Below are 81911 nucleotides of genomic sequence, written 5' to 3' on the forward strand. Positions count from 1 at the left end.
GGCTCTAATTTGGCAGCCATTCCTGGTTTTGTTACATAATACGGTAAACGCACGTAAACAAGTAACATCGCCAATATAACCCCTATTAAGATTGCATATATAAACCGAAAACGCTTAAACATTATGTTTCTCCTTCCACTGCTCAATTAATAAATAAATATTTGTAACATGTTTTTCCGCTTCTACTTCTCCAACTCGAATAATGTCTTCAATGTTTGTAAAAGCACGTGAACTAAATTGCTCTACAGCTGGTCGCATCATTAAATCCGATGCAATTTGCCGATTCATTACAAGCTCATGCTGCATAATTTCAATACTTTGCATGATTACGTCATAAATAGACGTAACATCGCCATTCACCTTAATTGGAGATACATCAACAGCGATAACAATATCGGCCCCTAACTCTTTCACAACCGATACTGGGATGCGATCAATAACTCCACCATCCACTAATAATCGTCCATCTATTTTTTCTGGTACAAACACTCCAGGAACAGATATGCTAGCCCTCACCGCATCTGCAACTGACCCACTTGTAAAAACCACTTTTTCCCCCTTCAATATGTCAGTAGCCACAACAGCCGTCGGGATATCTAACTCTTCTAAATTTTTATTATATGTAAACATTTTAATCATATCTTTGACACGTTTTCCAGCAATAAATCCCATTTTCGGTACCGTGAAATCTAAATAATACTTCCGCTTGAAAACAGATGCCAATTTATACAATCTTTCAACGTTACTACTTGCCGCATAAAACGTACCTATTAGCGCCCCCATACTACTTCCTGCAATCATATGAATAGGGATACCCGCTTCCCTTAAAACCTTTATTACACCAATATGAGCAAACCCTTTCGCTCCTCCAGACCCAAGTGCTAAACCAATCTTTGGTTCTTTCATTTTTCTCACCCTTTATTTTTTTTCATTCCTTTTTCATACTTATGGTCTAAATTCACTACGTATCCACGTATACTGAAATGAACGTTTTTTGGGACAAAGGGGGATTTACTTACATGTATGAAAAATGGAAAACCGCTTTCCTTACCATATCAACGCTTTTTTTAACCTTTTCTCTTGTACTCCACCCCCAAGCAGCTTTACAAGCTTCTATTCGCGGGTTAAATATATGGTGGGAAGTTGTATTCCCTTCACTACTACCGTTTTTCATCATTGCGGAACTTCTAATTAGTATCGGTGTTGTAAAATTTATTGGCGTTATATTAGAACCACTCATGCGCCCACTTTTTCGCGTTCCAGGGATAGGTGGATTCGTTTGGGCAATGGGAATGGCTTCAGGTTTCCCTGCAGGCGCCAAACTAAGCGCTAGACTACGAAAAAGCAACCTTTTAACTCAGATTGAAGCGGAGCGCCTCGTTTCTTTCACAAATTCTTCTAATCCACTTTTTATTTTCGGTGCTGTGTCTATCGGTTTTTTTAATAATCCGAAATTAGGGATTATATTAGCGGCTGCCCATTATTTAAGTAACTTTGCTGTCGGATTAATTATGCGTTTTTACGGCCATAATACCGCTTACAAAAATAATACACACACTACAAAAAAACGCCGCTTTCAAAACCCTTTTTTAATTCTTCACGAGACACGCTTACAAGAAAAAAGACCAATCGGTAAATTACTTGGGGATGCTATCGTTTCTTCTATTCAAACATTACTTATGATTGGCGGATTTATTATTTTATTCTCTGTGTTAAATAAAATGATTACTGTATTCCACATCACAGCAGCTCTTTCTTTTATTATGCAACATATTTTATCATTCTTCCAACTAAGTACAGATTTTAGTATACCTATATTATCAGGTGTTTTCGAAATGACACTCGGAAGCCAAATGATTAGTCAAATAAATGAAACACCCCTCTTACAACAAGCTATGGTAACAAGCTTCATTTTAGCATTTAGCGGTCTTTCTATTCAGGCACAAGTTGCTAGCATATTAGCTGAAACAGACATCCGATTTAAACCCTATTTTTTCGCACGAATTATTCAAAGTATTCTTGCCCCTATTTTTACATTTATATTTTGGACACCATTTTATGAGAAAGTAAGTTCTTTCTCACCTATGCAAAAAGATATTCCTGTATTTTTATCCAAGCATCCTTCTATACTACATGAAATTTGGACATCTTTTATACATTACGGACCAATTTTCACATTATTTTGTCTATATTTATATGTTATTTTATTATTTTTTCGCACGTATAAAGAAAAACCCCGTTCACTTTAACGGGGTTTGAAACTTTTCTTTTAAAGCACGCTCTACAATAGGAGGCACAAGATCTACTACACTTCCTCCATACCTCGCAACTTCTTTCACAATACTCGAGCTTAAAAATGAATATTGGTTGTTTGTCATAATAAAAAATGTTTCAATATTTTCATCTAATTTTCGATTCATAGAAGTAATTTGCATCTCATATTCAAAATCAGAAACTGCTCGTAAACCACGTAATATTGCATTTGCATTACGCATTTTTGCATACTCTACTAACAGCCCACTATGCGAATCTACTTTTACATTCGGGATATCCTTTGTCGCTTCTCGAATTAGTTCTAATCGCTCTTCAACTGAAAAGAATGGTTTTTTAGATGAATTGTTTAAAACGACTACGTACACCTCATCAAATACTTTTGCTCCCCTTTTAATAATATCCAGATGCCCAAGGGTAATTGGATCAAAACTTCCTGAAGAAATAGCTATACTTGTCATTCTGTCCCCTCACCTTCATACTTATAAATCGATATTGCAGTAATCCCATAATTCTCAGCTCGTACTTTTACAAGCTTTCCTATTGAATCAGGTAAAACCACATCATTACCATGCTCTGCCATAATTAATCCATCACTATGTAGCAATCCATGTTGATCCATTACACTAATTAAAGATACAATTTTTTGCTCTTTATATGGTGGGTCTATTAATATAAGATCGAATGACATTTCACGTTTTATAAGCGCCTTTACTGCACGTTCCGCATCATTTCGATATACTTCAGCTTGTTCCTGTATTCTACAACTTTCTAAATTTTGATGAATTACTTTTATCGCTTTACTATCCCTATCAACAAAAATCGCTTTATCGATCCCTCTGCTCAAAGCCTCAATTCCAAGGCCACCACTACCACCAAATAAATCAAGGGCGATACCACCATCAAAATAAGGACCTATCATATTAAAAATAGATTCTTTTACTTTATCTGTCGTTGGACGTGTTGTATTACCAGGAACCGCTTTAAGTGGGTGTCCTTTACATTTTCCTGAAACTACTCTCATCTGTTGTCACTACCTTTATTTCAATCTATCGAGCGATTATAGAAAGCCATTCCCACTTCGGTAACCGTTAACAAATTACATTCACCAAAATATTAGAAAACTCAGCATCAAATAACCACTCATTATTTTTATGTATTCATCTCATCATTCACTAATATGAATCCAATATGTATATTAGTTCCACTTTATCTTTTTTATCCTATCACAAAATAAAAAAAAGAAAAATAAAAAGCCTGACATAAAATTTAATTTCATTATGTATATCTTCATTTAGATTGGACATAAATAATTATAACAACATCACCTTCGATGTTGTTGCCAACCGCGGAGAAGACTTACGTTTCCCCATAAGTTCTTCCTCCGGTTTCTCCTCTCCCTTTGCCTTCTTACTAGTACATGCTAGTATAAGAAGGGCCCTGCTATGCAGGGTTTTTTTTCTTTGTGTGCTTTTCATTTAAAAAGTGAAATGGTACAGTAAAAGAAAGAGGAGGAAAAAATATGATTCAACGCTTTATAGAACTCGGAGAAGGCTACTCTGATTTATATGAATTACTTGAAATTGCCAAAACAAATCAAGAACGTATAGCACATATGTTACAATTTGAAACGATAAAAAACGATAAAAAAGTGTGTTCGCTTGTTGTAATATTAAAACCAACTACTACTGGTGATTTCCAACCATTATACATATGTCGTGAAGGCATTCCTGTATTTGAAAATAAAAAAAGTAAACGTGTCATTTTATTTGAAGAAACGGCAGGGCAACTCGGAAAAAAAGTGGCTACTTTTACTGTAAAGCCATCTACAACTTTCCCAGAAAAAGAACTATTTTTTAATCATTTAATTGGTATTTTACGAATGAACAATTTCATTCCTCCGATGAAATAACACTTTATTTCAATTAAAAAATCCCCCGCTAAATTTAGCAGGGGATTTTTTCTATTAGCTATAATCGTATTCTTTTGCTCGATCAGGACGGGAATTTTCAAATTCCGTTTTTAAATACGGGCGATACGACTGTTCTATCTTTTTCACAAAAGGAAGTTTGTTCAATTTATGCATCATATGCTCAATTTGTTCCATGTCACAATATACTACAGCATATTTTAATCGTTTTGATATGTAATGTATGTTACCATATTTCCTTAAAATCTTGGCATGTTTCAATGAATGTAAATAAACAATCATACTTTGTCGTTGCCCGAACATAATCTTCTCCATCTTCTCCTTTTAAAAACATATATTTTATATTCTATGAAAACCAATCAGAAATTTATAACATTACAGGACAAACTCTGTATACGTTTTCTTCCAACTTCTAAAAAACGGGGTACATCACCCCGTTTTTTTACAACCACAACCTCCGCCAGTACCACAACCTCCACCACAGCCACCAGCATCAAAGAATGGATTCCCTGTTGGCACTTTAATGGAAGAAGACACTTCCGAACCGATTGCTACACTAACTTCATCTAATAACTTCTGCAAAGCAGTTTCTGCTCTTTTAAAAGCTGCAACCTTATCATGTAAGTCCACAGAACGCTTTAATTCTCTCATTTTCATCGATACGGTAGTGTAGTCAGGATGGTATTTTCCAAAACGCTGTACTTCCTCATACCGTTCTTTCATCGCTGTAAATTGCTGAATTAACGTCTGAAGTTCCATATCTTCATGTAATTCTCTATAATACTTACGATAATCTTCTGCTATATCTGAACAGATAATCGCTTTTGCAAGCTGCTCTGCCTTATCTAATATTAATACGCTTTCTAGCGTCGCTACAATCATGAGAGACACCTCCGAGTATCCATCATACCACATTTAGATTAGAACTACTAATTGAAGTGACTTACTCAAAAGAAAGATATAATGAAACTATTTTCACACTATATCCGTACACACTTATACATTAATATGTTCCGCTATATTATATTTAAGAACATCCCATTTACCACTATTTTGTTTCACATAACTAATACACGCATTTTTTAATGGTGTCTTAAATGTAATTTCATCTGGTTCAATGGCATGTAAAATTGCTTTTATCGCGTGTGAGTGAGCAACAATAATAATACGTTTGCCAAAATGAGTTGTTGCAACATCTTCTAAAGCAGCAAAGCAACGAGCTACAATCTCTTCATCTTGCTCCATACCTTCTACTTTACCCTCAGCAATCAACTCTCTAACAGTCGCAACTGGCTTCCCTGAAGCTTCTCCAAAATTCCGTTCAACAAATCGATCATCTAATAAAATCGATTGTAATCCAGCCGCCTTTGCGATTTCATTAGCCGTTTCTTGCGCTCTAATTAACGGGCTACTTATAATGATATCCCACGTTTCTTCTTGTAAAGCAGCTGCACTTTGACTCGCTTGCTTCTTACCAACTTCATTAAGCGGAATATCTTCTCGCCCCTGAATAATTTCTTGAAAATTCCAATCAGTTTGTCCATGTCGTACTAAACAAATTTCCGTCATGCTGCAACTCCTTTTTAAATAATCAATCTCTATTGTAACAAAAGTTCTGCATGACGGACATATTTTTCACTTACAATTAGGTTGCATTTTGTTGCTTCATATACTGAAACATATCAATCATGATCGAAGCAACAGCCAATTGATTTTGAAATTTTTCCACTTTATCTGGTATTGTTTTTTTGAAATGTTGCATCGCCGCTAACTCAAAAGCCTCTTTTTCTTCAGGATTTCGTGTTAATTTTCTATACCAGTACGGTTGCTCTCTAATATAGCGAGATAAATCCTCATCAGCCTTTATAAACTCCATAATTTCTGCTCTCATCATCTTTCCCCCTAATCCTTTTGAAAGAAAAACGGGTTATTTTCTGAAGTACTTTGTTCTTGCTGCGTACGGTTACCTTGAAATTGCTGAATAACTTGTTGCACGCTCCCAATAGCACTCGTCACATTAGCTAAATGGTTCTGCATTTGTTCCACGTCCAACTTTTTAAAAAAAGAAAGCATTTGCCCCATCACATCAGCAGTTTTTTCCTCTTCAGTTCGATTATCTTTTTCTTTTTTATTTTCTTTTACCGAAGAAAACGCAGGCGCTCCATCCGGTCTATAAGTTGCCCATATTGGATCTTCTTCACCAAGTAAGTACCATTCTTCATAAAATTGTTGCCAAGTTTTGTGACCACTTCTAACCTCATGAACCATTTTAGGGTGATGGTTTACAAATTCTTTAAACTGTTGAACCGATGGATGTAACGGCCCTTTTGTTGTTGGCATAATCCTCACCTCTCCATGTATATCTACTATATAGTAAGAAAAAAAAGGCGCATGGTTCGCCTATTTTTAGACGATTCATGCACCTTTTTTTCTGCTATTTGCATACGGTCAGATTCCCACCTACAATTCAGTGAATACGAAGTAACTAATTAGGTGATGTAACACCCCACCGCTTACAGTTTCGCTTTATTTTCGAATAAAGTTTTGTGTATAAAATTTATCGTATACACCAACACCTAATCCTGTAAATTGTTCATTTAATAAATTCTTTCTATGCCCCTCACTATTTAACCAACCTTGCACTGCCGCAATTCCATCACTATGTTGCGCCGCTATGTTCTCACCAGCAAGTTGAAATCCTACTTTCCCGCGCTGCAAACGATCTCCTAGCGTACCTAATGTAGGTGAGTCATGAGAAAAATAATTATTGTCTTTCATATCTTTACTGTGACCAACAGCAACATCTGCCGTTTCCTGATCCCATGTTAATAATGGTAATTTATGACGACTTCGAATGATATTTGTTAAATCAAAAATTTGTTGCATATTCCCATTTTCTACTTGTTTTATCTTTTCTGGAGTCAATGGTTGTTCTGCTATTAATTCACCTGAATAAACGAGCTGATATGGTCTTTGGCGTAATAAAGTTTCATCATCCATATAACGAACACCCACAAGCTCATGTGTAAATTGATCAAAATACAATTGCGCCCATCCATCTTCTACAGGTATTAACGGTTGTTCCATGACTTCGGTATCAGATAGTTCAAATTGATAACTATTTTTCCCTCTTTTTAATGAAATTTCATGCGAAAGCGGACTTTTTTTATATACTTCTTCATATTTTTCATTTATATAATAAGGTGGAACCTTAACTTGTTCACCAGCAGCGTACGCCGTTATAACTTTACGTTCAGAAACTCCGAATTGAACATACTGAGTTAAATCCTGATTGTATACCCACCATTCATATCCGTATGCAGATGGCTCTATTCGAGAGGGTTCTCCCCACTTCGCTAATAAATTTTCAGAGTCTTCACCAATCATATTTAAAACAGTGTCTGAGGAGTCTTCCTTAATTTTCTTTTTCTTTTTCACAATTTTATTTTCTTGCTTTGATTGAGATGGGGTTAATATATATTGTGAAACGAGTAATTTCCCGTATAAATCAACAGCTAAAATTAAAATTGTAATCATTACGATACGCAATAATTTCTTCAAACGATATACCTCCTGAACAAAACATAAAATTGAGATATACACAAATCCTTTTCTTTCTTTTTGTGTGTACCGTACTCTTTTCACTATATCATATTTTTGTGAAAAAAGTCTGGATTATCCCTTTTCTCTCAATATGAATTGCACTTTCTTATTATTCATACTATTATAAAAATAATGGTGTAACATTAAAAAAGGAGGTATTATATGCAATTTACAAATACGAAATTTAATGGAGCCGTCGTTGAATTAACTCTTTTAACTGAAATCATGGAAAACAACCACTTCGTACTTGCTGGACAGTGGGATTATGAACGGGTTACATACGATTATAAATTTGAAATATTAAAGGATGTTTATTATTTGCGAGTGCAAGGCGTTGCTGTTGAAGGTGACATTGGCAGTAGACACGCTGAAGTAAAACTACTCCCTCCCTTATTAGGAAAACATTATTATCCTCACGGCGTTGAATATGGCGATGATGAGACTTTCCCAACGAATGTACTTCAAAAAAGTGAACAACTCCTACAAAATGTCGAAAAAGAGTTAAAAGAACTTCAAATTATTGATTAACAAAAACAAGCGCATCAATATGATGCGCTTGTTTTTTCCCTCCCCTAAGAATGAATCGTTTTTTTTACTGGATATCCATAAATAGATCCATCTTTTACTTTAATCTCATCTTCCCAAGGAACCTTATATTTACCTTCAGCTAAATCTTTTACAAACGTATATGGGTTTTCTTTCACCCCACCAGGAGTTGCTACATATCCTCTTGAACCTAGATTATATATATTATTTTCTAATCCCCATCCTAATCTAGCCTGATCTGCTAGTTCTGGATATACTTCAGCAGTAACAATCTCCCAAGGATTTCGATGCCCCTGTACTAAAGTAGTCCCATCAAAATTACATACTTGTCCTTCACCAAAGTAATAAAATACACCATCATAACCCGCTAAGTTTACCGACAATGTATACATTAAATTCTGCCATGCATTTGAACGATTGGTTAGCATCCATTGTTCACTAACTTGTGTGCTATATCCAGAAATACGAATCAAGACATTTGCACCTTTATAGGCCGCTTCACGAGCTACTTCAGGAAACATGCCATCATGACAAATACAAACAGCTAATTTACTTCCTCCAGGTCCATCACAAACAGGTAAGCCTAAATCTCCAGCTTTCCAAGGCTCGACTGGCACCCAAGGATTTAGCTTACGATACTTCAAAATCATTTCACCTTGTGGATCAATAATAACTGCTGTATTATATGGCTCTCCACCATCAGGGTTTTTTTCCATTATTGAAAAAACACCATATACTTTAGATTCCTTACATGCCTCAGCAAATAAGTCTGTTTCTGGCCCAGGCACTGTACATAAAAATTCTTCTGTAGTCCATTTTTTTGTATTGAGCCCTTGTGTACTATATTCAGGAAATACTATCAATTCTAATCCAGGGTAACCTGATTTGGTCGAATGAATTGTTTTTATGATTTGTTGAATTTGTTTATCAATGTCTGCACGTGACTCTACTACTGGTACTGGATATTGAATTAGCGCTGTCAAAAAACCACTAATCGGCTTTACCATACTTCCACTACTACCCATTTAAATTCCCCCTTAAAATAGTTCGTATTTATTAAAGATAACAATATATATTTGTAACTCTCTAAAAAACTTGCACTACATATGGAATTATTACGCATGAAAGCTAGTAGTAAATTTTATATCCACTTTTAGTACACGCCTACACTAACTTAACATAAATAATTAGAAAATTCAATCTTTTATAAAAGGCTAAAACTAAAAAAGAAAAAGCGTATGGAATCCCATACACTTTTTTTACTTAGTTTGTAAATACGGCGGCAATTGTTGCAACTGCTCCTTATCCTTTTCACGTTCTCTACGTGCCCATCTAAAGAATACATAGCCTATAATTGTACCGTACACTATTTCCTGGACAATTTTCATTATGATACCACCAGTTTGCTGGTCTTGTACTACTGGCATCCAGTGCAAAAATTCCGGTCCCGTTATATTTAAATCTGATAAAGTGCCCGCTGGTACACATAGTTCCATCGCTTTCATCCAAGCAGCCGGATCCGTATACGTTGCAAATAACGGGGCTGTCGCAAAAATTATTAACGCACAAGCTGGCGTTAATAATATACCATTAGCAAACATGTAACCAAGTTTCTTTATATCACTTAACGTTTGATATTCTGGTAATGGATTTAACATCGGCCACCACATCATGATTGCTGTAAAAAACAATATAGCGAGACAAATAGGATGAGCAATTTGACTTTGTTTTACCGTATCAAAAACAACTGGTAAATGATAAAAAGAAAACAGGCCGTTAAATACAAACAACGCAATAAGTGGTTTAGCAAATACCTTTAATATAATTTGAACGAACTTAAAAGAAGTAATGTAACGATATAACCAAGTTGGTATACCAAGCAACAGTAACGGTGGAACTGCAATATACATGACTGCCATTTCAAACATATGAGCACTAAATATAATATGGCCAATTAAATCAATAGGCCCTCCCTTTACAAAATACAAAAGAACAATACCAGTCGTAAAATAAAAAATTTGCTTCTTACTTACCTTCGTCGCATTTTCAAATCGCATTCTATAAGGTCCAATAATTAAGAAGTACCCAATAAGAATCGAAAGCATAAATAATAAAAAAATTGGACTCCATAAAGCCTGAAAACCAAATATCCACAAGTTACTCATTTTCACACCTACCTTCGTAAGGTTATCCCATAATATGAAGAGGGAGCTGTGACAACACAAGCTCCCTTATTTTTCACTTTTCAAATCCACACAATTGTCATAAAAGCTAAAATTGTAATTAACCCTATTAGCAGGCCAGAGTAAAGAAAGAAACTTGCTGCTTCATGTCCTTTATGGCTCATATGCATAAAATAATACAATTGAAAAATTACTTGTACCACTGCTAATAGTAAAATAAATGGCACAGAGAAAGTCGGACTAAAAGTTTTCGGATACGCCACTGCTACAAATGCAACTAATGTTAAAAAAATCATTAATGCAAACGTAATAACTTGATGCTTCATTTCCTCCGCACTTTTTCTCTTCCGATAAACAAGATCAACTTTAGGATTATTCGTTTGCTTTATCGCCATTGTTTATCCCACCATTCCCATTAAATATACTACAGTGAAAATAAACACCCAAACTACGTCAATAAAGTGCCAATAAATCGATGCAACATAAAACTTCGGTGCATTGTATAAATTTAGACCTCTCTTCGCATTTCTAAAGATTAATGTTAAAATCCAACACAACCCAAACAATACGTGGAGTCCATGTGTACCAACAAGAGCATAAAATGCAGAGCCAAACGCACTACTTCTCATAGTATGCTTAAATTCATGTGTATAATGATAAAACTCATATATCTCAAACCCTAAAAATCCTAAACCTAGCAATACAGTTACTAGTAACCAAAGTTGCATTTTCTTAAAGTTAAAGTTTTTCATGTGATACATCGCATATACACTTGTTAAGCTACTCGTTAATAAAAGCATCGTCATAATGAAAACGAGTGGCATTTGGAACATTTCTTGAGATGTTGGTCCACCATTTGTAGAATTCTTTAATGCTAAATATGTTCCGAATAAGGAAGCGAACAACACTGTTTCGCCTCCAAGAAATAACCAAAAACCGACAAACTTGTTTTTCCCTTCAAGGGTTGCTTTTTCAGGCTCTGCTGGAAATGTTTCATTCGTTAATTTTTCATCTACATGCATTATGCCTTGCCCCCCTTATCCTCTAAATCTTCTTTATGAATATGATATCCATGATCATCGACTACTGAACGTAGGAACATTGTGCCAAATGTAATGATTAAACCAATAATTGCTACTAATAACCAGAACTTATCTTTTCCGCCCTGCATATACATTGCACCAAATGCCGCTATAAACAATCCGAAAGAAATGACAAATGGTGAAAACGAAGGATTTGGCATATGAATATCACCAACTGGTTCCGCTGCTGTCATCTCTTTATTACCTTCACGTTTTTCAATCCAAAACGGATCTAATCCGCGAACAAATGGTAGTTGTTTAAAGTTATATTCTGGTGTCGGTGCTGGCATCGTCCATTCTAATGTACGTGCATCCCACGGATCACGACCAGCTTTTTCTTTTGATACTGTCGTTTTAATTACATTGAATAGAAGAACAATCGTCCCAAGAGCCATAAACACCGCTCCGATAGAACTAATCATATTCCCCATTTCCAACCCTTGCCCTTCAAGATATGTGTAGTAACGGCGTGGCATACCAATCAAGCCAAGGAAATGCTGAATAAAGAACGTTAAATGGAAACCGATAAAGAATAGCCAAAACGTTATCTTTCCTAATGTTTCATTTAATACTTTATTAAACATCAGTGGCCAATAATAATGAGCTCCTGCAAGTAAACCAAATACAACACCGCCAACGATTACATAATGAAAATGTGCTACTACGAAATAGTTATCATGAAATTGATAATCCGCTGGTGCAGATGCTAGCATAACCCCTGTAACTCCACCCATGACGAATGATGGAATGAAAGCTACTGCCCACATCATCGGTGTCGTAAAACGAATATTTCCGCCCCACATTGTAAAGAGCCAGTTGAATATTTTGATACCAGTCGGAACCGCAATCGCCATTGTTGCAACTGAGAAAATAGCATTAGCAACTGGACCAAGTCCAACAGTAAACATATGATGCGCCCATACCATAAATCCTAAAAATCCAATTAATACAGTCGCAAACACCATCGATGAATAACCAAACAATCGTTTTTTCGAAAATGTCGCGAAGATTTCTGAGAATATTCCGAAAGCTGGGAGTATAAGAATGTATACTTCTGGATGACCGAAAATCCAGAATAAATGCTCCCATATAATTGTATTCCCGCCCAATGCTGGATTAAAGAAACTTGTTCCAAATAAACGATCTAACATTAAAAGTCCTAATCCTACAGTTAACGGTGGAAAAGCGAATAATATAAGCGAAGATGTTACAAATGTCGTCCATGTAAACATCGGCATACGCATATACGTCATTCCTGGCGCACGCATATTAATAATGGTGACAAGGAAGTTAATCCCTCCAATTAATGTACCAATACCTGAGATTTGCAAACCGAGTACATAAAAATCAACACCATGACCTTTAGAGGCTAAAGCTAAAGATGCATAAGATGTCCATCCTGCATCAGGTGCTCCACCTAAAAACCAACTTAAATTTAAAAATACTCCACCAAAGAAAAATAACCAAAATCCGAGTGAATTCAAAAACGGGAACGCTACATCACGTGCACCAATTTGAAGTGGTACAGCGGCGTTCATAAATGCAAACACGAGTGGCATAGCTGCGAGGAAAATCATTGTTGTACCGTGCATCGTCAATACTTGATTATAAGCATCCCCAACAAGAAAAGCGTTGTTAGGAATCGCTAATTGAAGGCGAATAAATAGAGCTTCTATTCCGCCTATTACAAAAAACAATCCACCTGCAATTAAATAGAGAATGGCAATCTTTTTATGGTCTACTGTCGTTAAATAATCCCATATGACAGCACCCATCCCCTGTTTTTTTGCTACAGAACTCACGTTTTCAACCTCCCCTTCGCGAATAATCCCTCTTTACTTTTCAACTTTTAACGTTTGTAAGTATGCATTTAATGCATCAATTTGATCATCCGTTAAGTTGCCATATTTGCCAGTCATTTTGTTTCCTGGCTTCATATTTTCAGGATCTTTCAGCCATTTTTTTAAGTTTTCTTCATTGTTTTCGGCAATACCGGCAACCATATCGCGATCCGCAAAGTTTGCTAAGTTTGGTGCGATACGAGCGGAAGGTGGTCTACTATCATTAGATCCAACTGCGTGACAACCAATACAGCTTTTATTAAATATTTCTTGGCCCTCTTGCGCCTTTGTTGAAGCTACTTCTTTCTTCCCATCAATCTTCTTCATATCAGCAAGCCAATTTTTGTACTCGCTTTCATCTAAAGCTTTCACTTTAAATTGCATTAAAGAATGTGATGGGCCGCAAAATTCTGTACAAAAACCGTTATAAGTGCCCGATTTATCTGCCTTTAACCACATTTTGTTCACATTGTCTGTATTTGTATCCATTTTCCCAGCTAAAGATGGAACCCAAAATGAGTGTTTAATATCGGCACCCTTCAAATTTAAATACACTTTCTTACCTGTGGGGATGACTAAATCTTGCGAAGTTACTATCTTTTCTGATTTATAAGAAAATTCCCACCAATAAAGATTCGCTGTTACATCAACAACGATAGTATCTTTATCAATATTCTTTTTCTCCATCGCACTTACATCAGCAAGTTTGAATGTATATGTAACCGTTGGAACAGCTAAGATTAGTAAAAGAATAATCGGAATAACTGTCCATATAATTTCTAGCTTGTGATTTCCTTCAACTTGCTCTGGAATATAATCTTCCTGACCTTTCTTTTGTCGGAAACGCACAATTACATACAAGAAAATAATAGTAACTACTAGTACTACTCCTACCATGATTGCACTCGCCAGTAGAAGTAAATCATATTGCATTTTTGCTACTTCTCCTTGCGGAATTAAAGTAGATTGAAAGGCTTTACCGCATCCCCCTAACAGTAAAGCCAGCAGTGAAACGAACGAAAGCAGTCGCCACTGTTTCTTCATACAAACAACCCCCACTTTCCTTGTGAATTAGATTGTACTTTATAGTTAAGTAAAGTAAATCTCAACGTAAAGAAATCCAATTATGTCGTTGTCTTAGAAGAATGTAACTACAATCATTGATACAAATAAGATTGTTAAATAATTTAGGGAATAAACAAACATTTGCACAGACCATTTTATGTCATCTTTCTTACGGAATCCATAAAATCCTAAAGCGATCCATCCGATGTTAAGCAGTGTTGCAATTACCATAAATGTTATCCCTAGTCCACTCATATAAAATGGTAGTGGTAATAAACATACTGTCCAAATCATAATTTGGCGTTTCGTAATTTCAAATCCATGAACTACAGGAAGCATTGGAATTCCTGCATTTCGATATTCATCAACACGTTTCATCGCTAATGCAAGGAAATGTGGGATTTGCCAAATAAACATAATTAAAAATAACATCCAAGCAATTGGATGACCTAAAGATGGATCGATTGCTGCCCATCCAATTAAAGGTGGAACTGCACCAGATATACTACCTACAACAGTATTTAGTGTATACTTTCTCTTTGTCCATAAACTATATAGAACAACATATGTGAAAGCACCAATAAATCCCATTAAGACTGCCATTGGTGTTGTTAATAATAAAAATACAAAACCAAGAAGTAATATGACTAGTCCAAATGTAAGTGCAAATCCTGGTTTATACTTTCCAGTAACCGTTGGACGGGTCTTTGTTCTTTCCATTAATGGATCGATGTCTCGATCAATGTAGTTGTTTAAACAACATACCCCTGCCATAACTAATCCAGAACCAACGATTGTAAAGAATAACTTATCCAGATTGTCCATTACATTTAATCCATTAAAGTGTAATGCCAACCAAAATCCTGTAAATACAGTAAGTGTATTTGAGTTTACAATCCCCATTTTAACGAGTGCTTTTAAATCTTGTATCCGAGTTGTTTCCGGTACACTTGTAACAGCGGACTCATCATGCAGCTCACTTGTTGCATGGTTCATCACTCTAACCCCCTCTTAAAACTTTCATCTTTCTTTTTGCGCCTATTTCAAATGAAATAATTCGCTTCTATATAGCAATATTATTACAGTAGAAACATTGTTAACCCATTCTACTACTAATCTACGCCCATACTCCAATATATTAAATCATATTTCCCGAACATTTTGTGAAGAAAACATGAACTTTTTGTGTCGAATATAAAAAACTTCATTCTGACTTGTCCTTATCATAACATGATGTTACCTTCTATAATAAACTATTTTATCCTATTTAACACGTATTCTCCCCATTTCTTTTCAAAACAGCCTATTTTTAACCTAAATTTTTCCTTATGAACCCTGTTTTTACACCTATTTTCTCCCCCTTGTCTTCCCCCTCCATTTCTTTGCTATTTTATTATTTTTTATATATCATAGGAACTAGCGCGTTTTATTCTATACATAATGGAATGAAAATATTTCGCAATAACTTCATAGCAGAAAGATGGTGAAAGAGATTGCAACGCTTTATTAAATGGTTAGCAGTCATTACAAGCCTTGATTTATTAATAGTTTTATTAGGAGGCGCTTTAGTTACAAAAACAGGTTCTGGTCAAGGTTGTGGTAAATCATGGCCACTTTGTAACGGTGAATTTGTTCCATCTAATTTATCAATGGAAACTATTATTGAACTTAGCCACCGATTAACATCAGGATCAGCTGGAATTCTTGTCACTCTCCTTTGTATTTTGTCCTGGAAATATTATAAACATGTGCGTGAAACAAAAACGTTAGCAATTTTATCCTTCGTATTTTTAGTTGCACAAGCACTAATGGGAGCAGCAGCAGTTGTTTGGGGACAAATGCCAGCTGTACTTGCTATCCATTTCGGTATTTCCTTAATTTCATTTGCTTCTGTCATTTTATTAACGTGTCTTATCTTTGAAATTGACCAAAAATTTGATGCACGTTCTCTTATTATGGACAAAAAAATGAAATTTCATATTTATGGTGTAACAATTTACAGTTATATCGTCGTCTACACAGGTGCTTTAGTACGTCACGAACGAGCTAGCTTAGCCTGTCCAGACTTTCCTTTATGTAGCAAAAACAGACCTATGCCAACTCAACTACATGAATGGGTTCAAATGGGCCATAGAGTTGCAGCAATGTTAATTTTCGCTTGGATACTTTACGCGATGATTCTCGCTATTCGTCATTACAAACAGCAACCTGTAGTATATTGGGGATGGATCATTTCATTTATCCTTGTTACACTTCAAGCTGTAGTAGGAATTTTAGTTGTATTTACAAACGCTAGTTTAGCAATGGCATTGTTACATTCTCTATTCATTTCTTGCTTGTTTGCCGTACTATGCTATTTAGTTATGTTAGGAACAAGAAGTAAAGTGAATGCAAAAGAAGCCGGATCAACTTCTAAACAAACAAAATAATTTAAAACTAAAATCCCTTGCCAATTCGGCAAGGAATTTTTTGCAATAAAGAAAAGAGCTGTATTTACACAGCTCTTTTCTTTATTTTAGTGATCTAATTCAATAAGTAAATCACCCGTTTGAATTGCATCACCATCGTTAACATATACTTTTTTCACTTTACCATTGAACGGCGCTTGAACTGTCGTTTCCATTTTCATCGCTTCTGTAATTGCCATAGAATCGCCTTTTTTCACTTCATCGCCTTCTTTTACAACTACTTTAATTACCGTTCCTGGCATTGTTGCACTAATGTGATTTGGATTTTCACGGTTTCCTTTCACACGTTGTGCAACTGTTGCTTTCACACTCTCGTCTTTCACGACAATTTCACGCGGTTGACCATTAAATTCCAAGTAAAGGACACGCTTTCCATCCGGCTGTGGTTCTCCAATTGATACAAGTTTAACCATCAATGTCTTACCTTGTTCAATTTCCACATCAATTTCTTCACCTAGTCTCATACCATAGAAGAATGTCGGTGTATCAAGTACAGATACATTTCCATAAAGCTCAGCAACTTTTTCATAGTCCATAAATACTTTTGGATATAATGCATATGCAACTACATCAAAAATTGTTACTTCGCGTCCAAGTTTATGGAATAATTCTTCTTTTAACGCGTCGAAATCTACTGGCTCTAGTAGTTCACCTGGTCTTACTGTTAACGGCTCTTTCCCTTTTAAAATAATCTTTTGCAATTCTTTCGGGAAACCACCGTACGGTTGACCTAAATCACCAGAGAACATTTCAACAACAGACCCTGGGAAGTCCAAAGCATGTCCACGCTCTAAAACATCTTGTTCTGTCAGGTGGTTTTGAACCATAAATAACGCCATATCGCCAACAACTTTTGATGACGGTGTTACTTTTACAATATCTCCAAACATGTCATTCACACGACGGTACATTACTTTCACTTCATCAAAGCGATCTCCTAAACCAACCGCCTTCGCTTGTTGCTGAAGATTACTATACTGTCCACCCGGCATTTCATGCATATATACCTCTGTATGAGGCGCATTCATACCACTTTCAAACGGTGCATAGTATTTGCGTACATCTTCCCAATAATGAGATAGTTTTTCTAAAGAATCTATATTAACATCTGGTTGTCTTTCGTTTCCACCTAATGCATAGTATAGCGTGTTCGCACTTGGTTGTGACGTTTGACCAGCCATAGAACTCACTGCTACATCGACAATATCAACACCTGCTTCAATTGCCTTCGTATACGTTAATATACCATTTCCACTCGTATCGTGCGTATGCAGGTGAATCGGAATCGATACCGTCTCTTTTAATGCTGAAACTAAATCATATGCTGCGTTTGGTTTTAGTAAGCCAGCCATATCTTTAATACCTAAAATGTGAGCTCCCGATGCTTCCAACTCTTTTGCTAAGTTTTTATAATAATTCAAATCATATTTACTACGTAATGGATCATGAATATCTCCTGTGTAGCACATTGTTGCTTCTGCAATTTTACCAGTATCTCGTACAGCATCAATTGCAACTCTCATACCTTCTACCCAGTTTAAACTATCAAAAATACGGAACACATCAATGCCTGCTTGAGCAGAACACTCCACAAATTTTTGAATTAAATTATCTGGATAGTTTTTGTAGCCAACTGCGTTTGACGAACGTAGTAACATTTGGAATAAAACGTTCGGCATTTTTTCACGAAGATCTAGTAATCGTTCCCATGGATCTTCTTTTAAGAAACGATACGCGACATCAAACGTTGCACCACCCCACATTTCAGCTGAGAATAGGTTTGGTAACATTCTCGCTGTTGGCTCTGCAATTTGATGTAAATCTTTTGTACGAATACGAGTTGCAAGTAATGACTGATGTGCATCACGGAATGTTGTATCCGTTAAAAGTACACGGTTTTGATCCTGTACCCATTTTACTAATCCATCTGCTCCACGCTCGTCCAAAATTTGTTTCGTTCCATTTTGGATTGGCTCTGAATGTTTTAAGCATGGAATACGAGCATCTGGGAATATTGGCTTTTCTTTTTTCCCTACTCCTGGGAAGCCATTTACTGTTACTGAACCAATATAATTTAACATTTTCGTTCCGCGGTCTTTACGTTTCGGGAATAAGAATAGTTCAGGTGACACATCAATAAACGAAGTATCATATTCTCCTGATAAGAAGTTTTTATGTTTTACTACATTCTCTAGGAATGGAATATTTGTTTTAATACCACGAATACGGAATTCTTTTAAGTTACGTTCCATTTTTGCAGCAGCTTGCTCAAAAGTAAGTGCCCAAGTTGTAACTTTTACAAGTAAAGAATCGTAGTATGGTGTAATAACTGCACCTTGGAAGCTATTTCCTGTATCAAGACGCACACCAAAACCACCGCCTGATCGATACGCCATAATTTTTCCTGTATCCGGCATAAAATTATTTAGTGGGTCTTCAGTTGTTACACGAGATTGAATTGCAAATCCGTGTACAACCACTTCCTCTTGCTTCGGAACACCTACTATTTTACTATGTAATGCATGTCCATCAGCTATTAAAATTTGTGATTGAACGATATCGACTCCTGTGATCATCTCTGTAATCGTATGTTCTACTTGAACACGTGGATTTACTTCAATAAAGTAAAACTCATCATCTTTTACAAGGAATTCTACTGTTCCTGCATTTAAATAGTTTACATTTTTCGTTAACTTCACAGCAGCATCACAAATACGCTGACGCAGATCATCTGAAAGTGATACACTCGGTGCTATTTCTACAACTTTTTGATGACGACGTTGTACAGAACAGTCACGCTCGTATAAATGAACAACATTGCCTTCTTCATCTGCTAAAATTTGTACTTCTATATGTTTAGGTTTTTCAACGAATTTTTCGACGTAAACTTCATCATTACCAAAGGCTGCTTTCGCTTCTGATTTTGCTCGATTATATGATTCTCCTAATTCCTCACTAGTACGCACAATACGCATACCACGACCGCCACCACCAAGGGACGCTTTAATAATAATCGGGTAATCATACTTTTCAGCAAATTTTTCGACTTCTTCTAATGAATCTACTGGACCATCACTACCAGGTATAACTGGAATTTGTGCTAGCTGCGCTTGTGTTCTTGCTTTCACTTTATCTCCAAACATATCTAAATGCTTACTTTTCGGACCGATAAAGATAATTCCTTCTTCTTCGCAACGTTTCGCGAATTGAATATTTTCTGACAAGAAACCATATCCAGGGTGGATTGCATCTACATGATTACTTTTTGCAATCTCAATAATGCCTTCAATATCTAGATAAGCATCAATTGGTTTTTTTCCTTCCCCAACTAAATAGGACTCATCGGCTTTATAGCGATGATAAGAACCACTATCCTCTTTCGAATAGATTGCAACTGTTTTCAATCCAAGTTCCGAACAAGCTCGAAACACACGAATCGCAATCTCTCCACGGTTAGCTACCAATACTTTTTGAATACGTTGCAGCTTTGTCATGATTTTCCCCCTCTACTTTCCTACCACTCTAGAGATAAAATATATACACACCTTAAAAAGCGTGAAGTTCTTCACTTTCCACATTATATTATACTTAGAAAGCTTCACTTTATTTTTATCCATCATACCTTATTTTTTAACAAATGATAAGTTTTCTGTGCAATTTGTTTCACAAAAATAGTATAGCATACCTCTTCCTTTTCTAACAACTTAATTGTATATCACATTTAAACAAATGTGATATATCTTTTAACTGAAAGAGAAATTAATACATCATATTTAAAACTACTTGAAAATAAAAAACACATCATGCTCTAAAGCACGATGTGTTTTTTATTTTACAACTACAAGATGTGGTCCATTTTGTTCTCTTTCTTTTATTACCTCATTCTGCTGTTTCTCTTCTCGTTTTACATGACTAGCAATATTAAGTAGTATTCCCATCGCAAGTAGATTAGCTATTAAGGAACTCCCGCCATAACTAATAAACGGTAAAGGTACTCCCGTAAGCGGTATTAATCCAGACATACCACCAACATTAACAAAAGTTTGTACTCCCATTAAACTTGCAATTCCGATTGCAATTAAACTTCCAAACGGATCTTTACATTTTTGAGCAATCCTGAATGAACGAATAATAATAAGTAGCAAGCAAATTAAAATAATAGCTACACCAATAAAACCTAACTCTTCAGATATAATAGCCATAATAAAATCTGTTTGCGGTTCTGGTAAATATCCATATTTTTGCACACTATTTCCTAATCCTCGACCGTTTAGCCCTCCTGAAGCAATTCCAATAAAAGAATTTACCAATTGGAATCCATCATTCTGAGGATCATTGAATGGATCAAGAAAAACTGAAAAACGGGCCTTTTGGTACCCACTTAATTTATAATTAGCCAGAAAATATAGCGCTGGAATCCATACTATAGAAGTTAAAACAATTCGTTTAATCCATAAATTAATCCGTACTCCTGAACAAAGAAACATAATTCCTACTGTTCCTGCAATTAACAAATCAGTACCTAAATCATTTTGCTTTAAAATTAAAAACATTGCCATTCCAACAAAACCAAGTGTAAGTCCCGACCCTTTAAAAACAGGTGTATTTGTCTCTTGTCTTCTTGCAAAAAAGCGAGCTAATATAATAATAATCGATAGTTTAACAAATTCAGCGGGCTGTATACCTAATATCCAACCTTTTGCACCATTTATTTCCTTACCAAAAATCAAGGCTGCTGCTAGTAAAGCAATACTCCCTAGCCCCATCGCCGATAAAATTATTCGTTTCCTCCAAAACTTATAAGGTAACGAGGCTACAATTACTAACAATACCGTTCCAATAGCTAAAGTTATTAATTGTTTTTTAAAAAAGTAATTTGCCGGCCAGTTATGCCTCGAAATCGCAACAATGGAACTAGAACTATATACCATTATTACTCCCAGCACACATAAGATAACAAGAGGAAGTAATAATGAATAATCCATTGATTTCCATACCTTTTTCATTTCATTTCCTCTTTCTGTTTCAATTTAATTATTGTTGTATTCCATATGTACATTGATTCTTCCTGCTTTATTATACAAATAAAAAGCTCAAACTAATTTAGTTTGAGCCCCCTTATTTGAACCCGTTATTGTTGTTTGTTTGTAAATGCTTCATGAAGTGCAGATAACTCACGTTCGAGCTCACCTAACATTGCTTTCCCTTGTTCTTCTGCAATAAGACCAAGGCGAACTGCAAAATCGACCTCGCGGGATAGTCCAAACATTTGTGTGTCTAACACTTCTTCATATAATGGACATTGCGGCATTGTAAGATGGTCCATTTGCACCTTAATAAGTCTTAAAATCTTCTCTGCATCCGCTTGTAGAAGGGCTAGTGCCTTTTCCTGATGATTTGCTACTGTCTCAGACGCCAAATTGATTCCCTCCGTTTCCGTCCTACTCTCCTCTATCCTATCTATTAATATTAGCGATAGTTTTAATAAATTGCAATAGAAACATTTTTTGTGACAACAGTGTCTAATGCTATTATACTGAAAAGTGGGAGTATAACACAAATGGGGGAACAACAATGAGCGAAATTTTATTTATTAACGGAAAAGTACGTTTTCCAATCACTATTGATCCAACTGTTTGGATCTTTGATGATCGAAAAGTAGATTTGACAACTTACTTTGATGAAACTAGAGAAAACACGTCTGAACTAGAAACTTATTTAAAAAACACTTCAGAACATTGGGATCGTGAAATTCGTGATGGTGCTGCCTTCCCACCGATACAACAAAGTGTAAAGAAATATAAAAAAGAACAGCTAATTACTGGAACATTTGGTATACCATTTCATCCATTCCTTGCTAACGCTGAAATTTTAGAGGACGCTACGCAAGTTGAAATTGAAACGGTAGATCATACAATGACACTTCCATTAGAAACTGTCAAAAATGCTATACTAGGTTTTTCAAAAGAAGGAAAGCCATTAAAAGAAGACGGACCTGTTCATCTCTATTTCAATGATGGATCTAATCGACAAAATCCAATCCGGAACATCCGTAAATTTACAATTATTTAAAGAAAAGGAGTGAGCTTAAGCTCACTCCTTTTTACAATAAATCTGCTGCTAGTTGAGCTAAATTAGATCGCTCCCCTTTAACAAACTTCACATGACCACTAATGCGCTGTTCTTTAAACTTCTCTACAACATACGTTAAGCCATTATTATATTCATCTAAATATGGGTGATCAATTTGCTGAGGATCTCCCATCAATACAATCTTACTCTTTTCCCCTACCCTAGTTAGTATCGTTTTCACTTCATGCTTTGTTAAATTTTGTGCTTCGTCAATGATAATGAACTGATCTGGAATACTTCTCCCGCGTATATAAGTAAGGGCTTCTACTTCAATCGAACCCATTCCAGCTAAAATAGCATCTAACTCTCCTGGCTTTTTCGTATTAAATAAATACTCTAGGTTATCAAAAATTGGTTGCATCCATGGTCTTAACTTTTCTTCTTTTTCTCCTGGTAAATAACCGATATCTTTTCCGACTGGGACAATTGGTCTTGCAACGAGTAACTTTTTATATAACCCTAAGTCTTCTGTTTGCATAAGTCCCGAAGCTAACGCAAGTAACGTTTTTCCTGTGCCGGCTTTCCCCGTTAATGTTACAAGCGGAATATCTTCACGAAGCAACAATTCTAATCCCATAATTTGCTGCACGTTTCGTGGTCGTATCCCCCACACTTGTTCATTGTGAAAAATAAGTTTCTTTACCTTCTTACCTAAGTGATCCACAATGCCAAGCGCAGAACTAGAGCCCCCTAATGCATCTTTCATTACTACAAATTGATTTGGGTAAAAAGGGTGATTCGCAATTTCAGATAGAGGCAATTCACCTTTCTCATAAAAATAATCCAATTGTTCTTTTGATATATATCCTTCTAAAAAGCCAGAATATATATTTTCTACTTCAATTACGCGATCACTTAAATAATCTTCAGCCTTCAAACCAATTGCATCAGCTTTTACCCTTACGAGTACATCTTTACTTACTAAAATAACAGACTTCCCGTCCTCTTTTTCCTGTTCTTCTAAAGATAGATTTTTTGCTACAGCTAAAATTCGATTATCATTTGTTTTTTCTACAAAAATATCTTGTAGTTGCACAAATGAACGATGGTTTAATTCAATACGAAATGTTCCGCCATTTTCTAGCGGGATACTTTCATGCAGCTTTCCTATTTCACGAAATTTATCTATTAACTTAGATACATAACGAGCATTTCGTCCTACTTCATCCATATAACGTTTTTTCGAATCAACCTCTTCTAATACAACTGCTGGAATCACTACTTCATTGGTTTCAAATGAAAAAATAGATAAAGGATCCTGCAAAAGTACATTCGTATCTAACACATAAATTTTATCCAACCTGTTACCCCCTGACTCCACTTTTAAATTTGTAGAACAAGGGTTTCATCCATAAAATATGGACGAACCATTGTTATAATTATATGTACCGTGTAAACGAGGTAGAATCGAAAATCATAGTCATTAAACCTTTTATTTATTCTTTATTCATTTCTATTCAATATATTACTTTTTATTATAATTATTAACGTTAAATCACAATAACCGATTACAAAAGTGAATAAACGAATTTCTTATTTAGCACATTTATAATTCTCTTATTCCTACTAGCACTTCGTTATCCAGCTTTTTGGCCGCCCGAAGATCGTATGTTTTTTCATATGTTGGTTCAATTGCAAGTTTCGCTCCATAAAACATAACATCACGTACTTCTTGCACATTAACTTCTATTACAGTTAATTTCAAAGAAATACCTTCCATTCTATCTGTCAAAATTTCACCTGCACCACTTATGGAAAATACGGATTCATTCGCCATTATAGTCAATACTACACCTGTATTATGCCTTATATTTTCCACAATACGTGAACGTTGATCTACTGCAAATCGAATACTAGTTTTGCTCACTGCATACACCCAAGAAATAGCACTTACGTTAGGAACTTGTTTTTCGAAATCTGTCGTTGCTATCATCACAATACACTCTTTACGCAACGTTTGTACTAAACCCTCTGTTAAAGTAGGCTCTACTACATTCGCCATATTTTCACCTCCAAACATACTTGGTATATCCTTATCATAACTTATTTTTCGAATTGCGAAAATATTATTTTTTCCCACTATTATTCAAAAACATTATACTTCCATGATATACTTATACTGATAGAATTCGTATTGAGGTGACGAAATGAGAGTCAAATGTATGATTTGTGATAAAAAAGATATGTTAGATGATGAAAATCCTATGGCAAAAAAACTGCGTAATCGCCCTATTCATACATATATGTGCATGGAATGTTCGGAACGAATTGCAGAGCGTACAATGGAACGTCATGCAAGTGGTAATTTCCGATTATATCGTGATAAAAAAGTCGAAGACGATTGGTAAAATATAAATAAGTCCTTACTCATATAGATAAGGACTTATTTATATTTTTCTGGCTCACGGTTCATCTGATCCAAGAAACAATCAATGGCTTCTAGCGGAAACCTTGCAGATTTCCTTTCCCCATTCATTTCATATGTAATTAAATACATTTCCTCGTTCTTTTTAACTTCCACATCTTTTAATTTATGTTCTTCATATATCATATTTTGAAATAACAAATACGTTTCTTTTGCAGCACTATCATCCGGACGTGCTTCCGCAACTGTTTTAATTGTTAACCAATTATATAGTGCATCTTGTACTGAACGCATAAAACTTCGCCCCCTCACCCTGCTTTTTGTTGTTTCGCTTGACGCAAACGCAATCTATAAATTCCAAGTACAATTGCCGCTACAACAAGTCCTTCTCCAACAGGTAAAAATACAGCAAAAAAGGTTAATACTGTACATCCAATTGCTAATGATATGTATATTACTATATTTTTTAGTACAGACAACTTTCTAGCAAATCCTAAATTATAGACGAGAGCACTTAATATAATAATCGTCCCATAAAGTAACCACATTCCTAACTCTGGATTTTCATCTACCTTACACAATTTTGCAAAAAAAGACATCCTTTCTAACACAATCTTCCCCCCTAGCAGTAAAATACAATTTTCTTTATACACTTAATACAAGAGTAACTCGCAAAAAAAATACTGTCCACTAAAAAAGAGTAAATATTCTAAAAAATAAACATAAATAAAACAGCTACCTTAAAGGTAGCTGTTTTATTTTTTATGCTTCTACAGATTTCTTTTTCTTAGCAGCTCTTTCACGTTCGCTCTTATCAAGAATCTTTTTACGTAAACGAATTGATTCTGGAGTTACTTCACAGAACTCGTCATCGTTTAAGTACTCTAATGACTCTTCCAGAGTCATTAAGCGTGGTTTTTTCATTGTTGAAGTTTGATCTTTCGTTGCAGAACGAATGTTAGTTTGTTGTTTCATTTTCACAACGTTAACTGTTAAGTCGTTCTCACGAGTATGTTCTCCGACAATCATACCAGCATATACTTCTGTACCTGGTTCAACGAAGATTACACCACGGTCTTCAACTTGCATAATACCGTATTGTGATGCTTTTCCTGTTTCAAGTGAAACTAGAACACCTTGGCGACGTCCACCCACTTGTCCAGCATGTACTGGTTGGTAGCAATCGAATGTATGGTTTAAAATACCGTAACCACGAGTTAATGTTAGGAATTCTGTTGTGTAACCAATTAAACCACGTGCCGGAACCATGAAAGTAAGGCGAACTTGACCGTTTCCGTTATTCACCATATCTAACATTTCACCTTTACGTGCACCCATTGATTCCATAATAGAACCAGTGTATTCTTCAGGAACATCGATTTGTACGCGCTCTACAGGTTCACATCTTACGCCATCGATATCTTTAATAATTACTTCAGGCTTAGATACTTGTAGTTCATAACCTTCACGACGCATGTTTTCAATTAAGATAGATAAATGCAATTCCCCGCGTCCAGATACGATCCATGCATCAGGAGAATCTGTATTATCTACACGTAAACTTACATCTGTTTCTAATTGTGAACGAAGACGCTCTTCAATTTTACGAGATGTAATAAATTTACCTTCACGACCTGCAAATGGGCTGTTATTTACAAGGAATGTCATTTGTAGCGTTGGCTCATCAATACGTAATAATGGTAAAGCCTCTTCATGCTCAACCGGACATACCGTTTCACCTACGTTGATGTCTTCCATACCTGAAACAGCTACTAAATCTCCAGCTTTTGCTTCTTCAATTTCTTGACGTTTTAATCCAATGTAACCGAATAATTTCGTTACGCGGAATTGTTTTACACTTCCGTCAACTTTCATTAAAGCAACTTGTTGTCCAACCTTCATTGTACCGCGGAATACGCGTCCAACTCCAATACGTCCAACGTAGTCGTTGTAATCAAGAAGTGCTACTTGGAATTGAAGTGGCTCTTCGCTGTTATCAACTGGTGCTGGAATATGTTCGATAATTGTATCGAATAATGATTTCATATTCTCTTCTTGATTTGCCGGATTTGAATCCAAGCTTGCTGTTCCGTTCATTGCTGATGCAAATACAACTGGGAACTCTAATTGATCTTCGTTTGCACCAAGTTCGATGAATAAGTCAACTACTTCATCAACTACTTCATCAGGGCGAGCGAAGTCACGGTCAATTTTGTTTACAACAACGATTGGAGTTAAATTTTGCTCAAGAGCTTTCTTTAAAACAAATCGTGTTTGTGGCATACAACCTTCATATGCATCAACAACAAGTAGAACACCATCAACCATTTTCATGATACGTTCTACTTCTCCACCGAAGTCAGCGTGACCTGGTGTATCTAAAATGTTAATTCTTTTATCTTCATAGTGAATCGCTGTATTCTTCGCTAAAATTGTAATACCGCGTTCTCTTTCTAGATCATTTGAATCCATTGCGCGTTCTTCAATATGTTCATTCGCACGGAATGTCCCCGCTTGACGTAATAACTGGTCAACAAGTGTTGTTTTACCATGGTCAACGTGGGCAATAATTGCTATATTACGTAAATCTTGTCGTTTTTTCAACATGTCCAACTCCTAATGTCTTTTTAATCCTTCTCTATTATAAGAGCGAAGGGGATACAATAGCAATTAAAATAAAAGCAAGAATGAAAATATAGTTGTATTCTTACTTTTGTGAAAGTAAAATGAGATTGGAGGGTGAAGAAATGGAACACATTCAATATCGCTTTTTATTAACCGCAATTATCGGTGTTATTTTCTTAATCGGTATCGGCATTATGATTGCTGAAAATAGTCCAATCGGTATTATTATTTGCATTATCGGTACATTTGTTGCAGTTGGATACGGTTTTGTAACAAAAAGAAAAATGCGCAAATCACAATAACGCTAAAAAGTAAGAAGCTTATACATAGCCTCTTACTTTTTTTGTGGCTCTGATATAAAAGATAACACTTCTTCATACACTCCTGGTTTTGCAACTAGCACACTGCTCTTCTCTATGATAGAAAGTGGCGCTCCAGAGAATGTCGTTACCTTCCCTCCAACTTCTTCTACAATTATCTGTCCTCCGCCAAAATCCCATGGTGATAATCTCGGCGTTACATATGCATCTATTCTTCCTGTTGCAACGTACACCATCTCTAACGCTGCACAGCCATACGATCTCGTGCCCCTTGCTTTCTTAACAAGTGCCATCATACTTTCCATATTAAGCAATGGATTATCTGTAAGCCATATCGCATTTAAAGCTACAATACCTTGCTCTACAGTTCCTTTTTCCAATGGAGGAATTGATATATCATTACAAAAAGCTCCAGATCCCTTGACTGCATGATATAGTTCATCATGTACTGGATCATAAATAAGTCCAATCTTTCCGATACCGTTCTCATAAATCCCAATTGAAATTGCAAAATTTCTTTTTTGATGAACAAAGTTCATCGTGCCGTCAATTGGATCAATTAACCAAACAACCCCGTCAGAAGACGTTATCTCGTCCCCATAACCTTCTTCTCCTAAAATATTATGATTCGGGAATGTTTCTTTAATTTTCCCAATTAAAAACTGTTCTATCTCTCGGTCCATATTTGTAACTAAGTCAGCTGCATTGGATTTTGTTTCTATAATAAGTGCTTTTTTCATAGATGCCATTAAATGCTCTCCTGCATCCCGAATCCACCGTTTGGCGTGTGCATCGATGTCTTTCCATACTTCTTGCATGTTTAAACACTCCGATCTTTACTGTTCACAGAAAAAACGAACCCTTTATAAGGTTCGCACCAACTAATTTTTTATACATATACTATTATTACGCTTCTAAACGAATCATTTCAAGTCTTAACACTTCTAACTTTTGTACACACTCTTCTTTTTTCTGTTTATCATCTTCCATCATCGCATCATATAAAGTTGCTAATTCATAATCTAGCTCCAAACGTAGCACCGGTATTCTCTTTTCGGCATCTGTTCTCTTTAACGCATTAATCACCTGTCTCATATTATTTGCCTCCTCCCAATATTCGTCTGCCCTCGGACTAGAATTAATTCAATTTTCTGATTTTTTGTTTTATACTATACTATGTTGAATAAATCATCTATGCAACAAAATTATATTTTTTTATTTAAATTTTTTTGTGCTGTTTTTTTTATGAATAGTACAAGCTATGCTAAAATAAAAGCAAAATAGGAGTTGGAGGTACAATCATGACAATACAAACATTCAAGTCAACTGATTTTGATGTCTTTACAGTTGATGGTCTCGAAGAACGAATGAGTGCAATTAAAACGAACATTCATCCTAAGCTAGAAGCTTTAGGGGAACAATTTGCAGAATACTTATCCCAACACACTGATGAGAACTTTTTTTATCATGTTGCAAAACACGCACGTCGCAAAGTCAATCCACCAAACGATACTTGGGTTGCTTTTTCAACAAATAAACGAGGATATAAAATGCTACCGCATTTCCAAATCGGCTTATGGGGTACTCATGCCTTCATATACTTTGGTTTAATCTATGAGTGTCCACAAAAAGTTGAGACGGCTCATGCCTTCTCAGAACATTTAAATGATTTAAAAACAAATATTCCAAATGACTTCGTTTGGTCCATTGACCATACTAAACCAAGTGTGAAATTACATAAAACACTTGAAACCGAAGACTTACAAAAGATGATTGAACGACTAGCTACTGTAAAAAAAGCAGAATTATTAGTTGGTATTCATATATCACCAGAGGAGTTTTCAGCAATGACCAACGAACAATTCCTTGCTAAGATTGAATCTACGATGCAATCACTCCTTCCTTTATATGCACTTTGTAATCGATAGTAGAAAACGGACAATTTATATTGTCCGTTTTTAGTTGTTATCACATTATATCACTTCAGTTTTTATTTTTCAAAATATTTTTACATTTTTACAAACTTTTGTTCTTCGACTTCCTTTGCTCTTTGAATAGCACGATATATAGAGTATCCACTTACTTCTTGAAACTCTTTATCAATTTTCTTTTCTTCTGCTTTCGATGGAACAATCTCTTTAAAACGACGATATAAACCCATTAATTCTTCTCTTATAATTCCTTTTTCATAAGCTTTCTCAATCGCTTCATAAAACTTCACAATTATAACCATTTCCTCATTTGACCAATCATAATCTAACGGATATTGATATTCCATTTCGCACCTCATTTATCATTTCTTCTTGTTTCATTATGCTATCTTAAAGAGAATATTTTATTCTTCATTATAGCCACTCTGCATTATACACTATTTATTCATTTTAATGGCATTGTCTTCCTCTATTCATTAGTTGAGGCTAACTATTAAACATACTCACCTTAAAAATATTTTTTTCTATACATCTATAATTATTGGTGATATAATGCTTTTGTTTTATAGAAAATAAAGTGAAGCTACCATCTCAAAACCGATTTTTTGAATGGCAGAAAAACAAGCCTCATTCTAAAAAAAGAACTTACCTTTTTTAGAGCAGGATTATATAAAACAAATTATACTAAATATTATGAAGAAGAAGGGGTGTATAGATTGTCCCAATACGAAACACCATTGTTTACCGCTTTAGTTGAGCACAGTAAGCGAAATCCAATTCAATTCCATATTCCTGGTCATAAAAAAGGACAGGGCATGGATCCTACATTTCGCGAATTTATTGGGCATAATGCATTAGCAATTGATTTAATTAATATTGCGCCACTCGATGATTTACATCATCCAAAAGGTATGATTAAAGAAGCACAGGATTTAGCAGCCGCTGCATTCGGTGCAGATCATACTTTCTTTTCTATTCAAGGTACAAGTGGCGCTATTATGACAATGGTGATGAGCGTTTGCGGTCCTGGTGACAAAATCCTAGTACCACGAAACGTGCATAAATCAGTAATGTCAGCTATTATTTTCTCAGGTGCAAAACCGATTTTCATGCATCCTGAAATCGATCCGAAACTCGGTATTTCTCATGGAATCACAATTCAATCTGTCAAAAAAGCACTTGAAGAGCACTCAGATGCAAAGGGCTTACTTGTTATTAACCCAACGTACTTTGGATTTGCTGCAGACTTAGAACAGATTGTACAATTAGCACATTCTTATGACATCCCTGTACTAGTCGACGAGGCTCATGGTGTTCATATTCATTTTCACGATGAATTGCCGATGTCAGCGATGCAAGCTGGTGCAGACATGGCAGCAACAAGTGTTCACAAATTAGGAGGCTCTTTAACTCAAAGTTCTATTCTTAATGTGAAAGAAGGCTTGGTGAATGTAAAACATGTCCAATCTATTATTAGCATGCTTACAACTACATCAACTTCTTACATCTTGTTAGCATCACTTGATGTTGCGAGAAAACGTCTTGCTACAGAAGGAACAGCACTCATAGAACAAACAATACAATTAGCTGAACATGTTCGTGATGCTATAAATTCTATTGAGCATCTTTACTGTCCTGGAAAAGAAATGTTAGGTACAGATGCTACCTTTAACTATGATCCTACAAAGATAATTGTATCTGTAAAAGATTTAGGTATTACCGGCCACCAAGCTGAAGTATGGCTTAGAGAGCAATATAACATTGAAGTAGAACTCTCAGATCTATACAACATACTATGTCTTATCACTTTGGGAGACACAGAAAGTGATACAAATACACTTATTGCAGCATTACAAGATTTAGCAGCGACATTTAGAAATAGGGCAGATAAAGGTGTTCAAGTACAAGTAGAGATTCCAGAAATTCCAGTGCTAGCACTTTCTCCTCGAGATGCTTTTTATTCGGAAACAGAAGTCATTCCATTTGAAAATGCAGCGGGTCGTATTATAGCTGATTTTGTTATGGTTTATCCGCCAGGGATTCCAATCTTTACTCCGGGGGAAATTATTACACAAGAAAACTTAGAGTATATTCGTAAAAACTTAGAAGCAGGTTTACCTGTACAAGGTCCTGAAGATATGACATTACAAACATTACGTGTTATTAAAGAGTACAAGCCTATCAGTTGATAGGCTTTTTTTTCACCTTTTTTCCTTTTCTTCATACGATACTAAAGAATGTAACGTATAGGTGGGGATACTATTATGATTGTAATAGGCCGTTCTATTGTACATCCTTATATTACAAATGAATATGAGCCATTTGCAGCAGAGAAACAACAAATTTTATCAATAATGGCAGGAAATCAAGAAGTTTATTCCTTCCGAACAGCTGATGAACTCAGCTTTGATCTCAATTTACGAGTTAATATTATTATCTCTGCACTAGAACTTTTTCAAAGTGGATTTCAGTTTCGCACATTTCAACAATCCTTTTGCAACCCCCAGTATTGGAAAAGAACATCCCTTGGAGGATTCGAGCTTCTTCCAAACATACCACCTTCTATTGCCATACAAGATATTTTCAAAAACGGAAAACTATATGGAACTGAATGCGCAACCGCTATGATTATTATTTTTTATAAAGCTTTATTATCATTGTATGAGGAAGAAACTTTCAATCGTCTATTTGCAAACCTTTTACTTTATACATGGGACTACGATCAAGATCTAAGACTCATAACAAAAAACGGTGGCGATCTTGTTCCAGGTGACCTCGTTTACTTTAAAAACCCACAAGTGAATCCAGCTACGATTGAGTGGCAAGGAGAAAACACAATCTATTTAGGAAATTTCTTTTTTTACGGACATGGCGTAGGTGTAAAAACAAAAGAAGAAATTATTTATTCATTAAATGAACGACGAGTCCCTTACGCTTTTATTTCAGCTTTCTTGACCGATACTATTACCCGTATAGATAGCCGTATAATGAGCCAATACGCTTCTTCTAGTACACCACAGACATCCATAAGCTTTATTCCAATTAGGGATGATGCAATCGTTGCAACAGTTGGTCATACAACTACAATTTATTAAAAAAGCGCCTACACATGTAGGCGCTTTTTCTTATTATTAAGCTTTTGTATGTTCTTTATGGTCACATTCGCAATGAGATCCACATTTCCCGTATAGTACTGTTGATTTTTCATCTTCAAAATGTCCAATTGTTCCTTCACATACTTGGCATACGATTGTTCCCATTCTCATTTCCCCCTGAGTTTTAATAGTAATCTATTTATTTATCATTAAGCTTTCGCATTATCTTTTCTAGCACAGTCACAATTTGTTCCACATTTTCCGTAAAGTACTGTCGTTTTCTCATCTTCAAAATGTCCGATTGTTCCTTCACATACTTGGCATACGATTGTTCCCATTTTTCATTTCCCCCTAAGTTTATGGTCCTAAAAACTTTTAGCTGTCCATTTCCTATCAATTATTGGGCTTTTGTATGCTCTGTGTGATCACATCCGCAAGATCCACATTTCCCGTAAAGTACCGTTACTTTCTCATCTTCGAAGTGTGCAATTGTACCTTCACAATCTTGACATACGATTGTTCCCATTTTTCATTTCCCCCTAAGTTTATAATCCCAAAAACTTTTTTGTAACCGCTTAACTTTCTGTCTTTATTTTAATATGTTATACTTTTTACGTCAATAGGTTTTCAGTATAACACATTAAAAATTTTAAACTTTAATTAGTATGCGATATTCAAATAAAAAACAGCCATATTTATAAGTACGACTGTTTCACATTAATTATTCTTCATATTCCGCATGTAAAGAAGTTGACGGAACTAGAAATTTGAAAAACTGAGCTAACTCCTTCGCTTCCTCTTCTGATCCTAATTTAAAAATCTCCTGTATATATTGAACATTCTCTACATCATCTCTTCCGAGTAAAGTAGACCTTCCTGTTTGCATACAAACAATGAGCGGTTTTCCAAAAAACATATTTGTATAAATAACACCAAAATCATAACGTGTATCATGTGTCATAAACCCTAAAAATCGTACCTTCACACTTTCATGCTCATCATACAATTTTTCAAACATTGGTTTCCACCTTTCTACATCACGTTTCATTAATAGTATATTAAACAAAACATGTAATACTCCTTTTAATTGTCAAAAAATTCAGTAGGATGTAGAATAATAATATTCTACTAAGTTAGGGGGAACTTATATGCAACATGCCTTTATTACGCTTGTACCTAAATCCAATCAACAATCTGTTTCAATAGATGATATAAAACAACTTTTTCATTATTATAAAACAGTTACTTCTAAAACTGGTGCCCAAATTAATTACCCGTATACAAATACCGCTTTTCCTTATGAAATTTTAGATACATCTACAACAACATTAAAACTTCAATCCAATCACGACCGGTATGACTCAATTTATATTGGTGTTGGTATAGAAAATGAACAATCTTTCATCCAAGTTTCTTTACCACCTAATGCAACATATGGTGACAAAGGGAAAGCAAATGAATTTTGCCGTTTTTTAGCGAAGAAATTAGAAGGAGAGTTACATTTATTTAATGGAAGAACAATGTATTTTTATAAACGTTAATTTAAAAAAGAAATAATACGATTAAAAATAGTATACAATTCGAACATGTAAGAAATAACGCTTGCTTTCTTACGTGTAATACAAAATATGCTATTACATAGGCTAAATATAGAAATACGAAAAAAAGAATAACTTTATAATGAAACTTATCACCAGTCGATAATGTTAATACAGTGGAAAAGCCACTCCATAGTAGTAAATGATAAAATATAACATGTAATATTTTCATGGAACCTTCTCCTTTGACATGCTCTATTTTATTAATATATGGGGTTAAGTTTGAATCAATTACATATTATAGGATGATATATATTACCTTTGAAGTAAGTTAAGCCGGAATCATTTGTTAAAGTATTATATATTCATTCGACAAGTACGTTTAAAGACCTTGCAAGTCATTTGATGAAAATAAAAATAGCCCCTCTCTTACAATAAGAGAAGGGCTATTTACATTACTTAAATTATTTTACAATGTGAATTGGCATTCCAAGAGCAACTTCAGCTGCTTCCATTGTGATCTCACCTAATGTTGGGTGAGCATGGATTGTTTGAGCGATATCTTCAGCTGTCATTCCAGCTTCGATAGCTAAACCAATCTCAGAGATAATATCAGAAGCACCTGCACCTGCAACTTGAGCACCTACAAGAAGACCATCTTCTTTACGTGTTACAAGTTGTAGGAAACCGTCAGTGCTGTTTAATGATAATGCACGACCGTTAGCAGCGAATGGGAACTTAGATACAGTTACAGTCATTCCAGCTTCTTCAGCTTGTTTTTTAGTGTAACCAACAGATGCTAATTCTGGATCAGTGAAGCATACTGCAGGAATTCCGATGTAATCGATAGCTGATGCATGGCCACTAATTGCTTCTACAGCTACTTTACCTTCGTAAGAAGCTTTGTGAGCTAATGGTGGTCCAGGAACGATATCACCGATTGCATAGATGTTTGGTACATTTGTACGACATTGCTCATCGATTTCGATGATGCCGCGGTCAGTCATTTTAACTCCAACTTGCTCAAGACCGATTTCTTGAGTGTTTGGACGACGACCTACAGTTACTAATACGTAATCTGCTTCTACAGTTTGGATTTCACCTTTAACTTCAAAGCTAACTTTTACGCCAGTTTCTGTTTCTTCAACGCCTTTAGCCATAGCTTTTGTATGGATATTTACGTTACCTTTTTTCTGTAGAGCACGTTTAACAACAGAGCTCATAGCTTTTTCGAAACCAGCTAAGATTTCGTCGCCAGCTTCTACTACAGTAACTTCTGTACCGAAGTTAGCATATGCAGTACCTAATTCCATACCGATGTAACCGCCGCCGATTACAACAAGTTTTTTAGGAATTTCAGGTAAGCTTAAAGCACCTGTAGAGTTGATAACACGTTTAGAGTATTTGAATCCTGGAATTTCGATTGGTGTAGAACCAGTTGCAAGAACAGCATTTTTAAACGTATAAGTTTGAGCTGCATCTTCAGTCATAACGCGTAATGTGTTAGCATCTACGAAGTAAGCTTCACCGCGAATGATTTCAACTTTGTTACCTTTAAGAAGGCCTTCAACACCGCCAGTTAATTTCTTAACTACGCCGTTTTTCCATTCTTGAACTTTTGTAAAGTCAACTTTTACGTTCTCTGCAGTAATACCCATGTCATCAGAATGCATTGCATTCTCATAACGATGACCTGCATTGATTAACGCTTTTGAAGGAATACATCCAACGTTTAAGCATACGCCACCAAGGTTAGCTTTTTCAATAATTGCTACCTTTTGACCTAATTGTGCTGCACGAATTGCCGCAACGTATCCACCAGGACCTGCACCAACAACGACTGTATCTAATTCAATTGGGAAATCTCCTACTACCATTGTTATTACGCCTCCATTACTAATAATTGTGGGTCATTCAATAGACGTTTAATTTGGTTTAACGCTTTTTGAGCTGTTGCGCCGTCAATTAAACGATGGTCAAAGCTTAGAGATAATGCTAATACTGGAGCTGCAACGATCTCACCATTTTTCACAACTGGTTTTTCAGCGATACGGCCGATACCAAGGATTGCTACTTCTGGGTGATTGATAACTGGAGTGAACCATTGTCCACCTGCAGAACCAATGTTTGTAATTGTGCAAGAAGCACCTTTCATTTCAGTTGGAGCTAGACGACCTTCACGTGCTTTACCAGCAAGATCGTTGATCTCGTTAGAAATAGTGAAGATAGACTTACGATCTGTATCTTTAACAACTGGTACTAATAGACCTTTGTCTGTATCAGCTGCGATACCGATGTTGAAGTAATGTTTATGAACTACTTCTTGAGATGCATCGTCTAAAGAAGTGTTTAACATTGGGTATTCACGTAATGCAGATGTTAAAGCTTTAACAACGTACGGAAGGTAAGTTAATTTAATACCTTTGTCAGCTGCTACTGCTTTGAACTTCTTACGATGAGCAACAAGTTCTGTTACATCTACTTCGTCCATTAATGTTACGTGAGGAGCTGTGTGTTTAGAGTTAACCATTGCTTTCGCAATCGCTTTACGGATACCACTCATTTTCTCACGAGTTTCTGGATATTCACCAGCTGGGATTGGTTGTGCTTTTGGTGCTTCTTCTTTCGCTGCTGCTGGAGTAGCTTCTACTGCTGCTGGAGCCTCAGTTGCTGCTACAGTTTGTCCACCATTTGCAAATGCATCGATGTCAGCTTTTACGATACGGCCATTCTTACCAGTACCAGCTACTTTATGAATGTCTACACCTTTTTCACGAGCGTATTTACGAACAGATGGCATAGCGATTACGCGCTCATTTACTACTTCTGCAGTTGCTGCTGGAGTAGCTTCCGCTGCTGGAGCTTCTACTGCTGCTTCTTCAGCTTTTGGAGCTTCATCATGATCGTCACCTTTAAATTTAAGGTTTTCGTATCCAGGAGCATCAAATTTAATTAATGTATCTCCTACGATTGCAACTGTTCCTTCTTCTACAAGTACTTCAAGTACTTTACCTTTAACAGGAGAAGGGATTTCTACTACTGCTTTATCATTTTGTACTTCAAGAAGTACATCGTCTTCGTTTACTTCATCGCCTGGTTTAATAAACCATTTTACGATTTCACCTTCGTGGATACCTTCACCGATATCTGGTAGTTTAAATTCAAATGCCACGGAATTCAGCCCCCTGATTCATTTCATTATTATGGAATATGTACAAAAGAAACCAGCATGTGCTGATTTCTTTTGCACATGAAAAGCTAAAAATTAGAAGTTCATTACTTTGTTTACAGCTTCAACAATATCTTTGTGGTTTGGTAACCATACGCTCTCTGCTTGAGAGAATGGGAATACTGTATCAGCAGCTGCAACACGTACAACTGGAGCTTCTAAGTTTAAGATTGCACGGTCGTTAATTTCCGCTACAACGTTAGCTGCAATACCAGCTTGTTTTTGAGCTTCTTGAACTACAACTACGCGACCTGTTTTTTCAACAGAAGCGATGATTGTTTCGATATCTAATGGTTGAACTGTACGTAAGTCAACAACCTCTAAAGAGATACCTTCTTTTTCAAGTTCTTCAGCAGCTTTTAATGCAGCGTGAACCATAGCACCGTAAGCGATAACAGATACATCTGTACCTTCACGTTTGATATCAGCTTTACCTAAATCAATTGTGTAATCACCTTCTGGTACCTCTTGACGGAATGAACGGTACAATTTCATATGCTCTAAGTAGATAACTGGATCGTTGTCACGAATCGCAGAGATTAAAAGACCTTTAGCATCGTATGGAGTAGATGGAATAACAACTTTTAGACCAGGTTGTTGAGCCACTAATCCTTCTAAGCTATCAGCATGAAGTTCAGGAGTATGAACACCACCACCGAATGGAGAACGAACTGTTACTGGAGCAGTCCAACGTCCACCAGAACGGTAACGCATACGAGCTAATTGACCAGAAATTGAATCCATTACTTCATAAACGAAACCGAAGAATTGGATTTCTGGAACTGGACGGAATCCTTCAAGTGCAAGACCAACTGCAAGTCCACCAATACCAGACTCTGCAAGTGGAGTATCCATTACACGATCTTCACCAAATTCAGCTTGTAAACCTTCAGTAGCACGGAATACACCGCCGTTTACACCAACGTCTTCACCAAATACAAGTACGTTAGGGTCATTTTTCATTTCAACGCGTAAAGCATCAGTGATTGCTTGAATCATTGTCATTTGAGCCATGGCTTACTTCGACTCCTTTTCTTTGTAGATTTCATATTGTTCAGCTAAGTTGTAAGGCATTTTTTCGTACATGATTTCCATTAAATCAGTTACTTTTTGTTTTGGAGCTTGGTCAGCCTTAGCAATTGCTTGTTTGATATCTTCTTTTGCTTCTTCGATTACTGTCTCTTCAACTTCTTGAGACCATAGGCCTTTAGCTTCTAAGAACTTACGGAAGCGTACGATTGGGTCTTTTTGTTCCCATTCGTTTTCGATATCTTTTGTACGGTAACGAGTTGGGTCATCACCAGCCATTGTATGTGGACCGTAACGGAATGTTAAAGTCTCGATTAAAGTAGGGCCTTCGCCATTTACTGCGCGCTCACGAGCGAAAGCAGTTGCTGCGTATACAGCTAATGGATCCATACCGTCTACTTGAATTCCGTAAATACCTGCTGCTACTGCTTTTTGTGCTACAGTTTTAGCTGCAGATTGCTTTTCTACTGGAGTAGAGATTGCATAACGGTTGTTTTGAACAACGAAGATTGCTGGAGCTTTGAATGCACCTGCAAAGTTCATACCTTCGTAGAAGTCACCTTGTGAAGCACCACCGTCACCAGTATAAGTAATTGCAACAGATTTTTTACCACGTAGTTTCATACCTAACGCAACACCAGCAGTTTGGATGATTTGCGCACCGATAATGATTTGTGGAGCTAATGCATTTACATTCTCAGGCATTTGGTTACCCATGAAGTGTCCACGAGAGAATAAGAATGCTTGGTATAATGGTAATCCGTGCCATACTAATTGTGGTACATCACGGTATCCTGGTAAGATGAAGTCTTCTGCTTCAAGTGCGAAATGACTTGCTAATTGAGAAGCTTCTTGTCCAGCTGTAGGTGCGTAGAAACCTAAACGTCCTTGACGGTTTAAAGAAATAGAACGTTGATCTAATACGCGAGTATACACCATACGACGCATTAATTCTTTTAATTGATCATCAGATAATTCAGGCATAGCTGCTTCATTCACAACTTCACCGTTTTCATTTAAAATTTGTAATGTTTCAAATTGAGCTGCGATAGCTTTCATTTGCTCATCAACATTAAATAGGGTCTTTTTTGTTTTAGTACCCATTCCGTTCACCTCTTCCTCTCTTGAACCATATTCTGAAACGCTTTCACTGGCTATTTTCCAATTTAAAAAGCGCAACGATGTAAACCAACATGTTTGTCTGTCGGTTGAGAATAATTTTGTGTACCTAACAATCTGTACTAATGTTTTTTCAGAAACATATTAATACAATCTTGATCACGTTTTTTAGTTTACAACTATTCTAATTACGATGTCAATTACTTTGAATACGTTTTTTTATAAATAATATGCAGGTTTCTACTACACAAACGTGTTTTTATTTTTTACATCTGTATTAGTAAGCATTGACCTACTGTTATATTATTCCCTTTTTCACTTATTTTTTCTCTTAGAATAATATGTAAACGATTTAATTCTCTTTAGTTTTTCTCTCTTCGTAACAAAAATATACAAACTACTCTTCCTTTTTTAGGTAAATACCTATACATTTCTACCCCCTCTTCCATACATTATAGTAACCGCAGTATTAGCGGGAAATGATAAAGGAGGTCATCTCATGTACGGATACTCATATTGCTATCCAACTTGTTCATATCCTTCCTACGGTTATGGCGGTTCTTGTGGCGGGTCTGGACGCGGCTTCGCCTTAATCGTTGTGTTGTTTATTCTTTTAATTATCGTTGGTGCTGCTTGCATTCGCTAATGTAAAACGAAACAACTATGGAAAGAAAAAGACGGCTTTGCCGTCTTTTTCTGTTTATCACATACATAACTACTCTATAATAGAACAATTTCCAAAATGCCTTCCCTTTCTTGCCGATGACTTTTTCCATCTCCTTTGGTAGACTAAAGAGGAAAGGAGAGATTACATATGCTTACAATGAAAGATGTTATTCGCGAAGGAGATCCTATTTTGCGCAACGTTGCAGAAGAGGTGTCATTACCGGCAAGCGAAGAAGATACAACTACCTTAAAAGAAATGATTGAATTCGTAATAAATAGCCAAGATCCTGAAATGGCTGAAAAATATAGTTTACGCCCTGGAATCGGATTAGCGGCTCCGCAAATCGGTGTTTCAAAAAAAATGATTGCAGTTCATGTAACCGATGCGGATGGTACATTATATAGCCATGCATTATTCAATCCAAAAATCATTAGCCATTCTGTTGAACGTACATATTTACAGGGTGGTGAAGGCTGTCTATCTGTAGACCGCGAAGTACCTGGTTATGTTCCTCGTTATACAAGAATTACAGTAAAAGCAACTTCTATTAACGGAGAAGAAGTAAAATTACGTTTAAAAGGTTTACCAGCAATCGTATTTCAGCACGAGATTGACCATTTAAATGGCGTTATGTTCTATGACCATATCAATAAAGAAAATCCTTTTGCCGCTCCTGATGATTCCAAACCTCTAGAGCGATAATAATAAAAAGGCGGAAGTTAATCTTCCGCCTTTTTATTATGAAATGGGTTCCATATTCACTTATAGCAATCCAGCCCACTTTAGTCCATGATATATACCGTCTTCATTAACATCCTTTGTCACATGATTTGCAAGTTTTTTCAAGTCTTCATGGCCATTTCCCATCACAATACCTGTGCCAACGGCTTCGATCATTTCTAAATCATTTAAGCCATCTCCAAATGCATACACTTGATCACGATTAAAACCTAACTTTTCAATGTATTTCTCAATTCCTTTTGCCTTAGAACCACCATTCGGAATGATATCCATTGAATATGCATGCCAACGAATAAAATGAAAATCTGGATAATGATTAATAAACTTTTCCTCTTCATTTACTTCACAAAAAAGTAGTGTTTGATAAATATTACGTTCCTCATAAAAATTAGGCTCATATGCTGGATGCTCAAAGTTTAAGCTTCCAAAGCCTTCTTTCACATAATCATGATATTCCACTGATGCTCTCATATCTTGATGGTCAAGATATACAAGTGGATATCCTTCTTGTTTTGCAAACTGAGTAAACTTATGTAAAGCATCTGGATGTAACGGATTATTAAATATTACCTCATCTTCAAAGACAACATATTGTCCATTAAAACTAACATAATTATGTATATCAAGTTCCTTACGAATATCTTCGAACATAAATGGCGCGCGCCCTGTCGCAATTGCTACATGTACACCTTTTTCTTGTAACTGTTTTACTGCATCTCGTGTAGATTGTGGAATTTTTTTATCATGATCTAATAATGTTCCATCAATATCAAAAAAGACAATTTTATCATTCATTTGTCAAAATCCTTTCTGGCACTCTATATTCCTATTTTGAATATCACTTTTCAAATTCTAAAAAAAAGTATAACATATTAAACATCTGTGAAGAAAGCGTTCCCTTTCTGACCTTATTTGTAAACTTTGCATATATATATTAGTAAAACATGTGGATACTTGTTCGGATGAATTTTCTTTTCCATTCTTCCTCATACTATACCTATAACTAACGGCTACTAATCGTTACTATAGAATAACTTTCACTGTATGGGAAAGGACAAGACTCACCATTCACTTTTGTCCTATCTCTTATATCAGAGATAGAATTCTCACTAGTAATATGCATGTTTAAAATAAGGAAAGGAAGGAGTAATCATGCTGAAGAAGCTGAAGAAAAAGCTCAAGCGTTATTTAAACGGTCTAGTCCGTAAAAAGACAATCGCTTAAATTGTGCCCATTTCGGGCTTTTTCTTCATTCTCATTCGAAAAAACATGAAAATCGTGACTGTTTGCTTTATAATAAGTAACAGATAATGCAAAACATAGACAAGGAGAGGTTTTCCAAATGATTTTTAAAGTATTTTATCAAGAAAAATTAACTGAGGTTCCAGTACGTGAAAATACAAAAGTTTTATATTTAGAGGCTACGTCTGAAAAGGATGTTCGTACAAAATTAAATAAGTTCGCATATAATATCGAGTTTGTTCAGTCTGTTACTGGCGCTCATCTTGAATATGAAAAAGAAAACGCTGATTTAACATTAGCGGAAATCGTATAGCGATATGAAATTTCTAAAAAACGACCAAGTTGCTGTATTTGCTCTCGGTGGGCTTGGTGAAATCGGTAAAAATACATACGCTGTTCAATTTCAAGATGAAATTATTATAATTGATGCTGGAATTAAATTTCCAGAGGACGAACTTCTCGGAATCGATTATGTAATACCAGACTACACTTATTTTGTGCGAAACGAAGATAAAATTAAAGGGTTATTCATTACACATGGTCACGAAGATCATATCGGCGGAATCCCTTACCTATTACGTCAAGTGAACATCCCGATTTACGGCGGAAAATTAGCAATTGCACTCATCAAAAACAAATTAGAAGAACACGGCTTACTTCGTAAAGCAAAACTTTACGAAATTCAAGAAGATGACGTTATTAAATTCAAAAAAACGTCTGTATCCTTCTTCCGTACAACTCACAGTATTCCAGATTCGTACGGCGTTGTTGTGAAAACCCCTCAAGGTCAAGTTGTTCATACAGGTGATTTCAAATTTGATTTCACACCAGTTGGTGAACCAGCTGATTTAACAAAAATGGCTGAAATCGGTAAAGATGGCGTGCTATGTCTATTATCTGATAGTACGAACAGTGAAGTTCCAAACTTTACTATGTCTGAGCGTCGCGTTGGTGATAGCATTCAAGACATTTTCCGTAAAGTAGACGGACGGATTATATTCGCAACCTTTGCATCGAATATTCACCGCTTACAACAAGTTATTGAAGCTGCTGTTGAAAACAACCGTAAAGTAGCTGTGTTTGGTCGAAGTATGGAAGCAGCGATTGAAATCGGACAAAACCTTGGTTATATTCGTTGCCCGAAAGATACATTCATAGATGCATCTCAACTAAACCGCTTACCAGCTAATAAAGTTGTTATTTTATGTACAGGTAGTCAAGGTGAACCGATGGCAGCACTTTCACGTATTGCAAACGGTACACACCGCCAAATTCAAATTATTCCTGGAGATACAGTTGTTTTCTCTTCTTCACCAATTCCAGGAAATACAATTAGCGTAAGTCGTACAATTAACATGTTGTACCGCGCTGGCGCTGATGTAATTCACGGGAAACTTTCCAATATCCATACAAGTGGACACGGTGGACAAGAAGAACAAAAGTTAATGTTACGTCTAATTAAACCGAAGTACTTCATGCCAATTCATGGTGAATATCGTATGCAGCGTATGCACATGAACATAGCAAATGATTGTGGTATCCCTGAAGAAAATTGCTTCATTATGGATAATGGCGATGTTCTTGCTTTACGTTCGGATGAAGCTAGCGTAGCTGGAAAAATCCCATCTGGTTCGGTCTACATTGATGGAAATGGTATTGGGGATATCGGCAATATCGTATTACGAGATCGTCGTATCCTTTCTGAAGAAGGACTTGTAATTGTAGTTGTAAGCATTGATATGAAAGAATTTAAAGTTGCAGCAGGACCTGATATCATCTCACGCGGTTTCGTTTACATGCGTGAAAGCAGCGATCTAATCAATGATGCACAAACATTAATTACAACTCATTTAGAAAAAGTAATGGAGCGTAAAACAACACAATGGTCTGAAATTAAAAATGAAATTACAGACACATTAGCTCCATTCCTATATGAGAAAACGAAACGCCGTCCAATGATTTTACCAATCATTATGGAAATATAAGAAAAAGGACAATGCTATGAAGGCATTGTCCTTTTCTTTTCTCTTATCTTAAAAAGTGTTTAAATCGATCCACTTCATCGTCATGACCAATGACAATTAATATATCTCCTGCTTGAATATTCTCCGTAGCCCGAGGGGATACGATAACTTCTTTACCTCGTTTAATTGCTACAATATTCAATCCAAACTTCGCACGAATATCTAATTCAATTAAAGAGTGCCCATCAATTTTTTTATTCGCAATAATCTCTACAATACTATGCTCATCTGAAAGCTCAAGGTAGTCTAACACATTGCTTGATGCAATATTATTAGCAATCCTTTTCCCCATATCACGTTCTGGATGCACAATATGATCTGCACCTATTTTACTTAACACTTTTTCATGATAATCATTTTGAGCTTTTACAGTAATATTTTTTACACCCAACTCTTTCAAAATCAAAGTAGTTAAAATACTTGAATTTAAATTATCTCCAATAGCAACGACTACGTGATCAAAATTTCGAATACCAAGGCTTTTTAATACCATCTCATCTGTTGAATCTGCAATTACAGCATGCGAAGCTATATTTGCAAATTCATTAATTTTATCCTCATCTGAATCGATTGCCATTACTTCCATACCTAATTGAGCTAGTTCTCGGCAAATACTTCCACCAAAGCGACCAAGTCCAATGACAGCAAATTCTTTTTCTTTCTCACCCACAGGAATTCCTCCAATAACTTCAAGTACTATTTATTTTCAGTGTAACACACTTTATATGCGTCACAAAAACTGTAATTAGCTCTTATTTTTGTTTTTGTATATAAAAATATTGTTGCAAGTAAAAAGCGATACCAACAAGTAACATAGCAAATACAAATATATTTCCAAACGAACTAAATGTTTCAAAAACGAATAATAATGTTTCTTGACCAAAAAAGGCAAATAGGAGCTGTATGAATGCAAATAACAACGCCCATATGTAATGATGTTGATGGAATAAATAATGCGTTGCACCTAAAAAAGCAATAAACGAAAAGATAAAGATCCACCAATTTTCTAAAAATAGTTGCCAACTAGAAAATTGATATCCATTTACTAATATCGCAATAAGCGCGATAACTGCCATCGTCGGCACACTCCAAAATAATGCCCGTCCTCTAAAGAAACGAGTGCCTTTAACATCTCCTTTTTCATGTGCAATATATGTTAGTACTACTGTGCTTATATACAAAACAGAAAGAATTGTTAAAACGATAATAAGCCAAAAATGTAATTGATAATATTCATGTTCTATATTTGTCACGATTGCAGCTAACATACATGGAATTAACATTCCCGTCCAACCATCTACTTTTCTTTCATTCCAAAAGACCGTATTACCAATCCTTATTCCTAACAACATAAAAATAATGATACCCAATACAAATAACGTAGTTTTATTCCCTACTAAACTCGTTGAGAAAGCAATTAATCCAATAAATAAAAAGAGCACAAACCCATTCATAATTTCTAGTACAGGTGATAAATATCTCTTCACCCATTTGTATGTTTCGTCATATTCATTATTATCTACTAAACGATAGGCATAAAAACTTATCCCAAAATAAACCGCCGCAATAATAACATACGCATATAAGACGAAACATAAAATCGCACTGCTAATTTGCACGTAATTCCCCACCCTTTTTTCTATGTTTCACATTGATTTTACACACTTTTCATACTAAAAGTAAACATATATAAGTTAGTCAAATAATTAATAATGAGCAGTGGCTAAAAACCCCCTGCTCATTATTAAAACAGTCCAATTAACTTTATTCTTTCATTTGTATGTAAATGTCTAAAATCAATCTATACGAGCGTTACTTACACCTCAGAACAAAAAGTTTTTTGGAACCTTCATTAAAGCGGAAGTTTTATTTTCTATTCCCTTTCCACTTTACATATTGGCTTAAAAATGTAATTGCCTTTTCAATCACTTCTTCGTCTGGTTTTAATTTCGCATGATGTAAACCATATTCTGAATTTACTCCAAGCCAAAACATAAATCCAGGGATTTCTCGAAGCATATAACCAAAATCTTCACCTGTCATTGCCTCAGTGCATTTAATAACATTCATATCTGTTTGTTTATGTACAAATTGCATAAACTCTCTCGTTAACTCTTCATGGTTATATACTTGATGATACATTGCTCCGTAATCTATAATCGCCTCACACTGGAAAGAAGCTTCGATACCTGCAACAATTGCCTCAATTCTGCTTTTCACACGCTTCATTGATTCCACTGATAATGTTCGAATCGTTCCTTCTAAACGAGATTTTTCTGCAATAATATTTTGAACCGTACCACCTGTAATTTTCCCGATTGTAATTACTGCACTATCAAGAGGATTTACATTGCGACTAATAACGGATTGAAGCTGTGTAACAAGATGACTCGCTGCAACAATCATATCATTTGCAGTATGCGGATAGGCAGCATGGCCACCTTTCCCTTTTAAATCAATATATAATTCTGAAGTATTAGCAAATAACAGTCCTTCTTTCGTTGCAATTGTCCCTACAGCGTATTCTGGTGCAATATGAAGACCAAGAATTATATTTGGTTTCCATTCTTTTAACTCTTCACTTTCTAACATAGGAAGAGCACCGCCTGGTCCTTCTTCTGCTGGCTGGAATAGAAATACAAGGTCATCATCTATTCTTTCGCTCACAGCTTTCGTTAGAAGGCCTAAACCGATTGTTGTATGTACATCGTGGCCACATGCATGCATCATTCCTTCATGAATAGAAGCAAACTCATATCCAGTTTCCTCTGTAATTGGCAGACCGTCTATATCTGCACGATAACCTATTATTTTTTCTGGATTTCTTCCATTTACTTTAACGATTACACCCGTTTTCCATGTCTTCACTTCCACAAATTCATGAGAAAGTGTTCCTATATAATCTAAAATATACTGTTGTGTTTTCCATTCCTTAAATCCGATTTCTGGAATTCTATGTAGATCTCTACGAATTTGGACAAATTTGCTTACTGTCATTTTTGCACCTCTATCTATAAAAAGCGTAAGAGCCCATTTACGCTCTTACGCTTTTTTTGCTTTTTATTTCTCTGGGTTTAATTGACGAAGCTCTTGTTTAATTTCTGTTTTTGCTTTTGTCTTCTCATCAATTTCTTTAATTACACGTGCTGGAGTACCTGCAACAACTGTGTATGGAGGCACATCTTCTGTTACAACAGCTCCCGCTGCTACAACTGCACCTTTACCTACTGTAACACCCTCTAAAACAACTACGTTTGCACCGATTACTACATCATCTTCAACGATAACTGGTTTTGCAGAAGGTGGCTCAATAACACCTGCAAGTACAGCACCTGCACCTACGTGACAGTTTTTACCGACTGTTGCACGTCCACCAAGTACTGCGTTCATGTCGATCATAGAACCTTCACCAATTACAGCACCAATGTTAATTGTTGCATTCATCATAATTACAGCGTTGTCACCAATTTCAACATGGTCACGAATAATAGCACCTGGCTCGATGCGAGCTTTAATACCTTTTAAATCAAGCATTGGAATTGCAGAATTACGACGATCGTTTTCTACAACGTAGTCAACGATGTGCTTATTATTCTCATCAAGAATTGTCTTAATTTCAGACCATTCTCCGAATAATACACCTGATTTTTTATTCACAAATGCTTGTACTGTTTCAGGGAATGTTACTTCTTTTAAATCCCCTTTTATGTATACCTTTACAGGAGTTTTCTTTTCACTTTTTTGAATAAACGAAATAATTTCGTTAGCGTCCATCATTTTCATTCTTGTTGCCTCCTAAATCCATTTATAATGTTACTCTACCAAACGAAAGAGCGAGTAGCAAGATAATAATCTTATTTTTCCCTTTGAATTTCTTCTATAATTTCTAAAAATGCTTGTACTTGCTTCAACTGTCTTGCCGAGTCACTTGTTAACAACCATGTTTCTCTCGTCAGTTGAACAGGTGTTTTATACATATTTTCCTGTACTTCCTTTAAAACAGTAGAAGGTAAAAGGGCGTAACCTATACCATTTAAAACAAGTTGTTTGCATGTTTCAATTTGGTCAACTACAATCGTTCGCTTAGGCGGATTAGAAAATAAACCATACCACCAATTTTGTATTTGTCCATAATAAGTTGAGTCACTTTTAAATTGAATAAACGGTCTATTTGTTTCTTTTAGCATCGAAATATCTTTTATTTCTTTATCAACTAAATACAGTTCATCTTCAAATAATTGTTGCTTTTGACCTTTATATTCTTGTGTTCCCCTCAGTATAGCAACATGAACGTCTCCTTCATAAAACTGCTTTTGCACTTCACTACTCCATCCAGTAAACAGCGATATCTTTACAGAAGGATATTTATGCACAAACTTTTTCAAAACAGGAGGGAGCCAATATTGACCAATAACTGATGCAACAGCTATTTTTAACGTTCCATGAGTTTCCGTTCTAAAAACAGCTAGCTCACTTTTTATATTCTCTTCCTTTTGCAACATTTCTTTGGCATAATTTGCAACTTTTTCCCCTTCAGGCGTAATTGTCAATCCTTTTTGTGAGCGAATAAAAAACTTCATTCCCCATTGTTTCTCCATAGATTGTAATCGTTGACTCAGCGCAGGTTGGGAAACAAATAAACGTTCCGCCGCTTTTCTCATATTTGATTCCTGAGCTAACACAACCATCATTTGAAAATCATCAATTTGCAACTTTCTCCCTCTTTCCTTAGCTTCCATACACCTTATTTCAATAAGCTTTCATTCAGAAAATACAATTGTCCAGCGCAAACTTTTCTTATGTTTTATGTCTTTTTAAATATAATACATACACAAGTGATATGCACGAAAAAAAAGTGACTTCTTCGTTTCTATGAAGTCACTTTTCTCACGTTATCGATTATGTTGCCTTACTTTCTTATTCAACAATTTTAAAATAGCCCGACGTGTTAAAATCCCCTCAAAATAGCCATCTTCATTAACAGCGCAAATAAAAGGATGATCAATTGTCATTTCTAAAGCTTTTGCAAATGAATCTTCTAATTTAAGAAAAGGTATATCTTCCTTCATCACCTGCTCTACTTTCATATCATCAAGTCTTTCAAACTCAATACGCTCTAATCCTAACATACCATCTAATATCATGGCAGTACTAATCAAACCATGTAATTTATACATTGGATCTAAGACAGGTATCGCCGAATATCCAGATTTCACAAGAACGAGTAAAGCATGTTCTAAACCATTTCCAATTTGGACATGAGCTACTTTTTCCGATGAAATCATTAAATCCTTCACAAGAATTTGTTGAAATTCGTCTTTCGGAATACTAATCATATTACATCCCCCATTTTCCCTTTTTCCTTCTTATGTTCACAACTCTATTCACATTTTATGACAGCGTTTTCATATTATTATTTTGTCCTAAATTTATTTCAATAAAAATACAATCACACAGCTATTTTAGCATACAGCACAAAAAAAAGACTACCATTCCGGTAGCGCTTAATACCCTTTATTTTTTAATCTGTAAAATAACCTTGTGATTTTTTTATATTGCATCACATCTGTCTGTTTCAAACCATTCTCAATATCTGTAAGTTCCACAGCTAAAATTTCACTTGCATAATTTTGCTGAAATAAAATATCTAGTAGTAAACTTTCTTCTTCCTTCGTTAAAACAACTTCCCTTTGCATATACCCCTCTCCTTACACTCGCATCGTTACTCTTATTATATAAAAAATTCAACCTATTTAATAGATGTAATATTCAGTTTTTATTAAAAGATATGTAGCAATCTTAAACATACAAAAAATCATTTCGTATATCGATTTGCATAGCTAAACGCCGCATAAGCATCCGGCTTAATTTTTGCAGTTAATCCCATCGCTCGAATTTTTTCTGTCATATCTAAAATAAATTCTTTTGTTAAACCATCATTCCCAATGTCTAAATGAATTTCCATTATGAATCCAGCCCCATCTTGAGCATAAGGATGCAATAACTCCCATATTGTTTGTATATGAGTAGGTGTAAATAGACATGCGATTTCTTGACTAAACTGCGTTTCTAAATATATTTTCTCACGTAAGGTTGCTGGCTTATCTTTTACTGATCTATGGTGTAAACAACCCCAGGCACCTTTTCCAACACGATGAATATGGATCGCTGTAATAAACCTCGTATCCTTTTGATGTGCTTGCGAGTCTGTCCCAATGGATAATCGATATAAATTTCGTGGATCCTTTTCAATGAAACTACAAATACGGTTAAAGACCATATCAAAATTTAAATGTCTCTCTGAAACATTGTAAAATTTATGTGCACCGTCCACAGAGTCACGTCCTTTCAATTAGACAGACTTTTCGTATTCTCATTGTATGGGACAAAAACTAAAATTATAACTTCCTATCCTTTATTCGTTTCAATATTTCGAATTACAAAGTGACAAACTTGACACGTATAAATTACATTTTGATTAGATTGAGCCGTTAATACATGAATAATCTCAGCAGAACTTTGACAATTAGGACAAATCACAACTGGTAAACGTTCCATACGATAACCTCCTAGTTATATTTCTCCCGCTATTTGCAGAACCCAGCAATTGTGAGAGGTTTAGCTTCACATATTCACCCGGTTGACGGGACTACTTATCCACATGGATAAGCAAACTTGCACGGATTAAATTTTCATTTTAATACCATTGTAGGAAAAATAAAAAACTTCTATACATTACGCTGGAAAGTAATAGAACTAAAAAAGGTACTGCCATATGGCAGTACCTTTTTTATATGTATCAAGAAATGATATCGTAAATCTCAATTGCAACCATGTCGATATTATCGAATTGGTACACTTGAGGTTTTTCACCTTGTTGATACACTTCTAACTCATACATTTCACTTTTATCGAAAAATTTCACGCTACATTTGCGCTCACCGTTCACTTCAAAATAGCGTTGTGCTACTTCACCGCTTTCAGCTTGTTCTTGTAGACTAACAAGTCGAGTTAAAATTCCTTGGAGTAGAGACATGAAATCTCTCCTTTCTCTGATCTTCCTACCAATAGGTTTTACAGCTATACTCATTCTATCCGTCATAACAGAAAAAATGTTCCACACTCTAGGATAAAGGTTATTAGCCAGAAACTCAACTAAAATTTGTCGAAATGCGAAGGAAAAAACAGAAAGAACATATTTCCCCTTCTTTATTGCGGTTTTTATACTGGAAGAATATAATAAAAAACAGAAAAAGGGAGGAATTACAATGAAAAAAATTGAGGTTTATACACAACCTGATTGTCCGCCATGTGTTATTGTGAAAGAATTTTTGAAGCATAATAACGTTGCATATGAAGAATTTGACGTAAAAAAAGACGCTGCTGCTCGCAACCGTCTTTTAAACGACTATGATTCCTATTCAACTCCAACAGTCGTAATTGATGGCGAAGTAGTTGCAGGTTTTCAAATTGAAAAGTTACAACAACTACTCAATATAGAATAGGAATAGGTAAATACCTATTCCTATTCTTATCCTGCTGTTTGTAGGTAGTAAAACTCCCACTAATTAAAAGTTTCACTTTATAATTGTTGCAACCTTTTTATTTCAGTTAAAAGTTCCTGACTTTCATGATATCCTGCTAACTTCCATTTATCTTGATCCCTTTTCAATGTTACAATTTGATATTGTCCACTTTTTGTCCGCTCATATACATATAAATTTTTATGCTCTTGATCATACGACATTTTCGTTTCTGAATTAAAAGAAAACGGTGCTTCTTTTGCCGGAAGTAAATATTCACCACTTTGTTTATCACTTCTGCTATTTTCATCTGTAAATACTTGAAGGAAATTATCTGTAAAATACGGTGATAACGTCTCTATCATCTTATTCATCGGCAAATGCTTCCCACGAATTGAAAACTGGGTTTCATAGCCTTTTTGTATCGTTGTAAATACTTCTTTCCGATCGACTTCCACTTCCTCTTTTCCTAAAACAGTCGTAACACTATAACCAACTAGAAAGGCAACACATACAAATAGAACAAGCCATATTCCATATTTCCTCATTTTTTCACCTTCCTTTTAAAAGAACTTGTCTTTGTAGTATTCATTGTAACAATGATTATGCAAAGAAAGGACAGATTTCGTTCGTAAAATCTTTACAACGATAGACAGCATTTTCATCACCATTTTCACTATTACCAATTTATGATAAAAACAAACAAAAAATGCACGAATCTCTTCGTGCATTAAAATAAAACATCTTCTTCATATAAATATTCATAAGATAAATCTATAAATAAAAAGTTGTCATCATCAATCGGGAAAGAAAATGTTCGTACCATTTCTCCCGTTTCAATATCTGCATATAAATCTGAAAGCCTCGCCTTATTCTCAAAACGCATTTTCATTATATTCTCGAGAAAATACGGGCGCCAGCTCCAGTTCTTCATATAATAATCCGGCATCACAATCCATTCTCCATCTTTTTTCATAACATTTCCTGATTGTTGGAAACCATCTTCATTACAAATAAATATACGAAAACTACACTGTGATACACTTTGACTAAATTGTAATAACCAATCATTTATATCTTCATTCTTTTTTTGTTTTGATAAAACATCGCCAATGCGATCGCGTAACATCTCTGTTAAATTATAAATTTTTTGTAACTTCTTCTTTTCATGCTGAATAAACTGATGACATTCATTACCTAGTCGCTCTTTCAAAACATTCGTTTCAATAAAATCAGGTAAACATTCTTTTAAATAATTACCTTGATAATATCTTCCGCCGTTCTTCCAAGCATATTGCAGTTGATAAAAAGCATCTATTTCTTCATATAATAAAGTTGCACCAATTCTTCTAGCAAGTAATGATAAAGAATATAAAATATCTTGATAAGATTGTAAAAGTGCTGTTTGCCTTAAGTTCGTTAAATCTACTTTTAAAATATCAGGTGCTAACACGCTAATACGCTCTAAATTACTTGTGCCCGTTCCGACTTTATTAATCGAAATTTGAATACCATATGTACGATAATACATAAGCAAATGATTAAATTGCTCTATATCTTCTTTACATTCATGCTCTGTAATCTCTAAAACAATTTGTTTTAAATTTAAACCTTGTTCTTCATACCTCAATAAAAGTTGAAGCAAGCTTTCATCATCATCATTCATTAATACATTAGCATTCCGATGTATAAATAATAATAATTTTTGATCGCTTTCTAAATAACGATTTAAAGCTTTTTCTACTATAATATTATCCGCTTCCAGTTGAAATTCACTTGGAATCGAATCATCGTGAAAGAAAGAAGCTAAACTTTGTATGCCCTCTTCTGTTTGAATACGTCCTACTACTTCGTATCCAATTACAGTATGCTCATCAGCACTAAAAATAGCTTGATAATAAGGAAGGACTTTATCCAAGTTACTCATTACATCTAATGCATCTATCAACGTGCTTCCCTCCCTTTACTTTTCAAAAATTATAACATGATATTTACGGAAAAATAATAAAAAATCCCTTCAGTTTTCCTGAAGGGATTAGAGGGGTAAAATGCTAAGGGGAATTAGCAATTCTACTATGAAGAAAAAAGAGGTCTTAAATATAACGTATATATGACCTCTTGTAAACACTTTTCTTTCATATGTCACAATTCCGTCACATTTAACCATAAAAAATGAATCAATCATTCATTTTTTTATCCCTTTTAAAATGGATATTGATGTAAATGTTGTCCTCCATCCATTGTCATGCAAGTTCCATTTATGTACGCAGCTTCATCTGAACATAAATAATAAGCTAGACCAGCGATTTCTTCTGGCGTACCCAGCCTTCCAAGCGGAACACTTTGTATCGTACGCTTAGCCATTTCTTCTGAAATCCATAATTTATCAGCACCGCCCGTACGTTCAATTGGTCCTGGCGCGATAGCGTTAACTCGTATTCCATATTTACGCCCCCACTCAACAGCGAGCGTCTTCGTCATCGCTAATACCCCTGCCTTCGCTGCAGCCGAATGAATCACTCCTGGACCTGCATCCCATGCATACGTTGCTACCATGTTAATGATATTCCCTTTTATACCTTTTTCAATCCAATATTTTCCGACAGCATGACTACAGTAAAACGTACCGTTTAACACAATATTAATGACTGAATTCCAGCCATTCACAGATAAATCTTCTGCTGGACAAATAAAGTTTCCAGCTGCATTATTTATTAAAACATCAATTCTACCAAACTTCTCATCAATCTGTTCAATCATTTTCTGAATGTCATCCGTATTTCTTACATCCATTTGTACAGGTAATACTTGCCCTGGAAATTGTTCAATTTCCAACTTTGTTTCCTCTAGTTTTTCCTTTGTACGTCCTGTAATAACAACTCGTGCCCCTTCTTTTGCAAAACGAGTCGCCATTCCTTTTCCCATTCCACTCGATCCACCTGTTATAATAACTACCTTTTCTTTCACATACATCCCCTCCAAAAAATGAATACACATTCATTTTATCACTTTATTTAATAGAAATCTTTATATTTTTAAACTTTTCTGATATTTTAACGTAAAGAACTTTCTTTTCATTCATTTTTTTTCGTAATCTATACTAATTTTTTATTATGTAAAGTATATTTTTAAATAAACTGAAAGGAGATTTGAGTAGCCTGTAAATGGAATAAAAACATTGAGGTATACTCATATTTTTATGAAGCACATTACAAGAAGAAATTTTTTAAAAATTGGTATGCGTACTTGTCTCTATTCATTTATAACCAGTGGCATCGGATACTACTATGCTAAATATATAGAACCCCATTTCATTTCTTTTACACAGCACACATTAAAATCACAACTCATCCCAAAAAGTTTTCATGGTATGAAAATTCTTCAATTCAGCGATTTACATCTCGGATACTATTTCTCGCTTCAACATTTATCTCAAGTTGTTTCTAAAATTAATGCTGTAAATCCAGATATTGTCCTTTTTACCGGAGATCTCATTGATAATTATCAAACGTATACTGACACTCCTTTCGTCGCATCCATTTTAAAAAATATACAAGCCCCCTTCGGTAAATTCGCTATTTATGGTAACCATGATCACGGTGGATATGGAACTGAATACTATGAGCACATCATGCGTGAATCAGGATTTGAACTATTGCTAAATAGTGAAAAAAGAATTCGTCTAATGGATAATAGTGAAATTTCTATTTTCGGTCTCGATGATATACTACTAGGCAAACCAAAAATAGAGAAAACATTACAACATGCACGGCAAAATACTTATAACATCGTTCTTGTTCACGAGCCAGATATCGCGCCGCAAATTTCCAAATATCCAATCAACTTGCAACTTTCTGGTCATAGCCATGGCGGACAAGTACAAATTCCTTTTTTAGGAGCTATTATTACACCATCACTCGCCAAAGACTATATTGAAGGCTTCTATACGATGCAGGATTTAACTCTCTATGTCAATCGAGGCCTCGGAAGAACACGTGTCCCATTTCGTTTTATGTCAAAACCTGAAATCACAATTTTCACACTCCAATATTCGTAATAATTCGCCTATTTTCTTACATATCCTTTCTTGTACGCGCTCATCCATGTTTCGTTTACCATATGATAAAAGTGAGTCCAATAAAGGAGGTATGTTCATGTATCCATATTATCAACCAATTCCAGTCCGTTCAGCACCTATTGGTCCAGTAGGCGACTCACGCTTCTTCCCGTTTTTTGGCGTTCCCTTTCTAGCTGGAATTGCTGGTGGATTGCTCGGCGGAGCATTAGCTTTCGGCCCTCGACCATTTTATCCACCTTATCCACCACCTTTCCCGCCGCCAGCACCTTATCCTTGTTACGGTGGACCATGTCAGCAACCATACTATTACTAGGTTAAAATAACGATTCTTTCAAATATTATTCTCTCAACGAGCTATCTCATTACACGCTTATAATAAAACTATTGTTTCTACTCATCCTTCCATTTTTGGAGCATATGAGTAGAAAAAAGTAAAAACCTCTTATGGACATAAGAGGTTTTTACTTTTTTTCATTATTCGGCGTCTGTATTTTGATACGCCATCTTAAACAACTTCACTTGGCTATCAATTTCTTCTGTACTACCATTAATAACATAATAGTAATCACCATCTTTATTTTGTTCACGTGTTTTCACATTATCAGCTAATGTAAGCTGTAAAATCGCCTTAATTCGTGCCTTCATTTCAATATCTAATATCGGGAAAGATATTTCCACTCGCTTCTCCATATTTCGCGTCATCAAATCAGCTGAAGATAAATATATTTTCTCCTCCCCATTATGATGGAAATAATAAATACGGCTATGTTCTAAATATCTTCCAACAACACTAACTACACGAATATTTTCACTTACATTTGGAATACCAGGTCTTAAACAACATGTTCCTCGAACAATGAGCTCTACCTTTACTCCAGCTTGTGATGCTTCGTACATTTTTTTTATTAACGGTTTATCTGTTAATGAATTCATCTTAGCGATAATATATCCATTTCCATATTGCCTATGATAACGGATTTCTTCATCTATTAAATCCATAAATTGCTCTCTTATATCAAATGGGGCAACCGATAAATGATGAAAATGTGGCTTTGTTGTATAACCACTTAAATAATTAAAGAAATTGGTTGCATCGACCCCAAAATCTTTTCTTGATGTAATATATCCAAAATCAGTATATAACTTCGCTGTTGCATCATTATAGTTCCCAGTTCCGAGATGTACGAACCTTTCGATTTTTCCGTTTTTTCTCCTTACAACTAGCGTAATTTTACTATGTGTTTTCAAGTGACTGACACCGTAAATAACATGACAGCCTGCCTGTTCCAATTCTTTAGCCCAGTGAACATTGTTTTCTTCATCAAACCTTGCCTTTAATTCAACTAATACCGTCACTTGTTTTCCCTTTTCAGCCGCTATCTTTAACGCCTGAATAATCGGTGAATCACCACTTACACGATATAACGTTTGTTTAATCGCAAGTACATTCGGATCGTCTGCCGCATCACGGACAAAATCAACTACCGGCTGAAATGATTCAAAAGGATGATGTAATAAAATATCATGCTCAATTGCTTTTTCAAATACATCTTCTTCATCACCTAAATCTTGAGGCGGTTGCGGAATAAGAGCCGGATATACAAGATGTTCATATAAAGGAGCTAGTTTTTTATATAAAGAAAACAAACATGTTAAATCTAATGGACCATCCATTATATATACATCTTCATCTTTTACTTCCAGAACCTCATATAATAACGCTAATACTCTTTCATCAATGTGTTCTTTCCCAACTTCTAAACGTACAGCAGCCCCCCACTTACGCTTTTTTAATTCTTTTTCAATTACCTTTAATAAATCTCTCGCACCTTCTTCATGAATCGTTAAATCTGCATTGCGTGTAATACGGAAACGAGTAACAGATGATACTGTATATCCCGTAAATAATTTATGAGTAAAGCTACTAATTACGTCTTCTAATAAAATAAATTTATGCTTTTGCCCTTCGCTCGGTAAAATTATAAAGCGCTCAAGTAATGAAGGAACTTGTACAATTCCTAACTTCGTCCTGTTTTCTTCTTCCGCTTGCTTCTCATCATATAAAAGAGTAGCTAAATTCAAACTTTTGTTTAATAACATTGGAAATGGGCGATATGCATCAATAGCTACAGGAGTTAACACCGGAAAAATTTGCTCATCAAAATACTCTTCTATAAATTCTCGCTGCTCTTTCGTCAAATCATTGAATGTTAAACGTTCAATTCCCTCTAATTCAAGCGCTGGCAATACATAATTTTTAAATGTATCATATTGTACTGTCATTAGTGCATGGGCTTTTATCGCAATTTTATTTAATTGCTTTTTTGGTGTTAAGCCAGCTTTATTTTCTGGTTGGTTAAATCCAGCACTCACTTGATCCTTTAATCCCGCTACGCGTACCATAAAAAATTCATCTAAATTCGAACTAAAAATACTAATAAATTTCAATCTTTCCAAAAGTGGATTATTTGCATCTTGCGCTTCTTGTAAGACACGTTCATTAAATGCTAACCAACTTAGCTCTCGATTATTGTAATAAGCTGTATCATTTAAATTTACTGCATTCCCCTTCAATAATTCCATTCTCTTCACACTTCCCCTTGAAACTTTTTTACTATAATTTAGTTACTTTTATTTTAGCAAATTACAATATTATAAAGTGTAAATTTTTTGTAAAGACATCCGTACAAGCTAATGTTTTAGTTCAAATAACAAGTTAATATTCGTTTTTAATACTCTTTCTAACTGCTTTTTTTGTTTTTCAGCTTGCACTTTTTCCGCTAATGCCGATTGTTCGCATAAAGCTTTAAACGTTAATCCTTCTTCGTTTTCTGTTATAGATATCGTATCAACAAGCGATCGTTGCCTTACATTTAAAGTAGCTGAAAATTGTAAAACAGCTCCTAACAGGCGGATTTTTTTTTGTTCGCTTTTATCAAACCAACCTTCAAATGGTGATAAATGTTGTTTAAATAACATTTTTGATTTATACGATGCAATTAGCGCTAGCCTTACTCGATCTTTATGCATCATGCCATCAATTGTCTTATTCGCTAATAAATAAAACGTATGTAAACGGCTCGCTTCTTCGTCTATATATTTGCCTATATTAAATACTTTCGCTGCTTGATGGAACACTTCCCAGTCTTTTACTGCCATAGAAATAAGCCCTATTTCCTCAAGTTGTTTGCAAATTAGTCTTCCATGTTTAATAAGTTGAATTACAAATTCCATATCCATTTCGTATTCATGTGATAGTAAATGCAAACTTTCTTCAACTACGTTCGGATAATATGAAATCCCCAAATCTTTTGTCAACTCTTCATAGAAAACACCTTCTCTTAACCCTTTTCTACTTAATACAAATGCCGGTGCCTCTATAACATGAACAAGTGTATGAAATACTTCAACCGCTGGAATAATCGTATCCGCTCGATCTTTTGCCAATCCTTCCAATTTCTGAAGTTCTATGAACGACAATTTTTCCAATTCATCTTTTACATTTTCAATATCTTCTTCTTTCATCTTGTATAAATGTAATCCTGCTATAGGATAACATATTAAATTTTGATGGATTTTTACTAAGTTCCTCGCACTACCACCAATTGCAATAAGAGGCAATTTCTTATTGCTTAACCATGGTAACGTTCGAAATTGAAACTCTAAATACCGTTGCATTCCTTCTAACTCATCTTTAGTAGGAATATCACCTTTAATAAATTGTTGCTTTAAAGAAAGTGCCCCAAAAGGAAAACTATGGTACTCTAAAATCTCTCTATTTCTAAAGTATGTAACTTCCGTACTTCCCCCACCAATATCTACCGTTATTCCTTCTGAAAACGATGTAGAATTCATAACCGCCAAGTATCCGTAACGCGCTTCCTCATATTCTGATAATACTCTAAGAGTAAAGTCCGTTTGTCCTTCAATAAGCTTTTTAATTTCCTCTTGATTCTCAGACTGTCTAATTGTTGCTGTTGCAACACATAGTACATGATGCAACTGATGGAACCTTGTACTTTCTTGAAATTGAAATAATGTCTGTAATAATACTTCTATTCCCTCTTCATTCAACACACCATCAATTAAGTAATTCCTTAACCTAGCAACCACTTTCGTATTTTCAATCTCTTTATAAAAACCTCCATTTTGCTTTTCATAAATAACTAAACGCATTGTATTAGATCCAATATCTATAATGGCATACTGTTGTTTTAATATTTCTTTCAAACTTCTCACTCTTTCATTATCAAATTTCAAAAACATATTCTATTACTATTATACAAAATAGTTGTTTTTTGTAACAATATTGCTTTAATATTGAAAATATATACAATCACTTTTTGCATATAATAAAAACCTCTTTTATTTATGGTATAATAATGAAAAATTGAAAGGAGATTCAATATGAAACCTTCACAACCACAATCTCAATTACAAAACCAACATTCTATTAATCGACTAGCTCAATCTATTTTCGTTGTGAATCGTCATGCTAAAGCAGCTACTAATCCTAAATATTTATACTGGTTAAAAAAGACAGCTTTAGAACGTTTGATTGCTGAAAAAAAAGCAATTAAAGAAGGATTACATTTTTCTAGAAACCCACGTTTTAGCCAACAACAATCTGATGTCCTTATACGTTTAGGCGATTATTTTTTCCACATCCCTCCTACGAAAGAAGATTTTCGAATTCTACCGCATCTTGGTCATCTTGAATCCTCCTATCGAAATCCGAAAACAACCTTATCTTTAACAGTAGCAAAAAAAACACTTCAAGATTATATTGGTCCTGAAGCATTGAAACAAGAAAAAAAATTAAGTGAACCTGTTCCATGGTATAGTCGTACTTATACAAAAAAATAAAACAGTTTGGCCAAGTGTAGGCCAAACTGTTTTATTTTTTCTCTTCTTTAATTTTAATATTTGCTTGTTTATAAAAAGCTACTTTTTCTGTATTATAAGACTTTGTGAATTCATTAAATTTATCTTTTTCTGACTCAATATCCTTATAAGATTGATTTACTACTTTTACTTTTTCACTAATATCTTTTAATTTAGTACCTTTATCTTGTAACATTGTGTATAACTCTTTTTCTTGTTTTAAAGATTTATTATAGCTGTCATACATTTTATTAAATGAATCGTGTCGTTTCTCATAGGTGCTTTTCACTTTATCAGCTTGATCTTTCAACTTATTATCTTCAATTTTCTTCACATACTTATCAGCTGACTTCACTTCTTCTTGCGCTTTATTTAAAGCCTCTTTTTCTTTTGTAAGTACTTTCTCTCGTTCAGTTGTATTCTTTGCTGCTTGATTCAATTTTTCTTTAACAGTTTGATTATTATCTTTTCCTTCTTGCACAATCTGGTTATATAATTCTTGTCCTTCTTTCTCTAAAGCCTCAAGTTTTTTTGCATCTTCAAACATTGTTTTTTCTTGTTTAGCAGCGTTTTCAAACGCTACATATAATTCTTCTTCTGGTTTCGGTCCAAAACAACCGGCTAATAAAGTCATTGATAATGCAGTTATAATTACTAATTTACTATATTTCAACATCTCTTCCTCCTATTTATAAACGACCATCGTGTAATATAAAAAAGTTATAAAATATGTAATTGTTCTATACACTCGCATCTTTTTTACGAAGATCATTAATATTGTTTGTACGAATTATTACTTAATATTACATTATTCTTTTTGAAGTATTTAGCAGTTCCATATCCATCTTTAAGTATAGTTTTTCGTGTTTTTTAAAACCTGTTCACACTATGTATTACCTTAATGGCCACAGAATTTCACCTCAGTCTTAATAAGACTATAATAGTTCACCTGATAAAAGGTGATCGTTCCGCTCTCACGTCTATCATTCCCTTTCCAGCTTTCTATCAAATAATCTCTTTGTTCATTTTACACAGTACAATCGATATCTCGCAACAACTTACAAATATTCTTTTCATTTCCTAAAAAGGAAAAGTGTAGAGCTTGCTTTCCTCTACACTTTTAAAATAAAACACATTGTGCAAATTGCATTGGCACTACCATCATAATTATATGCTTATTTCATATATTTTTAAAGACTTTTATTACAAACGCAACGTTTTTTGTAATAAAAGTCAAAAAAATGTTACAAATAAAACTTCTTCCTATCATATATCTTCAAATCAAAGCTTCACTCATTTTCTTGCAAATTTCTATACTGATACAATTGATTTTGCGACTTTCTCAACAGTTCTTCAAACGTTTTTCCTTCTACTGGATAGCTAGCTGCTCCAAATAAAAGAGTGACACTGAGTAAATCACCTTCTATTTCACTTTCAATATTTTTCATTAATCTGTTTGTTATTGTTGATGTTTCATGACCATTATCAATTGCTACAATAACATACTTATTTTCATCCCACTTTGTAACAACATCTCCCTTCCGAATTGTCTTTACAATGGTACTCTCTAATTTTTGTACTAACACTCCCAATTTTTTTTCTTGCAACGTGTCTTTTAATCCTTCCCATTCTTTTACAGAAAGAATGTAAACCGTAATATTACGGGAATCTCTTTCAGATAAAGCGGCTACTTTCCCAAAAAAATCAACAACAAAATCGTTGCTTGCCATTCCTCCTACTTCCACATTCATACGCTTGTTCGCTCTTTTATCGTACCAATGTCCAAAATAATAACTTAGTATCATTTGCAATATATAAATAATAAAGACGGTATAAAATGATCGTGAATCCAGTTTTGCAATTACATCCTGAAGTGCAATCCATTCTGTAACTGCCACTGTATTTCCAAGTAATAATCCACTAATTTTCCCTTTATGTTTCATACTTCTCCCCCTTTTATACCAATATATGTTTCTATATCAATAATGTTTTTCTACAAAATAAAAAATGTACATATGCAATGTACATTTCTGCTTAAGCTTGTATACCTTTCCTACTCTATTTCATATATATAATATATAACTTTTATAGAAAGGAGTAATCTATATGCTACAAAAAGAGAATCTATCAGATGCTATGCGTTTACTAGCGGGTTTTCTATTATCATTAAAATTATTATTTACCTCTTTCGGCATACACTTTATTACAAACGATCAAATCGACGCTATTGTTAATGTTGTTTCATTTTTATTTATTCTATACTTTGGCTACAAAAATAACTATGTAGGAAAAAAAGGAATAGAGCAAAAGAAAATACTCAAAAAACACAACCTTCACTAAAAAAGGAACCTTTTGTACAGGTTCCTTTTTATCATTGCCGCACAACAACTTCATTTGTTTGCAGTGGACCATATGATATCTCTTTATCTTGAAATGTATATGTAGCCTGAAAGAATGCTTGTTTAAGAGCTTTATCTTTATTAGCTTTTATTTTGCAACATAGTTCCACCTTCTCATTCGGTAACAAATCATCAATTCGCCACCTTACAAGCTGGAATAAAAACTCACTTATCCCCTTATCAACTTTTAAAGAATTAGGAATATAAGCAAAGTAATCTCGAATCATATGACTTACAACAACTCTCGAAATCATTTCTATCCCTTTATTTTCCACTTCAATTCGCATAATAAGTATGTCGTTTACATCGTAGGTCAATTCATACGAAAATTGTTCTGTATACATACTACCAATTTGCAATGTAACGGCTACTTGAGGAAATTCATTTTCCTTTTTCGATCCGTCAATCCACAATACTGGTTGTAGCGGTATTGAATACTTTCCTGTATCCGAAATTCGTCCCCATATTTTCATAATATATATTCACCTCATTTCAGATGTACCATACACACAATGAATTCCCCAACTTACTAAAGCTTGCTACAAGTAATGTTTAATATTTCTCTTCCTTTTATCCTATTCGACAATATGAAGAAAAAACCATTTTTCATCTATTAACAGAAGGTGTTCTTTATGAAATTTTTTTACAATTTACTTCATTTCCTTTATAGCAATATTCGTATCGCTCACTCGTTCTCTACTCATATGAAAGAATATTTTGACGGAAGAAAAAATTTGCCTTATAGTCAAATTTGACTATAATATTCTTTATGGCATATTAGTGCACTTATGGAAAAGAAATTAAAATCAACTATACATTTAAATTTTTTATCCACTGCACTCAAAACTTAATATAGTTTACTTATTTCTAAAGGAGGGTTATATTTGGAAACTCAACCATTAAAAAAAGACACCAACAAGACAAAATTTGTTGTTGCTGGTTTGCTGCTTGGTATATTAATGGCCGCAATGGATAATACAATCGTTGCAACCGCAATGGCAACAATCGTTGGAGACCTAGGAGGCTTTGATAAGTTTGTTTGGGTCACATCAGCTTATATGGTAGCAACAATGGCAGGGATGCCTATCTTTGGGAAACTTTCTGATATGTACGGGCGGAAACGTTTTTATATTGGGGGCCTCATTCTTTTCTTATTCGGTTCTGCGCTTTGCGGAACAGCTTCAAGTATTGAGCAATTAAGTATTTATAGAGCTATTCAAGGTATCGGTGGTGGTGCCCTTATGCCTATCGCCTTTACAATTATGTATGATATCTTCCCACCAGAAAAACGCGGGAAGATGACAGGGCTATTCGGTGCTGTTTTCGGGACATCTAGTGTATTCGGTCCTTTATTAGGTGCTTATATTACAGACTATATAAGTTGGCATTGGGTCTTCTATATCAATATTCCATTAGGACTTATCTCCTTTTTCTTCATTACTAAATACTACAGTGAGTCTCTAGAATTTAGAAAACAAAAAATTGATTGGGCTGGTGCTATTACACTTGTCATAAGTATTGTTTGCTTAATGTTCGCATTGGAACTTGGTGGTAAGGAATATGCCTGGAATTCCACTGTAATTATTGGCTTATTTACAACAGTAGTTATTGCGCTTATTATTTTCTTCTTTGTAGAAAGAAAAGCAACCGAGCCTATTATTTCGTTCCATCTATTTAAAAAACCTTTATTCGCAGCTAGTCAAGGAGTTGCCTTTTTCTATGGTGCTGCTTTTATTATCTGTACAGTTTATATTCCAATCTTCATTCAAGGCGTTCTTGGAGGTTCGGCCTCTAATGCTGGATTAATTTTAACACCAATGATGGTTGGTTCTGTAATTGGAAGTCAAACAGGAGGACAATTAGCTTCTCGAACAAGCTATCGTAACATTATGATGGTATCTGGTGTCTTCTTCGTTCTTGGTATTTATTCATTAAGTACTTTAACAATGGACACACCTCGTTTACTCGTAACACTATTTATGATTCTCGCTGGGCTTGGTGTTGGCTTCTCATTCTCAGTATTAAGTATGTCTTCTATTCACAAGTTAGAAATGCGAGACCGCGGTTCGGCGACATCAACAAACTCATTCTTCCGATCACTCGGTATGACTCTTGGTGTAACAATTTTCGGTACAATTCAAAATCATATTTTTACAGATAAACTAAACTCTGTGTTCCCCCCTGAACTAGCAAAATTAGCTCCAAAAGGCGGAGACACAAGTTTCTTATTATCACCAGGCGCTACCGCAAAAATTCCTGCTGAAATATTAGCGGGTATTAAAGAAGCTCTCGCTACATCTATTGCGAACACATTCTTCTGGGCACTCATCCCGGCTGTACTAAGTATTATTTGTATTTTACTAATGGGAAATGAACGCCTCTTTACAGGCCCTAAAAAGAAAGAAAAACAAAAGCAAGTTAGTTAATATAAAAAAGAAGCGGCATATCCCTTTATGAAAAAGGATATGCCGTTTATAATATGTATAAAGTTTTTATATATAGGAGTTGAGACAGCATGAGCATGAAATTAGTCATTCTCGGCTTGCTACTCGAAGGAGATAAACATCCATATGAAGTGCAGCATATTATGAAAGAACGACAAATGGATTGTTACATTAAATATGCTAAAGGATCACTTTATTACGCCTTCGAGCAATTAGAAAAGCAAGGCGCAATTCATATTACAAATGTAATTAGAGACACAAATCGACCTGACAAAACGATTTTTCATATAACAGAAGAAGGCAAAAAACTATTTCACACTTTACTCTTAAAACAATTCGAAGCCAAAAACCAAATATATAAACCAATTTATTCAGCCTTATCTTTCGCTCACTTTAGCAATAATCATGAATTAGTTCCTATTTTAGAAAAAAAGAAAAATGATACTCTTCAATATTTACATACTATGCAAACGATATATGATTGTAATAAAGGAAAGGTTCCACGTGCACAACTATATATTTTGCAAAGTGTAATTGAGCATATTACAGTTGAATTACAATGGCTAAACACCCTCCTTAAAGATGCTATAGCAGGCCGACTTTCAGAAGTTGCTATAGATGAAAATTGAGCTATGAAAGAAGACATCCCTACTTCTTTCATAGCTCAATTTCTCTTTTTATACTGTAATATTATTAGTTACTTCAGAACAAAAAAGTCAGAATAATAAGAAATAAAAACTTTGGAATTTTCTTATTTTAAAACAGTAGACAAAATTCCAAAAATTGTGTTAGAATTTGTTTCAATATCATATCGCTTGTTAAATTCCTTTCAAAAGGAAAATAGGTACACGAACATTTCGTTTCGTGTTTAAAAGGGAAGCTTGGTGAAACTCCAACACGGTCCCGCCACTGTAAATGCTGAGATTTCTTTTTGGTGCCACTGTGAAAACGGGAAGGTGAAAGAAATTATATGAAGCATAAGTCAGGAGACCTGCCTGTTTTAACAACACTGATAGATTCACGGATGATGATGAGGTGTTAAAACAAAAAGGAAGGCTTATTTTCTATGTCTTTGTACTTTTTGTTATAGGTATTTCCTAGTAAACGGAAATGCTTACTTTCAATTAGGGAGGAATTTAAAATGGCAATTCAAACAAGTAACTTAGGCTATCCACGTATCGGACTACAACGAGAGTGGAAAAAAACATTGGAAGCTTTTTGGTCCAATAAAATCGATGAAGAACAATTTTTAACAACAATGAAAGAAATTCGCCTTCAACACGTAAAAGTACAGCAAGAAAAAGGAATTGAACTCATTCCAGTTGGCGACTTTACATATTATGATCACGTTTTGGATACTGCTTATATGCTAGGATTTATCCCATCACGTTTTTCTGAGTTTACATCTTACCTTGATGTATATTTTGCAATGGCGCGTGGCTCTAAAGATCACGTAGCTTCCGAAATGACAAAATGGTTTAACACAAACTATCACTATATCGTTCCTGAATATGAAGAGGGATTACAAATCTCATTAAAAGATAATCGTCCACTTCGCTTATACGAAGAGGCAAAACAAGAATTAGGAGTAGATGGAAAGCCTGTTATTTTAGGTCCATATACTTTCTTAAAATTAGCTAAAGGCTATACACAAGAACAATTTCCTTCCATTTTAAAACAGTTAGTTGCACCTTACGTACAACTGCTTTCAGAACTACATGCAGCTGGTGCACAAGCCATTCAAGTTGATGAACCAATTTTCGCTTCTTTAACGAAAGAAGAAGTTCAACAAGCAAAAGAAATTTATGAAGCTATTCGTAAAGAAGTTCCAAATGCGACTCTTCTTTTACAAACATATTTTGATAGCGTGGAAGAAAACTATGAAGAAATTATTACATTCCCGGTATCCGGTATTGGATTAGATTTCATTCATGGTAAAGAAGGTAATTTAAATGCTATTTCAAAATATGGATTCCCAGCTGATAAAACTTTAGCTGTCGGTTGTATAGATGGCCGTAACATTTGGAGAGCTGACCTTGATGAAGTTCTTGAGTTATTTACAACGTTACAAAAACAAGTCCAAACGAAAGATTTCATCGTTCAGCCTTCTTGTAGCTTATTGCATACACCAATCGATAAAACAGAAGAAACTCACTTATCGACTGAGCTGTTTGATGCGTTAGCATTTGCAAATCAAAAATTAGAAGAGTTAGTTCTTATTCATTCCGCTCTCACTCAAGGTACAGAAAGCATTAGTAATGAGCTGGAAACATATCGAAACGTACATCATACAATTCGTTCATCTGCTGCACGTAACCGAGAAGATGTCAAAGCAGCACGAACAGCACTAAAAGAAGAAGATTTTTCACGTCCTCTTCCATTTGAAAAACGATACGAATTACAACAAGTTGCTCTAGAGTTACCGCTATTACCAACAACGACTATTGGTAGCTTCCCGCAAACTACTGAAGTTCGTCAAACGCGAAAAGAATGGCGTAACGGTGTTATTTCAAATGAACAATATGAACAATTTATTGAAAAAGAGACAGAAAAATGGATTCGTTACCAAGAAGAAATTGGGCTTGATGTCCTTGTACATGGTGAATTTGAAAGAACTGACATGGTCGAATATTTTGGTGAGCGCCTTGCTGGTTTCTCATTCACTAAAAACGGTTGGGTACAATCATACGGTTCCCGCTGCGTAAAACCACCTGTTATTTATGGTGATGTAGCCTTTATTAACGGCATGACTATTAAGGAAACAGTTTATGCGCAAAGCTTAACAGAGAAAGTTGTAAAAGGAATGTTAACCGGACCTGTTACAATTTTAAATTGGTCCTTCGTTCGAAATGATATTCCAAGAAAAGAAGTTTCGTATCAAATTGCACTAGCTCTTCGTCACGAAATTGAACTACTTGAATCTTCCGGAATTAGAGTAATCCAAGTCGATGAGCCCGCACTTCGTGAAGGAATGCCACTAAAAGAAAAAGATTGGGATGCTTATATTACATGGGCAGTACAATCCTTCCTTTTAGCAACTTCTTCTGTAGCAAATGAAACACAAATTCATACTCATATGTGTTACAGTAACTTCGAAGATATTGTTGACGCGATTCGCGCATTAGATGCAGATGTAATTTCTATCGAAACATCAAGAAGTCACGGAGAATTTATTGATACGTTGAAACATACAACATATGAAAAAGGCATCGGCCTAGGTGTATATGATATTCATAGCCCACGTGTACCGAGTAAAGATGAAATGTATAAAATCGTAGAACAATCTTTAGAAGTATGCGATCCTAAATATTTCTGGATTAATCCTGATTGTGGTTTAAAAACGAGAAGAACAGAAGAAGTTATTCCAGCTTTAGAACATATGGTGCAAGCAGCGAAAGATGCTCGTTCCCTTTTAAAAACAAACGCATAACAAAAATGGGTTATCCTTTTCTCAGGATAACCCATTTTTATTCTTTACTTTCAAAGAAGAATTCGTATTGTATTTTATATAATTCATCATCCGTTGGCTCTTCAAGAGGAATTGCTTGTAAGACAACTGTATACTCACCATTTGGAATAGGTATTTGAAATTTGTTTGAAAGAATACTCGTTATAACGATACTTTCATTTTCAACCGTAAAAGGAACCGTAATCGTTCTAACCACTTCTTCTTTTTCAATATGTTTCCCTGGGGTCACTTTCACTTCACAAGTATAATCAGAAAGTGCTTCAAAAATAACAGTTCCCTCTGCCTTAGCATAACCTCTTTCAAAATCTTCATCAGTCCAGTCTACATAAGGCTGCTCACCGTCATAGTTCATCAACATTAATTGCGAATAAGAAATTGTTAACTCCATAGTTCCCCTTCTCCTTCATTATGAAATATACAACTACTACTACTTCACTTCAAATTTTACTCGCGTACCATCTGGATATTTATCTAACTTATTCCCTACCCAAGAGCCTGCTCCCCGGTTATCCGCTGGACTTATATATTCAATATGTGCTCCTTTTCCGCCTTCCTTGCACATCGCCATTGGCCATTCATCACGATCATACCCTTTTTTTGATGGATACGGTGCTAACGACAATTTCCTTCTATCTGCAGCACCACCACGATCGATTGTACAAACTTCTGAATGCCCTTCTTTTATAGCATCCGTAATATGTTTTCCTGTCTCTGGATAACGTTCTTTCGGAAATTCTAACACTTGATCATACGTATTCGTTTTCTTTACACTTGTTTCCTCTGGCACAAGTACTTCATAAACTGCTACTAAAATAGACAGAATTGCGATAATTGAAATGATAATACCTTTTAATTGCTTCATGTATACCTCCATGTTTCTACCAGTTTCTTTTCCTCAGTTATTATAACAAACTTCTCCTGTATATGTTTTCAGACATTATTTTAGTTATTCCTTGCCATTCCGCCAAAAAATTTCATTTTTTCACTAATGCTGTAGAAAACTAATAGCCTTCCGACATTCTTTTTCAAAGGAAGTCCTCATAAAAGATTGAAATGATATATACGATACTTTTTGGGGAGGAAATATGATGGAAGCTACCTATAAAACGAAAGATGTCACGAATAAAACAGGCATCCCAAAACATATAGTCCGCAAATATAGTCAACTGTTAGAGGAACATGGTTATATGATTTCTAAAACAGCTGATGCTCGTATTTATAAACTTGATGATTTAAAACTATTGAAATCTATACATGAAAGAGCTGCCACATTACAAGAAGATATTTCAGAAACGATACCGATTATTTTAAAAGAAAAAGAGGCCCCACCTGTACCAGTTATACAAGATAAGCAAGAGATACAACCGAAAGAAAAAGAAGATGGGCGTAACTTTGAGGAGTTCATGTTGAAACTTGAAATGCTAGCTCAATTAAATGAAGCAATTATTCATCAAAATTCTACTCTAATTACACAAAATCGTTTAAAGGATGAGAAACTAGATGAATTGATGCAACAAGTGTATGTAAAAGAAGGCTCTCAAGAAAAAATGCTTCAAGAGTTAGTCGAGCACGCCGCTCAAACAGATGCATTGCAAAAAGAAAAAATGGACTTATTAATGAATCATATGTATAAACGAGAATCCAAACAAGAAGAAAAAATGAATAAACTTGTTAGTCAAATTTATAACAAGGACAGTAATCGTGATGCACAGCTTATGCAAGTTATTCGAGAAATTCAAGAAACAAAAAGAATGGTTGCTGCCTCAAAAGAGCAAAGCTTCTTTCAATCATTTAAAAGTTTATTTAGCCGAGCAAAACAAGAAAAAACAAATGAATAAACAATATAAAATAAAAAGTTACCTTCCATCGGTAACTTTTATTCCTTATTTTGTACAGCTGGTAATATAATAATTGCTTCAGTGCCTTTTCCACTTTCACTCTTATATTCCAATGTACCATTATGCGCTTGTAAAATACTAAATGTTACCATAAGCCCTAATCCTGTCCCTTTTTCTTTTAAAGAATAATATGGTTGCCCCAGCCTTGCTAGCTGTTCTTTCGTCATACCAACACCACTATCTTTAACTCTTATTATGATTGTTTCGTCTTTTTGAATAGCTGTTACTTTTAAATATCCTTTATTTCCTTGAATTGCTTCAATACCATTTTTAACAACATTCATAATAGCTTGCTTCAATTTTGTCTTATCACCAATCGTATAAAGACTTTCTGAAATTTCAACTTGTAAATATACACCTTGCATCGCTGCAAATGACGACATAAGAGTGGTCATTTCTATTAATTGGGCTGATAAACAAATGTGTTCTTTTTTCTCAATTTGCGGCCTTGCTAAATTCAAGTAATCTGAAATAATTTGTTCCGCCCGATCCAATTCAGCTAATACGAGACGCATATAATCCTTATTCTTCACATCTTCCGTACTTTCTAGCAATTGGATAAATCCACGAACAACAGTAAGTGGATTTCGAACTTCATGTGCCACACTTGCTGCTAACTCACTTACAATATTAAGCTTTTCTGATTTTTGCATCTCTGTACGTAGCAATGCATTTTCATTTAAATATTCAGTTAAATACACCTGAAATACCATTGTCATGACCATGATAAGCGAGGCAAATATAAATCCGCTATATATTTGCGAAATATACGGTGTAAATCCTGTTTCCAAAAGAACATTAATCATGCCTAATACTAAAGAAACAAGCACATAAAATGATGAAATCATAAATGCTAAAATTAATTTCTTATCCCTTGAAAAAAGAGACCATTTTTTTGATAAAAATAGCGGAACTATCAATAAAAATATTACTTCTAAAACTGGAAGAAAGCTCATTCCTTTTAGTAACCATTCATATGCAACAAAAATAACCGCTGGGATTAAACCAACAATCCCACCATATAAAAAACCACTGACAATTGGAATGGGGTGAAAGTTATACCCACACACATTGCCAAAACAAATAGAGTATGTCATGGAGAGAACGAGCGTAACGCTAGATAAAAACATAATAAAGTAACGATTTGGCTTCGGAGGCATTTCTTGATAGCGATTTAAACGAATCGCTTCATATAAAAATAGTGGCAAAATTATGATGGCAATTTGAATCAATAAATCACGGATAAGCTCCATAACCTCTCATCCCCTATATGTATTTTGATATGATTATATCATTTTATAGGTGTATTTGTTTTAAAATTTTGATTTTTCTTAACATATTTGTTAATTCTTTGTTAACAACTCATAATAATTGTTACAGATTTTCGAAATGATTGTAAACCCTGTACCAAATTTCCTTCGTGCAGTATACAATGAATACGGATTACAAAGAAAATATAAAAATACTTTTTTAGACGGACAACTATAGCAAAATACAGCATATAATCCATACTATCTATGTTTACAAATAAGTGATCATTACTTTAGTAGGAGGAAGATAAATATGGCGGGTACTACGCTTGTTTTAAAAGAAGAAAATTTGGTTGTTCTAGAAAATGTTGAAAAATCAGTATATGAAGAGTTACAGCATAAAGCAGGAGATGAAGATTGCACATGTGCTGTGAACGAATCAGTTGTTCACCTTGGCAAGGTATCCTCTGTACTCTGGAATGAAGATGAAATAGATTGGGAATACGGATATTAAAAAGTCGCTTATAGCGGCTTTTTTTCTCTTTTCTCTCTCTTTCTAAATTACATATACAAAGCGCAATCATAGAAAATATGATAAAATGAACTTAATTTTCAAACGGAAGAAAGGGAGATACAATGGAACAATTCATTAACCCTAGAGTGAAGGATATCCAAATTTCTGGAATCCGTCAATTCTCTAACATGATTCAAAACTATGATAATTTGATTTCTTTAACAATCGGACAACCCGATTTCCCTACACCTTCTCTCGTAAAAGAAGCGGCAAAACGGGCTATTACAGAAAACTATACAAGCTATACACATAACGCTGGTTTACTAGAATTACGTAAGGCAGCTTGTAACTTCGTAAAAGATAACTACGATTTACATTACTCACCTGAAAACGAAACCATCGTTACAATTGGTGCTAGCGAAGCAATTGATGTTGCATTCCGAACGATTTTAGAGCCAGGAACAGAAGTAATTTTACCTGCTCCTATTTATCCAGGTTACGAACCTATTATTCGATTATGCGGTGCAACGCCCATTTTTGTAGATGTTCGTGAAACTGGATTCCGTTTAACAGCTGACGCGCTAAAAAATGCTATTACAGAAAAAACAAGATGTATCGTACTACCATATCCTTCTAACCCAACTGGTGTAACTTTATCCACAGAAGAATTAAAAGATATTGTAGATGTTTTAAAAGATAAAAATATTTTCGTCCTTTCAGATGAAATTTATAGCGAGCTTGTGTATGAACAAAAGCATACATCTATCGCTCATTTCCCAGAAATGCGTGAAAAGACAATTGTCATTAACGGTTTATCTAAATCACATTCTATGACTGGCTGGCGTGTTGGACTTTTATTCGCACCAAGCTATTTAGCAGGACACATATTAAAAGTTCATCAATACAATGTAACGTGTGCTACTTCAATCGCTCAATACGCTGCGATTGAAGCATTAACAGCTGCTAAAGACGCACCCAAAATGATGCGCCACCAATATAGAAAACGCCGTGATTACGTATATAATAGACTCACTCAAATGGGATTAGCAGTTGAAAAGCCAACAGGTGCATTTTACTTATTCCCATATGTTGGTCATTTGACATCTTCATCATTTGATTTTGCACTTGATCTTGTCAAAGAAGCTGGACTAGCTGTAGTTCCTGGAACAGCATTCTCTGAATACGGTGAAGGCTACCTTCGCTTGTCCTATGCATATAGTATCGAAACTTTAAAAGAAGGCTGCGACCGATTAGAAGCCTTTCTAAAGAAAAAAGCTAAGAGTTAAACTCTTAGCTTTTTTCTGCATAATGATCACAAGTTTGACGTTTTAGTAATTTATGAGGAATAATGATACACTTTGCAGTGGATTCTGCATTCTCTACTTTATCAACTAAAGCTTTCGCTGCCTCATATCCTAGCTGATAAATATTCACATCAACTGTCGAAAGTGGAGGGCTCGCAATTTCTGATAATAAAGCATTATTAAAGCTTACAATAGAAACATCCTTCGGTACAACGAATCCTTTTTTAGAAAGAGCACTTAACACACCAAGTCCAATTAAGTCATCCGTTGCCATAATTGCCGTCGGCGGTTGCTGCAGTCCCATTAATTCCTCAACGGCTTGTTGACCACTTTCCCTCGAAAAATCAAAATGTAAAATATATTCTTTTGGTAATACAATGTCTGCTAATTTCAAGGCATCACTCATACCAGCTAAACGATCTCTCGTTACAAGTAAATCTGATCCACCACCAATGAACGCGATTTGCTTATGCCCTAATGAAATTAAATATTCTGCCACTTCTCTTGCAGCTGTATAATTGTCATTATCTACATATGTAATTTCATCTTTTCGATCATATGGTTTTCCTATTAAAACAAACGGGAAATTTTGTTCATGTAAATATTGAATAATCCGATCATTCTCCCTTGAATATAAAAGAATAATGCCACCAATTTGACGTCCCTGTACCATCTTTACGACACCATTAAAAATTTCTTCTTCCGTTTCACCTGTCGACATGTAAAGCGCATAACCTTCTACGTGTGCAAATGAACTAATCCCTCTTATAACTTCTGGGAAAAATGGATTTTGAAAAGCTTTACTTGCAGAACTTGGCATAACAAGACCAAGTGTTTTCGTCGTTTGGTTCGCAAGATTTCTCGCATTTAAATTGGGATGATACCCTAATTCACTCATCACTTTCCTAACACGGCGCTTTGTTTTTTCACTTATACTTGGATTATCAGCAATTACACGAGAAACTGTTGATGGTGCAACATTCGCTTGCTTCGCCACATCTTTAATTGTAACTGTCATAAAAATCCCCCTCCTCTCATTTCTCTGCCATTTTTCATATATTTTATCTCGCACTCATTGCAAGTCATAAACTTTCATTTCTTATATCTTGCAAAACTAATCCTATTCTCCCTCTTCATGTATTGTAAGGGATATAGCTATTTTTTCCTATACTATAATATACTATTTATTTCACTTCTTTTCACATGTGATGTCAAATCTCTTTTCATCTCCCTATAAAGTTATTTATAGGGAGATGAAAAGAAAAATGGGACGTAATGTCCCATTTTTCATCCTTTTGTACCTCCAGCTGTTAAACCGGAAACAAAATATTTTTGTAGTGATAGGAATAAAATTGAAATTGGGATCGCAATTAACACAGAACCCGCTGCAAACGTTGTAAATTCATTACCGAATTTTTTCGCAACCATTTCATATAATCCAACTGCTAAAGTATAATTTTCTGGTGTTCGCAAAATAATACTTGCTAAAATGAAATCTGTAAATGGACCAATGAAAGTAAATAACGCTACAACCGCTACGATTGGCTTTGCAAGTGGCATAATGATTTGCCAGAAAATACGGAAATGCCCTGCTCCATCCATTCGAGCTGATTCATCCAACTCTTTCGGAATCGTATCAAAATACCCTTTCATAAGCCATGTATTCATCGGAATTGCTCCGCCCACATAAATTAAAATTAATGCAAGATGTGTATCAAGTAATCCTGTTAACTGAGCTAATATATATAGTGCGATTAACGCTGCAAAGTTTGGGATCATTTGCAGAATTAAAAATGTTAATAAACCATTCTTTCTTCCAACAAAACGATATCTCGAAAATGCATAAGCAGTAAAACTAATGGCTAGTACAGAGAAAATCATCGTCATTACGCTAACTTTTAAAGTATTTTTATACCAAAGTAAGTAATTACTTGAATCGAGATCAAGTAACTTGCGATAATGATCTAATGTGGCATTTTTCGGAATAATACTTGACCCAGATAAACTATCACCCGGATTAAACGATGAGCCAATTATCCATAGTAATGGATAGAAAACAATCGCACACATTATGAAGATAACTAAATAACTTAATGAAAGACGTAGCATCTTTTGTCGTTTAATATTCATTTACATCATATCCTCTTCTTGGAATGATTTTGTTCTCTTAAATTGCCATAACGCAACTGTAATAACGATTAACGATAAAATCATTGTAAGAGCTGCTGCTTTGCCGTATTGAGCCGAAGTCATCGTTAATTTATAGATCCATGAAATTAAAATATCCGTTCCACCTGCATTTTGTCCAGACACAGCAGGTCCCCCGTTATTAAATAGATAAATAATACTAAAATTATTAAAGTTAAACGTATATTGCGTAATTAATATTGGCGCTGTTGCGTATAACACTAGTGGCAATGTAATTTTGCAGAACTGTTGCCAAGCAGTTGCTCCATCTACTGTAGCCGCTTCATATAATTCTCCTGGAATCGATTGCAGTATACCTGTTGTCATCGCAAAGACGAACGGGAAACCAAGCCACGTTTGAATCATAATTAAAGCAATCTTTGACCAAAACGGGTCTGTCATCCAAGCAATCTTTTCAATCCCGAATAAAGCTAATACTTGGTTATTAATTGCTCCAAATGTTTCATTAAACATACCAGCAAATACAAGAATAGATACGAATGCTGGAACAGCCCACGGTAAAATAAAGATTGTTCGAATAATTGCCTTACCTTTAATACCAGGCTGATTTACGATAATCGCTAAAAAAATACCAAGTGCAACTTGTAATGTTGTTGCAACGAATGTCCAAATGACAGTCCAAGAAAATACACTTAAAAATGTATCTCTCCACATCGGTAATGTGAAAATATCAATAAAGTTTTTAAAGCCCACCCAATCTACTAATTTAGCTGGAGGAGAATGATATAAATCATAGTTTGTAAATCCAATTAAAATTACGAAGATGATTGGAAATACGACAACAAAGATAAGTAGTAGAAAACCTGGTGAAACCATTAAATAAGGAAAGCCTTGATCTAACAAATTACGGTATTGCTCTTTTACAGAATTTAACGGTGTTCCAATATCACGTTTCTTCCCATTTTGATATGCATCATATAAGTTAAATGCATATATGCCAAGCCCAAAAGCGATAACGATAAGTGCCAAAATCCCTTCTACTAATAGAAAGACGGAATGGTCACGTGGAACTTCTGTACCGAGCGTTACAATGCCCCATAACCCCATATTTAATAAATCAGCAAAGGCTACAATAAATGAACCTGTTAATACTAGAAAAATAAGACCTTTTACAAATTGTTTATTATACATTTGGCCCACGCCTGGAATGATTGATAACATGGTTGCCATTTTCCTATGCTTTGAATCATTTAACCCCTTTGCAGGTTCCATAGATGTTTGCATGTTCCTTCCCCCTTTTTTCTTCCCACATGGAAGGGAGAGAATTCGTGCCCCTCATATTAGAGGCACGAATTTCACCTTATTTTTTCTTACTATGATTTGCCTCAATATTACCTTTAATTTGTTTCACTGCACTATCAAGTGCGGATTTTGGTGCTTCTTTATCTGATACAACTAATTGAAGCGCATCTCCAGCTGGTTTCCAAACTTCTTGCATTTCTGGAATATTTGGCATTGGAATTCCATTTTCAGATTGCGTCGCAACCGCTTTTGCAGCCTCATTTTCTTTAATGATTGGATCTTCCATTACTGATTTTACTGGTGGAATTTCTTTCGTTTTCTCAAAGCGAATTTTAGCATTTTCTTCATTTGTAACCCACTCAGTAAATTTTGTAGCTAAATCATTTTGTTTAGAGAAGCTTGTTACATGCCATCCTTTTACGCCAACGAACGTTTTCATCGGTTGACCATTTGGTAATTTCGGCATTGGAGCAACACCATAGTCTATTCCAGCCTTTTCCATCGCTTGGAATGCCCATGGACCATTCATAATAGATGCTGCTTTTCCTTCATTAAATAATCCATCTGCAGCTGAACCACCAGATTCACCGATAATACCTTTCGGGAATAACTTTTCTTTATACCATTTTTGAATATATTCAGCACCTTGTACCGCACCGCCATTATTTAATCCAATATCATTTGCATTTGGCTTTCCATCTTTTTCACCAAATACATAACCACCCATACCTGCCATAAATGCATTAGCAAAGTAGAAGTTATCTCCTAGTGCTAAAAATCCGTATTTTCCATCTTTCGTAAAGTCTTTTGAGAAGTTAAACAGTTCATCCATGGTTTCTGGCGCTTTTTGCATCATTTTTTTATTATAAATAAAGATTGGTGTTTCAATCGCTTTTGGTAAACCATATATTTTTCCGTTATATGTTTGTGCTTCTATTGATAAATCTGTAAATTTACTTTTTACTGTATCATCTACTTTCACTTCTGAAAGTAGCCCTTCTGTTACCGCATTACCAATATGATCATGTGGCAATGTTACAACATCTGGCCCTGTGCCAGCTGGACCGTCGAGACGAAGTTTTTCTATTTGTTTCGTCATCTGAACCTCTTCAACTTTTACTTTCACATTATATTTCTTTTCAAAACTTTTCACCGCTGGCTCTAGACCCACACCTTTTTTCTCATCTTCCCAAACGAGAAGATCATAGTCTTTTTTCGCTTTACTTTCCTCTTTTTTCCCTGAATCTTTCGGTCCACATGCAGATAACATACCAATAGATAATGCTGAAACCGTTAATAATGATAATGCTTTCTTCATCCCAAAAACCTCCCTAAATTGTCTATGTACCTTAGCAACTGAAAACGTTTGCATTTAATAGTTTAATTGAAGCGCAAACAATATCTCAAGTCTATGAAAACGTTTGCGCTATTTGTCTATCATTATACATTCTTTTATTCATTTTGCAAATATTAATTTAAAAATTATGTCATTATACTCTTTATACATTGACTTTATATGAAATGAATAATACTCTTATAAGCAATATTAAAGCTATAAGAAAGGCAATCGTTTGCAATATAGGCTTTATTATTACACTTAAGGGAATACTATGTATAGAGATATTGAAGGGGGATTTTCTATATGTTTAAAGAAGCCATTTATCATAGGCCGAAAGATAATTATGCATACGCTTACGATGAACAAACAATTCACATCCGAATACGTACTAAGAGAGATGATGTTCAAAGCGCCGATCTTATTTACGGTGATCCTTACGAATGGAAAGACGGGAAATGGATATCAGCAAGTACACCAATGAAAAAAACGGGTTCTACTGCATTATTTGATTATTGGTCCATTGCAATCGAACCAAAATTTAAGCGCTTACGTTATGGTTTTGAATTAAAATCTGAAACAGACACTCTTATTTATACAGAGCGAGGATTCTTTTCTAACATTCCAAATGATGATGTTGGTAACTTTTTTTGTTTTCCATTTATTCATGCAGATGATGTATTCAAAGCACCATCTTGGATTAAAGAGACCATTTGGTATCAGATTTTCCCTGAACGATTCGCTAATGGCGATAGTACGCTGAATCCAGAAAACACCCTTCCTTGGGGAAGTGCGAATCCTACGCCAACTAATTTTTTCGGCGGGGATTTTGCTGGTGTTATTCAAAACCTTGATTACCTTGTTAAGCTTGGCATTTCCGGAATATATTTCACACCTATTTTCAAAGCTCATTCAAACCATAAATATGACACAATTGACTATATGGAAATTGATCCACAATTTGGGACGAAAGAAACTTTTAAAGAGCTCGTTGAAGAATGTCATAAGCACGGTATAAAAGTAATGCTCGATGCTGTGTTTAATCATAGTGGATACTTTTTCGAGAAATTTCAAGACGTTCTAGAGAACGGTGAGAAGTCTGCATATAAAGAGTGGTTCCACATTCATGAATTTCCAATTATAACCGAGCCACTTCCCAATTATGATACTTTCGCCTTTACACCGTATATGCCTAAATTAAATACAGCTCATCCAGATGTAAAAGAATACTTACTTGAAGTAGGACGTTATTGGGTACGAGAATTCAATATAGATGGCTGGCGCCTTGATGTCGCAAATGAAGTCGATCACAACTTTTGGAGAGAATTCCGAACTGAAATAAAGACATTAAATCCTGAAGTATATATTTTGGGAGAAATTTGGCACGATGCCCTTCCGTGGCTACAAGGCGATCAATTTGATGCTGTCATGAGCTACCCTGTTACAAACGCTCTACTTTCTTACTTTGCTAACGATTCCATTAAAGCAAGTGAATTTATGAAGCAAATTACAGAATCTCTACATTCCTACTCTATGAATGTAAATGAAGCAGCCTTTCATTTATTAGATAGCCATGATACTCCAAGAATTTTAACAACATGCAATGGAGATAAAAATAAGTTGAAATTGCTCTATGTATTCCATCTTTCTTTCATCGGCTCTCCATGTATTTATTACGGAGATGAAATCGGCATGGATGGTGGTATGGACCCCGATTGCCGTAAATGTATGATTTGGGATACTAAAGAACAAGATCATGCATTATTTACACATATACAAACATTGATTTCATTACGAAAACAACATGAAGCTTTTGGAGGACATGGCACTTTTCAATTCATCGAAGCAAATGATGAACATAATTATATTTCTTATACGAAAACATATGAGGATGAAACTATCTTTTTCGTTTTAAACCCTACTAATAGTGAAGTTACAGTTTCACTCCCTCTTCATGTTACTGGTAAGAAAATAATTAACATTTATACAAATGAAGAATTTTCAGCGGAAGCAAGTGTATTACAAGTTACACTTCCTCCATATGGATTCTCCATATTAAAATGGTAATCAAAAAAGCCTTATGCCATGGTGAAGTGCACCCCAATTGTTAGACACAGCCTAACAATTGGAGGTGCATTTTTTATGGCTAAATTTTCTTCAAAAGAAAAAATCCAAGCGGTGAAACGATATTTAGATGGTACAGAAAGTGGAAAAACAATTGCTAAATCTATAGGAGTTAACCCTAGTGTACTTCGTGAGTGGATTAGACGATATGAGTCTTCAGGTGAAAAGGCCTTTGAAAAGTGCTATACATTC

General features: G+C 35.0%; 91 protein-coding genes and 1 riboswitch (1 of these 92 running past the window's edge). Of the genes, 28 read left to right on the forward strand and 63 right to left on the reverse strand.

Annotation, left to right across the window (positions count from 1 at the left end):
- Both ACTJJY_RS09655 and ACTJJY_RS09660 read right to left on the reverse strand, forming a co-directional pair.
- Window positions 1-122, reverse strand: partial view of a SepM family pheromone-processing serine protease gene (locus ACTJJY_RS09655; protein ID WP_440605430.1) — the beginning only. It extends 916 nt beyond the left edge of the window; the window shows 122 of its 1038 coding nt (coding positions 1-122); the start codon lies at window positions 120-122; its stop codon lies off the left edge, out of view.
- A complete protein-coding gene (locus ACTJJY_RS09660) occupies window positions 115-906 on the reverse strand; it encodes a patatin-like phospholipase family protein (protein WP_440605431.1) in 792 nt (263 codons plus the stop codon). Before ACTJJY_RS09660 ends, ACTJJY_RS09655 begins: the two co-directional genes overlap by 8 nt.
- A 113-nt stretch (window positions 907-1019) precedes the next feature.
- Between ACTJJY_RS09660 and ylbJ the strand changes: the two genes are divergently transcribed.
- Window positions 1020-2249, forward strand: a complete 1230-nt coding sequence (gene ylbJ / locus ACTJJY_RS09665; RefSeq protein WP_000273089.1) for a sporulation integral membrane protein YlbJ — start codon at window positions 1020-1022, stop codon at window positions 2247-2249.
- On the opposite strand, the gene coaD is transcribed toward ylbJ, so the two are convergent.
- Entirely contained in the window at window positions 2241-2732 is a 492-nt protein-coding gene (gene coaD, locus ACTJJY_RS09670; RefSeq protein ID WP_000200601.1) for a pantetheine-phosphate adenylyltransferase, read from the reverse strand. The two genes, ylbJ and coaD, sit on opposite strands and share 9 nt — an antisense overlap.
- Entirely contained in the window at window positions 2729-3295 is a 567-nt protein-coding gene (gene rsmD / locus ACTJJY_RS09675; RefSeq protein WP_001266976.1) for a 16S rRNA (guanine(966)-N(2))-methyltransferase RsmD, read from the reverse strand. Before rsmD ends, coaD begins: the two co-directional genes overlap by 4 nt.
- Window positions 3296-3793: 498 nt before the next feature.
- Here rsmD and ACTJJY_RS09680 point away from each other — a divergent pair, with 498 nt between their 5' ends.
- Window positions 3794-4183: a DUF7147 family protein gene (locus tag ACTJJY_RS09680; RefSeq protein ID WP_440605432.1), complete on the forward strand. Its 390-nt coding sequence runs from the start codon at window positions 3794-3796 to the stop codon at window positions 4181-4183.
- 54 nt (window positions 4184-4237) lie between these two features.
- On the opposite strand, the gene ACTJJY_RS09685 is transcribed toward ACTJJY_RS09680, so the two are convergent.
- From ACTJJY_RS09685 to ACTJJY_RS09710, 6 genes are all read right to left on the reverse strand, one after another.
- The gene (locus ACTJJY_RS09685) at window positions 4238-4504 is read right to left on the reverse strand and encodes a YlbG family protein (protein WP_002082261.1); all 267 of its coding nucleotides are present in this window, start codon (window positions 4502-4504) and stop codon (window positions 4238-4240) included.
- 126 nt (window positions 4505-4630) lie between these two features.
- Window positions 4631-5083 carry a YlbF family regulator gene (locus ACTJJY_RS09690; RefSeq protein WP_000634366.1) on the reverse strand — a complete coding sequence of 151 codons (453 nt, stop codon included), beginning with the start codon at window positions 5081-5083 and terminating at the stop codon, window positions 4631-4633.
- Window positions 5084-5197: 114 nt separating this feature from the next.
- Window positions 5198-5770 carry a histidine phosphatase family protein gene (locus ACTJJY_RS09695; RefSeq protein ID WP_000134944.1) on the reverse strand — a complete coding sequence of 191 codons (573 nt, stop codon included), beginning with the start codon at window positions 5768-5770 and terminating at the stop codon, window positions 5198-5200.
- 76 nt (window positions 5771-5846) lie between these two features.
- A complete protein-coding gene (locus tag ACTJJY_RS09700) occupies window positions 5847-6092 on the reverse strand; it encodes a YlbE-like family protein (protein ID WP_001200990.1) in 246 nt (81 codons plus the stop codon).
- 11 nt (window positions 6093-6103) lie between these two features.
- Window positions 6104-6541: a YlbD family protein gene (locus ACTJJY_RS09705; protein ID WP_001143346.1), complete on the reverse strand. Its 438-nt coding sequence runs from the start codon at window positions 6539-6541 to the stop codon at window positions 6104-6106.
- 186 nt (window positions 6542-6727) lie between these two features.
- A complete protein-coding gene (locus ACTJJY_RS09710; RefSeq protein WP_353810644.1) occupies window positions 6728-7762 on the reverse strand; it encodes a CAP domain-containing protein in 1035 nt (344 codons plus the stop codon).
- Window positions 7763-7966: 204 nt separating this feature from the next.
- On the opposite strand from ACTJJY_RS09710, the gene ACTJJY_RS09715 reads away from it, so the two are divergent.
- Entirely contained in the window at window positions 7967-8332 is a 366-nt protein-coding gene (locus tag ACTJJY_RS09715; RefSeq protein ID WP_001160948.1) for a YugN family protein, read from the forward strand.
- Between the two features lie 44 nt (window positions 8333-8376).
- On the opposite strand, the gene ACTJJY_RS09720 is transcribed toward ACTJJY_RS09715, so the two are convergent.
- The 7 genes from ACTJJY_RS09720 to ctaB all read right to left on the reverse strand — a co-directional run bounded on the left by ACTJJY_RS09720 (window position 8377) and on the right by ctaB (window position 15517).
- A complete protein-coding gene (locus ACTJJY_RS09720) occupies window positions 8377-9375 on the reverse strand; it encodes a formamidase (protein ID WP_000535802.1) in 999 nt (332 codons plus the stop codon).
- Between the two features lie 234 nt (window positions 9376-9609).
- Window positions 9610-10515 (reverse strand): cytochrome c oxidase assembly factor CtaG, encoded by a 906-nt coding sequence (gene ctaG / locus ACTJJY_RS09725; RefSeq protein WP_000069031.1) that lies wholly within the window; start codon window positions 10513-10515, stop codon window positions 9610-9612.
- Window positions 10516-10595: 80 nt separating this feature from the next.
- Window positions 10596-10928: a cytochrome c oxidase subunit IVB gene (gene ctaF / locus ACTJJY_RS09730; protein ID WP_000985703.1), complete on the reverse strand. Its 333-nt coding sequence runs from the start codon at window positions 10926-10928 to the stop codon at window positions 10596-10598.
- Window positions 10929-10931: 3 nt separating this feature from the next.
- Complete coding sequence (gene ctaE / locus ACTJJY_RS09735) at window positions 10932-11555, reverse strand: cytochrome c oxidase subunit III (protein WP_000557861.1); 624 nt, start codon at window positions 11553-11555, stop codon at window positions 10932-10934.
- On the reverse strand, window positions 11555-13390 hold the full coding sequence (ctaD, locus tag ACTJJY_RS09740) for a cytochrome c oxidase subunit I (RefSeq protein WP_440605447.1): 1836 nt from the start codon (window positions 13388-13390) through the stop codon (window positions 11555-11557). Before ctaD ends, ctaE begins: the two co-directional genes overlap by 1 nt.
- A gap of 60 nt (window positions 13391-13450) precedes the next feature.
- On the reverse strand, window positions 13451-14500 hold the full coding sequence (coxB, locus tag ACTJJY_RS09745) for a cytochrome c oxidase subunit II (RefSeq protein WP_000745273.1): 1050 nt from the start codon (window positions 14498-14500) through the stop codon (window positions 13451-13453).
- A gap of 93 nt (window positions 14501-14593) precedes the next feature.
- Window positions 14594-15517, reverse strand: coding sequence for a protoheme IX farnesyltransferase (ctaB, locus tag ACTJJY_RS09750; RefSeq protein WP_440605433.1), 924 nt, complete (start codon window positions 15515-15517; stop codon window positions 14594-14596).
- A gap of 497 nt (window positions 15518-16014) precedes the next feature.
- Here ctaB and ctaA point away from each other — a divergent pair, with 497 nt between their 5' ends.
- The gene (ctaA, locus tag ACTJJY_RS09755; protein ID WP_001188740.1) at window positions 16015-16950 is read left to right on the forward strand and encodes a heme A synthase; all 936 of its coding nucleotides are present in this window, start codon (window positions 16015-16017) and stop codon (window positions 16948-16950) included.
- 86 nt (window positions 16951-17036) lie between these two features.
- On the opposite strand, the gene pyc is transcribed toward ctaA, so the two are convergent.
- The 3 genes from pyc to ACTJJY_RS09770 all read right to left on the reverse strand — a co-directional run bounded on the left by pyc (window position 17037) and on the right by ACTJJY_RS09770 (window position 22408).
- Window positions 17037-20483: a pyruvate carboxylase gene (gene pyc, locus ACTJJY_RS09760; RefSeq protein ID WP_440605434.1), complete on the reverse strand. Its 3447-nt coding sequence runs from the start codon at window positions 20481-20483 to the stop codon at window positions 17037-17039.
- 333 nt (window positions 20484-20816) lie between these two features.
- Window positions 20817-21995 carry an FtsW/RodA/SpoVE family cell cycle protein gene (locus ACTJJY_RS09765; protein WP_000758410.1) on the reverse strand — a complete coding sequence of 393 codons (1179 nt, stop codon included), beginning with the start codon at window positions 21993-21995 and terminating at the stop codon, window positions 20817-20819.
- 125 nt (window positions 21996-22120) lie between these two features.
- Complete coding sequence (locus ACTJJY_RS09770) at window positions 22121-22408, reverse strand: YlaN family protein (RefSeq protein WP_000135694.1); 288 nt, start codon at window positions 22406-22408, stop codon at window positions 22121-22123.
- 155 nt (window positions 22409-22563) lie between these two features.
- Here ACTJJY_RS09770 and ACTJJY_RS09775 point away from each other — a divergent pair, with 155 nt between their 5' ends.
- The gene (locus tag ACTJJY_RS09775) at window positions 22564-23061 is read left to right on the forward strand and encodes a hypothetical protein (RefSeq protein WP_001289810.1); all 498 of its coding nucleotides are present in this window, start codon (window positions 22564-22566) and stop codon (window positions 23059-23061) included.
- A 31-nt stretch (window positions 23062-23092) separates the two neighbouring features.
- Here the strand turns inward: ACTJJY_RS09775 and ACTJJY_RS09780 are convergent, their stop codons facing one another.
- Together ACTJJY_RS09780 and ACTJJY_RS09785 are read right to left on the reverse strand one after the other, a co-directional pair.
- On the reverse strand, window positions 23093-24421 hold the full coding sequence (locus tag ACTJJY_RS09780) for a PhoH family protein (RefSeq protein ID WP_000358083.1): 1329 nt from the start codon (window positions 24419-24421) through the stop codon (window positions 23093-23095).
- Between the two features lie 246 nt (window positions 24422-24667).
- Window positions 24668-25123, reverse strand: a complete 456-nt coding sequence (locus tag ACTJJY_RS09785; RefSeq protein WP_000024600.1) for a pyridoxamine 5'-phosphate oxidase family protein — start codon at window positions 25121-25123, stop codon at window positions 24668-24670.
- A 145-nt stretch (window positions 25124-25268) separates the two neighbouring features.
- Between ACTJJY_RS09785 and ACTJJY_RS09790 the strand changes: the two genes are divergently transcribed.
- A complete protein-coding gene (locus ACTJJY_RS09790) occupies window positions 25269-25469 on the forward strand; it encodes a YlaI family protein (RefSeq protein ID WP_001995040.1) in 201 nt (66 codons plus the stop codon).
- A gap of 35 nt (window positions 25470-25504) precedes the next feature.
- On the opposite strand, the gene ACTJJY_RS09795 is transcribed toward ACTJJY_RS09790, so the two are convergent.
- The 3 genes from ACTJJY_RS09795 to typA all read right to left on the reverse strand — a co-directional run bounded on the left by ACTJJY_RS09795 (window position 25505) and on the right by typA (window position 28093).
- Entirely contained in the window at window positions 25505-25780 is a 276-nt protein-coding gene (locus ACTJJY_RS09795; protein ID WP_001258136.1) for a hypothetical protein, read from the reverse strand.
- A gap of 14 nt (window positions 25781-25794) precedes the next feature.
- The gene (locus ACTJJY_RS09800; RefSeq protein ID WP_000893662.1) at window positions 25795-26097 is read right to left on the reverse strand and encodes a YlaH-like family protein; all 303 of its coding nucleotides are present in this window, start codon (window positions 26095-26097) and stop codon (window positions 25795-25797) included.
- Window positions 26098-26248: 151 nt separating this feature from the next.
- Window positions 26249-28093 carry a translational GTPase TypA gene (typA, locus tag ACTJJY_RS09805; protein ID WP_000914752.1) on the reverse strand — a complete coding sequence of 615 codons (1845 nt, stop codon included), beginning with the start codon at window positions 28091-28093 and terminating at the stop codon, window positions 26249-26251.
- Between the two features lie 140 nt (window positions 28094-28233).
- On the opposite strand from typA, the gene ACTJJY_RS09810 reads away from it, so the two are divergent.
- Window positions 28234-28413, forward strand: coding sequence for a DUF5325 family protein (locus ACTJJY_RS09810; RefSeq protein ID WP_000400123.1), 180 nt, complete (start codon window positions 28234-28236; stop codon window positions 28411-28413).
- Between the two features lie 32 nt (window positions 28414-28445).
- On the opposite strand, the gene ACTJJY_RS09815 is transcribed toward ACTJJY_RS09810, so the two are convergent.
- Window positions 28446-29249: an inositol monophosphatase family protein gene (locus tag ACTJJY_RS09815; RefSeq protein WP_053563733.1), complete on the reverse strand. Its 804-nt coding sequence runs from the start codon at window positions 29247-29249 to the stop codon at window positions 28446-28448.
- An 88-nt stretch (window positions 29250-29337) separates the two neighbouring features.
- Window positions 29338-29526 (reverse strand): hypothetical protein, encoded by a 189-nt coding sequence (locus tag ACTJJY_RS09820; protein ID WP_001250164.1) that lies wholly within the window; start codon window positions 29524-29526, stop codon window positions 29338-29340.
- Between the two features lie 206 nt (window positions 29527-29732).
- Between ACTJJY_RS09820 and ACTJJY_RS09825 the strand changes: the two genes are divergently transcribed.
- Window positions 29733-30359 (forward strand): YktB family protein, encoded by a 627-nt coding sequence (locus ACTJJY_RS09825; protein ID WP_440605435.1) that lies wholly within the window; start codon window positions 29733-29735, stop codon window positions 30357-30359.
- An 80-nt stretch (window positions 30360-30439) separates the two neighbouring features.
- On the opposite strand, the gene ACTJJY_RS09830 is transcribed toward ACTJJY_RS09825, so the two are convergent.
- Entirely contained in the window at window positions 30440-30709 is a 270-nt protein-coding gene (locus ACTJJY_RS09830; protein ID WP_072940553.1) for a UPF0223 family protein, read from the reverse strand.
- A 369-nt stretch (window positions 30710-31078) separates the two neighbouring features.
- On the opposite strand from ACTJJY_RS09830, the gene speA reads away from it, so the two are divergent.
- Together speA and ACTJJY_RS09840 are read left to right on the forward strand one after the other, a co-directional pair.
- A complete protein-coding gene (gene speA, locus ACTJJY_RS09835) occupies window positions 31079-32551 on the forward strand; it encodes an arginine decarboxylase (RefSeq protein ID WP_000084899.1) in 1473 nt (490 codons plus the stop codon).
- A 75-nt stretch (window positions 32552-32626) separates the two neighbouring features.
- The gene (locus tag ACTJJY_RS09840; RefSeq protein ID WP_000635337.1) at window positions 32627-33457 is read left to right on the forward strand and encodes a protein-glutamine gamma-glutamyltransferase; all 831 of its coding nucleotides are present in this window, start codon (window positions 32627-32629) and stop codon (window positions 33455-33457) included.
- A 36-nt stretch (window positions 33458-33493) separates the two neighbouring features.
- Here the strand turns inward: ACTJJY_RS09840 and ACTJJY_RS09845 are convergent, their stop codons facing one another.
- From ACTJJY_RS09845 to ACTJJY_RS09860, 4 genes are all read right to left on the reverse strand, one after another.
- Complete coding sequence (locus tag ACTJJY_RS09845) at window positions 33494-33622, reverse strand: GapA-binding peptide SR1P (protein ID WP_000536796.1); 129 nt, start codon at window positions 33620-33622, stop codon at window positions 33494-33496.
- A 44-nt stretch (window positions 33623-33666) separates the two neighbouring features.
- The gene (locus ACTJJY_RS09850; protein ID WP_000536803.1) at window positions 33667-33795 is read right to left on the reverse strand and encodes a GapA-binding peptide SR1P; all 129 of its coding nucleotides are present in this window, start codon (window positions 33793-33795) and stop codon (window positions 33667-33669) included.
- A gap of 59 nt (window positions 33796-33854) precedes the next feature.
- Window positions 33855-33983 carry a GapA-binding peptide SR1P gene (locus tag ACTJJY_RS09855; protein ID WP_000536778.1) on the reverse strand — a complete coding sequence of 43 codons (129 nt, stop codon included), beginning with the start codon at window positions 33981-33983 and terminating at the stop codon, window positions 33855-33857.
- A gap of 195 nt (window positions 33984-34178) precedes the next feature.
- A complete protein-coding gene (locus tag ACTJJY_RS09860; protein ID WP_000462038.1) occupies window positions 34179-34475 on the reverse strand; it encodes a DUF3055 domain-containing protein in 297 nt (98 codons plus the stop codon).
- Between the two features lie 130 nt (window positions 34476-34605).
- Between ACTJJY_RS09860 and ACTJJY_RS09865 the strand changes: the two genes are divergently transcribed.
- Window positions 34606-34998, forward strand: a complete 393-nt coding sequence (locus ACTJJY_RS09865; protein ID WP_440605436.1) for a DUF1885 family protein — start codon at window positions 34606-34608, stop codon at window positions 34996-34998.
- 1 nt (window position 34999) lies between these two features.
- On the opposite strand, the gene ACTJJY_RS09870 is transcribed toward ACTJJY_RS09865, so the two are convergent.
- The 5 genes from ACTJJY_RS09870 to pdhA all read right to left on the reverse strand — a co-directional run bounded on the left by ACTJJY_RS09870 (window position 35000) and on the right by pdhA (window position 40357).
- Window positions 35000-35227: a hypothetical protein gene (locus tag ACTJJY_RS09870; protein WP_440605437.1), complete on the reverse strand. Its 228-nt coding sequence runs from the start codon at window positions 35225-35227 to the stop codon at window positions 35000-35002.
- A gap of 232 nt (window positions 35228-35459) precedes the next feature.
- Window positions 35460-36872, reverse strand: coding sequence for a dihydrolipoyl dehydrogenase (gene lpdA / locus ACTJJY_RS09875; protein ID WP_000260104.1), 1413 nt, complete (start codon window positions 36870-36872; stop codon window positions 35460-35462).
- Between the two features lie 5 nt (window positions 36873-36877).
- The gene (gene pdhC, locus ACTJJY_RS09880; RefSeq protein WP_000863420.1) at window positions 36878-38167 is read right to left on the reverse strand and encodes a pyruvate dehydrogenase complex dihydrolipoyllysine-residue acetyltransferase; all 1290 of its coding nucleotides are present in this window, start codon (window positions 38165-38167) and stop codon (window positions 36878-36880) included.
- Between the two features lie 93 nt (window positions 38168-38260).
- Window positions 38261-39238: a pyruvate dehydrogenase complex E1 component subunit beta gene (pdhB, locus tag ACTJJY_RS09885; protein WP_000068168.1), complete on the reverse strand. Its 978-nt coding sequence runs from the start codon at window positions 39236-39238 to the stop codon at window positions 38261-38263.
- Window positions 39239-39241: 3 nt separating this feature from the next.
- On the reverse strand, window positions 39242-40357 hold the full coding sequence (pdhA, locus tag ACTJJY_RS09890) for a pyruvate dehydrogenase E1 component subunit alpha (protein WP_000536895.1): 1116 nt from the start codon (window positions 40355-40357) through the stop codon (window positions 39242-39244).
- 514 nt (window positions 40358-40871) lie between these two features.
- Between pdhA and ACTJJY_RS09895 the strand changes: the two genes are divergently transcribed.
- Window positions 40872-41018, forward strand: coding sequence for a YjcZ family sporulation protein (locus tag ACTJJY_RS09895; protein ID WP_000274562.1), 147 nt, complete (start codon window positions 40872-40874; stop codon window positions 41016-41018).
- A 168-nt stretch (window positions 41019-41186) separates the two neighbouring features.
- Complete coding sequence (def, locus tag ACTJJY_RS09900; protein ID WP_000957048.1) at window positions 41187-41741, forward strand: peptide deformylase; 555 nt, start codon at window positions 41187-41189, stop codon at window positions 41739-41741.
- Window positions 41742-41801: 60 nt separating this feature from the next.
- On the opposite strand, the gene ACTJJY_RS09905 is transcribed toward def, so the two are convergent.
- A complete protein-coding gene (locus ACTJJY_RS09905; RefSeq protein WP_000998268.1) occupies window positions 41802-42575 on the reverse strand; it encodes a Cof-type HAD-IIB family hydrolase in 774 nt (257 codons plus the stop codon).
- Between the two features lie 547 nt (window positions 42576-43122).
- Between ACTJJY_RS09905 and ACTJJY_RS09910 the strand changes: the two genes are divergently transcribed.
- Together ACTJJY_RS09910 and rnjA are read left to right on the forward strand one after the other, a co-directional pair.
- On the forward strand, window positions 43123-43335 hold the full coding sequence (locus ACTJJY_RS09910) for a DNA-dependent RNA polymerase subunit epsilon (RefSeq protein WP_000576435.1): 213 nt from the start codon (window positions 43123-43125) through the stop codon (window positions 43333-43335).
- Window positions 43336-43339: 4 nt separating this feature from the next.
- Window positions 43340-45007, forward strand: a complete 1668-nt coding sequence (rnjA, locus tag ACTJJY_RS09915; protein ID WP_000670375.1) for a ribonuclease J1 — start codon at window positions 43340-43342, stop codon at window positions 45005-45007.
- A gap of 43 nt (window positions 45008-45050) precedes the next feature.
- Here rnjA and ACTJJY_RS09920 read toward each other — a convergent pair whose 3' ends face one another.
- The 10 genes from ACTJJY_RS09920 to ACTJJY_RS09965 all read right to left on the reverse strand — a co-directional run bounded on the left by ACTJJY_RS09920 (window position 45051) and on the right by ACTJJY_RS09965 (window position 52082).
- Entirely contained in the window at window positions 45051-45716 is a 666-nt protein-coding gene (locus tag ACTJJY_RS09920; RefSeq protein WP_000504032.1) for a potassium channel family protein, read from the reverse strand.
- A gap of 82 nt (window positions 45717-45798) precedes the next feature.
- Window positions 45799-46665 carry a hypothetical protein gene (locus ACTJJY_RS09925; protein ID WP_001167322.1) on the reverse strand — a complete coding sequence of 289 codons (867 nt, stop codon included), beginning with the start codon at window positions 46663-46665 and terminating at the stop codon, window positions 45799-45801.
- Window positions 46666-46912: 247 nt separating this feature from the next.
- The gene (locus ACTJJY_RS09930) at window positions 46913-48043 is read right to left on the reverse strand and encodes an N-acetyldiaminopimelate deacetylase (RefSeq protein ID WP_440605438.1); all 1131 of its coding nucleotides are present in this window, start codon (window positions 48041-48043) and stop codon (window positions 46913-46915) included.
- A 63-nt stretch (window positions 48044-48106) separates the two neighbouring features.
- Window positions 48107-48829, reverse strand: a complete 723-nt coding sequence (dapD, locus tag ACTJJY_RS09935; RefSeq protein ID WP_000783241.1) for a 2,3,4,5-tetrahydropyridine-2,6-dicarboxylate N-acetyltransferase — start codon at window positions 48827-48829, stop codon at window positions 48107-48109.
- Window positions 48830-48900: 71 nt separating this feature from the next.
- The gene (locus tag ACTJJY_RS09940) at window positions 48901-49785 is read right to left on the reverse strand and encodes a LysR family transcriptional regulator (RefSeq protein ID WP_089171699.1); all 885 of its coding nucleotides are present in this window, start codon (window positions 49783-49785) and stop codon (window positions 48901-48903) included.
- A gap of 153 nt (window positions 49786-49938) precedes the next feature.
- On the reverse strand, window positions 49939-50382 hold the full coding sequence (gene cbpB, locus ACTJJY_RS09945; protein WP_098033169.1) for a cyclic-di-AMP-binding protein CbpB: 444 nt from the start codon (window positions 50380-50382) through the stop codon (window positions 49939-49941).
- A gap of 168 nt (window positions 50383-50550) precedes the next feature.
- Window positions 50551-50742: an antirepressor AbbA gene (gene abbA, locus ACTJJY_RS09950; protein ID WP_001188692.1), complete on the reverse strand. Its 192-nt coding sequence runs from the start codon at window positions 50740-50742 to the stop codon at window positions 50551-50553.
- Window positions 50743-50861: 119 nt separating this feature from the next.
- The gene (locus tag ACTJJY_RS09955; RefSeq protein WP_000348489.1) at window positions 50862-51380 is read right to left on the reverse strand and encodes a ribonuclease H-like YkuK family protein; all 519 of its coding nucleotides are present in this window, start codon (window positions 51378-51380) and stop codon (window positions 50862-50864) included.
- A gap of 74 nt (window positions 51381-51454) precedes the next feature.
- Window positions 51455-51604 (reverse strand): hypothetical protein, encoded by a 150-nt coding sequence (locus ACTJJY_RS09960; protein WP_000440540.1) that lies wholly within the window; start codon window positions 51602-51604, stop codon window positions 51455-51457.
- A 241-nt stretch (window positions 51605-51845) separates the two neighbouring features.
- On the reverse strand, window positions 51846-52082 hold the full coding sequence (locus ACTJJY_RS09965; RefSeq protein WP_000055151.1) for a YkuJ family protein: 237 nt from the start codon (window positions 52080-52082) through the stop codon (window positions 51846-51848).
- Between the two features lie 232 nt (window positions 52083-52314).
- Between ACTJJY_RS09965 and ACTJJY_RS09970 the strand changes: the two genes are divergently transcribed.
- Window positions 52315-52551: a glutaredoxin family protein gene (locus ACTJJY_RS09970; protein ID WP_000717873.1), complete on the forward strand. Its 237-nt coding sequence runs from the start codon at window positions 52315-52317 to the stop codon at window positions 52549-52551.
- Between the two features lie 77 nt (window positions 52552-52628).
- On the opposite strand, the gene ACTJJY_RS09975 is transcribed toward ACTJJY_RS09970, so the two are convergent.
- The 3 genes from ACTJJY_RS09975 to fadH all read right to left on the reverse strand — a co-directional run bounded on the left by ACTJJY_RS09975 (window position 52629) and on the right by fadH (window position 55536).
- The gene (locus tag ACTJJY_RS09975) at window positions 52629-53117 is read right to left on the reverse strand and encodes a DUF3993 domain-containing protein (RefSeq protein WP_001233805.1); all 489 of its coding nucleotides are present in this window, start codon (window positions 53115-53117) and stop codon (window positions 52629-52631) included.
- 182 nt (window positions 53118-53299) lie between these two features.
- Window positions 53300-54517: an EAL domain-containing protein gene (locus ACTJJY_RS09980; RefSeq protein WP_000564306.1), complete on the reverse strand. Its 1218-nt coding sequence runs from the start codon at window positions 54515-54517 to the stop codon at window positions 53300-53302.
- Window positions 54518-54771: 254 nt separating this feature from the next.
- Complete coding sequence (gene fadH / locus ACTJJY_RS09985; protein ID WP_000660913.1) at window positions 54772-55536, reverse strand: 2,4-dienoyl-CoA reductase; 765 nt, start codon at window positions 55534-55536, stop codon at window positions 54772-54774.
- 232 nt (window positions 55537-55768) lie between these two features.
- Between fadH and ACTJJY_RS09990 the strand changes: the two genes are divergently transcribed.
- Entirely contained in the window at window positions 55769-56626 is an 858-nt protein-coding gene (locus tag ACTJJY_RS09990; protein WP_065486095.1) for a metallophosphoesterase, read from the forward strand.
- 97 nt (window positions 56627-56723) lie between these two features.
- A complete protein-coding gene (locus tag ACTJJY_RS09995; protein ID WP_000283738.1) occupies window positions 56724-56960 on the forward strand; it encodes a hypothetical protein in 237 nt (78 codons plus the stop codon).
- A 161-nt stretch (window positions 56961-57121) separates the two neighbouring features.
- Here the strand turns inward: ACTJJY_RS09995 and ACTJJY_RS10000 are convergent, their stop codons facing one another.
- The gene (locus ACTJJY_RS10000; RefSeq protein WP_000421680.1) at window positions 57122-59230 is read right to left on the reverse strand and encodes a polyphosphate kinase; all 2109 of its coding nucleotides are present in this window, start codon (window positions 59228-59230) and stop codon (window positions 57122-57124) included.
- 108 nt (window positions 59231-59338) lie between these two features.
- Entirely contained in the window at window positions 59339-60913 is a 1575-nt protein-coding gene (gene ppx / locus ACTJJY_RS10005; RefSeq protein WP_440605439.1) for an exopolyphosphatase, read from the reverse strand.
- Window positions 60914-61054: 141 nt separating this feature from the next.
- Between ppx and ACTJJY_RS10010 the strand changes: the two genes are divergently transcribed.
- Window positions 61055-61513, forward strand: a complete 459-nt coding sequence (locus ACTJJY_RS10010) for a YkyB family protein (protein ID WP_000804864.1) — start codon at window positions 61055-61057, stop codon at window positions 61511-61513.
- Window positions 61514-61544: 31 nt separating this feature from the next.
- Here the strand turns inward: ACTJJY_RS10010 and ACTJJY_RS10015 are convergent, their stop codons facing one another.
- Entirely contained in the window at window positions 61545-62207 is a 663-nt protein-coding gene (locus tag ACTJJY_RS10015) for a YkyA family protein (protein WP_440605440.1), read from the reverse strand.
- 613 nt (window positions 62208-62820) lie between these two features.
- Window positions 62821-63474: a diguanylate cyclase domain-containing protein gene (locus ACTJJY_RS10020; protein ID WP_053563727.1), complete on the reverse strand. Its 654-nt coding sequence runs from the start codon at window positions 63472-63474 to the stop codon at window positions 62821-62823.
- Between the two features lie 163 nt (window positions 63475-63637).
- On the opposite strand from ACTJJY_RS10020, the gene ACTJJY_RS10025 reads away from it, so the two are divergent.
- Window positions 63638-63871: an SPP1 phage holin family protein gene (locus tag ACTJJY_RS10025; RefSeq protein WP_000939446.1), complete on the forward strand. Its 234-nt coding sequence runs from the start codon at window positions 63638-63640 to the stop codon at window positions 63869-63871.
- A gap of 31 nt (window positions 63872-63902) precedes the next feature.
- Here ACTJJY_RS10025 and ACTJJY_RS10030 read toward each other — a convergent pair whose 3' ends face one another.
- A complete protein-coding gene (locus ACTJJY_RS10030; RefSeq protein ID WP_440605441.1) occupies window positions 63903-64403 on the reverse strand; it encodes a hypothetical protein in 501 nt (166 codons plus the stop codon).
- 411 nt (window positions 64404-64814) lie between these two features.
- On the opposite strand from ACTJJY_RS10030, the gene ACTJJY_RS10035 reads away from it, so the two are divergent.
- The 3 genes from ACTJJY_RS10035 (at window position 64815) to metE (ending at window position 69804) form a co-directional block, all read left to right on the forward strand.
- On the forward strand, window positions 64815-66356 hold the full coding sequence (locus tag ACTJJY_RS10035) for an MDR family MFS transporter (RefSeq protein WP_098391137.1): 1542 nt from the start codon (window positions 64815-64817) through the stop codon (window positions 66354-66356).
- Between the two features lie 89 nt (window positions 66357-66445).
- On the forward strand, window positions 66446-67003 hold the full coding sequence (locus ACTJJY_RS10040; protein ID WP_420953296.1) for a PadR family transcriptional regulator: 558 nt from the start codon (window positions 66446-66448) through the stop codon (window positions 67001-67003).
- A gap of 196 nt (window positions 67004-67199) precedes the next feature.
- A riboswitch (cobalamin riboswitch) is annotated at window positions 67200-67387 on the forward strand.
- Window positions 67388-67515: 128 nt separating this feature from the next.
- A complete protein-coding gene (gene metE / locus ACTJJY_RS10045) occupies window positions 67516-69804 on the forward strand; it encodes a 5-methyltetrahydropteroyltriglutamate--homocysteine S-methyltransferase (protein WP_440605442.1) in 2289 nt (762 codons plus the stop codon).
- Window positions 69805-69841: 37 nt separating this feature from the next.
- Here the strand turns inward: metE and comJ are convergent, their stop codons facing one another.
- Window positions 69842-70231 carry a competence protein ComJ gene (gene comJ / locus ACTJJY_RS10050; RefSeq protein WP_063548529.1) on the reverse strand — a complete coding sequence of 130 codons (390 nt, stop codon included), beginning with the start codon at window positions 70229-70231 and terminating at the stop codon, window positions 69842-69844.
- Between the two features lie 39 nt (window positions 70232-70270).
- A complete protein-coding gene (gene nucA / locus ACTJJY_RS10055; RefSeq protein WP_000811494.1) occupies window positions 70271-70705 on the reverse strand; it encodes a DNA-entry nuclease in 435 nt (144 codons plus the stop codon).
- A gap of 226 nt (window positions 70706-70931) precedes the next feature.
- Between nucA and ACTJJY_RS10060 the strand changes: the two genes are divergently transcribed.
- On the forward strand, window positions 70932-71681 hold the full coding sequence (locus tag ACTJJY_RS10060) for a DUF3967 domain-containing protein (RefSeq protein WP_000388467.1): 750 nt from the start codon (window positions 70932-70934) through the stop codon (window positions 71679-71681).
- Window positions 71682-71719: 38 nt separating this feature from the next.
- Here ACTJJY_RS10060 and kinB read toward each other — a convergent pair whose 3' ends face one another.
- Window positions 71720-72994 (reverse strand): sporulation sensor histidine kinase KinB, encoded by a 1275-nt coding sequence (gene kinB, locus ACTJJY_RS10065; protein ID WP_000420369.1) that lies wholly within the window; start codon window positions 72992-72994, stop codon window positions 71720-71722.
- Between the two features lie 310 nt (window positions 72995-73304).
- Between kinB and ACTJJY_RS10070 the strand changes: the two genes are divergently transcribed.
- The gene (locus ACTJJY_RS10070) at window positions 73305-73505 is read left to right on the forward strand and encodes a hypothetical protein (protein WP_000929276.1); all 201 of its coding nucleotides are present in this window, start codon (window positions 73305-73307) and stop codon (window positions 73503-73505) included.
- Window positions 73506-73627: 122 nt separating this feature from the next.
- A complete protein-coding gene (locus tag ACTJJY_RS10075) occupies window positions 73628-74791 on the forward strand; it encodes an aminotransferase A (RefSeq protein WP_440605443.1) in 1164 nt (387 codons plus the stop codon).
- Between the two features lie 4 nt (window positions 74792-74795).
- Here ACTJJY_RS10075 and malR read toward each other — a convergent pair whose 3' ends face one another.
- From malR to ACTJJY_RS10095, 4 genes are all read right to left on the reverse strand, one after another.
- The gene (gene malR / locus ACTJJY_RS10080; protein WP_016512354.1) at window positions 74796-75827 is read right to left on the reverse strand and encodes a maltose operon transcriptional repressor MalR; all 1032 of its coding nucleotides are present in this window, start codon (window positions 75825-75827) and stop codon (window positions 74796-74798) included.
- Window positions 75828-76096: 269 nt separating this feature from the next.
- On the reverse strand, window positions 76097-76939 hold the full coding sequence (gene malD, locus ACTJJY_RS10085) for a maltosaccharide ABC transporter permease MalD (protein ID WP_001022603.1): 843 nt from the start codon (window positions 76937-76939) through the stop codon (window positions 76097-76099).
- Window positions 76940-78241, reverse strand: coding sequence for a maltosaccharide ABC transporter permease MalC (malC, locus tag ACTJJY_RS10090; RefSeq protein WP_440605444.1), 1302 nt, complete (start codon window positions 78239-78241; stop codon window positions 76940-76942).
- Between the two features lie 76 nt (window positions 78242-78317).
- The gene (locus ACTJJY_RS10095; protein ID WP_440605445.1) at window positions 78318-79577 is read right to left on the reverse strand and encodes an extracellular solute-binding protein; all 1260 of its coding nucleotides are present in this window, start codon (window positions 79575-79577) and stop codon (window positions 78318-78320) included.
- A gap of 324 nt (window positions 79578-79901) precedes the next feature.
- Between ACTJJY_RS10095 and ACTJJY_RS10100 the strand changes: the two genes are divergently transcribed.
- Both ACTJJY_RS10100 and ACTJJY_RS10105 read left to right on the forward strand, forming a co-directional pair.
- Complete coding sequence (locus ACTJJY_RS10100; RefSeq protein WP_440605446.1) at window positions 79902-81662, forward strand: alpha-glycosidase; 1761 nt, start codon at window positions 79902-79904, stop codon at window positions 81660-81662.
- A gap of 75 nt (window positions 81663-81737) precedes the next feature.
- Window positions 81738-81911 (forward strand): transposase (locus ACTJJY_RS10105; RefSeq protein ID WP_326268117.1); only part of this gene is annotated, 174 nt, incomplete at its 3' end.

The sequence above is a fragment of the Bacillus sp. 22475 genome, from assembly GCF_052044835.1.
GTDB lineage: Bacteria > Bacillota > Bacilli > Bacillales > Bacillaceae_G > Bacillus_A > Bacillus_A cereus.

Coding starts and splice junctions, on each gene's coding strand:
- ACTJJY_RS09680 (WP_440605432.1), top strand. CDS start 3,794: ATGATTCAACGCTTTATAGAACTCGGAGAAGGCTACTCTGATTTATAT.
- ctaD (WP_440605447.1), bottom strand. CDS start 13,390: ATGGGTGCTGTCATATGGGATTATTTAACGACAGTAGACCATAAAAAG.
- malR (WP_016512354.1), bottom strand. CDS start 75,827: ATGACAGTTACAATTAAAGATGTGGCGAAGCAAGCGAATGTTGCACCA.
- ctaF (WP_000985703.1), bottom strand. CDS start 10,928: ATGGCGATAAAGCAAACGAATAATCCTAAAGTTGATCTTGTTTATCGG.
- abbA (WP_001188692.1), bottom strand. CDS start 50,742: ATGCAAAGGGAAGTTGTTTTAACGAAGGAAGAAGAAAGTTTACTACTA.
- ACTJJY_RS09975 (WP_001233805.1), bottom strand. CDS start 53,117: ATGAGGAAATATGGAATATGGCTTGTTCTATTTGTATGTGTTGCCTTT.
- ACTJJY_RS09970 (WP_000717873.1), top strand. CDS start 52,315: ATGAAAAAAATTGAGGTTTATACACAACCTGATTGTCCGCCATGTGTT.
- ACTJJY_RS10025 (WP_000939446.1), top strand. CDS start 63,638: ATGCTACAAAAAGAGAATCTATCAGATGCTATGCGTTTACTAGCGGGT.
- ctaG (WP_000069031.1), bottom strand. CDS start 10,515: ATGAGTAACTTGTGGATATTTGGTTTTCAGGCTTTATGGAGTCCAATT.
- coaD (WP_000200601.1), bottom strand. CDS start 2,732: ATGACAAGTATAGCTATTTCTTCAGGAAGTTTTGATCCAATTACCCTT.
- ACTJJY_RS10075 (WP_440605443.1), top strand. CDS start 73,628: ATGGAACAATTCATTAACCCTAGAGTGAAGGATATCCAAATTTCTGGA.
- ACTJJY_RS09810 (WP_000400123.1), top strand. CDS start 28,234: ATGGAACACATTCAATATCGCTTTTTATTAACCGCAATTATCGGTGTT.
- ACTJJY_RS09820 (WP_001250164.1), bottom strand. CDS start 29,526: ATGAGACAGGTGATTAATGCGTTAAAGAGAACAGATGCCGAAAAGAGA.
- rnjA (WP_000670375.1), top strand. CDS start 43,340: ATGAAATTTCTAAAAAACGACCAAGTTGCTGTATTTGCTCTCGGTGGG.
- metE (WP_440605442.1), top strand. CDS start 67,516: ATGGCAATTCAAACAAGTAACTTAGGCTATCCACGTATCGGACTACAA.
- ACTJJY_RS09840 (WP_000635337.1), top strand. CDS start 32,627: ATGATTGTAATAGGCCGTTCTATTGTACATCCTTATATTACAAATGAA.
- coxB (WP_000745273.1), bottom strand. CDS start 14,500: ATGAAGAAACAGTGGCGACTGCTTTCGTTCGTTTCACTGCTGGCTTTA.
- ACTJJY_RS09910 (WP_000576435.1), top strand. CDS start 43,123: ATGATTTTTAAAGTATTTTATCAAGAAAAATTAACTGAGGTTCCAGTA.
- rsmD (WP_001266976.1), bottom strand. CDS start 3,295: ATGAGAGTAGTTTCAGGAAAATGTAAAGGACACCCACTTAAAGCGGTT.
- ACTJJY_RS09940 (WP_089171699.1), bottom strand. CDS start 49,785: ATGGAAGCTAAGGAAAGAGGGAGAAAGTTGCAAATTGATGATTTTCAA.
- ylbJ (WP_000273089.1), top strand. CDS start 1,020: ATGTATGAAAAATGGAAAACCGCTTTCCTTACCATATCAACGCTTTTT.
- dapD (WP_000783241.1), bottom strand. CDS start 48,829: ATGAAAATGATGGACGCTAACGAAATTATTTCGTTTATTCAAAAAAGT.
- ACTJJY_RS09795 (WP_001258136.1), bottom strand. CDS start 25,780: ATGCGTTCAGTACAAGATGCACTATATAATTGGTTAACAATTAAAACA.
- ACTJJY_RS10000 (WP_000421680.1), bottom strand. CDS start 59,230: ATGGAATTATTGAAGGGGAATGCAGTAAATTTAAATGATACAGCTTAT.
- ACTJJY_RS09965 (WP_000055151.1), bottom strand. CDS start 52,082: ATGTCTCTACTCCAAGGAATTTTAACTCGACTTGTTAGTCTACAAGAA.
- ACTJJY_RS09930 (WP_440605438.1), bottom strand. CDS start 48,043: ATGACAGTAAGCAAATTTGTCCAAATTCGTAGAGATCTACATAGAATT.
- lpdA (WP_000260104.1), bottom strand. CDS start 36,872: ATGGTAGTAGGAGATTTCCCAATTGAATTAGATACAGTCGTTGTTGGT.
- pdhA (WP_000536895.1), bottom strand. CDS start 40,357: ATGGGTACTAAAACAAAAAAGACCCTATTTAATGTTGATGAGCAAATG.
- ACTJJY_RS09690 (WP_000634366.1), bottom strand. CDS start 5,083: ATGATTGTAGCGACGCTAGAAAGCGTATTAATATTAGATAAGGCAGAG.
- ACTJJY_RS09895 (WP_000274562.1), top strand. CDS start 40,872: ATGTACGGATACTCATATTGCTATCCAACTTGTTCATATCCTTCCTAC.
- malC (WP_440605444.1), bottom strand. CDS start 78,241: ATGCAAACATCTATGGAACCTGCAAAGGGGTTAAATGATTCAAAGCAT.
- ACTJJY_RS09825 (WP_440605435.1), top strand. CDS start 29,733: ATGACAATACAAACATTCAAGTCAACTGATTTTGATGTCTTTACAGTT.
- pyc (WP_440605434.1), bottom strand. CDS start 20,483: ATGACAAAGCTGCAACGTATTCAAAAAGTATTGGTAGCTAACCGTGGA.
- ACTJJY_RS09995 (WP_000283738.1), top strand. CDS start 56,724: ATGTATCCATATTATCAACCAATTCCAGTCCGTTCAGCACCTATTGGT.
- ACTJJY_RS09790 (WP_001995040.1), top strand. CDS start 25,269: ATGAGAGTCAAATGTATGATTTGTGATAAAAAAGATATGTTAGATGAT.
- ACTJJY_RS09765 (WP_000758410.1), bottom strand. CDS start 21,995: ATGAAAAAGGTATGGAAATCAATGGATTATTCATTATTACTTCCTCTT.
- ACTJJY_RS10070 (WP_000929276.1), top strand. CDS start 73,305: ATGGCGGGTACTACGCTTGTTTTAAAAGAAGAAAATTTGGTTGTTCTA.
- kinB (WP_000420369.1), bottom strand. CDS start 72,994: ATGGAGCTTATCCGTGATTTATTGATTCAAATTGCCATCATAATTTTG.
- ACTJJY_RS09845 (WP_000536796.1), bottom strand. CDS start 33,622: ATGGGAACAATCGTATGCCAAGTATGTGAAGGAACAATTGGACATTTT.
- ACTJJY_RS10060 (WP_000388467.1), top strand. CDS start 70,932: ATGGAAGCTACCTATAAAACGAAAGATGTCACGAATAAAACAGGCATC.
- ppx (WP_440605439.1), bottom strand. CDS start 60,913: ATGTTTTTGAAATTTGATAATGAAAGAGTGAGAAGTTTGAAAGAAATA.
- ACTJJY_RS10015 (WP_440605440.1), bottom strand. CDS start 62,207: ATGTTGAAATATAGTAAATTAGTAATTATAACTGCATTATCAATGACT.
- ACTJJY_RS09720 (WP_000535802.1), bottom strand. CDS start 9,375: ATGGGTAGTAGTGGAAGTATGGTAAAGCCGATTAGTGGTTTTTTGACA.
- ACTJJY_RS10010 (WP_000804864.1), top strand. CDS start 61,055: ATGAAACCTTCACAACCACAATCTCAATTACAAAACCAACATTCTATT.
- ACTJJY_RS09700 (WP_001200990.1), bottom strand. CDS start 6,092: ATGAGAGCAGAAATTATGGAGTTTATAAAGGCTGATGAGGATTTATCT.
- ACTJJY_RS09815 (WP_053563733.1), bottom strand. CDS start 29,249: ATGCAAGAAGTATGGAAAGACATCGATGCACACGCCAAACGGTGGATT.
- ACTJJY_RS10100 (WP_440605446.1), top strand. CDS start 79,902: ATGTTTAAAGAAGCCATTTATCATAGGCCGAAAGATAATTATGCATAC.
- ACTJJY_RS09860 (WP_000462038.1), bottom strand. CDS start 34,475: ATGTTTGAAAAATTGTATGATGAGCATGAAAGTGTGAAGGTACGATTT.
- ACTJJY_RS09695 (WP_000134944.1), bottom strand. CDS start 5,770: ATGACGGAAATTTGTTTAGTACGACATGGACAAACTGATTGGAATTTT.
- ACTJJY_RS09865 (WP_440605436.1), top strand. CDS start 34,606: ATGCAACATGCCTTTATTACGCTTGTACCTAAATCCAATCAACAATCT.
- ctaB (WP_440605433.1), bottom strand. CDS start 15,517: ATGAACCATGCAACAAGTGAGCTGCATGATGAGTCCGCTGTTACAAGT.
- ACTJJY_RS10040 (WP_420953296.1), top strand. CDS start 66,446: ATGAGCATGAAATTAGTCATTCTCGGCTTGCTACTCGAAGGAGATAAA.
- ACTJJY_RS09705 (WP_001143346.1), bottom strand. CDS start 6,541: ATGCCAACAACAAAAGGGCCGTTACATCCATCGGTTCAACAGTTTAAA.
- ACTJJY_RS09870 (WP_440605437.1), bottom strand. CDS start 35,227: ATGAAAATATTACATGTTATATTTTATCATTTACTACTATGGAGTGGC.
- ACTJJY_RS10095 (WP_440605445.1), bottom strand. CDS start 79,577: ATGAAGAAAGCATTATCATTATTAACGGTTTCAGCATTATCTATTGGT.
- ACTJJY_RS09855 (WP_000536778.1), bottom strand. CDS start 33,983: ATGGGAACAATCGTATGTCAAGATTGTGAAGGTACAATTGCACACTTC.
- ACTJJY_RS09960 (WP_000440540.1), bottom strand. CDS start 51,604: ATGGAACGTTTACCAGTTGTGATTTGTCCTAATTGTCAAAGTTCTGCT.
- ACTJJY_RS09660 (WP_440605431.1), bottom strand. CDS start 906: ATGAAAGAACCAAAGATTGGTTTAGCACTTGGGTCTGGAGGAGCGAAA.
- ACTJJY_RS09905 (WP_000998268.1), bottom strand. CDS start 42,575: ATGAATGATAAAATTGTCTTTTTTGATATTGATGGAACATTATTAGAT.
- ACTJJY_RS09775 (WP_001289810.1), top strand. CDS start 22,564: ATGAGCGAAATTTTATTTATTAACGGAAAAGTACGTTTTCCAATCACT.
- ACTJJY_RS09685 (WP_002082261.1), bottom strand. CDS start 4,504: ATGTTCGGGCAACGACAAAGTATGATTGTTTATTTACATTCATTGAAA.
- malD (WP_001022603.1), bottom strand. CDS start 76,939: ATGAATATTAAACGACAAAAGATGCTACGTCTTTCATTAAGTTATTTA.
- ACTJJY_RS09785 (WP_000024600.1), bottom strand. CDS start 25,123: ATGGCGAATGTAGTAGAGCCTACTTTAACAGAGGGTTTAGTACAAACG.
- ctaE (WP_000557861.1), bottom strand. CDS start 11,555: ATGCATGTAGATGAAAAATTAACGAATGAAACATTTCCAGCAGAGCCT.
- ACTJJY_RS10030 (WP_440605441.1), bottom strand. CDS start 64,403: ATGAAAATATGGGGACGAATTTCGGATACAGGAAAGTATTCAATACCG.
- ACTJJY_RS09990 (WP_065486095.1), top strand. CDS start 55,769: ATGAAGCACATTACAAGAAGAAATTTTTTAAAAATTGGTATGCGTACT.
- nucA (WP_000811494.1), bottom strand. CDS start 70,705: ATGAAGCAATTAAAAGGTATTATCATTTCAATTATCGCAATTCTGTCT.
- cbpB (WP_098033169.1), bottom strand. CDS start 50,382: ATGATTAGTATTCCGAAAGACGAATTTCAACAAATTCTTGTGAAGGAT.
- ACTJJY_RS10020 (WP_053563727.1), bottom strand. CDS start 63,474: ATGAAACATAAAGGGAAAATTAGTGGATTATTACTTGGAAATACAGTG.
- ACTJJY_RS09850 (WP_000536803.1), bottom strand. CDS start 33,795: ATGGGAACAATCGTATGCCAAGTATGTGAAGGAACAATCGGACATTTT.
- typA (WP_000914752.1), bottom strand. CDS start 28,093: ATGTTGAAAAAACGACAAGATTTACGTAATATAGCAATTATTGCCCAC.
- ACTJJY_RS09830 (WP_072940553.1), bottom strand. CDS start 30,709: ATGGAATATCAATATCCGTTAGATTATGATTGGTCAAATGAGGAAATG.
- comJ (WP_063548529.1), bottom strand. CDS start 70,231: ATGGAGTTAACAATTTCTTATTCGCAATTAATGTTGATGAACTATGAC.
- ACTJJY_RS09715 (WP_001160948.1), top strand. CDS start 7,967: ATGCAATTTACAAATACGAAATTTAATGGAGCCGTCGTTGAATTAACT.
- pdhB (WP_000068168.1), bottom strand. CDS start 39,238: ATGGCTCAAATGACAATGATTCAAGCAATCACTGATGCTTTACGCGTT.
- def (WP_000957048.1), top strand. CDS start 41,187: ATGCTTACAATGAAAGATGTTATTCGCGAAGGAGATCCTATTTTGCGC.